The sequence below is a fragment of the Paenibacillus sp. XY044 genome, from assembly GCF_002257645.1.
Lineage (GTDB): Bacteria > Bacillota > Bacilli > Paenibacillales > Paenibacillaceae > Paenibacillus_AQ.
In genome coordinates, this window is the sequence record NZ_NQMO01000006.1 from 288,358 (window position 1) to 403,700 (window position 115,343).

At 54.5% G+C, this 115,343-nt stretch carries 106 protein-coding genes and 1 riboswitch (2 of these 107 only partly in view); of the genes, 68 read left to right on the top strand and 38 right to left on the bottom strand.

What is annotated here, in order from left to right:
* The 5 genes from CJP46_RS23650 to CJP46_RS23670 all read left to right on the top strand — a co-directional run.
* Window positions 1-257 carry the 3' portion of a VOC family protein gene (locus CJP46_RS23650; protein WP_094598080.1) on the top strand. 139 nt of this gene lie to the left of the window's left edge, so only the last 257 of its 396 coding nucleotides appear in the window; the start codon falls outside the window, past its left edge; it ends in the stop codon at window positions 255-257.
* Window positions 258-912: 655 nt separating this feature from the next.
* Window positions 913-2,289 (top strand): FAD-dependent oxidoreductase, encoded by a 1,377-nt coding sequence (locus CJP46_RS23655; RefSeq protein ID WP_094598081.1) that lies wholly within the window; start codon window positions 913-915, stop codon window positions 2,287-2,289.
* Window positions 2,290-2,384: 95 nt separating this feature from the next.
* Window positions 2,385-3,422 (top strand): zinc-binding alcohol dehydrogenase family protein, encoded by a 1,038-nt coding sequence (locus CJP46_RS23660; RefSeq protein WP_094598082.1) that lies wholly within the window; start codon window positions 2,385-2,387, stop codon window positions 3,420-3,422.
* 105 nt (window positions 3,423-3,527) lie between these two features.
* Window positions 3,528-3,971: a winged helix-turn-helix transcriptional regulator gene (locus tag CJP46_RS23665; RefSeq protein ID WP_094598083.1), complete on the top strand. Its 444-nt coding sequence runs from the start codon at window positions 3,528-3,530 to the stop codon at window positions 3,969-3,971.
* Window positions 3,972-4,048: 77 nt separating this feature from the next.
* Window positions 4,049-4,495 (top strand): Dps family protein, encoded by a 447-nt coding sequence (locus CJP46_RS23670; RefSeq protein ID WP_256992493.1) that lies wholly within the window; start codon window positions 4,049-4,051, stop codon window positions 4,493-4,495.
* 24 nt (window positions 4,496-4,519) lie between these two features.
* On the opposite strand, the gene CJP46_RS23675 is transcribed toward CJP46_RS23670, so the two are convergent.
* Window positions 4,520-6,589 (bottom strand): HelD family protein, encoded by a 2,070-nt coding sequence (locus CJP46_RS23675; protein ID WP_094598085.1) that lies wholly within the window; start codon window positions 6,587-6,589, stop codon window positions 4,520-4,522.
* A gap of 279 nt (window positions 6,590-6,868) precedes the next feature.
* Window positions 6,869-7,843: a helix-turn-helix transcriptional regulator gene (locus CJP46_RS23680; RefSeq protein WP_094598086.1), complete on the bottom strand. Its 975-nt coding sequence runs from the start codon at window positions 7,841-7,843 to the stop codon at window positions 6,869-6,871.
* Between the two features lie 130 nt (window positions 7,844-7,973).
* On the opposite strand from CJP46_RS23680, the gene CJP46_RS23685 reads away from it, so the two are divergent.
* Window positions 7,974-8,381, top strand: coding sequence for a nuclear transport factor 2 family protein (locus CJP46_RS23685; protein ID WP_094598087.1), 408 nt, complete (start codon window positions 7,974-7,976; stop codon window positions 8,379-8,381).
* Between the two features lie 83 nt (window positions 8,382-8,464).
* Here CJP46_RS23685 and CJP46_RS23690 read toward each other — a convergent pair whose 3' ends face one another.
* Window positions 8,465-9,064: a TetR/AcrR family transcriptional regulator gene (locus CJP46_RS23690; RefSeq protein ID WP_094598088.1), complete on the bottom strand. Its 600-nt coding sequence runs from the start codon at window positions 9,062-9,064 to the stop codon at window positions 8,465-8,467.
* Between the two features lie 164 nt (window positions 9,065-9,228).
* Between CJP46_RS23690 and CJP46_RS23695 the strand changes: the two genes are divergently transcribed.
* Window positions 9,229-10,893, top strand: a complete 1,665-nt coding sequence (locus CJP46_RS23695) for an MFS transporter (protein WP_179281293.1) — start codon at window positions 9,229-9,231, stop codon at window positions 10,891-10,893.
* Window positions 10,894-11,199: 306 nt separating this feature from the next.
* Here the strand turns inward: CJP46_RS23695 and CJP46_RS23700 are convergent, their stop codons facing one another.
* Window positions 11,200-12,453, bottom strand: a complete 1,254-nt coding sequence (locus CJP46_RS23700; protein WP_094598090.1) for a peptidase — start codon at window positions 12,451-12,453, stop codon at window positions 11,200-11,202.
* Between the two features lie 224 nt (window positions 12,454-12,677).
* Here CJP46_RS23700 and CJP46_RS23705 point away from each other — a divergent pair, with 224 nt between their 5' ends.
* Complete coding sequence (locus tag CJP46_RS23705; protein WP_094598091.1) at window positions 12,678-13,139, top strand: GlcG/HbpS family heme-binding protein; 462 nt, start codon at window positions 12,678-12,680, stop codon at window positions 13,137-13,139.
* Window positions 13,140-13,237: 98 nt separating this feature from the next.
* Here the strand turns inward: CJP46_RS23705 and CJP46_RS23710 are convergent, their stop codons facing one another.
* Window positions 13,238-14,467 (bottom strand): aminopeptidase, encoded by a 1,230-nt coding sequence (locus CJP46_RS23710; protein ID WP_094598092.1) that lies wholly within the window; start codon window positions 14,465-14,467, stop codon window positions 13,238-13,240.
* Window positions 14,468-14,673: 206 nt separating this feature from the next.
* Between CJP46_RS23710 and CJP46_RS23715 the strand changes: the two genes are divergently transcribed.
* The 5 genes from CJP46_RS23715 (at window position 14,674) to CJP46_RS23735 (ending at window position 22,612) form a co-directional block, all read left to right on the top strand.
* The gene (locus tag CJP46_RS23715) at window positions 14,674-15,594 is read left to right on the top strand and encodes a DoxX-like family protein (protein ID WP_094598093.1); all 921 of its coding nucleotides are present in this window, start codon (window positions 14,674-14,676) and stop codon (window positions 15,592-15,594) included.
* The gene (locus tag CJP46_RS23720) at window positions 15,591-16,235 is read left to right on the top strand and encodes a DUF4166 domain-containing protein (protein WP_094598257.1); all 645 of its coding nucleotides are present in this window, start codon (window positions 15,591-15,593) and stop codon (window positions 16,233-16,235) included. The genes CJP46_RS23715 and CJP46_RS23720 overlap by 4 nt, the downstream gene beginning before the upstream one ends.
* Window positions 16,225-17,853, top strand: a complete 1,629-nt coding sequence (locus tag CJP46_RS23725) for a YndJ family protein (protein ID WP_179281294.1) — start codon at window positions 16,225-16,227, stop codon at window positions 17,851-17,853. Before CJP46_RS23720 ends, CJP46_RS23725 begins: the two co-directional genes overlap by 11 nt.
* A 96-nt stretch (window positions 17,854-17,949) precedes the next feature.
* Complete coding sequence (locus CJP46_RS23730; RefSeq protein ID WP_094598095.1) at window positions 17,950-19,074, top strand: GntR family transcriptional regulator; 1,125 nt, start codon at window positions 17,950-17,952, stop codon at window positions 19,072-19,074.
* A gap of 304 nt (window positions 19,075-19,378) precedes the next feature.
* A complete protein-coding gene (locus CJP46_RS23735; RefSeq protein WP_094598096.1) occupies window positions 19,379-22,612 on the top strand; it encodes an alpha-mannosidase in 3,234 nt (1,077 codons plus the stop codon).
* 108 nt (window positions 22,613-22,720) lie between these two features.
* On the opposite strand, the gene CJP46_RS23740 is transcribed toward CJP46_RS23735, so the two are convergent.
* The 4 genes from CJP46_RS23740 to CJP46_RS23755 form a co-directional block, all read right to left on the bottom strand.
* Complete coding sequence (locus tag CJP46_RS23740) at window positions 22,721-23,371, bottom strand: amino acid ABC transporter permease (RefSeq protein WP_094598097.1); 651 nt, start codon at window positions 23,369-23,371, stop codon at window positions 22,721-22,723.
* A 36-nt stretch (window positions 23,372-23,407) separates the two neighbouring features.
* Complete coding sequence (locus tag CJP46_RS23745; protein ID WP_094598098.1) at window positions 23,408-24,073, bottom strand: amino acid ABC transporter permease; 666 nt, start codon at window positions 24,071-24,073, stop codon at window positions 23,408-23,410.
* 72 nt (window positions 24,074-24,145) lie between these two features.
* Window positions 24,146-25,027, bottom strand: a complete 882-nt coding sequence (locus CJP46_RS23750) for an ABC transporter substrate-binding protein (protein WP_094598099.1) — start codon at window positions 25,025-25,027, stop codon at window positions 24,146-24,148.
* Between the two features lie 37 nt (window positions 25,028-25,064).
* Complete coding sequence (locus CJP46_RS23755; protein WP_094598100.1) at window positions 25,065-25,793, bottom strand: amino acid ABC transporter ATP-binding protein; 729 nt, start codon at window positions 25,791-25,793, stop codon at window positions 25,065-25,067.
* 516 nt (window positions 25,794-26,309) lie between these two features.
* Here CJP46_RS23755 and CJP46_RS23760 point away from each other — a divergent pair.
* Window positions 26,310-26,510, top strand: a complete 201-nt coding sequence (locus CJP46_RS23760) for a cold-shock protein (RefSeq protein WP_076172675.1) — start codon at window positions 26,310-26,312, stop codon at window positions 26,508-26,510.
* Between the two features lie 157 nt (window positions 26,511-26,667).
* Complete coding sequence (locus tag CJP46_RS23765; protein ID WP_076172678.1) at window positions 26,668-26,901, top strand: cold-shock protein; 234 nt, start codon at window positions 26,668-26,670, stop codon at window positions 26,899-26,901.
* Window positions 26,902-27,091: 190 nt separating this feature from the next.
* On the opposite strand, the gene CJP46_RS23770 is transcribed toward CJP46_RS23765, so the two are convergent.
* The 3 genes from CJP46_RS23770 to CJP46_RS23780 form a co-directional block, all read right to left on the bottom strand.
* Window positions 27,092-28,135: an NAD(P)/FAD-dependent oxidoreductase gene (locus CJP46_RS23770; protein ID WP_094598101.1), complete on the bottom strand. Its 1,044-nt coding sequence runs from the start codon at window positions 28,133-28,135 to the stop codon at window positions 27,092-27,094.
* 81 nt (window positions 28,136-28,216) lie between these two features.
* Window positions 28,217-29,254: a FecCD family ABC transporter permease gene (locus tag CJP46_RS23775; protein WP_094598102.1), complete on the bottom strand. Its 1,038-nt coding sequence runs from the start codon at window positions 29,252-29,254 to the stop codon at window positions 28,217-28,219.
* Window positions 29,254-30,303 carry a FecCD family ABC transporter permease gene (locus CJP46_RS23780; RefSeq protein WP_094598103.1) on the bottom strand — a complete coding sequence of 350 codons (1,050 nt, stop codon included), beginning with the start codon at window positions 30,301-30,303 and terminating at the stop codon, window positions 29,254-29,256. The genes CJP46_RS23775 and CJP46_RS23780 overlap by 1 nt, the downstream gene beginning before the upstream one ends.
* A gap of 329 nt (window positions 30,304-30,632) precedes the next feature.
* Between CJP46_RS23780 and CJP46_RS23785 the strand changes: the two genes are divergently transcribed.
* A complete protein-coding gene (locus CJP46_RS23785) occupies window positions 30,633-31,649 on the top strand; it encodes an ABC transporter substrate-binding protein (protein WP_094598104.1) in 1,017 nt (338 codons plus the stop codon).
* Between the two features lie 160 nt (window positions 31,650-31,809).
* Here CJP46_RS23785 and CJP46_RS23790 read toward each other — a convergent pair whose 3' ends face one another.
* Both CJP46_RS23790 and CJP46_RS23795 read right to left on the bottom strand, forming a co-directional pair.
* Window positions 31,810-32,511 (bottom strand): YcnI family copper-binding membrane protein, encoded by a 702-nt coding sequence (locus CJP46_RS23790; protein WP_094598105.1) that lies wholly within the window; start codon window positions 32,509-32,511, stop codon window positions 31,810-31,812.
* A 59-nt stretch (window positions 32,512-32,570) separates the two neighbouring features.
* Complete coding sequence (locus tag CJP46_RS23795; RefSeq protein ID WP_094598106.1) at window positions 32,571-34,238, bottom strand: copper resistance CopC/CopD family protein; 1,668 nt, start codon at window positions 34,236-34,238, stop codon at window positions 32,571-32,573.
* 413 nt (window positions 34,239-34,651) lie between these two features.
* On the opposite strand from CJP46_RS23795, the gene CJP46_RS36655 reads away from it, so the two are divergent.
* Window positions 34,652-34,822: a hypothetical protein gene (locus CJP46_RS36655; RefSeq protein WP_179281295.1), complete on the top strand. Its 171-nt coding sequence runs from the start codon at window positions 34,652-34,654 to the stop codon at window positions 34,820-34,822.
* Between the two features lie 268 nt (window positions 34,823-35,090).
* Here CJP46_RS36655 and CJP46_RS23800 read toward each other — a convergent pair whose 3' ends face one another.
* A complete protein-coding gene (locus CJP46_RS23800) occupies window positions 35,091-36,974 on the bottom strand; it encodes a bifunctional diguanylate cyclase/phosphohydrolase (protein WP_094598107.1) in 1,884 nt (627 codons plus the stop codon).
* A gap of 187 nt (window positions 36,975-37,161) precedes the next feature.
* Between CJP46_RS23800 and CJP46_RS23805 the strand changes: the two genes are divergently transcribed.
* The 3 genes from CJP46_RS23805 (at window position 37,162) to CJP46_RS23815 (ending at window position 40,407) form a co-directional block, all read left to right on the top strand.
* Window positions 37,162-37,533 (top strand): metal-sensitive transcriptional regulator, encoded by a 372-nt coding sequence (locus CJP46_RS23805; protein ID WP_256992494.1) that lies wholly within the window; start codon window positions 37,162-37,164, stop codon window positions 37,531-37,533.
* A 47-nt stretch (window positions 37,534-37,580) separates the two neighbouring features.
* Window positions 37,581-37,781: a copper ion binding protein gene (locus CJP46_RS23810; RefSeq protein ID WP_076172696.1), complete on the top strand. Its 201-nt coding sequence runs from the start codon at window positions 37,581-37,583 to the stop codon at window positions 37,779-37,781.
* Between the two features lie 187 nt (window positions 37,782-37,968).
* A complete protein-coding gene (locus CJP46_RS23815) occupies window positions 37,969-40,407 on the top strand; it encodes a heavy metal translocating P-type ATPase (protein ID WP_094598108.1) in 2,439 nt (812 codons plus the stop codon).
* Between the two features lie 162 nt (window positions 40,408-40,569).
* Here the strand turns inward: CJP46_RS23815 and CJP46_RS23820 are convergent, their stop codons facing one another.
* The gene (locus CJP46_RS23820; RefSeq protein ID WP_094598109.1) at window positions 40,570-40,953 is read right to left on the bottom strand and encodes a MerR family transcriptional regulator; all 384 of its coding nucleotides are present in this window, start codon (window positions 40,951-40,953) and stop codon (window positions 40,570-40,572) included.
* Between the two features lie 301 nt (window positions 40,954-41,254).
* Here CJP46_RS23820 and CJP46_RS23825 point away from each other — a divergent pair, with 301 nt between their 5' ends.
* Complete coding sequence (locus CJP46_RS23825) at window positions 41,255-42,295, top strand: NAD(P)-dependent alcohol dehydrogenase (protein WP_094598110.1); 1,041 nt, start codon at window positions 41,255-41,257, stop codon at window positions 42,293-42,295.
* A 136-nt stretch (window positions 42,296-42,431) separates the two neighbouring features.
* Here CJP46_RS23825 and CJP46_RS23830 read toward each other — a convergent pair whose 3' ends face one another.
* The gene (locus CJP46_RS23830; RefSeq protein WP_094598111.1) at window positions 42,432-43,052 is read right to left on the bottom strand and encodes a histidine phosphatase family protein; all 621 of its coding nucleotides are present in this window, start codon (window positions 43,050-43,052) and stop codon (window positions 42,432-42,434) included.
* 293 nt (window positions 43,053-43,345) lie between these two features.
* Between CJP46_RS23830 and nfsA the strand changes: the two genes are divergently transcribed.
* Both nfsA and CJP46_RS23840 read left to right on the top strand, forming a co-directional pair.
* A complete protein-coding gene (nfsA, locus tag CJP46_RS23835) occupies window positions 43,346-44,089 on the top strand; it encodes an oxygen-insensitive NADPH nitroreductase (RefSeq protein WP_094598112.1) in 744 nt (247 codons plus the stop codon).
* Between the two features lie 291 nt (window positions 44,090-44,380).
* On the top strand, window positions 44,381-45,154 hold the full coding sequence (locus CJP46_RS23840; protein WP_094598113.1) for a hypothetical protein: 774 nt from the start codon (window positions 44,381-44,383) through the stop codon (window positions 45,152-45,154).
* 135 nt (window positions 45,155-45,289) lie between these two features.
* Here CJP46_RS23840 and CJP46_RS23845 read toward each other — a convergent pair whose 3' ends face one another.
* Entirely contained in the window at window positions 45,290-45,736 is a 447-nt protein-coding gene (locus CJP46_RS23845; RefSeq protein WP_094598114.1) for a nuclear transport factor 2 family protein, read from the bottom strand.
* A gap of 67 nt (window positions 45,737-45,803) precedes the next feature.
* Window positions 45,804-46,430 carry a VOC family protein gene (locus tag CJP46_RS23850; protein WP_094598259.1) on the bottom strand — a complete coding sequence of 209 codons (627 nt, stop codon included), beginning with the start codon at window positions 46,428-46,430 and terminating at the stop codon, window positions 45,804-45,806.
* Between the two features lie 179 nt (window positions 46,431-46,609).
* On the opposite strand from CJP46_RS23850, the gene CJP46_RS23855 reads away from it, so the two are divergent.
* A complete protein-coding gene (locus tag CJP46_RS23855; RefSeq protein ID WP_094598115.1) occupies window positions 46,610-47,059 on the top strand; it encodes an SRPBCC domain-containing protein in 450 nt (149 codons plus the stop codon).
* A gap of 68 nt (window positions 47,060-47,127) precedes the next feature.
* Here the strand turns inward: CJP46_RS23855 and CJP46_RS23860 are convergent, their stop codons facing one another.
* The 9 genes from CJP46_RS23860 to CJP46_RS23900 form a co-directional block, all read right to left on the bottom strand.
* Window positions 47,128-48,030 (bottom strand): TatD family hydrolase, encoded by a 903-nt coding sequence (locus tag CJP46_RS23860; RefSeq protein ID WP_094598116.1) that lies wholly within the window; start codon window positions 48,028-48,030, stop codon window positions 47,128-47,130.
* Complete coding sequence (locus CJP46_RS23865; protein ID WP_094598117.1) at window positions 48,027-48,839, bottom strand: ABC transporter ATP-binding protein; 813 nt, start codon at window positions 48,837-48,839, stop codon at window positions 48,027-48,029. The genes CJP46_RS23860 and CJP46_RS23865 overlap by 4 nt, the downstream gene beginning before the upstream one ends.
* A gap of 30 nt (window positions 48,840-48,869) precedes the next feature.
* Window positions 48,870-49,628, bottom strand: coding sequence for an ABC transporter permease (locus CJP46_RS23870; protein ID WP_094598118.1), 759 nt, complete (start codon window positions 49,626-49,628; stop codon window positions 48,870-48,872).
* Window positions 49,625-49,918 (bottom strand): thiamine-binding protein, encoded by a 294-nt coding sequence (locus tag CJP46_RS23875; protein ID WP_076172706.1) that lies wholly within the window; start codon window positions 49,916-49,918, stop codon window positions 49,625-49,627. The genes CJP46_RS23870 and CJP46_RS23875 overlap by 4 nt, the downstream gene beginning before the upstream one ends.
* Before the next feature lie 67 nt (window positions 49,919-49,985).
* Window positions 49,986-51,038, bottom strand: a complete 1,053-nt coding sequence (locus tag CJP46_RS23880) for an ABC transporter substrate-binding protein (protein ID WP_094598119.1) — start codon at window positions 51,036-51,038, stop codon at window positions 49,986-49,988.
* A 281-nt stretch (window positions 51,039-51,319) separates the two neighbouring features.
* Window positions 51,320-51,432, bottom strand: a riboswitch (TPP riboswitch).
* A 72-nt stretch (window positions 51,433-51,504) separates the two neighbouring features.
* Window positions 51,505-51,891 (bottom strand): VOC family protein, encoded by a 387-nt coding sequence (locus tag CJP46_RS23885; protein WP_094598120.1) that lies wholly within the window; start codon window positions 51,889-51,891, stop codon window positions 51,505-51,507.
* A 189-nt stretch (window positions 51,892-52,080) separates the two neighbouring features.
* Window positions 52,081-52,683 (bottom strand): CGNR zinc finger domain-containing protein, encoded by a 603-nt coding sequence (locus CJP46_RS23890; RefSeq protein WP_094598121.1) that lies wholly within the window; start codon window positions 52,681-52,683, stop codon window positions 52,081-52,083.
* Window positions 52,684-52,696: 13 nt separating this feature from the next.
* Window positions 52,697-53,437: an MBL fold metallo-hydrolase gene (locus CJP46_RS23895; RefSeq protein ID WP_094598122.1), complete on the bottom strand. Its 741-nt coding sequence runs from the start codon at window positions 53,435-53,437 to the stop codon at window positions 52,697-52,699.
* Between the two features lie 153 nt (window positions 53,438-53,590).
* Entirely contained in the window at window positions 53,591-54,820 is a 1,230-nt protein-coding gene (locus tag CJP46_RS23900; RefSeq protein ID WP_094598123.1) for an MFS transporter, read from the bottom strand.
* Between the two features lie 213 nt (window positions 54,821-55,033).
* Between CJP46_RS23900 and CJP46_RS23905 the strand changes: the two genes are divergently transcribed.
* Together CJP46_RS23905 and CJP46_RS23910 are read left to right on the top strand one after the other, a co-directional pair.
* Window positions 55,034-55,453, top strand: a complete 420-nt coding sequence (locus tag CJP46_RS23905; RefSeq protein WP_094598260.1) for a pyridoxamine 5'-phosphate oxidase family protein — start codon at window positions 55,034-55,036, stop codon at window positions 55,451-55,453.
* Between the two features lie 241 nt (window positions 55,454-55,694).
* Complete coding sequence (locus tag CJP46_RS23910; RefSeq protein WP_094598124.1) at window positions 55,695-57,959, top strand: bifunctional 2',3'-cyclic-nucleotide 2'-phosphodiesterase/3'-nucleotidase; 2,265 nt, start codon at window positions 55,695-55,697, stop codon at window positions 57,957-57,959.
* 358 nt (window positions 57,960-58,317) lie between these two features.
* Here CJP46_RS23910 and CJP46_RS23915 read toward each other — a convergent pair whose 3' ends face one another.
* From CJP46_RS23915 to CJP46_RS23935, 5 genes are all read right to left on the bottom strand, one after another.
* Entirely contained in the window at window positions 58,318-59,709 is a 1,392-nt protein-coding gene (locus CJP46_RS23915; RefSeq protein ID WP_094598125.1) for an MFS transporter, read from the bottom strand.
* Between the two features lie 591 nt (window positions 59,710-60,300).
* The gene (locus tag CJP46_RS23920) at window positions 60,301-60,891 is read right to left on the bottom strand and encodes a TetR/AcrR family transcriptional regulator (RefSeq protein WP_094598126.1); all 591 of its coding nucleotides are present in this window, start codon (window positions 60,889-60,891) and stop codon (window positions 60,301-60,303) included.
* 235 nt (window positions 60,892-61,126) lie between these two features.
* On the bottom strand, window positions 61,127-63,460 hold the full coding sequence (locus tag CJP46_RS23925; RefSeq protein ID WP_094598127.1) for a glycoside hydrolase family 65 protein: 2,334 nt from the start codon (window positions 63,458-63,460) through the stop codon (window positions 61,127-61,129).
* Between the two features lie 137 nt (window positions 63,461-63,597).
* A complete protein-coding gene (gene pgmB / locus CJP46_RS23930) occupies window positions 63,598-64,269 on the bottom strand; it encodes a beta-phosphoglucomutase (RefSeq protein WP_094598128.1) in 672 nt (223 codons plus the stop codon).
* A gap of 91 nt (window positions 64,270-64,360) precedes the next feature.
* On the bottom strand, window positions 64,361-65,398 hold the full coding sequence (locus CJP46_RS23935) for a LacI family DNA-binding transcriptional regulator (RefSeq protein WP_094598129.1): 1,038 nt from the start codon (window positions 65,396-65,398) through the stop codon (window positions 64,361-64,363).
* A 154-nt stretch (window positions 65,399-65,552) separates the two neighbouring features.
* Here CJP46_RS23935 and CJP46_RS36660 point away from each other — a divergent pair, with 154 nt between their 5' ends.
* The 27 genes from CJP46_RS36660 to CJP46_RS24070 all read left to right on the top strand — a co-directional run bounded on the left by CJP46_RS36660 (window position 65,553) and on the right by CJP46_RS24070 (window position 91,189).
* Window positions 65,553-65,702 (top strand): hypothetical protein, encoded by a 150-nt coding sequence (locus tag CJP46_RS36660; protein ID WP_179281296.1) that lies wholly within the window; start codon window positions 65,553-65,555, stop codon window positions 65,700-65,702.
* Between the two features lie 160 nt (window positions 65,703-65,862).
* Window positions 65,863-67,617: an alpha-amylase family glycosyl hydrolase gene (locus CJP46_RS23940; protein WP_256992495.1), complete on the top strand. Its 1,755-nt coding sequence runs from the start codon at window positions 65,863-65,865 to the stop codon at window positions 67,615-67,617.
* A 678-nt stretch (window positions 67,618-68,295) separates the two neighbouring features.
* Window positions 68,296-69,618, top strand: a complete 1,323-nt coding sequence (locus tag CJP46_RS23945; protein ID WP_094598130.1) for a sugar ABC transporter substrate-binding protein — start codon at window positions 68,296-68,298, stop codon at window positions 69,616-69,618.
* Window positions 69,619-69,848: 230 nt separating this feature from the next.
* Window positions 69,849-71,150 carry a carbohydrate ABC transporter permease gene (locus tag CJP46_RS23950; protein ID WP_094598131.1) on the top strand — a complete coding sequence of 434 codons (1,302 nt, stop codon included), beginning with the start codon at window positions 69,849-69,851 and terminating at the stop codon, window positions 71,148-71,150.
* The gene (locus CJP46_RS23955) at window positions 71,147-71,992 is read left to right on the top strand and encodes a sugar ABC transporter permease (RefSeq protein ID WP_094598132.1); all 846 of its coding nucleotides are present in this window, start codon (window positions 71,147-71,149) and stop codon (window positions 71,990-71,992) included. Before CJP46_RS23950 ends, CJP46_RS23955 begins: the two co-directional genes overlap by 4 nt.
* A 293-nt stretch (window positions 71,993-72,285) precedes the next feature.
* Entirely contained in the window at window positions 72,286-72,492 is a 207-nt protein-coding gene (locus tag CJP46_RS23960; RefSeq protein WP_094598133.1) for a hypothetical protein, read from the top strand.
* Between the two features lie 273 nt (window positions 72,493-72,765).
* The gene (locus CJP46_RS23965) at window positions 72,766-73,395 is read left to right on the top strand and encodes a hypothetical protein (RefSeq protein WP_094598134.1); all 630 of its coding nucleotides are present in this window, start codon (window positions 72,766-72,768) and stop codon (window positions 73,393-73,395) included.
* Entirely contained in the window at window positions 73,385-73,933 is a 549-nt protein-coding gene (locus CJP46_RS23970; protein ID WP_256992496.1) for an accessory gene regulator ArgB-like protein, read from the top strand. Before CJP46_RS23965 ends, CJP46_RS23970 begins: the two co-directional genes overlap by 11 nt.
* The gene (locus CJP46_RS23975; protein WP_094598135.1) at window positions 73,911-74,051 is read left to right on the top strand and encodes an AgrD family cyclic lactone autoinducer peptide; all 141 of its coding nucleotides are present in this window, start codon (window positions 73,911-73,913) and stop codon (window positions 74,049-74,051) included. Before CJP46_RS23970 ends, CJP46_RS23975 begins: the two co-directional genes overlap by 23 nt.
* Before the next feature lie 19 nt (window positions 74,052-74,070).
* The gene (locus CJP46_RS23980) at window positions 74,071-74,448 is read left to right on the top strand and encodes a LytTR family transcriptional regulator DNA-binding domain-containing protein (protein ID WP_179281297.1); all 378 of its coding nucleotides are present in this window, start codon (window positions 74,071-74,073) and stop codon (window positions 74,446-74,448) included.
* A gap of 176 nt (window positions 74,449-74,624) precedes the next feature.
* Window positions 74,625-75,251, top strand: coding sequence for a TetR/AcrR family transcriptional regulator (locus CJP46_RS23985; protein WP_094598263.1), 627 nt, complete (start codon window positions 74,625-74,627; stop codon window positions 75,249-75,251).
* Window positions 75,252-75,372: 121 nt separating this feature from the next.
* A complete protein-coding gene (locus tag CJP46_RS23990; protein ID WP_094598137.1) occupies window positions 75,373-76,233 on the top strand; it encodes a transporter substrate-binding domain-containing protein in 861 nt (286 codons plus the stop codon).
* Between the two features lie 35 nt (window positions 76,234-76,268).
* Window positions 76,269-76,913 (top strand): amino acid ABC transporter permease, encoded by a 645-nt coding sequence (locus CJP46_RS23995; protein ID WP_094598138.1) that lies wholly within the window; start codon window positions 76,269-76,271, stop codon window positions 76,911-76,913.
* A 13-nt stretch (window positions 76,914-76,926) separates the two neighbouring features.
* Window positions 76,927-77,679 (top strand): amino acid ABC transporter ATP-binding protein, encoded by a 753-nt coding sequence (locus CJP46_RS24000; RefSeq protein WP_094598139.1) that lies wholly within the window; start codon window positions 76,927-76,929, stop codon window positions 77,677-77,679.
* A gap of 85 nt (window positions 77,680-77,764) precedes the next feature.
* A complete protein-coding gene (locus tag CJP46_RS24005) occupies window positions 77,765-78,982 on the top strand; it encodes a M24 family metallopeptidase (protein WP_094598140.1) in 1,218 nt (405 codons plus the stop codon).
* A 228-nt stretch (window positions 78,983-79,210) separates the two neighbouring features.
* Window positions 79,211-79,417 (top strand): sporulation histidine kinase inhibitor Sda, encoded by a 207-nt coding sequence (gene sda / locus CJP46_RS24010; protein WP_094598141.1) that lies wholly within the window; start codon window positions 79,211-79,213, stop codon window positions 79,415-79,417.
* A 347-nt stretch (window positions 79,418-79,764) separates the two neighbouring features.
* Window positions 79,765-80,466, top strand: a complete 702-nt coding sequence (locus CJP46_RS24020; RefSeq protein WP_094598143.1) for a response regulator transcription factor — start codon at window positions 79,765-79,767, stop codon at window positions 80,464-80,466.
* Complete coding sequence (locus CJP46_RS24025; protein ID WP_094598144.1) at window positions 80,463-81,452, top strand: sensor histidine kinase; 990 nt, start codon at window positions 80,463-80,465, stop codon at window positions 81,450-81,452. Before CJP46_RS24020 ends, CJP46_RS24025 begins: the two co-directional genes overlap by 4 nt.
* Window positions 81,453-81,543: 91 nt before the next feature.
* Window positions 81,544-82,314, top strand: coding sequence for an ABC transporter ATP-binding protein (locus CJP46_RS24030; protein ID WP_094598145.1), 771 nt, complete (start codon window positions 81,544-81,546; stop codon window positions 82,312-82,314).
* Entirely contained in the window at window positions 82,289-84,238 is a 1,950-nt protein-coding gene (locus CJP46_RS24035; RefSeq protein WP_094598146.1) for an ABC transporter permease, read from the top strand. The genes CJP46_RS24030 and CJP46_RS24035 overlap by 26 nt, the downstream gene beginning before the upstream one ends.
* Before the next feature lie 37 nt (window positions 84,239-84,275).
* Entirely contained in the window at window positions 84,276-84,896 is a 621-nt protein-coding gene (locus CJP46_RS24040) for a DedA family protein (protein WP_094598147.1), read from the top strand.
* Window positions 84,897-84,927: 31 nt separating this feature from the next.
* Complete coding sequence (locus tag CJP46_RS24045) at window positions 84,928-85,755, top strand: undecaprenyl-diphosphate phosphatase (RefSeq protein WP_179281312.1); 828 nt, start codon at window positions 84,928-84,930, stop codon at window positions 85,753-85,755.
* A gap of 104 nt (window positions 85,756-85,859) precedes the next feature.
* Window positions 85,860-86,636, top strand: coding sequence for a response regulator transcription factor (locus CJP46_RS24050; protein WP_094598149.1), 777 nt, complete (start codon window positions 85,860-85,862; stop codon window positions 86,634-86,636).
* Window positions 86,637-86,648: 12 nt separating this feature from the next.
* On the top strand, window positions 86,649-87,755 hold the full coding sequence (locus CJP46_RS24055; RefSeq protein WP_094598150.1) for a sensor histidine kinase: 1,107 nt from the start codon (window positions 86,649-86,651) through the stop codon (window positions 87,753-87,755).
* A 189-nt stretch (window positions 87,756-87,944) separates the two neighbouring features.
* Window positions 87,945-88,880 carry an ABC transporter ATP-binding protein gene (locus CJP46_RS24060; RefSeq protein WP_094598151.1) on the top strand — a complete coding sequence of 312 codons (936 nt, stop codon included), beginning with the start codon at window positions 87,945-87,947 and terminating at the stop codon, window positions 88,878-88,880.
* Between the two features lie 28 nt (window positions 88,881-88,908).
* The gene (locus tag CJP46_RS24065; RefSeq protein ID WP_094598152.1) at window positions 88,909-90,036 is read left to right on the top strand and encodes an ABC transporter permease; all 1,128 of its coding nucleotides are present in this window, start codon (window positions 88,909-88,911) and stop codon (window positions 90,034-90,036) included.
* Between the two features lies 1 nt (window position 90,037).
* On the top strand, window positions 90,038-91,189 hold the full coding sequence (locus CJP46_RS24070) for an ABC transporter permease (protein WP_094598153.1): 1,152 nt from the start codon (window positions 90,038-90,040) through the stop codon (window positions 91,187-91,189).
* Between the two features lie 86 nt (window positions 91,190-91,275).
* On the opposite strand, the gene CJP46_RS37610 is transcribed toward CJP46_RS24070, so the two are convergent.
* The 4 genes from CJP46_RS37610 to CJP46_RS24090 all read right to left on the bottom strand — a co-directional run bounded on the left by CJP46_RS37610 (window position 91,276) and on the right by CJP46_RS24090 (window position 94,291).
* Window positions 91,276-91,449, bottom strand: a complete 174-nt coding sequence (locus CJP46_RS37610) for an IS3 family transposase (RefSeq protein WP_094598154.1) — start codon at window positions 91,447-91,449, stop codon at window positions 91,276-91,278.
* Complete coding sequence (locus tag CJP46_RS24080; RefSeq protein ID WP_179281299.1) at window positions 91,374-92,168, bottom strand: IS3 family transposase; 795 nt, start codon at window positions 92,166-92,168, stop codon at window positions 91,374-91,376. The genes CJP46_RS37610 and CJP46_RS24080 overlap by 76 nt, the downstream gene beginning before the upstream one ends.
* Window positions 92,117-92,452, bottom strand: a complete 336-nt coding sequence (locus tag CJP46_RS24085; protein WP_094598156.1) for a helix-turn-helix domain-containing protein — start codon at window positions 92,450-92,452, stop codon at window positions 92,117-92,119. The genes CJP46_RS24080 and CJP46_RS24085 overlap by 52 nt, the downstream gene beginning before the upstream one ends.
* A gap of 93 nt (window positions 92,453-92,545) precedes the next feature.
* Window positions 92,546-94,291 carry an alpha-glycosidase gene (locus CJP46_RS24090; RefSeq protein WP_094598157.1) on the bottom strand — a complete coding sequence of 582 codons (1,746 nt, stop codon included), beginning with the start codon at window positions 94,289-94,291 and terminating at the stop codon, window positions 92,546-92,548.
* A 262-nt stretch (window positions 94,292-94,553) separates the two neighbouring features.
* Between CJP46_RS24090 and CJP46_RS24095 the strand changes: the two genes are divergently transcribed.
* On the top strand, window positions 94,554-95,228 hold the full coding sequence (locus tag CJP46_RS24095) for a response regulator transcription factor (RefSeq protein WP_094598158.1): 675 nt from the start codon (window positions 94,554-94,556) through the stop codon (window positions 95,226-95,228).
* On the top strand, window positions 95,225-96,655 hold the full coding sequence (locus tag CJP46_RS24100; RefSeq protein ID WP_094598159.1) for a sensor histidine kinase: 1,431 nt from the start codon (window positions 95,225-95,227) through the stop codon (window positions 96,653-96,655). Before CJP46_RS24095 ends, CJP46_RS24100 begins: the two co-directional genes overlap by 4 nt.
* Window positions 96,656-97,182: 527 nt before the next feature.
* Here the strand turns inward: CJP46_RS24100 and CJP46_RS24105 are convergent.
* Window positions 97,183-97,632 (bottom strand): GNAT family N-acetyltransferase, encoded by a 450-nt coding sequence (locus tag CJP46_RS24105; RefSeq protein WP_179281300.1) that lies wholly within the window; start codon window positions 97,630-97,632, stop codon window positions 97,183-97,185.
* Window positions 97,633-97,780: 148 nt separating this feature from the next.
* Here CJP46_RS24105 and CJP46_RS24110 point away from each other — a divergent pair, with 148 nt between their 5' ends.
* The 13 genes from CJP46_RS24110 to CJP46_RS24170 form a co-directional block, all read left to right on the top strand.
* Complete coding sequence (locus CJP46_RS24110; protein ID WP_373558031.1) at window positions 97,781-98,701, top strand: ABC transporter ATP-binding protein; 921 nt, start codon at window positions 97,781-97,783, stop codon at window positions 98,699-98,701.
* Complete coding sequence (locus CJP46_RS24115; protein ID WP_094598265.1) at window positions 98,701-99,420, top strand: ABC transporter permease; 720 nt, start codon at window positions 98,701-98,703, stop codon at window positions 99,418-99,420. Before CJP46_RS24110 ends, CJP46_RS24115 begins: the two co-directional genes overlap by 1 nt.
* 2 nt (window positions 99,421-99,422) lie before the next feature.
* On the top strand, window positions 99,423-100,166 hold the full coding sequence (locus tag CJP46_RS24120) for an ABC transporter permease (RefSeq protein ID WP_094598161.1): 744 nt from the start codon (window positions 99,423-99,425) through the stop codon (window positions 100,164-100,166).
* Between the two features lie 341 nt (window positions 100,167-100,507).
* Window positions 100,508-101,689 (top strand): GntR family transcriptional regulator, encoded by a 1,182-nt coding sequence (locus CJP46_RS24125; protein ID WP_256992498.1) that lies wholly within the window; start codon window positions 100,508-100,510, stop codon window positions 101,687-101,689.
* 200 nt (window positions 101,690-101,889) lie between these two features.
* Window positions 101,890-103,182 (top strand): glycoside hydrolase family 125 protein, encoded by a 1,293-nt coding sequence (locus CJP46_RS24130; RefSeq protein WP_094598162.1) that lies wholly within the window; start codon window positions 101,890-101,892, stop codon window positions 103,180-103,182.
* A gap of 413 nt (window positions 103,183-103,595) precedes the next feature.
* Window positions 103,596-105,305 carry a response regulator transcription factor gene (locus tag CJP46_RS37705; RefSeq protein ID WP_094598163.1) on the top strand — a complete coding sequence of 570 codons (1,710 nt, stop codon included), beginning with the start codon at window positions 103,596-103,598 and terminating at the stop codon, window positions 105,303-105,305.
* Between the two features lie 15 nt (window positions 105,306-105,320).
* A complete protein-coding gene (locus tag CJP46_RS24140; RefSeq protein ID WP_094598164.1) occupies window positions 105,321-107,126 on the top strand; it encodes a cache domain-containing sensor histidine kinase in 1,806 nt (601 codons plus the stop codon).
* A gap of 63 nt (window positions 107,127-107,189) precedes the next feature.
* Window positions 107,190-108,602, top strand: a complete 1,413-nt coding sequence (locus CJP46_RS24145) for an ABC transporter substrate-binding protein (RefSeq protein WP_179281301.1) — start codon at window positions 107,190-107,192, stop codon at window positions 108,600-108,602.
* Window positions 108,603-108,791: 189 nt separating this feature from the next.
* A complete protein-coding gene (locus tag CJP46_RS24150; RefSeq protein ID WP_094598166.1) occupies window positions 108,792-110,210 on the top strand; it encodes an ABC transporter substrate-binding protein in 1,419 nt (472 codons plus the stop codon).
* A gap of 96 nt (window positions 110,211-110,306) precedes the next feature.
* Window positions 110,307-113,276 (top strand): extracellular solute-binding protein, encoded by a 2,970-nt coding sequence (locus CJP46_RS24155; protein WP_179281302.1) that lies wholly within the window; start codon window positions 110,307-110,309, stop codon window positions 113,274-113,276.
* A 22-nt stretch (window positions 113,277-113,298) separates the two neighbouring features.
* Window positions 113,299-114,249, top strand: a complete 951-nt coding sequence (locus tag CJP46_RS24160; protein WP_094598168.1) for a carbohydrate ABC transporter permease — start codon at window positions 113,299-113,301, stop codon at window positions 114,247-114,249.
* A 20-nt stretch (window positions 114,250-114,269) separates the two neighbouring features.
* Window positions 114,270-115,127 carry a carbohydrate ABC transporter permease gene (locus CJP46_RS24165; protein ID WP_094598267.1) on the top strand — a complete coding sequence of 286 codons (858 nt, stop codon included), beginning with the start codon at window positions 114,270-114,272 and terminating at the stop codon, window positions 115,125-115,127.
* 9 nt (window positions 115,128-115,136) lie between these two features.
* Window positions 115,137-115,343 carry the 5' portion of an NHL repeat-containing protein gene (locus CJP46_RS24170; RefSeq protein ID WP_094598169.1) on the top strand. Its footprint extends 1,218 nt past the window's final position, so 207 of the gene's 1,425 nt are visible here — the first part of the coding sequence; it begins with the start codon at window positions 115,137-115,139; its stop codon lies beyond the right edge, outside the window.

The window sequence follows — 115,343 nt, forward strand, 5'->3', positions numbered from 1 at the left end:
ATAAAGTGATGCACTTGGCGGTGACAGTGGCGGGAACGAATCCGTTGATGCTGTCCGACGCGTTTGAACCGGTTTCGTATAACCGCAGCGTCAGTCTTTCTTTAACCTATAACGATGAGGCAGAAGCCAGAGCGGCATACGACAAGCTAAGCGAGGGCGGAGAAAGCAAGTATCCTTTTGCCCTTCAGCCTTGGGGCGCTTACTATGGGGAAGTCATTGACCGGTTCGGTGTGACATGGATGATTACCAAAATGTAGTGCCGGGAATCCAAACGGGCAATTTAATGATGAAGCAGTTCAGGGAGGCAGCCGTCATGTTGATCGGCTGTCTTTTTGTTGCAGTAAATCGCGGAAACCTTTGAACAGCAGGGGGCAAAAATAACTGCAAAAGTGCCGTTATTTTAGAAGAATCGGCCCAAAGCGGGCGTTTCGGACGATAATAGATGCATATTTGCAGCTAATTAGGCTAATGGGGCGGAAATCGAGAAAAATAGATGCACTTTCGCAGCTATTTAACTGCGTGTATCGTATAAAGTACCGCCGCACAGCCCAGTATAAAAAAGTCGAGCAAACGTTCAGGAAGCATTCCTGATCTTTACTCGGTTTTTTTTGGCTTCGCGCAGATATCTGAGCGTAAAGAAGGCTGCACGATCCAGGATTTCTGGATTTCTCGCTATGCATCTCCGCAGCATCCTGCAGCTATTTCCGCAACATCCTTGCAGGCGCCTACCGCGGCCAAGGCTAACCATGTTCCCCTTATTCTAAAAAGTGCTCTATCTTTAATAAAACCAATGAATAAGTTATAATATACTACTGGGTTGTAAAAACTAACCCAATAGTATATTATAACTTACATAGCAACGAGCACAGACCTCAAAATAGAAGCTTCATTCGAGAAGGGATGGATTGTCCGATGATCAAGGAAACGTTCGATGCGTTAATTATCGGCTTTGGCAAAGGTGGAAAAACGTTAGCTCCCTTTCTGGCCGAGCAGGGATTGAAAGTAGCCCTCGTGGAAAAATCACCTCTTATGTATGGCGGAACCTGCATCAATATCGGCTGCATTCCCACAAAGGCGTTGGCGTATCAGGCACATATCGTTTCGCAGGAGGATGCGAGCGGTTCGGAGTCCCGGCAGGCTAAATATGCGCGTGCTGTGCAAGAGAAGGATGAGCTGGTCTCCCTGCTGCGCGGCAAAAATTTCGATAACCTGAACAGCCATCCGGGGATTACGGTACTGACCGGGACGGCTTCGTTCCAATCACCGCATGAAGTTCGGGTCGAAACCGAAGCAGGAACCATCCTGGCCGAGGCCGAACGGATTTTTATCAATACGGGAGCGAAGCCGATCCTTCCCGACATTCCCGGGATTGACGGAGCTCACGTCTACACGAGCACCGAAATGCTGGACTTGGCGCAGCTGCCTTCCCGTTTGACGATCATCGGCGGCGGGTATATCGGTCTGGAATTTGCCTCCATCTATGCGGGCTTCGGCTCGGAGGTGACCGTGCTTGAGAACGGCGGCGTATTCCTGCCGAGAGAGGACCGCGAGATTGCCGAAGAGGTCAAAAAAGTGCTGGAGGCGAAGGGCATCCGCTTCCGGCTGCAGACCAAGGTGTCCCGGATCGCTGAACAAGGGGAATCCGTCCAGTTGTTCCTGTCCACACCTGACGGCGAGGATTCGCTTCAAGCCGATGCCGTATTGGTTGCCACCGGCAGACAGGCGAATACGGACGGGCTGAACCTCGAAGCTGCAGGCGTCGAAGTGACGGAGCGCGGTTTTGTCCGTGTTAACGAGACGCTTCGAACCAAAGTGCCGCATATCTGGGCGATCGGTGACGTGAACGGAGGCCCGCAGTTTACGTACATTTCGCTGGACGACTACCGGATCCTCAAAAATCAATTGTTTGGCGACCGGACGCGTACGACAGGCGACCGCCGGTTCGTTCCTTACTCCGTGTTTATCGATCCGCCCCTGGCTCATGTCGGGTATACGGAACAGGAGGCGCTGAAGAGAGGGCATACCGTGAAAACGGCGAAATTACCCGTCACCGCATCAACAAGGGCGCGCCAGCTGAAGCAGACGGACGGTCTGCTGAAGGCGGTCGTCGACGCCGAAACCGACCGTCTGCTCGGGTTTACCATGTTCGGGGCGGAATCCAGCGAGGTTGTGAACATCGTGTCCGTGTTCATGCAATCCGGGCAGCCGTACACGGTACTCCGCGATACCATATTTACGCATCCGTCGATGGCGGAGACGATCAACGATTTGCTCGGCGCGATCCAATGAGCTCTCACGGGCTCATACTTTACATAAATGAACTAACATGCCGCCAACCAGACTAACCCCGTCAATCACATTTATTTATAAGGGAGAGAAGAACCATGACGAAAGTAAAAGAGACGATGAAAGCCGTAGGTTTATACGAGTATTTACCGATTGAGAACGCGCAGAGTCTGATCGATGTAGAGCTCGCGAAACCGGAACCGACAGGCAGGGACCTGCTGGTGAAAGTCCATGCCATTTCGGTGAATCCCGTCGATTATAAAGTCCGTTCGCCTAAAGACCGCGTGGAGAGTGAGCCCAAAGTGCTGGGATGGGATGTCGCAGGCGTCGTCGAGCAGGTGGGCCCGGATGTGACGTTGTTTAAGCCGGGCGATGAAGTGTTCTATGCCGGCAGCATTACCCGTCCTGGAGGCAACAGCGAATTTCATTTGGTGGACGAACGGATCGTGGGCACGAAGCCATCTACACTGGATTTTGCGCAGGCGGCAGCTCTGCCGTTAACGTCCATTACGGCCTGGGAAAGCTTGTACGACCGGCTGGTCATCCCCCGGACCCAAGCGGACAACGCCGGCAAAACGATTTTGATTATTGGGGCAGCCGGCGGGGTCGGATCGATTGCGACGCAGTTAGCCAAGTATTCCGGCCTAACGGTCATCGGAACAGCTTCCCGGCCGGAATCGGCCGATTGGGTGAAAGGACTGGGGGCAGACTACGTCATCAACCATTTCGAAGCGTTCCTGCCGCAGCTAAAAGCTGTCGGCATCGAGCAGGTCGACTACATCCTCTGCTTGAACAGCACCGAGAAACACTGGACGAACATGGCCGAAGCGATCGCACCGCAAGGCAAAATCTGCTCGATCGTGGAGACGGATGAGCTGCTCAACCTGACCCTGCTCAAGAATAAAAGCGTTACATTCGTATGGGAGCTCATGTTTACCCGCTCAACATACCAAACGCCGGACATGATCGAGCAGCACAAGCTGCTGAACGAAGTTGCGCGCCTCGTCGACGAGGGCGTCATCCGGACAACCACAAGCGAAACGCTGACGCCGATTCATGCCGCCAATCTTCGCAAGGCCCATGCCCTGCTGGAGACGGGCCGTACGGTGGGCAAAGTGGTATTGGAAGGATTCTGATGGAAGCCGCGGATGGGATGATTTGCGTGATAAAGTCATTTGTGGCACTGTAGGGTTAGAAGGCAGTATCACATTGAAGATAAAGATACATGGGGGGTCATGGATATGCCGAAGAATATTTACAACCTGGATTGTAACATTGCACAGACGTTGAACATCGTTGGCGATCGATGGTCTTTGATGGTCATCCATGAAATTTTGGTCGGTAAAAAAACGTTCAATGAGATCAAGCAAGGGCTGGCAACGATCTCTGCAAATGTTTTGTCCGAGCGGCTCAGACAACTGGAGGAAGACGGTCTGATCGTATCCCATTTATACTCCGCGCATCCTCCGCGGTATGAATATGAATTGACGGAAAGCGGACGGGATATGGAAATGGTGTTTCATGCGTTTATCCTCTGGGGCGAGAAGCACCTGGATAAATGTTATAAAAGCCTGAAGCATACCGCCTGCGGCCACGAAGTCGAGCTTCGCCATTATTGCCCGCACTGCGAATCGATCGTGGATGACATTACCGTTGTCCCTGTAGAAGACGCCAAGCAGCCGTAACGAACGGCCGCCGCAATTTTATCAACCGGATCGTCACAGACGGTCCATTTCATATAAAAGAAGGGATGGGATTACTAATGGCAAATACGACAATCACGTTGGAACAGGTATTGAATCAGCAGGTGGCGAATTTCAGCATCCTCTACGTTAAAATTCATAACTACCACTGGTACGTGAAAGGAGAGCAGTTCTTCACGCTGCATGCGAAGTTCGAAGAGCTGTATAACGACATTACGCAAAAAGCGGACGATATTGCCGAACGACTCCTGACAATCAAGGGAAGACCGGCCGCCACGCTCAAAGAATATCTCGAAATCGGCACGCTAGCGGAAGCTGCGGGAAAAGAGGATGCCCGCGGTATGGTGCAGTCGCTCATCGATGACTTCTCTCTGGTCAGCAAGGAGCTGCAGGACGGCATCCGTTTGGCGGAAAGTGCCGGCGACCATCCGACGGCGGATATGCTGATCGGGATTCAGGCGGACCTCGACAAGCACGTCTGGATGCTGGAATCTTATCTTGGATAAAGAGTAAAAAGAAGAGCCCGGGGGCTAAAACTCCCCGGGCTCATTTAACAAGGCCGTCCGCTCCCCGCTGTGCGTCAGCGTCAGTTTATGCATTGCCCGGGTGCAGGCGATATAGAGCAGCGATTGGTCCATCTCGTTCCGGTAGACTTCGTTGTTCACGAAGGGGACGATCACCTCATCGAACTCCAGACCTTTCGCCAAATGGGCGGAAGTGACGATGATCCCCTCGCGGAACTCCTCGCTGTCGAAATCCAGGAGATATAGATGATCAAACGCATCTCCCAACCTGTGGTACACTTCATCCGCCAGCTCCTTCGTTTTGCAGACGATCCCCATGGAACGCGACTCGGAATCCACAAATTCCTGGATGACAGACCGGATGCGCTCCATTTCCTCCTCCGCATCTGCGCAGGTCAGGATTCGAGGCTCCTCGCCGTGCCGCTCAATCGGAATGACGCTGCTGTTGGCTTTAAGCTGCCGGGCAAAGGTCGTAATTTCATAGGTGGAGCGGTAGCTCTTTAACAGCTCTACCGTATCCGCGTTCGGGAGCACCTTTTTGATCTCGGCAAGGGAAGAGGAGGAATAGGGATTGACGGATTGGCCGGCGTCGCCGAGGATCGTCTTTCGGCAGTTGAACAGCCTGGTGAGGACCGCGTACTGGATGGGCGTGTAGTCCTGCATTTCATCGACGATCAGGTGCTTAACAAAATCAAACGGCGCCGTCCCTTCCCAATACATTTTCAGGTAGATCAGGGGAAAGACGTCCGGATATTCCAGCTTTTTTGGCCCCGTCATGCGCAGCAGATCCGGTCTGCCCAGCCAGTCGTAGAAATCCTTGTACAGCGCCAGCAGGCTGGAAGCCCGGAACATCTTTTTCACGGCTGCCTTGATTTTACGAATCCGGGGTGCGGCCAGCTTCTGCCCATCCTCGTCTCTGAGGTTTGCCGCCGCCTGGTTTGCGGCCCGCTCCAGCCTGGACTGCACAGGCATCCGGCGGGTGCCGTCATAGATGGCTCGCAGCTCCGCGGCAGGAATCCGCAGTCCGCCGACCTGGACGTCTTCCGGCTCAAAATAATGCTGCTCGGCATAGGCGATAAATTCATCCAGCTTCTGGATGAAGCCGGCGGACGCCTTGAACCGGATGCGTTCGATCATGGATGGATCCTCCTGCTCCATCAAAGCGGTGACCTGCTCATAGAACGTCTGGAACCCGGCAATCCCTTTGAGCTCAGCTTCAGCCAGCTCTTCCAAGCGCATTTCCATCATATTTTCTTCGCCCAACTCGGGCAGCACGCTCGAAATGTAATCGGAGAACACTTTGTTGGGCGAGAGGATCAGCACGTTTCTCGACGTCAGCGTTTCCTTGTAGCGGTACAGCAGGAAAGCGATGCGGTGCAGGGCGACCGATGTTTTTCCGGAACCGGCCACGCCCTGAATGATGAGCTCATCGGAGGATTCATTGCGGATGATGACGTTTTGCTCCTTTTGAATCGTGGCGACGATGTTTTTCATCTTTTCGTCCGAAGTGCTGCTAAGCTCCTTCTGAAGGACGTCGTCGTCGATGTTGATCGAGCTTTCGATCATGTACTCCATGCGGGCGTCCCTGATTTTGTACTGCCGCTTCACTGTCAGCTCGCCCTCGATCCGCCCCAGCGGAGCGATAAAATAGGCGGGTCCGACGCCGAAATCGTAAAACATGCTGGCCACCGGTGACCGCCAGTCGTAAATCAGATTCGTATGCCCGTCCGCCTCGGCGAAGGAATGAATCCCGATATAATAGGCATCGGCCACTTTCTGACCATTTTCCTGAAAATCTACCCTGCCGAAATAGGGGGACTGGTACAGCTTATGCAGTTTCCGCTCTTTGTCGATGGCTTTCTCACCTGAGTCAATTTGGAGCGAGATACCCACCTTGTTCGCGGCCCGCTCCGCGGGATCCAGTTGGGAAATGTTTTCCCACATATATTTTTTCGCCTCGATGACGTCACGGTAGGAAGCGGATATTTTCCCGCGGATGTCTTCCAGTGCCTGTCCCAGCTTGTCGGTCATCGCTGCGGCATAACGACGTTCTTCGGCTTCGCTTTGGTTCAACATCTTAGACCCTCCCTGTTAAAGAATAAGTCTAAGTATAGAAAAAATCCGCCAAAAGTATAGACTTATACTTCCGGCTGTAGTATTATAACTTGCACGTGGGTCCAGAAATACCTATACGGCAACACATTAAAGAGTAAAAGTCTTTAACAGGATGAAATACAGCCAGGTCCTTGATGGGCCTGGCTTTTTTGGTATGTCAAAAAGGCCGGCTTGTGCCGAAACACCGACCACAGGTACTTTCCTTTTGAATATTAAATCGCGGGATGCCCGAACGTCATCCTACCTGGATTCAGATTCCGGTGTTAGCTCCGCGTACTGCCGCTGCATAGAAGCCAGTCGGCCATTTACCCACTCCCGGGCTTCGGGAGGTTCCACGATCACTGCTTCCGGCCCTAGAACCCAGACCATATCGGCAAAGAACGCCACGTCCTTCCGGGGGATGGATATTTCAATCCTGCCGCTGCCATCGGCCTCGCACTCGATATAAGGCTGGAGCCTGCCGTTCCCCTCCAACTTTCGGACGCCTTCCGGAGTCAATCGGACGATAAAGTCGGTCTTTGGCGCCTTCTCCAGCTCTTCTTCATTCCAGTTGAACACCGTTTTCTCATCAACCTCATCCAGACAGGAGACTTCTTCATTCAGCATCGCCGTGCGGATGCGGTCGGCCCGGAACAGGCGATAAGCCTTGCGGGTAAAGCAGTAAGCAGGGCAGTACCAGTATCCTTGGTCCGAGTAGAGACCGATTGGCTGAATGACTCTTTGGACCTCGGATGAGCCGGACTGGTAGACCATCGTTACGGCGCTGCGAATCATGACCGCCTGCAGCAGCACCTCCAGACATTCGACCGACATGCTGCGCCGGGGGCTCCAAATCGCCATTTTGCCGGTTAAGCGGCTGATTCTCTCTTTCAGATCCGGCGGAAGATAGTGATAGAACTTGTCGAGGGCGGAATCGGCGGCTTTTCCGAACGGGACGGAGCCGAAGTAAGCCAGCGATTGGGAGGCGAAGAACAAGGCGGTCGCTTCGCTTTCGGTAAAGGCGATCGCGGGCAGCAGCCGCTCGTTTAGCAGGCGGAAGCCGCCGCCCCGTCCTTGAACGGAGTACACGGGGATGCCCAGTTCGCTAAGTTCGATGAGATCCCTGGATATGGTCCGCTGGGACACGCCCAGCTCATCCGCAAGCTCGCGGAGGGTGAAGTTTTTTTTGGCATTGACGAGCATGATGAGCCGGATCAACCGCTGGGATTTATGCATCGGCGTCCCGTCCTTTCTTTTTTTCTCAAGTGTACCACAGAAACAAGACAGCACCTGTCGTGTTTAAACGATATGATGAGTTCATAAGATTTGGAAAGGCAGAATCAACCCCAATAGAGGAGGATGCTGTATGGAACCAATGGAAAAGGTAAACGAGCGCAGTCTGCAAGCATTTCATGCTTTTTGCCGGGCGATTGAGGAAGGGGATACGGGGGCGTTTGAAGCGCTGGTGACCTCTGATTTTGGTTTTATCGTCCCGATCCCGTTTCAGGAATGGCAGGGAGAGCAGAGGGGAACCGGGCGGTTTCGGGAATTGATCGAGCTGGAACGGGCAAGCATGAGTGCCAAGTTAACGCCGGTCACCTGCGTGGAGCAAGAAGATACCGGGATCGTCATTTTTAAAGCGGAGGGGATCTTTAACGGGATGCCATACACGAATGAGCTGGTGATCATGTTCCGTTTCGAGCAGGAACGGGTCCGTTTCTTCCGGGAGTATGTTGGCGTCACTTCCCACCTGCTGGCGATTGCGAAAGAATAGGGCATGGAAACAGGCAAGGCCGGGAGAAGAACGCGAAAGGTTTCCCTGGTCTTGCCTGCTTGATTACTGCTTGCGGCGCCATGTTATTCGGCTGTCCGGCGGGACGGAGTGGGCTCTTCAAACTGCCGATCGATCAGCACTTTGCAGGCGTTCAGAAAATAGTCCGGATGATAATAACTTTTATCCATGTAGGCGCTCATCATGGCGCCATCCTTCAGCAGCTGGAGCTGGTAGGTGAGCTGGACCGGATCGCTTGCACCTGCCTGGCGGGCAATACCCTCTACATTTTTCCATAGCGTGGAGCGGAATGTCATGGCTGCCTGGTGTCCGGGATGGTCCTCATCCGGAAACTCGACAATGGCGTTCATAAAAGGACAGCCGCGAAATCGGGAGCTTTCCATCCGTTCAACCAGTTCCTCCAGAAGGGCATAGAGCTGTTCCTTGGGCGAATCGGGGAACGAACGCTTTATTTCTTCTACGACTTCCATCCTGATCTTGGAGCGCAGCTCTAAATAGGCCACGACCAAATGGTCCTTGGTCGGAAAGTTGCGGTAAAAGCTGGCCTTGGCGACCCCCGATTCTTCAATAATTCGGTCGATCCCTACGGCGCGAACGCCTTCACTATAAAATAAATCGGACGCCACCTTTAGTATCCGTTCTTTGGCGGATTCCTTCTTGGTCATTCTAATCACCTGTTCCTGAATAAGGTAAATTCGCTGTTGACATGAGACAGATCTGTCTGTATCATACGAATATCAAACGAGACAGATCTGTCTCATTTATTTTAATGGCTGATTCCGGCTGATGTCAAATATTCGGGATTCGCTAGAGGAGGATGAAGCAAGCAATGAACCAACCGGTCCATTCCATTCCCGCGCCTCTTGCGCAGGCGGCGGCTGAGCCGCGCCAGCGGCCGCGTTTAATGCTGGCGGTGATGCTGCTGTCTGTATTTATGGCCGTAGCGAACATTTTTATCATCAATGTGGCGACCCCTTCCATTCAGCGAGGGCTTCACGCCGATTTCTACGGCGTTCAGTTCGTCGTCTCGGCCTACACCTTGTCCTATGCCGTGGCTTTGATTATCGGCGGGCGGCTGGGCGACCGGTACGGACGGCGGAAGATGCTCCTGGTCGGCGTTGCCGGTTTTACCGTAACATCCTTGTTATGCGGCATTTCCGATAGTGTCGGGATGCTTACGGCGATTCGTGTGCTTCAAGGCTTTAGCGCGGCACTGATATCGCCGCAGGTGCTGTCCCTCATTCAGGCGCAGTACCCGCCGGAGAAGAGGGGAATGATCTTCGGGCTGTATGGCGCAGCCCAAGGATTGGCCGCTTCGACGGGTCAGCTGATCGGCGGTTTGCTGCTCGGCTGGAACCCGTGGCATCTTGACTGGCGGCTGGTCTTTTTCTTCAGTGTCCCGATCGGATTGATCATCCTGTCTATGGCTCCGTTCGTTCCGGAATCGAGGGATGCGGACCGCTCACGGATGGACTGGTTCGGTGCGGCCGTAGCGGCGGCAGGCCTGCTGCTCCTCGTTTATCCGCTGGTCCAAGGGCAGAAGGAAGGATGGCCGGCTCTGCTCGTCATCAGCCTGATATTGTCCGCCCCTGTCCTCGCCGTCTTCGTATGGACGCAGCGTAGACAGCTTGCCAGAGGGCGCCGGCCGTTTATGAACGTGAGGTTGTTCGGCCAGAAGGCATTCAGCATGGGGCTGGCCGTCATCTTCCTCATGATGAGCGCGCAGGCTGCTTTTTTCCTGATCACGGCCTATTTGCTGCAGATGGGGCACGGGTTCAGCGCCCTGAAGTCCGGTTTGATCATTCTGCCTATGGGCATCGGGTATTTCCTGGCTTCGCTATTGTCGCCTAAACTGGCAGGCAAAATCGGGGCCCACGTGCTTACGGTCGGTTCGGTGATGACATCCGCCGGCTATTTCGCGGTTGCACTGACGATCTGGGCCACCGGATGGTCGCCGAACGTATGGTTCTGGCTGCCAGCTCTGATATTACTGGGGTTAGGCCAAGGCTTCGTCGCCGCTCCGTTGACCAATGTGGTGTTGTCCAAGGTAGAAAAGCAGGATATCGGATCGGGCTCGGGTATTTTGACGACAGGCATGCAGCTCGCCTCCGCTATCGGCATCGGCCTCATCGGAATCGTCTGGATGAGCTCGCTCGGTCATTATGCCCATCAGGCGGAGGCTCGAACCGAGCTTGAACTGCGGCAGCACTTGACATCCTACGCCTTGTCGGATGAGCAGGGGCAGACGGCGCTGGCTAGACTGCGCGATTGTTTCCCGGAGGCGGCTGGTAAGACTCAGGCGGCTCCCGATGCCTGCAAGGTTACAGCTTCCGCTGCCGGAGGCACCGACAGGCTGGTGGCGGACGGCGTTTGGCAGTCGAATGCGCGCAGCTACACGAGCGCCTTTATCCTCAGCATGACGGTGCTCGGATTCTACACCATGCTGATCATTCCAATGACGGTCGCTCTTGCCGGAAGGAAGCGGGCGAAATGAGGGAGCACCGGATAATACGGCAAGGGGCGTAAGTTCACCTAAGGTTCGCCAAACATCGGGCGAGCATCCCGCCCGTGAATCCGGCAGGCCTGACCTCGTTACGGCCATTCGGCCCGTTGTACCGGCGCATTAAAAAACCCGGCCGATTCATCAGACGAATCGGCCGGGTTTTGGCGCGCTTAAGCATGTTTTTATTTTAGATCTAAGAAAAGATAAGCTTTCGGAGACTCGGCATCCTTATATCGCAATAAAAATTCCGCTAACTGCGGTCTGGCTGCCTTAAATGTACGTCGATAGACGTTTTTATTACTTAGGCTGTACCGTATCTGCATCCGACGTCACGATGATCGCTTCGGCACTCGTGATGCCTGGAATCGATTTGGTCATGATCGGAGAATGATAGGCGATAATTTTGGTGCCAGGGCGAAGCTCGGTATCGCCGCCCAGTGTTGGGATGATCGGCGTATCCTTCGAGATGTTCAGAATGACGTCGTTGTCGGTGGAATCATCGGAACCTACGTTCACATAGACCTGATCGGCCGAATTGCGGTCCGATGCTTTAACGGTACCTTCGATTTTGACCGTTTCCGCTTTCTTCACCACGATTTTGCCGGCATGCGTTTGAGCCGGATAAATCATCGTCATAATGTCGCTGTAGTAAGCGTCCACGCGGATATCCGACTTCAGGGCATCCTTGGTCAGCGCCTTGCCGTCTTCGTCGACGATTTGGGTTTTGTCATCGACGGAGAGGATGACGTAGTTGACGCCGCCATTGTCATGAGCCTTGCCGACGACCGTCACTTTGCCGTCCGCCGTATTGGTGACGATGCCGTCCGTGCCGGCTTTGAGTTCTTGATCCGTATTTCCGGTTTCGCCATTTCCGGCGTCCGCGGTGTTCACGATCACATAATTCGTTCCGGATTGCGGCGGCAAGCTCATCGCGACGGCAGGACCGTAGAAAGCTCTGATGCTCGTGCCCTCTTTAATGTCGCCGCTGGTCAGAACTTTCCCATCCTGGCTGAGGATGGTGGCCTTATCCGCGAGATGAAGAAGGATCGTGTCCTCATTGGTGGTGTAAATATTGGTTCCTTTGACCAGGATGCCGTTCTCTCTCACTTCGGAGACAGTACCGTCAATAGCGGTGAAGTCCTGGTTCTGAACGACGAGCGTCAGCGCGGTGCCGCGGGCAGGAAGGCTCTTCGTAATATTCGGACCGTAGAACGCCTTCACGACTTTTTTCTCATCGATCACGGTTTTCAGGGGAACCGTCTTTCCGCGGGCATCGATGATCTTGGTCTCCGGTGTAATGGTTAGGACGATCTCGCTTTGATCGCTTGGGGCCAGCCCCCGTCCCGTAACCGTAACGAATTTGCCCGTCTTGTCGTTCACGAAGTTCGTGATTTGTCCCCATGTGGCAGGAACCACTTTTACCTCATTTTGAACCTGGCCTTGTCCGCTTTGAGCGGCTGCGGGCGGCACCTCCTGGGCGCTGGCCGCAACCGGAACGGCTGCCAGAGCGAAAATCGACGCGGTTGCCAGTACTTTGTAAATTTTGTTCATCTGTCATTTTCCTCCTCTATATGGCGTTCTTGCGAGTGCGGGTCGGAATTTCACCGTGCATGCAATTGGTAAATGATGCTTGTTTCTTCATAGTTCCTGACGAGGCGGCAATGCCAAATGTTGCACATGTAAGCAAATTCATAGCTTTCTGCGTCCATTAACACGCTTATGGGCTGCCGGCCATACAATGGGGAAAGAACATCTAAGCTGGAGGTAGCCTACGAATGAAAATGACGCTGGATCTTGCCAAAGTGCTGCTCGAAGCAGCCGAGAAAAAAGCCAAGGAAATGGGGCTTGCCGAGGACATCGCCATCGTGGACGACGGGGCGAACCTGGTAGCCTTTCACCGGATGGACCATGCCCGGATCGGGGGCATCGATATCGCCCAGAACAAAGCCTGGACCAGTGTGGCCCTGCAAATGCCGACCTCGAATCTGTCCAAGGCGGCTCAGCCCGGGCAGCCTTCCTTCGGGATCAATACGACGAATCAGGGCAGGGTGGTCATCCTGGGGGGAGGAATCCCGCTAAAAGCAGGCGATGTCATCATTGGGGGCATCGGGGTCAGCGGAGGGACGAGCGAACAGGATATCCAGGTGGCAGAGGCCGCCGTGCAGGCCTTTGACCGCTTAATGCACCGGTCGGAACTCCGGAACATCTCGTTTCGGATTGGATCGAATCAAGCGTAAAGCGGCTTCAGCGGCACGGCCGGAATCGATGACAAGAGAAAACCCTCCATCCGGCCTGCATGTGAGGCGGGTGGAGGGTTCTCCTTAATTTCGGTTGATCAGAATGCCCAGTTGCCCTTGCGGAATACGGGTTCTCTTTGGCCGTCCGCCGTGATGCCGTCGATGTCCATGTCCGCAGAGCCGATCATGAAGTCCACGTGGATCATGCTGTGATTCAGCCCGGCACGGTCAAGCTCTTCCCGGGTGAGCGAGGTGCCGTTTTCAATGCAGGTCGGGAAGGCTTCGCCCATAGCCAGATGATTCGAGGCATTTTCGTCGAATAATGTATTGAAGAAAATGAGCCCGGTCTCCGAGATGGGCGAGCGATGCGGCACGAGCGCGGCTTCGCCCAAATAGCGGGCCGACGCGTCCATGTCGAGCATACCCTTTAAAAATTCGTATCCCTTCTCTGCCGTAAAATCGACGACTTTTCCGTCCTCGAACGTCAGGCTGAAGTTCTCGATCAGGTTTCCCTGATAGCTGAGCGGCTTGGTGCTGCGGACGGTTCCCCGGGTCCCCTCCCTGCGGGGCGATGTGAACACTTCCTCCGTCGGAACGTTCGGGTTGAACTCATTGGCCGCTTCGTTCCGGGCGGTTCCGCCGTTCCAGACATGATGCTCTGGAAGCTCGATCAACAGATCGGTGCCCGGAGCCTTATAATGAAGCTGCTTGTACTGCTTGCGGCTCAGATATTCACGTTTGCTGCGCAGATTCGCATTATGCTCTTTCCAAGCCTGGACTGGATTGCCGCCGCTCACGCGGGCGGTTTGGAAAATCGCCTCCCACAGCGCCTCCACCGCGGCCTCCGGCGCCAAATCCGGGAAGACCAGCTTCGCCCAGGCTTCGGACGGGACGCCGATAATGGACCAGGTCATCTTGTTTGCGGACATATACTCCCGCCACTTGGAGAGCGCGGCGCTTGCCGCTTTGGAATGGACTGAGATCCGCTTAGGGTTCACACCTTTCAACAGCTCGGGATTGGTCGATTCGATGAAGAGAAATGCTCCGTCGTTCTCGGCGAACTCCTGAACCCACTTCGCTCTCCATACCGGATACTCCTCAAAGGCCTCGTCAGGTGCGAGGTTGTACTTCAGCTGCGTGCTGATTTCGTCCTGCCACTCAATATGAACCAGCTTCGCTCCGGCTTGATAAGCCTGCTTGGTGATCATGCGCACGAATTCCGGTACATGGATCGGAGCGCTGATCCACAGGGACTGCCCCGGCTGAATATGAACCGCAACATGGACGGCGAGCTCGGCGTATTTTTCCAGACGCTCTAAAAAACTCATGGTTTTCTTTCTCCCCCTCAACGGCAGATTATAACAATGTATAAAGGATTCGCCCTTTCTTCGCCAGTTCCTTCCAACGTTCGCGCCGCCGGAGGTCTCCGAACAAATGCCATACGTGTATGATCTTGTCTAAACAGGAGGGAATTTAGAAGGACATCGCGCTTTTTCCGCGAATTAGGAAGGGAGCAAAGCAAGGGGGAGACGCCATGAAAAAGCAACGGCCCATCTATGTGCAAATCGATATCGACACAACGATGGATAAGCTATGGGAATATACCCAGAACCCGGATTTGCATACCGCATGGGATGCCCGGTTTACGGAAATTTCGTATTTGCCGCGGGCACAGGATGAGCCTCAGCGTTTTCTGTACCGAACCCGGATCGGCATGGGACTCGACATTGCAGGAGAGGGAGAATCGGCGGGACAAGTAGAGAAGGAATCTGGGGACCGGGTCTCCTCGCTGAAGTTTTGGACGCATGACCGGCTGTCGTTAATCCGTAAGGGCAGCGGGTATTGGAAGTATACGAAAAAAGACGGCTGTATCGGCTTCGAGACGCTGTATCAATATGAGTCGGCTTTCGGCGCGGCGGGGCGCCTTGCCGATGCATACCTGTTCAGGCCGCTGCTCGGATGGGCGACGGCTTGGAGTTTTGACGCTTTAAAAATGTGGCTGGAGCAGGGATTTCATCCGAAGCTGCTGCTCCAGCGCTTTCTCACCTACTGGACCGTGTGCGGGGTGATCGCCTTTGTATGGCTGTATCACGGCCTCGTTCCCAAGGTCATCATGGCCCATCCGGACGAAATCCGGATGATGGAAGCCGTAACCGGGAGCATGGGCAGCGGCGTGGCGATGATCCGGGTGGTCGGCATACTGGAAATGCTGTTTGGGCTCGTTTGGCTGCTGCCGCTGTATAAGCTGAAGCGCCCGCTGTTTATTTTCCAGATTGTAGCCATCTGTGGTCTGACCATCTCTGCGGCGATCGGGGACATCCGCAGCTTCGTCGCTCCGTTTAATCCCGTGACGCTAAACGGAATGCTGATCGTCTTGTCGCTGATCGGCTATGGAAACAGCCGCTATCTGCCCAGCGCCGCCCGCAGCCGCCGAAAAAAGGCAGGTGACCTATGAAATCGATCTATGAACAGGCGCTTGGCGATACCTATCAGCTGCTGCACCCTAAGCTGCAGGAGCGTTACCGGCTGACGGGAGGCACGGCGTTTACAGGTGCGGGCCGGATGGAGGAGATCAGTGGCGGCTCGATCGCGGTACGGGCCATGATGGTGCTCGGCATTCCGGCCCGCCTCCTCTTCCCCGAGAGAGGCCGGAACATCCCCTTTGTCATTCACAACAAAGTATCCCGAGACGCGAAGGGCAATGAGACGGTGCACTGGGATCGGACGTTTGATTTTCGGGGGAAAAAGCGCCATTTCGATGCCATGATGAAGTGGAACGACGAAGAGCAGCAGATTTTGGATCTGTTCGGCAAGCCGGCGCTGCTCGGCTCCTCTTTGTCCCTCCACGTGGACGACAAAGGAGCCATGCATATCTCCTCCAGGAGCCAGTGGCTGCCCTTGTTTGGCATGCGGATCCCGCTTCCCCGGATCTTTCACGGGGCGGCCCAGATCGTGGAGTCCTACGACGAGGAACGGCAGTGCTTCCGGATCCGGGTACATGTGCGCAATCCGCTGCTCGGCACCCTTTTCACTTATAAGGGTAGCTTTACGGGAACAAGGAAAGACGGGAGTGGGGGAAACCGGGATGAAGCGTAACGCATGGTTCGGATTGCTGCTGTATGTGATGTTTCTCGGCGTCAGCGGCCGGCAGCTTCAGGTGTTGGAAGCGGTGCTGATGCTGGCGGTCATGGTGCTGGTTCCGGGTTTCCTGATGCTCGTGGATGCACGCCTGCGAAACGGGAAAGTGATGGTTTTGTACAAAATCATGACGGTGTTCTATGCCCCGGCTGCCGTCTGTGCGGCATTATCCTTAATGGAAGATATCCCGCTGCTGTCCCTGCCTTGGGTGGCTTTTACGGTGATTACGGCGCTGTATGGGCTGCGTAGGCTGCTCGAGCGCGGGCTGCATCCGTTTGCCGAAACCGCGGTAGATTTCGGTCTGATGTACTTGGCCGGGGGCGGCTTCTGGTTCCTGGCCGCGTCGATGCATCTGAAGGTGATGGATTTTTCGGACGTGCTCATCATGCTGACAGCCATTCATTTTCATTACTCTTCGTTTATTCTCCCGCTCTCGGCCGGACTGCTGGGACGAAAAATAACGGCCGGATGGAAGCTGTATTTGACCTCGGCCGTCATCATCATGCTGGCCCCGGCCGGCATTGCGCTGGGCATTGCTTTCTCCACCGCCCTCGAGTTCATTCTGGTAGCGGCGTACTTGGCCGCCTTGTACGGCTACGGACTGCTTGTTTTTAAAGCTTCCTTTACCCGGCTGGCGGCAAAATACCTCGTATCCTTTTCGGCGCTCGTATTGATGGTGACGATTCTGTTCTCCCTGATTTACGCAGCCGGAAGGGCCATGGGATTCGGAAGCCTCTCGATCGACCGGATGATCTGGATTCATGGCGTCATGAACGCAGTGGGCGTAGCTCTTCCGGCGCTTGCGGGCTGGCTGCTGGAAGGTAACTTCCCGAAGGAGAGCTATTACGGCAAACCGGTAAGCTCCATTACCGGCGGAAGGCATATCGGGCAGCACTTTTTAAGCAGGAATGGACTCCTCGACGAAACGGCGTCCTATTCAGGGCTGGTCGACCGGATCGACGGGTTTGACTCCGCCTCGTTTCGTGCCCGGAGGCTGTCGCCCGTCATTCGCGATTTCTACGAGCATACCGACCAGTACACGATGCAGGCCGACATTTGCTGGGCCGGGTGGTTTACGCCGCTGGCCGCGGTATATCAGGTCTTCAGCCGCCGGATCGGACAGATTCATCTCGGTACGTTCAAAGGGTGGCATGGGATGTACGGCCGGATTCTTCCGGTTTCGTCCGGCAGGGACGGCAGGCAGCGGGTTCGGGCCTGGCAGCGTCTGAATGGGCAGGGAGAGGCGATCTTCATTGCACTCTATTCAATACACTGGTTCGGGGACGAGCCGTACATGAATATCGCCCTGCCGCTGCCGGGCGCAAATATGACCGGTATGCTGCGGCTATATAATGAAGGCTCCGGGCTCGTCTTGACCAGCGCCCACAGCCCGGTTCACCGGGGCGATGAGGGCATTTATTTGCATGCCGCATGGTTCACGATTCGGCTGCCCTTGAGGGAAACGTTCTGGATCCGGGAGGGGGAGTCCGGACAGCGGCTGACAGCCCGCCACCGCATGTGGATTTTCGGCCTTCGTTTTCTGGATATCCGGTACGATATTCAGCGGTCCGGGTAAAGCCGCGGCTGGGCAGCGGCGTTGACATGTATGTCCCATGGGATATAATGCTAAAAGGAAGATGACCGAAAGATCAGGTATTGGAGGATTATTGACATGAGCCAGGACAGGGAGCCGCTGTATATTCAAATACAAAACCATTTCAAGCAGTTGATTGCTTCCAGGCAGCTGAAGGAAGACGACCGGATTCCGACCGAGAAGGAGCTGATCGACCAGTTTCAGGTGAGCCGGATCACCGTGGCCAATGCGCTGGCCGAGCTGGCGGGAGAAGGCTGGATATACCGGATTCCGGGCCGGGGAAGTTACGTCAAGGGTGTGCCTGAGAAGTACATATCGAGTAACCCCGTCTCCCTCGTTTCTGAGGTCAAATCGTCGTCGGCTCCCAAGATCGGGCTCGTGTTCCCTTCCATTGAAGATTATTTTGCCATCCAAATGGTACGGGGGATCCGCAGCGCGCTGTCGGGGAGCAAATACTCGCTGGTCGTCATGTTCACTTACAATTCCAAGGAACTGGAGAAGGAAGCGATCCGCGAGCTCCGCAGCACGACGGACGGACTGATCATTTTTCCGGTGGATGCCGAAGTATACAGCGAAGAAATCATCGCGCTGAAGATGCAAAACTACCCGTTCGTGCTCCTGGACCGGCATTTGCCCGGCGTAGAGACGAACGTGGTCCTGTCCGATCCGGCGCTGGGATCCATCCTGGCGGTAGATCATCTGTGGGAGCTGGGGCATCGGAACATAGCGATTTGCTCGGATTCTCCAATACCGACGGTTACGGTCGACGAACGGATTCAAGGATATAATGAGGCGCTTAAGAACAAGGGCGCGATGATCAACCCTGCTTTGATTCTTACCGATTTCAGCATCCCGGCGGGGCCTTCCCGGACGGATCACCCGCTGTACCGGTTCCTCAAGAGCGGGATGGCGACGGCATTTATCGCGCTGAACTGCAAGCTTGGAGTCTATCTGTGGTCCATGGCCAAGGATTTGGGTCTGGAGGTACCGGGAGACCTGTCCATTGTCACATTCGATAACCCGAGTCCCATGCTCGAGGAGCTCAGCGTGTTTACGTTCATCGATCAAAGCGAGGAAGAGATGGGACGCGAGGCGGCGAGCCTGCTGCTGGACATTTTGGAGGGGAACATCAAGGACGTTAAATATACGAGGCGGATTTTTAAACCCCATCTCGTCGTTCACAATACGACAGGCCCGGTGTAATCGGGGGATCGGAAACGGCATTTCTTGATCAATATAGAATGAACTAATGAAATGAATGTTATAAGCCGTATGGGGCCGTTATAACAGGAAGTTCAATGCAAAACTTTAGTTCAATCTATAAAACAGGAGATGCTGTTTTTTTTGTTTTATATTAAACATAAATGATATATTATATATATTAATACGAGCAAAACTTATTGCCGATGTGCTGTAATCGACGCAGCAGCAATTTATTACTCCGGAAAATCCGGAAGCATGTATAGCCGGAGACGGAAGGATGCAGAAGGGGAAAAGGTGATCATCCATGAGATTTATCATTGAAAAGCTGGAGCGGCGGATTCAGGAGCTGGCCGGGCTGAGATACCGGGACCGCAAGCCGCTGGAGAATTTGCATATCGTACCGGATGTGGAGGGATTGGCAGAGGCGAAGGCCGCTGCAGGCGGCCAGCCGGCCGTGAAGGTAGGGGATCGCTGGGGAGGAAGGGACCGCTACGCCTGGTTCATCGCCGACGTGGCATTTCCTGCTTCGTGGCGGGCTCAGGACGTCATAGGACTAATCAAGCTCGGGGAAACCGGCGGGGGCAACTGCAGCGGCTATGAGGGCCAGGTATACCTGAACGGGGAGCCGGCACAGGCCGTGGACCGCAACCATGCCGAGCTGTTCTTTCCGGCGCAGATCGTAGACGAAGGACGCGTGGAGCTGGCGATCCGGGCATGGAGCGGGCTGACGCCTCCGAACGGCAGCCATATGCCGTTTGACCACCGGATCGATGTGCTGGACATCGCGGTGCTGGATTCGGCGACCGACGATCTGTACTATACGGCGCTGCATATGCTGCAGACGGTGAAGCTGCTGGACGAACGCGCCCTGGAAAAGCAGGCGATGACGTCTGCACTCGAGGATGCGTTCCGTCTTCTGGATTGGAGCGCGCCGGGGTCGGACCGCTTCTACGCCTCCACCGAGCAGGCGCTGCACGTGCTGAAGGAGCGGCTTGAGGCGATTCCGCGCGGTCCGCGGCCGCAAATAACCGCGGTCGGCCACTGCCATATCGACGTCGCCTGGCTGTGGCGGCTGAAGCATACCCGTGAGAAGTCCGGGCGTTCATTCTCGACGGTGCTGACGCTCATGGACCGCTTTCCGGAATATGTCTTCCTTCAGTCCCAGCCGCAGCTGTACGCTTATTTGAAGAAGGATTTCCCGACACTGTACGAGAAAATCAAGGATCGCGTGAAGGAAGGAAACTGGGAAGCGACCGGTGCGATGTGGCTGGAGGCGGACTGCAACATTCCTTCCGGGGAGTCGCTGGTCCGGCAGCTGCTGACGGGCAAACGCTTCTTCAAGAGGGAGTTCGATGTCGACAACCGCGTTTTATGGCTGCCGGACGTGTTCGGATACAGCTGGGCGCTGCCGCAGATTTTGAAGAAGAGCGGCATCGATTACTTCATGACGACCAAAATCAGTTGGAGCCAGTACAACCGCTTCCCGTACGACACGTTCATGTGGCGCGGCATCGACGGAACCGAAATGCTGACGCATTACATAACGACTCCGGACAACGACGGCAGCTGGTTCTATACGTATAACGGCAACATCACCGGCTCCTCGATTCAGGGGCTGTGGGATAACTACCGGCAGAAGGACATCAACGACAATCTGCTGCTCGCCTACGGCTGGGGCGACGGCGGCGGCGGTCCGACCCGGGATATGCTCGAAGCAGCCCGCCGTTATGAAGACATGCCGGCGGCACCGCAGGTGAAGCAGGGCGGAGCGGAAGCATTCTTTGAACAGCTGGAGGAGCGGGTCAAGGATCAGCCGCAGCTCCACTTGTGGGACGGTGAACTGTATCTGGAATACCACCGCGGCACCTATACCTCCCAGGCCTATAACAAGCGGATGAACCGCCGGATGGAACAGCTGCTGCACAACGCGGAATTCGTGAACGCGCTGGCAATGATCCTGAATCCGGGCTATGCCTATCCGGCCGCGGGACTTGCAGACAGCTGGGAGATCGTGCTTCGCAACCAGTTCCACGACATCATTCCGGGCTCGTCCATTCACGAGGTGTATGAGGACAGCCGGGTCGAGTACGCCGAAGCCGAGCAGCTGGCCGTGCAGGTGCTGGAACAGGGGCTGTCCCAGTTTAACGCCGTGGGACGCAGGGAAGCGGGGGCACAGCCGGATTCCGCTAAGGCGGAAGGCAAGGGCCTCCCTGTCCGGATTTTCAATCCGCTCGGCTGGGAACGCTCTTTCGTCAGCGAAGTTTCCGTGGAAGGGGCCGAGCAGCTGGCGTGGTATTCCGCAGCCGGAGAAGAGCTGCCGTCCCAGATCATTCCTGCGCAGGAGGGTGGATCGGCCCGCGTGCTGGTTACTGTGAAGGATGTGCCGGCATACGGATACACGACCATTTACGGCCGCAGCGGGGGATCCGGCCACCAAGGGTCGGTTGCCGGAGCAGGCGCATCTGCCGCTAAATCGGATTGGCAGATCACGAGAGAAGTCGTGGAAACGCCGTTCTACAGCATCCGTTTCAACGAAGTCGGTCAGCTGGTATCGCTGTACGACAAGAAGGCGGACCGCGAAGTGCTGAAGCCGGGCGAGCCGGCCAACGTGCTGCAGGTGTTCGAGGATAAGCCGATGGCGCATGACGCCTGGGATATCGATATTTTCTACCAGGAAAAAATGCAGACAGTCGAGGACCTGAAGGAACTGTCCATCTTGGAGGAAGGACCGCTGCGCGGCGTAATCAAGCTGGTGTATGCGTATCATAACTCCACCATCGAGCAGCGGTTCACGGTATACCGTGACGATCCGCGGATCGATTTTGTGACCAAGGTGGACTGGCATGAGCACCAGCAGCTGCTCAAAGCCGCATTTCCGGTCGACATCCGCTCCACCAAAGCCACTTACGAAATCCAGTTCGGGAACGTGGAGCGTCCGACCCACTGGAACACGAGCTGGGACTACGCCCGGTTCGAATCCGTGGCACAGCGCTGGGTGGATCTCTCAGAGGGCGGTTACGGCGTCAGCCTGCTGAACGACTGCAAATACGGGCATGACATCCGCAACCACGTCATTCGCCTCAGCCTGATCAAATCCGCCGTCTATCCGGACGGATCCGCCGATCAGGGCGAGCACGAATTTACGTATTCGCTGTATCCGCACCGCGGCGGCTGGTATGAAGGCGGAACCCACCAGGCGGCTTGCGGCCTGAACACTCCTCTGCTGGCCTTGCCGGTACAGGAAGGCGGCCTACCGGAGGCGCTTGGCCTGGTGAAGGTGAATCAGCCGAATATTATGATCGACACGGTCAAAAAAGCCGAAGACAGCGACGATATCGTCATCCGTCTGTACGAATACGGCGGCATCCGCACCCGCGCCCGGGTGGAGCTGGATCCGCAGGCTGGTGCTATCAGCGCGGCGGCCGAAACGAATTTAATGGAAGAAGACGGCGAGCCGTTAAGCGTGTCGGGCAATGGCACCGAGCTGCGCTTCAAGCCATACGAAATCAAAACGCTGGCGGTATCGCTGGCGCGTTAAGTGCCTGCAACATACTTGAGTCCATACACACCAAACCCAAGCAAGCCCAGCCTCACCCGCAAAGGGGGAGAGCTGGGCTTGCTTTCTTTGTCGCGGGCCAGGGGCCGCTTAGAGCGTCTTTGCCTCCAGCCGCCGGGCGATGATCGAAAGAATGTAGTTCACGATGAAGTACAGGGCGGCGGCGAAGATGAGGGCCGGGATGACGTAGTTCGGGCTGTGTCCCTGCAAAATCTGCACATTGTGCATGAGCTCGGGGAGCGAAATGATGACGGCGAGCGACGTATCCTTGAGCAGCGAGATGAATTGGCTGACCAAGGGCGGAACCATGCGGCGCAGCGCCTGCGGCAGAATGATATGCCGGAGCGTCTGCATATAGCCCAGCCCCGAGGAGCGGGCCGCCTCGATTTGTCCCCGGTCGACGGAGTTGAGCCCGCCGCGGACGATCTCCGAAATCATGGCTCCCTCGAACAGCGTGAGGCCGACGACCGTCGCCCAGAAGGGGGACATCTTGATGCCGAGCTGGGGGAGCACGATGTACATGAAGAAGATGATCAGCAGCAGCGGCAGGTTCCGGATAATATCGACGATGGCTGCGACTATCCGGGACAACACGGGGACTTTGGCATAACGAAGTGTCCCGAGAACGGTTCCCAGCACGAAGCTGAACACAATGGACAACACCGCGACCTCGATCGTAACGAGAAACCCCTCGAGCAGAAACTTGACGTTGGGTAGGGAATAGGCACCTATAAAATCCATGGCGGCATCTTCTCCTCTTGCCAGAATAAAGCCCCTCTACTGGTCAGCCGAGCGGAACCGGCGCTCCATGTAATGGACCGCAAAGCTGAGCGGAAGCGTAAGCACCAGGTAAAAGACGGCGACAATCGTATACACGGTCAGGGGCAGGAAGGTGTCGGAGTTGATCAGGTCGGCGTAATACATCAGATCCATTCCGGTCACGACGGCCAGAATGGATGAATTTTTAACGAGATTAATAAACTGGTTGCCGATGGCCGGCAGCACGATCTTGATCGCCTGAGGCAGCACGATGTGAACCATCGTCTGGATGTACGACAGTCCCGTTGCGCGGGCGGCCTCGGTCTGTCCGCTCGGTACAGACTGAATGCCGGCACGGATGGCTTCCGCGATGAAAGAGGCGGTGTACACCATCAGCCCCAGCGTCCCCGAAGTAAAGCCGTCCAGCGGTAGCCCGAGGGACGGAATCCCCAGGAAAAAGAAAAACACGACGAGCAGGAGTGGGATGTTGCGAATAAACTCAACATACACCGTTCCGATTACATTCAGGACCCGGACCGGGGAAATCCGCATCACGGCGATGATGACGCCGAGTACGAAGCTCCCGATCAGGGCGAGGACGCTGGCTTCGATCGTGTGGATAAAGCCTTCGGCAAAGCGGTCCCAGTGGTTAAACAGGACATGAATGTCAAATTTGCCCGGCATGGCCTTCGTCCTTTCTTAAAGGTTTTCGGGGCTTCCCCGTAAATTGCCGGAAAAGACATCGAAGCAAAGGTTCTATTCGGGTTTGACGCCCATCCACTGCTCATACAGCTTGTCGTATTCGCCGCTGTCTTTCAATTCCTTGAGCAAATCGTTGACGGTCTTCACGAACTCCGCATCGCCTTTTTTGATGGCGATCCCGTAAGGCTCGTCGGTGAAGGTGCCGCCGACCAGCACGTAGTTCGGATCCTGCTTTTGCATGCCGAGCAGGATGGCGTTGTCGGTCGTCAGAGCCTCCCCTTGGCCGGCCTTAAGTGCGGTAAACGCATCCTGATAGTTTTCAAATTCAAGCACGGTGGCATCCGGCGCCTTTTCCCGGATGTTTTTGGCCGAGGTTGAGCCTTTGACGGTCAGAACCTTTACGCCTTTTTTCAAGTCATCCAGCCCTTGGATGGCGCTGCCTTTCTTCACGAGCAGGGATTGGCCCGCTTTAAAATAGACGTCGCTGAAATCGACCTGCTGCTTGCGCTCCTCGGTGATGGTCATCGTGGCAATGATGAGGTCGATGTCGCCGTTCTGCAGGAGCGGAATGCGGGTTTTGGACGTCACTTCCTTCAGCTCGATTTTGCTCTCATCACCGAGTATTTTTTTGGCCAGTGCCTTGGCGATGTCGATGTCAAAGCCTTCTACATTGCCAGAGGTAGGGTCCTTCAGCCCGAACAGCTTGGTGTCGTATTTCACGCCGGCGATGAGCTTGCCGCGGGCCTTGATCGCTTCTAGCGTGCCGCCCTTGGCAGACGTGTCCCCACCGTCGTCCTTGCTCCCGCTTGCGGTCGTGTCGGTCGACCCGCTGCCTGTCGCGGCCGTGGGTTCGGTCTTTGAGCCTCCGCAGGCCGTGAATACCAGGCACATCGCCAACAGGACAAAAGCAACGCTCCACCTCAAAGGTTTTTTCATGAATTCGATAACCCCTTTCCATATGCTTTTAACTGATTTAATGATGGATCAGCCGGCTGAGAAACGTCCGCGCGCGTTCTTCCCGCGGATGGTCAAAGAAGCTTTGCGCCGGGCCTTCCTCAATGATTTGACCGTTGTCCATAAACACGACACGGTCGGCAACTTCGCGGGCGAATCCCATCTCATGCGTAACGATGACCATCGTCATCCCGTCGTAGGCGAGAGAGCGCATCACATCCAGCACCTCGCCGATCATTTCGGGATCGAGGGCCGATGTGGGCTCGTCAAACAGCATGATCTTCGGATGCATGGCCAGGCCCCGGGCGATCGCGACCCGCTGCTGCTGCCCTCCCGAGAGTTGGGAAGGATAGCTGGATGCCTTATCCGCAATGCCGACGCGGGATAGATAAGAGTTCGCCCGCTCAGCCGCCTCCTCTTTGGACAAGCCAAGCACCTTGACCGGCGCAAGCACAATGTTGTCGATCACCGTTTTATGGGGATACAGATTAAAATGCTGAAAGACGATGCCGATCTCGCGGCGGAACCGGTTAATGTCGATCTTTTTGTCATGAAGCGCCGTTCCGTTCACATAGAGCTCGCCCGACGAGAGTTTCTCCAGCCGATTAATGCAGCGGAGCAGGGTGCTCTTCCCGGAACCGGACGGTCCGATGATCACGACCACTTCGCCCTCTTCGATCTGAAGGTCGATATTCTGGAGGACATGGAAGCTGCCGTAAAATTTACTGACGTTCTTGAATTCGATCAGAAATATACCTCCCTTCCTATGTAACCTTTAAGTGCGTGTTCAAAAAGTTCGGTTTTCAGCACCGAGAAGATTGAATGAAGCAAGGGACTGAGGAGCAGAGCGTACGTAGTGGGTACGTGAGCACCGGAAGGCCCGGCTGAATTCAAGATTCGATGCCGAATTAGCTTCCCGATTTACTTTGTGATCAAAAGCGGACTTTTTGAACAACCCCTTTAAGGAGCATGTCGGCCCGACGTGCTCGTAACACTATATTGCTGTAAGCCCGATAAAATGATTAACCTGCCCAAATGCCGTCAGCTCGAAGTCATATCTTGGCATGGGATATCAACATTTCCCAAATCCTTGCATTTTGATGAATTCCGTGGTAGACTGTATTTAGTTCTAAAATTTGAAACCAATTCTCATATTGAAAAGGGTATCATGTTTACGATGGAACTTTTTTCAATGTGTGAATTTTTTTTAGCTTTATTTAAAAGAAGGATCATATTAAATTTCAAATTTTGGAGGTACAGCCCCATGCAAACAGGTACAGTTAAATGGTTTAACGCTGACAAAGGCTTCGGATTTATCGAAGTTGAAGGCGGAAACGATGTATTCGTACACTACAGTGCAATCACTGGCGATGGTTTCAAAACGTTGGACGAAGGACAACGCGTCCAATTCAACGTGGTTGAAGGCAACCGTGGACCACAAGCTGAGAACGTAGTGAAACTGTAACATCAACAAGCGGCTGCCCTTAACAGATTCGTTAAGGGCAGTTTTTTCATATAGACCAAGCAGGCTTGTCCAAGATCCGTTCTTGGCGGAGGTTAACTGCTGCAGGGCGTCCGTTTATACAGTTTGGGTTTTATACTTCATATAAGGGGGACTGAGCATGAACTACCGCAAAAAGTCGATGGAGGAAATACCTGAGGAAAATACAGCAATTTGGTCCTGTACGAAGGAAGGCTGCAAAGGTTGGATGCGAGACAATTTCGCCTTTGAACATGAGCCTACCTGCCGGTTATGCAATTCCCCGATGGTACGGGATACGAAAATGCTTCCTGTTTTGAACAATTCGAGTGCTGATCAGAAATCGGCCAAGAAGGGCGTCAAGATCGATTCCTAAGCAATGAACCCGTGTGAAATCATAGAATGATCAGATATAAACGGCAAAAGGGCCTGCACATCATGCAGGCCCTTTTTCTATGGGATTCGGATCGAAGTTATCCCCATTGAGGGTTCTGGCTTGGTTCGTTTATCTTGTTAATAGTTCATGGCCTGAACCCTAGACGGTCGTTTCAGGCTGGTACCCGGTGTTAGTGGTCTTCGTCGATGACGCCAAGCGCCCGGTTTTTCTCCTTAAACCGTTCATTGTGCGAAGAGACATAGGCAACCCTAGGGGCTTCGGGATCCATGTAGAGCTTGGCGCTGTTGGTAGCGAGCACGGCATCGGTGAATGTGCCTGCGATCAATCTCACTTTGCTGCTGTAGTCTACAAAGTCTCCTGCGGCAAAAATACCCGGCACATTCGTTTCCAGCTTATCGCTGACGTTCGCCGTCCATTCGCCCATATCGATGCCCCAGTCGCGGATCGATCCAAAGTTATACCGCATGCCGTGGTTGACGATGACCGCATCCACGTCCACGCGATGAGTACCGCCGTTCTCCTCATGGCAGATCGAAACCTGGTTGATCGCGGTGCCGTCGCTGCTGTGCAGCTGGCGGACGGTGTAGGGAACATGGATCTGGACGGAGGACTGCTTCATGCGAACCACGTTGCGCTCATGGCCGCCAAACTGCTCGCGCCGGTGCACTACGCAGACGCTGGCCGCGATCGGTTCGAGCTCATTGGCCCAGTCCACGGCGGAATCGCCGCCGCCGGAGATGAGCACGTGTTTTCCGCGGAAGGGCTCGAGCTCCTGCACCGTATAGTGGAGGTTGCTCACTTCGTACCGGTCTGCGCCATCGATGTCGAGCTTCGCCATTTCCAGGATGCCGTAACCGATCGCCATGATGACCGTGCGGGTCCAATGCTTTTCTCCGGTAGAGGAAGTAAGAAGAAGGGTGCCATCTTCCAGGCGCTCCTGATCGATGATCTGCTGTCCCAGCACGACGGTCGGATCAAAGGTCAACGCCTGCTGCTTCAGCTGTTCGATCAGGTTGCGGCACAGAATCGGTCCCGTGCCGCCGACATCCCAGATCATCTTCTCCGGATAAATCAGCATTCGTCCACCCAGTTCATCCTTCGCTTCGATCAGCTTGGTCTTCAGGTCGCGCATCCCGCTGTAAAAAGCCGCATACATGCCGGCAGGGCCTCCCCCGATGATGGTTACGTCGTACAGTTCCAATGATTCACTCATGGTTTTCCCTCCAAGTCCATTCAGGTATGATCCGATCCAAAAGTTGAAATATGTGATCTATATCAAGCACTGGCTTTTCATTTAACTTTTCGCTCTGGCGAGCAGATACAGAAAATAAGGTGCGCCAATGACGGCGACCACGATGCCCGTCGGTACGCCGGAAGGCTGCAGAATCCAGCGGCCGATCGTGTCGGCGGCGATAACGAGCAGAGCCCCGATGAGCGCCGAGACCGGCAGCAGCATCTGATGCTTCGGACCGACGAGGCGTCTGGCCAAATGCGGGCCGACGAGCCCGACGAAGGCGATGCCGCCGCTGACGGCCACGCTTGCCGCCGCCAAGGCGACGGCAGCGGCGAGAAGGCGGAACTGCTCTTTGCGCACGTTTTCGCCAAGGCTGGTCGCCATTTGCTCTCCCATTTGCAGCACGTTCATCACACGTGCCCGATAAATAATGTACGGCACCAGGACGACAATCCAGGGGAGAAGGGAGAGGACAAACTTCCAGTTCGTTCCCCAGATGCTCCCCGCGAGCCATGTAGCGACGAATTGATACTGCTCCGGCTTCAGCCGAAGCGTCAGCACGATCATGGCCGCCTGAATACCGGCGGCGACGGCGATGCCTGTCAGCATCAGCCGGATGGGGCGGATTCCCTTGTTCCGCGTGTAGGACAGGGAGTAAATCAGCGCTGCCGTCAATCCTGCGCCCACAAAGGCTAAGAGAGGGAGCAGGAACACCGGCATAGCCTGTGTCGTCGGATAGAACGAGACGAGCAGCATGACCATCAGCCCCGCTCCCGAGTTGATGCCAAGGATGCCGGGGTCAGCCAGCGGATTGCGGAAAATCCCCTGCATGACCGCTCCGGACACCGCCAGCCCCGCGCCGATCAGAACCGAAATGACGATCCGCGGGAGCCGGAATTCAAAGAGAATCAGGTTCTCCTGATCCGATCCCTGCCCCAACAGCGTCCGGATCAGGTCGAGCGGGCTTAACCGTATGTAGCCGGTGTTCATGCTGATAATAAAGACCGCAATAATGAGCAGCGCGAGGATCAGCATGACGGTCATGCTGCGAAGCTTTCTCCGCTGTTCGTAAGTAGAAACAGCTTGTTGTTCGGACATTACAGATCCCCTACCTCTCTTCGTGCAAGATAGAGGAAGAATGGAACGCCGATCAGCGAAATGATCGCTCCGATCGGGGTTTCATGCGGCGGGTTCACCATTCTTGCAGCCAAGTCGGCGAGGACGGCCAGCAGGCTGCCCAGCACCGCAGAGCAAGGAACGATCCAGCGGTAATCAACGCCGACGAGATAGCGGGTGACGTGCGGGATAATGAGCCCGATGAAGCCCACCGATCCGACCACGGCCACCGAGGAACCTGCCAGGACGAGCACGATCAGCACCGCGGCCAGCTTAATCAAGGCGGTGCGCTGCCCAAGTCCCTTGGCAACTTCGTCGCCAAGGCTCAGCATCGTGATCGAGCGCGAAATGAGCAGCGAGCCGATCAGGGCGCCGGCGATCCATGGGAAAATGATCTTGAGCTGTGCCCACTTCGTGCCGGCAACGCCGCCGGCATACCAGAAGGCCAGGTCCTGGCCGATGTGAAAGTACAACGCCACGCCTTCGCTGAGTGCGGTCAACAGCAGGCTGAGTGCCGCACCGGCCAGAACGAGGCGTACCGGGGTTAGCCCTCCCGGGGCGAGCGATCCGACGCCGTAGACGAGTCCGGCACCGACGCCTGCACCGAGAAAGGCGTACAGGATCAGGTACATAAAGGACAGACCGGGGAAGAAGGCGAAGCACAGCGCAAGGGCGAAGCCTGCGCCTGCATTAATGCCAAGGAGTCCCGAGTCAGCGAGCGGATTGCGGGTCATTCCCTGCATCAGGGCGCCGGCCACCGCAAACCCTGCGCCGATCATCGCGCTGGCAAGGACCCGCGGCAGGCGCAAATCCCGAATAATTTGGTGATTGACCACATCCGCATGGAAATTGAACACGGCCGACCATACTTCGGACAGCCGGATGTTGGCCGCACCGAAGGAGATCGATAATCCCATGCTCAGAACGAGCGCGGCAAGTCCGCCGATAAGGATCAGGCTGGCGGTCTTCGGACGGGAACGGATGCGTTCCTTGGAGTCCGGGGTCATATTCGCTGCTGCCTGCTGATTCATATATTGTCACCTATTTCCATGAAATTGATTCTCATTCTCACTTCATTCTCAATTACTCATTTTATATGAACAGCAGGCCTCTTGGCAATGAAAAATATGAAATCGGCATAAATCTGGCACAATTTGAGCGTTGGTTCCACAATGCGTTGGAACAAGGGCATTTCCAATAAGGAAAGGCCCTGGTCAGACCTCCATCATTCGGATAAACCTACGGACGGTGCCGGATTCCAGGCCGGAAAATAAACATTGACAAGGAGGAGTCGAGCTGTTAAGTTTTCAATTGATAATGATTATCATTACTGTTGATTACATACCTATAGGGGGTTATTATGTTTACAAAGTCAAAATCATTGTTTACCGTCATGATTCTGGTAGTCATGCTATCCATGCTGGTGACGGCCTGCGGAGGAAATGGCGGGAGCAGCGGGACGTCGGCATCCGGCGGGACCGCGTCCGAGACTTCCGGCAAGGATACGACTGCATCGGATTCGAAAGAAACGGCGTCGGACGGAGGAACACGTACGTATAAGACAGAAAAAGGCGACGTGGAGATCCCGGTAAAGCCGCAGCGCATCGTAACCGATTATTATGGCGGCGAGCTGCTGTCCGTCGGCGCCCACGTGGTAGGCGTGGAACCGAGCATTTTCCAAAACCCGTTCCTGAAAGATAAGCTGAACGGAGTGGAGGATGTAGGCTACCCAATCAATACGGAGAAGGCACTCACGCTCAAGCCGGACCTGATCGTCGTGATGTACGATGATAACTATGAGGCGCTGTCCAAAATCGCACCGACCATCTACATTCCTTATGGCACCGCAATCAACATCGACGATACGGTGCGCCTGTTCGGCGACATTGCCGGCGAAAAGGAAAAGGCGGAGGAATTCATCAAAGCGTTTGACGAAAAAGCAGCGGCTGCCCGTGAGAAGCTCAAAGGCGTCGTGGATGAGAATGCCACCTTCGGCATCTACGAGTTGACGGACAAGGGCGAACTGTGGACGTTCGGCGACAATGCCGGCCGCGGCGGCCAGGTATTGTACAACGCGCTTCAGTTGAAACGTCCGGCAAAGAACAGCAAGGAAAACCAGACGCTGCAGCTGTCCATGGAACTGCTGCCGGAATATGCGGCGGACTACATGTTCCTGACGACCTATGATCCGGAGAAGAAAGGCGACAAGCTGAAGGAACTGAAGGCTTCCCCGGTTTGGAACAGCCTGGCAGCCGCGAAGAATGACCGCATCTATTATAACGACTTCGACACGTTCTACCGCTATGACCCGATTGCCATTATGGGCCAAATCGATATGTTCGTGGATATGATTCTCGAGCACAGCGGAAAAAAATAGGAATTTAGCATATAGGGTGCCCAGGCGGCAACGCTTGATACCCGCCGATAACGAAAAAGAAGCTGCTCCGCTTTGATGCGGGGCAGCTTCTTTTTGTCTATAACGTCGCTCTGTTGAGCTGTCATAAGCAGCTTCTCTTATCAACCGTTTTACGGGTCATTTATTGCCGTCTTTTCGTAAACGAAGTGATCAAGGACACGATGGACAGCAGCAGGGCGGCAATCGAGGCGACCAGCGTCGCGGTCTGAACGCCGCTGCTTCCGGTTTCCGCTGCGGCTGGGGCAGGAGACGATGTGGCAGCCTGGTCCTGCGCGGACGTGTTGGTTCCAGTTCCGTTATCCGTGGAGGCGGTGTCGTCATGGCCGTGGTCGGCTGGTTCCGCCGTTTCCGAGGTAGTGACTTTCGTGATGGAGTGCGGCGAATCCGCGCCTTCGTCACCTGTCCATTCCACGATGCTGCCGTCCTTGTAATATTGGTAGGCGTCCCAGGCCACATCGGCATCCTGGTCCGGGTTCTGAGCAACGAAGTTGAATTGCTGGAATTCGCCGGCATTGATGCCGGCCCCGGTAGCGCTCCAGGTAATCGTCTTGATTTTGCCTGAGGCATCCTTTTCGGTCGAGACTTTCCAGTCCGGTACCGGCTGGTACTGTTTAAGGTCCACGTTCTCCGGCACTTTCAACGTTACCTTGGTGGTGGCGACTTCCTTCTCGGACGGAATCTTGATCGTGTAAGTTTCCCAGGCTCCCGGAGCCGATGTGGCAGGTTTGACCGTCACGTGGGCGCTGGCGATGCCGGAAAACAGAAGCAGGCCGGCGGCTGCCGTCATCAAGAACGGGATGCGTTTGCTCAATAATTTTTTCATGCTCAATACCCCTTTATATTGTATTTGGTGATGGGGCAAATTCCACTGCCCCGCGTGCTTCAGCTGCTTCCGACGGTAATCTGGAAGTCGGTATCCCAGGCGTCGAGCGACTCGGTCAAAATATGGACATGGACGTTCCAGCGGCCTGCCATGCTGATCAGGTCCTGGACCTTATACGTCTTGTCGGCGCCGGGAATGTCGATTTCGTATTTACCCATATCCATGTCCAGCGAGGTCAGCGTCAGCTTGATCTGCTGAATGCCCTGCACTGGCTTGCCGCTGCCATCTTTTATGCCTACCTCGAAGGTATTTTCGCCCGCGATATTCGGGCTGACCCGCAGCGTGACGACGGTGCGGTTATCCAGCGTCTGCTGCACATCCACCGGCCCCGGATTGGAGGCTGCCGGGGGCAGATTCGAGAGGGCGGCGGCGAGCACGAGGGCTGCGATGCCGGCCGCGAACTCGATCCATACGCCGGCGCCAAGCGGTTTGCTGCGGCGCTGCCCGCGGATGAGATGCACGGCGGCAAAGCCGAGCATGACCAGCAGCAGCAGGCATTTCAGCAGCAGGATGCGTCCGTAGGCGGTATGAAAGAGCGAATACCAGGTCGGTACATAGGTTAGCGAAGCGTACACGCCGCTGATCAGCACAGCCGCAACCAGGGTGGTCCCCCACAGAGAGAAGCGCTCGATGACCGCGAAGTAACTCTTTTTGCGAAGATCCGATTCTTTCGGGAGCGAAGCCTCCCTAGGCAGAATCAAGCCAAGTGCGAGCAGGCAGCCGAGCCAGATGGAAACCGACACGAGATGGAGGAAATCCATAAATACCGGCAGCCATATCGATTCGGCCGAAGCAGCGTGCCCGATGAATGCCTTGGACAGCAGCAGCCCCACGCCGGTGAGCAGCGTGCCCGCGTACAACGCGCGGAGCCCTTTTTGCTCGGTGCTCTGGGTTGCGGCGTACAGCAGCGCACCCAGGAGCAGCACAAGGATCACCTGCACCAGCCAAATGTGGCCGAAGCTCGTGATACGCAGCATTTTGCCGAGGAGCTCCGCGTTCCATACTTCGCCCCAGCCAACACCGGCTTCGATCGCCGTCTGCATCGGCAAGCTCAGGAGCACACCGATGACCAGAGCGGCATAGGATATGCCCAGAAGCTTACGGCTCCGAGGCGATAATACCGGATGCCGGGAGCCCCCGCCCGCCGGCAGCAAATACAGATAAAAGCATAGAACGCCAAGCAGAAAAGCCAAGCTTACATAAAAGAGCCAGCGGATCAGGATCAGATCGGCGCCAGGCGTATAACCCGAGTACACGACGTGGTTGGCCGCACCCTGGCTGCTTGTGCCGATTTGAAACGGAAACGTTCCGTTCACCGGATGGCCGTCGCCGGACACGGCCTTCCATTGAACCGTATAAATACCGTCCGAAAGACCGGCCTTCAGGTCCACTTCCAGGACGGACGGCTTTCCTTCCGGAATTTTACTGGTGCCCTGGTTGACCTCTTCTCCGGACGAACTCATCACGACGATCGAGTGAAAGGCCGGCTGGAGCGCCTCATTGAACTGAAGCGTCACCTTGGCTGGCGCCTGCGCCATCACTTCATTATCGGATGGACTCGACTTGGTCAGATAGGCATGGGCCGAGCTGGCGGCAGGATGAATGAGCACCCCGATGAAGATCACCAGCATCCATACCCATAGTGGTTTCATATAACGTTTGAACATATAAGGATTCACCTACTTTGAATTCAGGGCCGATACCGCCGCTTGCGGCCGGCACACTGGTAATTGTATAGCCATCGACCTGAGATGAAAATGACCCTAATGGGCTATAGCGGACCTCAGGATTTATCGATTTCGTGAACTTTCGCCAAGCAGCCGGGGATTTCTGGATTTGACCGCTTTTTGTAAGCCTAAATATTCCATGAAATGGGATATTTGGCGGCTGACTTGCCGGATACCGGAGGATCCGGCAGGATTTCTCCGGCTGGGGCACCTGAGCCCCGGTCACCGCGGTTCAGCCCGCGAGGACCGGGATCAGCCATTTTCAGCACATTTTCAATAAGTTTCAGGTCTCGATATAATAAAAAGGGAATTCCCGATGAACGAAAAAACTGAAATCAGGAGTGATGTTATTCATGAGTTTGGCTGTGTTGGAACGTCGGAGTGAGCTGCTGAAGAAACGGATCCAAGAATTGATCATCAAAGATAACCAGTACGGAATCAGTCGTCAACAGAACATGTTCCTGCAGCACATGATTAAGGAATTACACCAAACGTCATACGAACTAAACACGGAACGCGGGTAAGTCGGCTGGGCTTATCCGAACGGGCAGACAGAAAAAGGGTACCCGGTAGGGTATCCTTTTTTAAGATATAAGAAAGGACAAGCTTCGAAGCCTAGGCTTCCTTATATCGCAAGAAAAACTACCGTTAAATGCGGTCTGGCTTCAAAGAATACGCGCCGTTAGACGTTTTCCTTTATGGAAACGGGACGGGTCGGTCGAATAAAATGGAAGAAACCCGGGGCAGACATGCGCCGGGTTTTCCGTTCATATATATAGAATAGGTTTGGATTCAGGATGTTGATGCCGAACCCAAATAGAGAGGATTCAGATCCGAAGCCAGGAAGGTTTTGCCCTGCTGTCTGGCTTCGATATACCGGATGAACAGCTCGGTCAGGTCCGGGTCAAACTGGGTGCCGGCACAGGCGCGCAGCTCGCGGATCGCATCTTCGACCGATTTGGTGTTCTGGTACGGCCGCTCCGAGGTCATGGCGTCAAAAGAATCGATCACGGTGAGCATCCGGCACAGCAGGGGGATTTCCTCCTTCTGATACCCGTGCGGATATCCCTTGCCGTCATACCGTTCATGATGCAGCTCGATATAGGGGATCAGCGCTTTGAATTGATCCTGAATGAGCGCGATCTCCTTGCCCCAAACGACATGTTTTTTCACCGTATCCCATTCCGATGGGCTCAGCTTGCCCTGCTTCCGGATAATGTCGCGTGGTATTTCCAGCTTGCCGATATCGTGGATGAGTGCCCCGAGCACGAACTGCTTCCGGCTGACCGGGTCCAACCCGAGTACTTTGCTCATATCCATGGCGTAGCGAAACACCCGCTTGGAATGCTTAAACGTATCGATATCCTTGTACAGAAACAGGCTGAGCAGCTGCTCGATGTTTTTCACGTCCTGGGCGATGTCCTGTTCATCCTGTACAGGCAGGGACTCCCCGTAGATGTGCACGGTGTTTTTGCCTTGCTTCTTGGCTCCGTACAGCGCCTGGTCGGCCTTGTCCACCAGCAGCGACTTGTCGTGGATGTCGGGCTTATATCCGGAAATGCCGGCTGAGAAGGACAAGCATCCATGCGGAAAAATTTCCACCCCTTCGAAAGGGGTGTCGTTGATCCGTTTGCGCAGACGGTTGATAAACTGGAGAGCCTGCTGCGTATCGTAACCGGGCATCAGCAGGGAAAACTCCTCGCCCCCGTACCGGGAGGCGGAAATGCCGGCCGCTTCCGATTCCTCTTTTAAAATTTGCCCCATGAGGCCCAGCAGCCGGTCGCCCTTCAGGTGACCGAATTGGTCGTTGTATTTTTTGAAATCGTCGATATCGACCATGGCCAGAGACAGAGGCTTGCCGGAATTTCTCGTCTGCTGCAGCTGCACGTCGAGAATCTGCTCGAAGTAGGTATGATTGTACAATCCTGTCCGCTGATCCGTATTGGCGCGTTCCTGCACCTGCTGATACATGCCGAACTGCATCCGGAACAGATGGGACAGCAGCAGGCTGATACCGAGAAACAGCCCCAGTCCCGCTACGCCGTTATGGACGATCAGGATCGTGAGCACGAGGGAGAGGATCAGGATGCATAAGTAGACAAGCATCGATTCCCGCAGCAATCCCTTCAGCAGGGCGTACAGGCTGTCCCGGTTGCGGTACATCAAGCAGTAATATAAGCTGATACATACGAGATTCAGTATAAAATAGGTCACGAGCGCGCCGATGTATGCCGGTAAATGGGCGTTCTGGAGGAAGCCCTCACGGCCGCCCAGGAGATGAAACATGCCGCCTGCGCCGGAAATCATGATGGAATAGATGGAGAAATTGAGTAAATGCTTCCACCAGGCCATCTTCCGCTCAATGAAGGCGAAAATGACCGCGCTGACCAGCAGCATGACCAGAGAAGCCGCGCTCCCGTACGTAAAGACGCACGCCAAGTACACGGCCGAATCCATAGACTGCTTGCTTCCGTCCGGGGGAACTTGGAAGGTATACATATACAGGACCAGTGATACGGCAAGCATGGAGCCGAGAAGAAACCAGTCCGCCGAGGTATATTGGAAGGACAGGCGGTGCATGTGAAGCAGAAACAGAAGGGTGCCAAGCAGGCAGAACACCAGCGTGCCGATCAACCCCGGGATTTGCTGTTGCGTAAAAAGGCGTTTTTTAAACATAAATTTTTCTCCCTGCAGGCCAAAAAATGTTAAGCGAATCAGATGTTTAATTCGCCTTATGAATTCTTAATTCCTTTAAATTTCACGGTGGAATGGAAATAGAATCATCATCTGACCGTTCATCGCTTGAATACTATTGGGGGGTATCGTATAATAAAGATATCAAAGCGGTATTGGAGGTGTCTTCATGGCGAAGGTCGAAATGAAGGTCGAAGGAATAACGGGCGGTGCTCCGCTCTCCGCTGCCGGTTCTGACAGTTCCTGTGAAGCGGGATGCAGCGAGCGGCACAGCCACCATTCGGAACAAACCAAGAACAATCTGATTACCCGTTTGAACCGTATTGAAGGACAGATCCGCGGCGTGAAAGGCCTGATCGAGAAAGATACCTATTGCGATGATGTGCTGAATCAGATCGCGGCGATCCAATCGGCCCTGAACGGCGTAGGCAAGCTGCTCCTGGAGGGCCATATGAAGAGCTGCGTGGTCGAGCGGATCGAGTCCGGCGACCATGAAGTGATTGACGAGCTGCTGGTTACGGTGAAGAAATTAATGAAATAATACCTGCAAGAAGAGCAGGGATTATCCAATTTAAGGAGGAATATATGATGAAGCAGGTTACATTGAACGTACAAGGCATGTCGTGCAACCATTGCGTCAACGCTGTAGAAGGCGCGGTGAAGAATGCCGGCGCCGCAGGCAAGGTTGATTTGCCGTCCAATACGGTGACAGTGGACTACGACGAGAACAAAGTGAGTCTGGACACCATTAAGGCAGCAATCGAGGATCAAGGCTACGATGTTGTCTAAGCTTTATGGCATGCGAATGTAACGCCTTCTGAAATGAATTACACAGAAGCTGGCGGAGGCGAGGGCTCCTCCGCTTATATGAGGCAGCGGTGCGAATTTACGTGATTTGCGGGCGCTGCCTTTTTTGACTCGAGTGTATACCCCGCTGGGGTATGCCATAGTCTTTGGGATAGGAGAGAACGCGGCCATGGAACAGCATACACCGGATCATTCGGAGAAGCATACGACCCTGCCCATTACGGGGATGACCTGTGCGGCCTGCGCTGCCCGGATCGAGAAAGGACTCGGCCGGATGGAAGGCGTCAGCCGGGCGAACGTTAACCTGGCGCTGGAGAAGGCCACCGTCACTTTTGATCCGAAGCAGACGAACCTGAAGCAGCTGGAAGACAAAATCGTGTCGCTTGGCTACGGCACGATGAAGGAAACGATGGATTTTGACATTACGGGAATGACCTGCGCGGCGTGCGCGACCCGGATCGAGAAGGGACTCGGCCGGCTGCCCGGCGTGACGCAGGCGAATGTCAATCTGGCGCTGGAAACGGCCCGGGTGGAATACATGCCGGGGACGGTGACCGTTCAGGACATGACGCAGAAGGTCGAGCAGCTCGGGTACAAGGCGATTCCGAAGCAGGAAGCCAAGGATACCGCCGAGCTGCGCCGTCAGGAAATCCAGCGCAAACGGTGGAAATGGATGATGTCGGCCATTCTCTCCCTGCCGCTGCTCTGGGCGATGGTGGGCCACTTTTCCTTTACGGCGTGGATTCCTGTGCCGTCGCTGTTCTTGAACCCCTGGTTCCAGCTGATTCTGGCTACGCCGGTACAGTTCATTATCGGCGGGCAGTTCTACGTCGGAGCTTATAAAGCGCTGCGCAATTGGAGCGCCAACATGGACGTGCTGGTCGCTCTGGGCACATCCGCCGCTTATTTTTACAGCCTGTATCTGACCATTGCTTCCGCGGCGATGGGGATGCACCATTCGGTGGAAATGTACTACGAGACGAGCAGCATTCTGATCACGCTGATTCTAGTGGGCAAATGGTTTGAGGCACTGGCCAAAGGCCGGTCCTCTGAGGCGATCAAGAGCCTGATGGGGCTTCAGGCCAAGACGGCGCTCGTCCTGCGAGAGGGGAAGGAAGTCAGCATTCCGGTAGCGGACGTGGCCGCCGGGGATACCGTGATCGTCCGTCCCGGGGAGAAGATCCCGGTGGACGGGCGGGTACTCGAAGGATCGTCGTCTGTGGACGAGTCCATGCTGACCGGCGAAAGCCTCCCGGTTGAGAAACGGGCCGGGGACAACGTGGTGGGCGCCACGCTGAACAAGAACGGCGTGCTGCGCATCCGGGCGACGAAGGTCGGCAGTGAGACGGCGCTGGCGCAGATTATCAAGGTAGTAGAGGAGGCGCAGGGCTCCAAGGCGCCGATCCAGCGGATCGCCGACGTCATATCCGGCATCTTCGTGCCGATCGTGGTCGGCATTGCGATCTTGACCGGGCTGGCCTGGTACTTCCTCGTGAACCCGGGCCACTTTGCGCCCGCCCTGGAGAAGGCCATTGCGGTGCTCGTTATCGCCTGCCCGTGCGCGCTCGGTCTGGCGACGCCGACCTCCATTATGGCCGGCTCCGGCCGGGCCGCGGAGTTCGGTATCCTGTTTAAGGGCGGGGAGCATCTGGAATCGGCGCAGGATGTCCAGGTGGTGGTGCTGGACAAAACCGGCACCGTCACCAGCGGCAAGCCGCAGCTGACGGACGTGGTTCCCGCGCCGCTCATGACCGGGCAGTCGCTGCTGCGGATGACCGCAGCGGTCGAGAAGCATTCCGAGCATCCGCTGGCGGAAGCCATCGTGGCGGGCGCGATGGAGCGGAGCAAAGGGCTGCCGCTGCCGGAAGCGAAGGATTTTGCCAATCTGCCGGGCTACGGCGTTTCCGCCCGGGTCGACGGCCGCTTCGTGCTGATCGGCACCCGGAAGCTGATGGCCGAACGCGGAGTGGCGCTGGACAGCGCTCTTCCGGTGATGAATCGGCTGGAGGAGGCCGGGAAGACGGCGATGCTGGTGGCGGTGGACGGCAGATATGCCGGGCTCGTAGCCGTCGCCGACACGATCAAGGAGACGTCGCGCGAGGCGGTGTCCCGCCTGCAGGAGATGGGCATCGAGGTCGTCATGATCACCGGCGACAACGAGCGGACGGCGCAGGCGATTGCGGCCCAGGCCGGCATCCGCCGCGTGCTGGCGGAGGTGCTGCCGGAAGGCAAGGCCGAGGAAGTGAAGAAGCTGCAGCAGGCCGGCCGCAAGGTGGCGATGGTCGGGGACGGCATCAACGACGCCCCGGCCCTGGCCACGGCCGATATCGGCATGGCGATCGGCACGGGAACGGACGTGGCGATGGAGGCCGCCGACGTCACCTTGATGCGGGGCGACCTGAACGCCATCGCCGACGCCATTCTGATGAGCCGCCGGACGATGGGCAACATCAAGCAGAATCTGTTCTGGGCGCTCGCTTACAACACGATCGGCATCCCGATCGCCGCGGCGGGCTTCCTGGCCCCATGGCTGGCCGGTGCCGCGATGGCGTTCAGCTCCGTGTCGGTCGTGCTGAACGCGCTGCGATTGCAGCGGGTGAAGTTGTAAGCCGCTGAGAGACTTAAGGGGCGGCAAGGGCTATGCCAGTCTCTGCAAATCAAATTCGCCCAAGGGAACCGGATGAATACCGGCCCCTTGGGCTTTTTGCGCGTAAACGATTCGCCCTGGTTTCTCTGAACAGGACTACTTTTGATCCACGGGTCGATTCGATCAAATTTTAATGTCCGCCTGATCCCTTCGGGCTTCGAGAACATCGTACAGCGCCAATTTGTAATTGATTTTATCCATATTGCGGTAGAGCTCTGCTATTTTCTTTTCAATTTCCTTCTTATGCTGAAGCATCATCGCTTTTCGTTCCGAAATGGTGAAATCGCCCTCTTGATACAATTGGACATATTTTTGGATTTGAGCGATGGGCATGCCTGTCGCCCGAAGTGCGGTAATGAAATGGACCCATTCCAGGTCTTCTTCATCGTATTGGCGTTTACCGTTCTCATCGCGTTTGACATGAGGGAGCAAGCCTTCATTTTCATAGTACCGGAGTGTAGAAGCCGATACTCCTGTCATCTGTGTGACTTCTTTTATACTGATCATGTGATGAACCTCTCTACTATTTTCATTAAAGTTAACTTTAACATAAATCAAGTTCAATGATAGCAGAAATGAGCGGAGGGATTGAAAAAAGGTTGGGACGGCAGTCGGGCAAATGGAGCATATCGAGCGAAAGGAGCGAATGGAGAGAAACTTTCAATAAAGAAATCAGCAAGTATAAGCTTTTTATGCCAAATAACTCGGATCTCGCCAGTGAAGAAAAATGCCCTTGACTTAAAGTGAACTTTAAGTTCTATGCTATAAAAGCAGTCCAAATTCATGAGTAAAGGAGTAGAGAAAAAATATGTGTAAAACACGCGTGCTCAGCGCCCCGGGCGCTAAAGTGCCTTTCGAAAAAACAACGATTGAGCGGAGAGAACTGCGGCCGGACGACGTTTTAATCGATATTCAGTATAGCGGGATTTGCCATTCCGATATTCATAGTGCCTACGATGAATGGGGCGGGGGAATATTCCCGATGGTTCCAGGTCATGAAATTGCCGGCATCGTAGCGGCCGTAGGATCTGAAGTAACCAAATTTGCGTTGGGTGACCGCGTTGGGGTGGGCTGCTTCGTTGACTCGTGCGGAGAGTGCGAATACTGCCTCATGGGGGAAGAACAGTATTGCACGAAGGGTGTCGTTCAGACCTATAATTCACGGGACTATGACGGCAATCCAACTTACGGTGGATACAGCCAAAAAATCGTCGTTACAGAAAGATTCGTTGTCCGGATCCCGGACGGTCTGGAGATGAGCGAGGCAAGCCCGCTGCTCTGTGCCGGCATTACCACGTATTCCCCATTGAAGCATTGGAACGCCGGTCCGGGCAAAAAGGTTGCCATATTGGGAATGGGCGGACTCGGCCACCTGGCGATCCAATATTCGCATGCGCTGGGTGCGGAGGTTACGGTTTTGAGCCGGTCCACCGATAAAAAAAGCGAAGCGCAGAGCTTTGGCGCAGACCATTACTTTGCCACCAGCGATCCGGATACGTTCAAGACGCTGGCCGGCCGTTTCGATCTCATTCTGAACACGGTATCCGCGAATCTTGACGTTGACGCGTATCTATCACTCCTTCGCGCAGACGGTACGCTTGTCAATGTCGGTGCACCAGGTACACCGGATCAGTACAACGTATTTTCCCTCATTATGGGCCGCCGCAGCATTGCCGGGTCGCTCGTTGGTGGGATTCGGGAGACTCAAGAGATGCTGGATTTTTCGGCAGAGCACGGCATTGCTCCTAAAATCGAGGTGATCCGCGCCGACCAAGTCGACGAGGCTTATGAACGCGTCCTTCGCAGCGACGTGCGGTACCGGTTCGTGATCGACATTGCTACGCTGTAAATGACGCCAATCTTTCACAATGGAACTCGCTCAAAAGAATAACGGATCGGCCATGCTTCATGCATGGAGATGGATCCATCCAAGCCCCGGCAGGGCTTTCGTTACATGATCCCCTGCCGGGGCTTTGTGCTGCCGGCTACTTCTGAAGATGCCGGATGGAGGCGAAGCCGGCCAGAACGAACATGCCGTTTCCGCCGGATAGGACGGTTGTGATCGAGCACTCCGGCACCAGCTCGCTCTGCCTGGAGACAAAGGACGGGTGCCAGCGGTTCAGCTCGCTCTCGGGAAAGGCATTGATCAGAAAGTCCGTGATCAGTCCGCCGTGGGTGACCAAGGCGAGATGTTTACCCGGATGCTGCCGCGCCTGCTCTGACAGGAGCGAAGACAAGCGGCCGCCGGCCTGCCTCGCCGAGTCGCCGACGGGAGGCACCTCATCCCGATTGCGCGTGCATTGTTCCCACATGCGCACAAACTCTTCGAAGGTTTGGCCGGCGAGGTCGCCCCAGTTGGCCCGCTCCCTGAGCCGGGCATCCGTATGCACTGGAAGGCCGGACGCTTCGGCGATATATCCGGCTGTATCCGCTGCCCGCCGAAGCGGGCTGGACACGATCTCGGCCAGGGGCAGCCGGCATAAATGCCGGGCGGTTTGCTGGGCCTCCAGCACTCCCTCGGGGGAAAGCGGGACATCGCCTATGGCGCGGACCTTGGTGCCGTGCCGGACCAGATAAAAGGTAGTGTTCTTGGTGATCCGTTTCATGAGGGGACCTCCTTCGTATAGATCGCTAATCTTAGGTTCAAGTTGTTAATGTGTTGAACAAAACGACAAATTAATTTGACAAAAATTAAATTAGATGTTTATTAAAATTAGTTTAATGGATTTCTTTTAAGAATAGAACCGGGGGAGGCGCCAGCGCATCAACTTTTTGAAGGGACGAGGATTGGTTTATAATAAAAGGGTCCCGTGTCTGCCTGTTTGCACGTGATTGCAGGCGCGATTCAACCATGAGACGGCTAGTCAACAACCACTCGACGTTAGGGGATGTGTTACTAATGAATGAGGTTATATCCTTAATAAAAAATCATCGCTCCATCCGCAAGTTTAAGGATGAACCGGTCACGGAGGAGCAGCTGCACGAGATCATTGCCGCCGCCCAGTGCGCTTCCACTTCCAGCAATGTACAGGCTTACAGCGTCATCGCGGCGACGGATCCGGCTTTGAAGAAGCAGCTGGCCGAATTGGCCGGCAATCAGGCCTATATCGAGGAATGCCCGGTGTTTCTGATCTGGTGCGCGGATTTGCACCGTCTGGATCAGGTCACCGCCGGGCACATGACCGGCCGGGGTTCGTACGTGGATTCGACGGAGAATTTTATCGTAGCTACGGTCGATGCGGCTTTGGCGGCCCAGACGGCAGCGGTCGCCGCGGAATCGCTCGGGCTTGGCATCGTCTATATCGGCGGCATCCGCAACCGGATCGCCGAATTGTCCGAGCTGCTGAACCTGCCGGAGCTTGTCTACCCGGTATTCGGCATGTGCCTTGGCGTGCCGGATCAGGAGCCGGGCATTCGTCCGCGGCTGCCGGTGGAGGCGGTTCTGCATCGCAACGGCTACAACGAGGAGCGGATTCAAGAGCCGGTGCAGGATTATGACCAAACGATGCAGCGCTACCTGTCGGAACGTACCGGCGGCAAGCGGGATACGCCGTGGTCGCAGATCATGGCCGATCGTCTGGCCGAGCCGATCCGGCTGCATATGCGGGAATTTCTGAACGGCAAAGGCTTTATGAAACAATAAACCGGCAGCCGCCGACTCGATCATGATGAAAAAGAGACTTGCGTCTACGAACGCAAGTCTCTTTTTATATACTTGATGTGCCAAATTTCCTTTTCCTGGGTAAATAACTTAGGAATGGTGACAAAACCTTCATTCAAAAGTAACGGAGGACCCCTTTTATAGACAAGCAGGGGTCTCTATAATGCTTATATTCGCTCATCCCAGCTCAAAGATTTAGAAATGATTTATTTTATGGAAAAGGAGCAGCCATACATGCGGACAAGATTCAAAACTGTACTGCCAGGATGCTGTATGCTTCTGGCATTAGCGGGTTGCACGGAGCCGGGCGGCCTGAATGACGGCCTTGGAATGACTCCCGCTCCCATCAGCGCCGGTGAGGAGGCAGAAAAGCCCGCTGTGGAGAATGGGCATTCATCAGGCGGGGCAGCCGGAGCACCGGAGCAGGAGGTGCAAGGCAGTAACGCCTCTTTTGCCGATCAGATGAAAACCCTGACGAACACGGGTACCGTCAAAAGCTTGAGCTATTCCCGGCTCACCCAAAAATACGTATACATCAAAACTGCGGACAGCAGCAGCTTCGAGGTTTATTTCGGAGACTATCAGGCGAAAACGGAAAAGCTCGTCATCAAGCATACATACAGCGCCAAGGAGTCAAGCGTATCCTTAAGCCCTACCGGTCCATACTTTATCGTCACCCGCGTGACGAGCCGCAATCCCGACCGCTATAAGTCGGACCTTTACTATACCGGAGATTTGAAGCCCTACGCTGCGCTGAGCACCTTCGGCGAGCCCAAATGGGACGAGAACGGCAGGCTGATTGGGTCTACGGAATATTTCGATAAGCATCCGAATACGTACCAGAGCCGGATCAGCGTCGTTTCCTTAAAGGCCGCTCCGGATCAAGAAGGGGTATTCGACCAGACCGTCACGGTGGTGAAGGGCCCGGCTACATCCCGAAAAACCGGCGTCATCTTCAACATGACCAAGGTGGACAAAAACATGATTTACTATCAGGAGCTGAATCTGAATACCAAACGTATCGAAAACAAGCAGGAGCTGTATTAAGCCCTGGCACTGCCCGTATGCAAGCCGTCAGTCTTCAAAATAAGGGGTCTCCGGGTTTTTGGGGTGGACAAGGGCTTTTGATTTGGGGAACGTATGCATGCTCATTCTAATGCGGGGCGCCGAGAACATCGGCTCCTACGCATGTGAGTCGATCTGCGCCGAGCCTGAAAGCGGTGTGGGGTCGAAGTATCTGACCTCGTAGACGCGCTCGGCGAACTTCCAGCCGTCCTCTGTGCGCCGGTAGCGGTCGTGGTACACGGCGTAGTTGAGTCCGCTCCTGCCGTTTTGCAGACGAGCGAGCTCAGAGAGGTAGGCACGGCCGACTGCGGTATCGCCCTCGAGTTGGATGATGCCCGGGTGCGTCGTTTGCACGAAAAAGTCCCACTGACTCTGGAGCCGCTTGCTCCCGTCGCGAATCTGTTCCCGGCCGGTAAGCTCAACCAAGTTGGGGATTCGCCACACGCCGTCCTCCGTGAACAGCGACGCAAGGCGGTCGGGGTCGCGCATCATCACCGTGTCGGTGAATTCGCCGCGCAGCGCCTCGATCTCGAAGCGATCAACAATACGCTGAATGTTGCTCATTGGTTGTTCCTCCTCATATTTGCGGTTTCGTTGAAGATGCGTTACCGGTTGGCTCTCGGATTCTCCTTTATATTGGGATCGAAGGTGTACCTTCAGCAAACTCGCCCGCGTAGGAACGTTCGTGTAACTCCGTAAGTGTTGCTCCGTCTTGCCAGGCTTTCAAGAAGGTTTCCGGGTTAACCATGACTCCGAGTGCTTCGATGGGATTGGAACTTTTTTGGAGCGCGCGCATGGCTTCCAGACCTTTGAGCAAGTCAGGTCCGTAGTTGTCGACTTGGAGTTCAAGGGCATTGTTGTCAGGATCCCGGTAATAAAACGACGTATTTGGACCATGATTCATCGCCATGTACGGCAGTAGGCCCTTCTGTTTCAGGCGCTGATACGTCCGCATGAGATCGTCAACGCTGTAAATGAATGCTACATGATGCATGCCCGCGCTTGCAGGTACCTGTTCGATGCATGTGGGATCGTGAAAGAGGACCAGGCGATGGTGAGCCAGATCGAAGGTGTAAAAACCCCCAATGCCCTCCACTTCAAGGGACGGTTTGACTCCGAGGAAGGTGCGATAGAACTCCCGCATCTCCAGAAACTTTGCCGTTTTGAACCCAATGTGATGCAGTTGAATAGGTGGAATACCGGCCTCGTCGAGGCGGTCCTGCTCATGTTGTGGAGTTGCCATCATCTGTTTAGTCATATAGAAGATCAGCTCCTGTTCATTTTTTACGCGATTTGCATGCCGCCGGCTGACAAACAAATCCGTTTGCGCTATCATGTGACTATAAAGTCACTTATGATACCCTCATCATATGTTGCTGAAAGGTAACATGTCAAGCGGTTCAAAATCATTTTTTAAGAATTGGAGCGTGAAACGAAATGGAAAACAGCCCTCGTCATGTAAGTCGGATCGCGATTAAAGCAACCCCTGAACAGGTTTGGCAAGCGATTACGGATCCGGACAAGACGTCGAAATTTTGGTACAACTGCGGAATCCGTTCCGATTGGCAAATCGAGTCTCCATTCGAACTATGGAACGGAGAAGAAAAGAGAGCGGAAGGGATCATTGTCGACATCGATCCTCCGAGTAAACTCGTGATGAGTTGGCGATATGTTTCGTTTCCGGGGACGAAAAATGAACCCCCGATACGCATTACGTGGGAAATCGGTTCACACGACGAGCTTAAGGGCGTGACCCTCGTAACCGTTGTACATGATGACCTAGATCAAGCCCCCCAAACTGCAAAAATCGTTGAAAGGGGATTTCCGATTGTGCTTTCAGGCTTAAAGACGCTGCTTGAAACCGGGGAGGCGCTTGTGGGCGGCTAAAACCCGAAATAGTGTGTAAAAAGAAAAGGGCCTGTCCCCAAGCGGGCAGACCCTTTCTGTATTAAAGTTTATCGTGGAATGCCGTAAAAACGGCAGGCATTGGCATGCAGCAGCGCTCTGGCCTCCGGCAGGGGGACGCCACGGATGCTGCTCCACACCCGAGCCACCTCCGCAGTCATGCGGGGATGGGTCATCTGCCCGGCGAACGGCCCCTCGAACGGCCAGGGTCCGTCCGTCTCCGTCATTACCTGGGAGACGGGATACTGGCGCGCGAGCTCCTGGATTTCCGCTTCATAGGCGATGTCCGGCGTAAACGAGACGTAATACCCGCTGTCCGCCATGCGCCGTACGGTGTCAGCCGATCCTTTGAACCAGTGGAAATGGGCGCGGGAGACGCCGTGCTTCTCCAGCAGATCGCAGGCGATATCCGCATCTTCATATACGGCATGCAGCACGATCGGCTTGTCATGGTCCCGGGCAAAACGTACGAAGCGCTCAAGAAGCGCCTCGTACGGTCCGTTATCCCAAGAAAGCCCGGCTTCGCCGGCCTCCAGCCGCGAATAGTACGGCAGGCCGACTTCGCCGACGGCGACCATGTCGTCCGCATGCTCCGCCATCCAGCCGAAGAGCGTGTCGATCTCATGGTCAGCAGGGAGCGGCTGCTCGGGATGAAAGCCGAAGGCTGGATAGACTTGCCCGGGCCAGGCCTGAGCAAGCTTCAGATTGGCTTGGCTCGATGCCAGGTCCATGGATACGCCAATGACGGCTTCAACGCCGGCATCCATGAGGCTCCCGAGCAGCGCCCGGGTCTCGTGCTCCTTATAGGTATCGAGATGAATATGGGCATCGATCAAGGGGGCGAGCGGGAGCGGGGCTCGGTTCGCCTCCGTCGGGGATGCGGACGCCGCATTCCTGTCCGGGGCTATCACCTGGCCGTTGTTAGACCGGGCTTCGCTGTGGTTGTCACTCATTGGCGTGAGCCTCCTTGCTGTGCAGCCTGCATTTTTCGCTGCTCCTCGCGCATCCATTCGCTCAGCTGACGCTTCAGCTGCAGAAACTCGGGAGCCTCCGTCACTTCCTCGCGCCGCGGGCGCGGAAACGGCACGTCGATGGCGTGCAGTACCGCGGCCGGCCGGCTCGAGAAGACGTAAATGCGGCTCGAGAGCAGCAGCGCCTCCTCGATGTTGTGCGTAATGAAGAGAACCGAGCGGCGGTTCTCCTCCCAAATGTCGAGCAGCCACCGCTGCATGTCGCTGCGGGTCAGCGCATCGAGCGCGCTGAACGGCTCGTCGAGGCACATCAGCTCCTGCGGGCTGAGCAGCGCGCGGAGAAAGGCCGCCCGCTGCTGCATGCCGCCCGATAGCGTATGCGGATGGGCCTTCTCGAAGCCGGCCAGGCCGACTTTGGCGAGCCAGCGCCGCGCATCCTCACGCGCCTCCCGGCTGACGGGGCAGTGCACCTCCTGGGCCAGCAGCACATTGTCCTCGATCGTCCGCCATGGGAACAAGGCGGGCTGCTGCGGCATGTAGCTGATATGCCCCTGCTGCCCGGTCACCTCGGCGCCGTTCATCCGGACGGTGCCGGCATCCGGGCGGGTCAGCCCGCCGATCACGTGCAGCAGCGTGCTCTTGCCGCTTCCCGACGGTCCGATGATGGACACGAATTCGCCTTTGCCCACGGTCAGTGAGATATCGCTGAGCACCGGCAACGTCCGGCGTTTCTCTTTGAAGCTTTTGCTGACGGAGACGATCTCCAGCGCAGGCGTGGTTTCTTTATTCATCACGGCATTCCTCCTTTCCGGCTTGGCCCGCTAGCCCTGCTTCGGCTTCCAGCGGACGAACCATTTTTCGAGCAGCGCAATCAGCCCGAACATCAGCAGGCTCAGCACGACGATGATCATGATTGCCACGAACATGCGGTCGGTGCGGTAGCCCGATTTTTGCAGCATCATATAATAGCCGATGCCCTTGTCTGCCCCCAGCCACTCGGCGATTATCGCGCCCATGACGCTGTAGGTGGCGGCGATTTTAATGCCCGAGAAAATGGAAGGGAGCGCGTGAGGCAGCTCCAGCTTGGCGAAGATTTGGCCCTTGCCCGCCCCGATCATGCGCATGTAGTTCATCATGACGGGATCGGTCTGCTTCAAGCCGCCCAAGGCGGCGACCGCTACCGGGAAGAAGCAGACGAGCGTGATGACGATCAGCTTGGGCAGGAGGCCGAAGCCGAACCAGATCATCAGCAGGGGGGCGAGGGCGATCGTCGGGATATTTTGGCTTAGAATCAGCAGCGGATACAGCGCCTGCTTCAAAAACGGAATCAAATGCAGAATCAGTGCGATGATCAGCCCGATGGCGGTTCCGATGGCGAAGCCGAAGACGGTCAGCTTCAGCGTGGCCCATACATGCTCCCACAAGCCGCCGGAAGCGGCCGCGGCTTCCCGGGCGATGTCGCTCGGCGCGGGCAGAATCCATTGTTCGATATGAAACAGAGAGGTCAGAAGCTGCCATACGAGTAAAAAGAAGATGACCGCCACGAGGGGCGGCCATACGTTTTTCCACCAGCTTCTCATGGACGGTACTTCTCCGTCAGCTTGTCCATGCTGATTCCGCCGGGATTATGGGCGATTTTGACCTGGGAGATGATGCTTGGGCTGCCTGCGGCCACCAAAGCTTCGTGCATTTTGCGCACGACGTCCAGCAGCTCCTCCAGCTCGCCCTCCATCGTCGTTTCCAGCGGATGCACCTCGTGCTTCACGCCGGATTGCTGAATGACCTCAATGGCGCGGTCGACGTAGGCGTAAGAGTCTTCGTTTCCCGGGGTCTTCGGGATCACCTGAATGCTTAACAGCGTATTGGCCATGCGAATCAACTTCCTCTCTTCATAGGTTACGTCATTAGGTTACGGGTATTTTAGGCTTTTGGGCGGTTTATTGTTCCGGCAAAAAGTCGTTCGTGTACGCGCTCTTCACGTCCAGCGGCTTGTCCAGCAGCTTGTGCTCGTACATCCAGTCGGAGTAACCCTTCCAGATCTGTTCCTTCTGCTCGCCCCAGCGGGCTGCGTCGTCCTGATATTTAGGACTTAACCATTTCTGGCTCTCGGTCACCAGCTCCTTGTCGAGGTCCGGCACGTCCTTCAGCAGCAGATTGGCGGCGTCTTCCGGCTTGTCGATCGCGTATTGGTAACCTTTGGCGGTCGCGCGCATAAACGCTTTAACCAGCTCGGGGTCATCCTTGATCTGCTTCTCGTTCGTTACGAGGACCGGCGTGTAGTAGTCCAGCTTCTCGGAATAATCTTTGACATACAGCATGTCCAGCGGCTCGCCGCGCAGCTTCGCCTCGATTCCGGTCCAGCCGTAGAAGATCCAGGCGAAATCGATGTCCCGCTTCACGGCGGTAAAATAATCGGCGTCGCCCATATTGACGATTTTCACCTTCTTCACGTCGGCTTTGTCGATCTCCATGATGGATCCCATGACGGCTTCTTCGACAGGGGAGCCCCAGCCGCCGTAGGTTTTGCCTTCAAAATCCTTCGGCGCCTTGATGCCCCGATCCACCGGTGCGGCAAAGCCCGACGTATTGTGCTGGATGACCGCGGCGATTGAGACGAGCGGCACGCCCTGTGTGCGGGCCTGGGTCACGCTCTCCTGATAACTTACGCCGAAGGGCGCCTTGCCGGAAGCGACCATGGCGTCGGCGCCTGTGGAGCCTGGCTGCACGATTTCGACGTTCAAGCCCTCTTCTTTATAGTAGCCCAAGTCTTTGGCAACGTAGAGCCCGGTATGGTTCGTGTTGGGCGTCCAGTCGAGGACGACTTTGACGTCCTTCAGCGGCTTCGCTGCCGTGTCGTCCTGGCCTGCCTTGTTATCGGAAGCAGATGTACCTTCCCCGCTGCCCGTATTGTTCTGGCTGCCGCCGCATCCGGCAAGCGCCAGTACGAGCATGCAGACCAGCAGCAGAAGGCCGATGGATTTGTTCTTCATGGCTTTGTCTCTCCTTTGATGTCCGGTCGTTCTTGTTTTCTCTGTAGAATCATCGACCGGTGATCCCCTCTCCCCGTTATATTTAGAATCGTAAGCCGATCTGAGTGCTATTCATAAGAAAAACGTCTATCGACGTACATTCAAAGAAGCCAGACCGCATTTAGCGGAAGTTTTTCTTGCGATATAAGGAAGCTGAATCTCCGAAGCTTAAACTTTCTTATATCTATAAAAAAGCGCCCCGTAAACGGGACGCTTCATATGCGCAAGATCAGCACGGCGGTATGCCGTGACAAATGGTTTCCTACGCTGGCATTACCCAGATCAGGTTAAAAGGGTCAGTATCTTGAAGGGATACAATCTCAGCCGGCCAATTCCAGCACCCCGGATTCTATAAGGTTTTCGGGTTGTTTTCCTCCCATATTATAGTCCATCCCCATGGGGGTGTCCAGACATCCGCACGATTCCATTATCTCTGGAAGAACTCGATCCATTCTTTTTCCGGACCATAGATAAAGAAATATCGGTATCCGTTCGGCAGGGTCACGATTTCCTGATCGATCAGCTCCACGCCGTCCAACCCTTTGATCCGCGCAAATTCCTTCTGGATGTCGTCGACATGGATCGCAAAATGGTGCACCGTGCCCTCGGCCGGCAGGTCGTAGCTGTAGCCTTGAATGAGCTCGATTTCCGTCTCGTCGCTGCCACCGAATCCGAGAAACGCCAGCTGGAACACGCCGTTGGTGTGCGTCAGTCTGCCTTTAAGCTCCAGGCCTACGATTTCGGTATAAAATCGAATGGTTGACTCCAAATCCCGCACGACGATTCCAACATGATCCAAACGTTTATTAGCCATATGTATAAGCTCCTTTTCATAATACTTGTAACGGGTTTGCCCTAAATTAAGGTCATTATAGCACTTAAATCCGAGCTGTACAGTAGGGGATGAAAAAGGGGCGGTTGCATGAACTAAAAAAACACCAGCAGCGCATCAGCAGCTCCATTGACAAAAGCCCGGGAAGTCCGTCAGACTACCCGGGCTTTTTTAGTTCCCGTGTTGCTGTTTCTTTTTTGCATAAAATTCGGCCGCCTTATGGCGGTTGCCGCAAGTTTCCATGCTGCACCAGCGCCGCTTGCCGCTCTTGGAGGTGTCCACAAAGTGCAGGATGCAGTCGTCATGCTCACAGATCCGGATGCGATCCGGCGATACACTTGCCAGCGTCTCGAACAAGGAGCGGACGATGGGATACAGCACCCCCTGGACCGCGGTTTGTCCGTAGGTGATGAGAAGGGGAATGCCTTGTGCACCCCGCTCGGCCCGAAGCGCCACGTCTAACTGTGCCGCTTCGGCCTTCATGGCGGCGAATGCCTTATCCGACAATGTACCTCCATGGTCCAGGTCTTCTAGAACGAGCCGGCACACGCCGCGCAGCCGGAGCAGTTCGGGCAGCAGGTCTTTCCGCGGCACTGCTGAAGCTGCGCCTGCGGTATTGTTCAAGCCGTGCAATTCATTATCGTGAAGCCATTCGTCCAAATATCCCGGATCCTCCAGCATATCCGTGACCTGATGCTCCCGCATGCGTACCGTATTGGCGAGGTTGATCCACAGGGCGCCTCCCAGCACATTTCGGGAAGGGGACTTATCCATGATGCGTCATCCTTTATAAAGTAATCGTTTCCTTCGTGTTCAGGAATGCTATGTCCATTGTATCACCAACCGCGGTCCGCAGGCGATTCTGCCAATCGGGAGTCTGCCGGTATACGGGCGGATGATGGATGGCGGTATGGTGGATCGGCACCAGCCGCGTGGCCCCCAGAACGTGTGCGGCCGCGACCGCTTGCTCAGGAAGCAGCGTAATCGGCATACCGCTGGGCGGCTGAAGATCAGGACGTTCCAGAATGGCGCCGTTCACCGGCAGGCATATTGCATCGAACGGGCCGTGAGCGGCGGCGATTTTCCACCAGTAGCCGTGCCACAGCGTATCTCCGCAGTGGAGCAGGCGGCGCTCGCCGTCGCTTAGCGCCCAGGCGATCTGCGTGTCCCCGACTCCGTCAACGGAGTAAGTGGCCGTAGCGCTCAGCGCACCGATTTGGAACGCATCGCCGACCGAAGCGCCGGTCACTCGGTTGAGGCCGCTGTTCTCGGCGAGGAGGACGCTCTCCTGTGGGAGGTACACGGGAATGTCAGCCCCGTAAGCTTCGATAATAGCCCGGGGATCAAAGTGATCCGTATGCTCGTGGGTGATCAGCACCGCATCTGCCGGGCCGTATTCGCCAAGTGGGAAGAGAGGCTCGTGAGACTGGCCGAAAACGGCCGGAAAATGGTAAAGCGGGTCAATGACCACCGATGTGGCTCCTGTCGTCACCCGAATGCCTGCCCAAGGAAGCTTTTGAAGTTCCATGTCATCCATCTCCTTTGTATAACTCCTAAAATATATATAACCGGTTATAAATGGAGTATACCCGGAATTTTATAACCTGTAAACATTATTTTAAAGGTTATGGATACCGGAGAAAAAAAAGCAAGCCAGACAGCCTGCTTTTTAAGGTGTTGCTTATTTTCCCGTACCTGACGGCTCCTGGAGTCCGCCTTGGTGAACAAGCTTCCGCCGCTGCAGCTGGAAGGCCGCAAAGCTGAGCACGACCATACCGACGGTGAACACCGCAAGCATCCAGGCCGACTGGTTCACTTCCAGATGGTCTAGGCTCCAGCCCATGAAGAGCGGCAGGATGGCTCCGCCGACGCCGCCGGAGGCGATCAAAATGCTGGGCGTCGATTCTTCGCTGCCCTGCAGCAGCTTGCTCGCAAACACGAGCGCAATCGAGAAGATCCCCGACATGAACAGCCCGAGCAGCAGGATGATCGCGAAAGCTGACCATACCTGGCTCATGAGCGGGAACACGATCAGCAGCACCAGGGTGATAAGGCAGCTGAACAGCACGTAGACCCGATAATGAATCTTTTCCGCGATGACCCCGGAAAAGATCCGCCCGACCGACATCGCGACCCAGAAACAGGTGACGCTGAGCGCCGCGGGGGCTTCCTTCATGCCCATTTTCTCAATCAGGATGGCGGGCATAAAGTTGGCGAGACTCATTTCGGTGCCGACGTACAGAAAGAAAAATACGATAAAGAGGACCAGAATGCCGAAGGCTCCGCCTTGGTAAGGGAAGCGTTTTGCCGCGGCATGATCTTGACCGGACACGGAAGCCGAGGGCCCTTTGGCGCCAAGTACGGCATCGATTTCGCCGAAGGACGTCTTGGACCAGAACAGCAGCGTGACGAGTGCGATCAGCGAGATAACGAGAAACGAAAACCTCCACCAGCCTTCGGTAATGAATCCGCTTGCGATCAGAGGCATGACCATGGCCCCGACCCCGAAGAAGACCTCCAGGCGGCTCATTGCCACGGCGGTTTTATCGGTAATCGCCGCAATGATAATGGTCCCGATTACCGCCTCGATCATGCCGAAGCCAAAGCCTGCGCACACGGCAATGACGTACAGCCACTCCCAAGGGGGCAGCAGGGTGTAGACCAGCTCGGCGGCCGTGAGCAGGCCGATGGCGATCAGCAGCCCGCCCCTTTTGCCGAAACGGCGGTTCAGCCATGGGGAAACGAGCACGCCGGCCAGAAAACCGGCGAACTGGGTAAAGATCAGCGTCCCGCCTTCGCTGTATTCACGGTGATAGTGCTCCAGCAGCACGGGAAGGACCGATCCCAGCACGACATGCGCCAGGCCGATCAGAAAATAGGATAGACATCCTATCCAAATGAGTCGTTTCATGATGAACTCCTTTACAGTATTAATTCAAGATGCGGACAAGCCGGGTCATAGCCGGCATCTCCATCATAACAAGGTATTCAGGGCACGTCATGCCTATTCTTGGATAAAAGTTGCCGTGTTCGAAGGTTCATCTCACTCCGGTCAGGGTACACTATGGTTACGGGCTACGGCCCATGGGACAACACGAAGCTGAAAGGAGCGGAGCATCTAGAGATGGAAGCGAAAATCATACTGGAACAAAATCTGGCCAAAATACTGGATCACAACCAGTTTTGCTCATTGGCCACGGTGGAAGGTAACCGGCCAAAGCAGCGGTATATGGCTTTATATAATCAGGGCCTCAGCATCCATCTGGTCACTGACCGCAAAACCCATAAAGTCGAGGAGCTGGAGGAGAACCCGCACGTATCCCTGCTGCTCGGCTATGAAATCGGGGGATCGCGGGAGGTTGTGGAGATTGAAGGAACCTGCAAAATAACGGAGGAGAATTCTCTGCGCCACCAGATTTGGAAGGAAGAATTCAAGAAACAGTTTACCGGACCCGATGACCCGGATTATGTTCTACTCGAAGTCACACCCGTCCGTGTAGAATATACGGGAAAAGACGGGGAAAAACACGAATGGATTGAGTAGATTTGCTCTGTCCATAAGGAATTGGAACCATTTTCATAGAGCGGTAATACGCCCTGATGCTCGAGACCTTGTTCTCGGGCATTATTTTTTGACAATTGGATGTTTTTGTCTTTATTTCATAGGTTACATCGATATAAACTACTCTTGTAGACAGAACTTAATTTAACAATGGTTAGTTATATTAAGGGGTTAAATTTGTTCTGCCCACCGTACTCTATGTACATATATTAGGAGGGGTAACATGTCGAAGTCCCGTAAAAAAGTACTGAAGGGCATCACTGCCGCAGCCGTTGCGATCAACGTGCTCGCCGTTCCGATGGTGCCGGTATTTGCGGACAGCAGCAGCAACGGATCCAAGGTGAAACTGCGGATCATGGAAACATCCGATTTGCACGTGAACATGGTCAACTATGACTACTATGCGGACAAGCCCACCGACGAATACGGGTTTGCCAAGACGGCCAGCCTGATCAAGGCGGCCAGAAACGAAGCGAAGAACAGCTTGCTGTTCGACAACGGGGATTTGATTCAGGGGAATCCGCTTGGCGACTACGTGGCCAAAGTGAAACCGCTTAAAGAGGGCGAAGTGCACCCGGTGTACAAAGCAATGGATCTGATGGATTACGATGCCAGTGGTGTCGGCAACCATGAATTTAACTATGGCCTGGACTTCCTGAAACTGTCGGAAGAGGGAGCGAACTTCCCGATTGTCAACGCCAACGTCTACAAGGACGATGGGGACAAGGATGACAGCAACGACGTGAACTATTTTACCCCTTATACGATTCTGGACAAAAAGGTAACGGACGAAAACGGCAAGGAGCAGACGATCAAGGTCGGCGTCATCGCATTCGTTCCTCCGCAAATTTCCCAGTGGGATAAAGCCAACCTGGAAGGCAAAGTCATCGTGAAGGACATGGTCGAGACGGCCAAAAAATTCATCCCACAGATGAAGAAGGAAGGGGCCGACATCATCGTCGCGATTCCTCACTCCGGCTTTGAGGACATTCCAGAGACGCCTTTGATGGAGAATACGGTTCTGTATCTGAGCCAGGTGGAAGGCATTGACGCCATCCTGTTTGGACATGCCCATAAAACGTTCCCGAGCGCAGATTTCAAGGGTAAAACCGGCGTCGACCTGGAGAAGGGGACCATTAACGGGGTACCTTCGGTTGAACCCGGATTCTGGGGCGATCACCTGGGCATCATCGACCTGAACTTGGAGAACGTGGACGGCAAATGGAAAGTGGTCGATTCGAAGACCGAAGCGCGTCCGATTTACGATACGGCGAACAAGAAAGCTCTCGTTGATGCCGATCCGGAAATCGTGGATGCGGTGAAGACCGAGCATGATGCAACAATCGATTATGTACGCGGACCGGTAGGTAATACCAGCGCGCCGATCAACAGCTATTTTGCACTCGAACAGGACGATCCGTCCATTCAAATCGTGACCAACGCACAGAAATGGTATGTCGAAAAGAACCTGAAGGGTACCGAATACGAAAACCTTCCGGTGCTGTCGGCAGGAGCTCCATTCAAAGCAGGCGGACGTAACGGAGCGTCTTATTATACGAACATTCCGGCCGGAACGATCGCGATCAAGAACGTCTCCGACCTCTATGTGTATCCGAACACCGTGCATGCCGTTGTGGTTACGGGAGCCGAAGTGAAGGAATGGCTGGAGTGGTCCGCAGGCCAGTTCAACCAGATCGATCCTTCCAAGACGACGGAGCAGCCACTCGTGAACATGGACTTCCCGACATACAATTACGACGTCATCGACGGCGTATCGTATCAAATCGATGTGACTCAGCCGAATAAATACGATGCGAAGGGCGCTGTAGTGAATCCTTCGGCAAGCCGCATCAAGAACCTGCAGTTCGACGGCAAGCCGATTGACCTGAAACAGAAGTTTGTTGTGGCGACCAACAACTACCGCGCTTCGTCCTCGAAGCTCGCCAACCCGGACGGCAAGCGGATCATTATGGCCGCTCCGGACGAAAACCGCCAGGTCATCATCGACTACATCCGCGACAACGGAACCATCAACCCGTCTGCTGACGGCAACTGGACCTTTGCGCCGGTGGATGCCAAGCTGAACGTGACCTTCACCTCCTCTCCGGATGCGAAGGACCTTGCGGCCAGCAGCAAAAACATGAAGTACATCGGCGCGGCCGAGGACGGATTCGCCAAGTACGGACTCGATTTGTCGGTCAGCACGGGAGGAACAGCACCGGTGACGCCTCCGGCAACCACACCGGAGACGCCTGCCACGCCGTCCGAGCCATCGACTCCGGCACAGCCGTCGAAACCGTCGACGCCGTCCAAACCAGTTCCGACACCGGATACGAAGCCTTCCAGCAAAGTGTACGTTATCAAGAAGGGTGACAACTTGTATCGCATCGGGATCAAGTTCGGTGTGGACTGGAAGACCATCGCCCATGTCAACGGCATTACGAACGTGCATGGATTGAAGGTCGGACAGCAAATTATGATTCCATAAACTTTCAAATCATAGATGCCACTCGGGATCTAAAGGGAAAAGACGAAAGAGCAGAGAAGGTTCTGCCTTTCGTCTTTTTGTGTTCTATAAAAAATTTATGAGCATCCGGGGAACCCTGCAAGGTACCCGGAATCGGCATGGAGGTTTACGCCGGGGCTCAGTGAGGATAATTCGCGCAGACGGGGCTTTTATCACTGCGAAGCCGGCGGCAGCGAGGCGGGGGCTTCAGGCCGTACCGGTCTGCGGTAAAACCGCGAAGGATCAGCTGATTCAAAAACCATAGCTGCTCACCGCCACGCCCCTGGCTGTGGGCACGAGGACAGGGGCTGCGGCGGAGCGAGGGCAGCTGCGGAATGGATTATGAGCCGACACCGGAGCGGGCGTTCTTCTGCGGTGCCGCGCTGCGGCCGAAGCGGAGCAGGTAGATCAAGGCGACGATGGCCATCATGACGGCCAGCACCAGAAATATGCTGCTGTACAGATAGCTTGCTGGATACGTGTTCAGCGGGTTCCAATGGGCTGTGGAGCCGGAGTCGAGAATGCTGCTGTATACGGACGTGGCAACCGCCGCACCGATGAAGTTCAGCATGCTGAGCAGCCCCATGCCGACGCCGATCTCTTCCTTGGCCAGCGTGCGGGAAACGGTGTTCGACAGCGCGACCTGCATGAAGGTCTGGCCGACATTGCTGAAGATAAGCACGATGGCGATGATCCAGGCCTCGATGCCGGCAAAGACGGAGAGGAGAAGGAAGCCGACCAGTTGAAGAATGGCTGCGATACTGACGACGAAGAGGTTGCCCCTTAGGTCGGCGAACTTTCCTCCCGCGAAGCCGAGCAGCGCGGAAGCCGCGGCGCCCGGAATCATGATCAATCCGATGATACTGGCGTCCAAATGATTGGACCCGGCCAGCAGCTGCGGGATCAGGAACGGGATCGAGAAGGCGATGCAGGAAATGACAAAGGCAATGCCGATGCCGAAGGAATAGTTGAGATTCCGGAACAGCCGGGGCTGCACGAACGGATCAGCTGTTTTGCGGATGCGAATGATGAAAAGAACGAGCAGCAGTGCTCCGGCGGCAGCCGGTATCCAGCCTCCGCCGGTCAAGGCGTACAGGACCAGACCGGTTGCGGCGGCGAGCAGTCCGCCGCCCAGCACGTCCATGCGCCCGCCGGTTTCCGTGGCATCGTCCAGATACTTCCGGTAAAAGGGCAGGGTGAGGAGGACGAGCACAGAGAAGCAGAAGAGCCAGCGCCAACCGGCGTAGCCCATAATGAGCCCGGAGACTACGGGAGCGAGCGTGTTGCCGACGGCGAGTCCGATCGCGGACTTGCCGAGGGCGCGCCCCCGCTTCTCCGGCGGGAAATAGCGGACAGGGATGATCATGGCGGCCGCCGGGATCACCGAAGATCCGGCCGCCTGAAATACCCGGCCGATGACGATCATCCAGTAGGCGCCGGCGGCGAGCCCGAAAATGGAGCCGAGTACGAACACGATCAGCCCGATGGTGATCAGCTTCTTCAAGGCGTATTTATCCGCCAATTTTCCGTAGGTCACCGAGCCGACGGCATAGACGAGCATGTAGGCGGAGGACACCCAGCTGACCTGGGAGGCGCTCAGGTGGAACTCCGCCCGGATGCCGGGCAGTGCGATATTAAACATGGAGACGTTCATGACCGAAATAACCAGCGTGAACATAAGAATCTGGATCAGCTTGTTGCCTTGATTGACCGAATCTGTTGTTGATTTCATCGTGATTCCCTTCTTTCGGATACTTGATTAGTTGAAGAGGTGAGGCATTGCGGTACTACCTTTAATGGGATCTAGGTGAGTTCTAATTGAGTCTTGGTGGTGAGTGAGATCTAATGCGTTTTAGTGGATTCTAGTTGGTTCTAATGATGGGTATAGTGAATGCGTGTGAGTGAGTGCTAGTGGGTACTAATGAGTGCCGGTTTTAGTAGGTGTTAGTTGCTTTTATGAGCTCCAGCCAATTCTAATTAGGTCAAATGATCTCTAATCGGCTCAGATCAAGTCTAATGAGTTCCAATCGGAGATCAAATTGTCTGTCAGTGCTTACTGTCATTTTATTCGAAAAACAACCTCAAAAGTGCACTTATTTCGATGCCTTACGCCCAATTTGGAGGCAAAAAATGCAAAAGTGCACTACATTGGCCTCGATTTAGCCCAAAAGTGGGATTTTTCGAAAAATAGATGCAGATTTGCAGCTATTTGTCCCGGAAAGGAGTAATTAGGCAAAAATAGATGCACTTTTGCACTTATTGGTAGTCGAGCGGCGTGATCGCGGGTTAACGGACGTGAACAGATGCACTTTTGCTAGAAAGACTAAGGGGTTAATGCCCTAGTGAACAACCGGACGCTTTCCTCAATAAACGCATCCATTTCGATATCCGTAAACGTTTGGACCGCATGGGTCGTATTGAGGAAGGCCCCCAGGTTCATCCACATAAAGGCGACCGCCGTCAGCGACGGATCCTTCGTGACCAGCTTCCCTTGATCGGACATGCACTTGAAGTAATTCGTCAGGACCTCCCGAAACTGCCGGGGATGGCTTTCGGAATAATCCCGGAAGCCGGGCAAATGATCGCCGACCTGAATGCTGATCACAACCAGCTTCCGGTTGCGGTCCATAATTTTATGATAGGTCCGGCTGATCGTAAGCAGGTCTTCGTGCAAATTTCCTGTGAGCTTTTCCTTGAATAGCTTCTGCATCTCAGTTGCATACAAGTAACGGTCATATGCTTTCTCCAGCAGGTTCTGCTTGCTGCCGAAATGACGGAAGAGCGTCTTCTCGCTCAGCCCGGCTTCAGCAGCGATTTCACGTGTGGACACCCCGTCATAGCCCTTGGCGGAGATGAGGTCGATCGCCGCCTGCATCAGCTTATCCTGAGTGCTTAACTGGTTGTTCTCGTTCATGTGACTCGGCCCACTTTCCATGTTTTGACTGTCAGTGCTTACTGTCATCATAGTCATCGGGGTTGCTCTTGTCAAGGGCAAATCGCTTAGCTCTCTGTATAAAAAAAGCGGCCCGGCTTCTAAAAAAGCCAGACCGCTTTTCAGCAGTGGAGTCGATGTCAGCCTACGACTGCACTGCTCAATGCTAGCCGCGGCTGCGCTGCGCTCAATGCCAGCTACACTGCATTGCTCAATGTCAGCTTACAGTCGCGCTGCCGCTGGCACTAGCGATGCTTACCTGGACATGGCTCAGTCCGCCTAGCGGATAGCTGCGCCCGTAGACGCTGACGCTGACCGGAGTATCGGTCTCATTAGCCACGGTCACATCCTGCTCGCCGACCGTGACTTGGAGACGAGCGCCGCGGAACATCACCTTGAAGGAGAAGGCGTTCCAGTGCCCCGGATTGAACGGATTCAGGTGCAGCGCCCCATCCTTGACACGCAGCCCGCCGAAGCCGTGCACGACGGACATCCAAGTGCCGGCCATGCTCGTAGTGTGGCAGCCGTCCTCGGTGTCATTGTTGTAATTGTCCAGATCGAGGCGGGAAGTGCGCAGGTACATTTCGTACGCCTTTTCCCGGTAGCCCAACTCACAAGCGATGATCGAGTGTACGCAAGGGGAGAGGGAGGACTCGTGCACCGTCAGCGGTTCATAAAAGTCGAAGTTCCGCTTTTTCGTATCCAGGTCGTAGCGGTCCCCCAGGAAAAACAGTCCCTGCAGCACGTCGGCCTGCTTAATGTATGCCGAGCGCAGGATCCGGTCCCAGGACCAGTTCTGGTTCAGCGGCAGGTTCGATGGGGCCAGGTCTTTGACCGGCGTCAGATCCTTGTCGAGGAACCCGTCCTGCTGAAGGAAAATGCCGCGTTCCGCATCAACCGGATAATACATTTTTGCAAGGATATCGCCCCATTTGGCCGTTTCTTCGGGTGCCAGCGCCAACTTGGCCACCAGTTCCTCGTAGTGGGCCGGGTCGCTTGCCTGAAGGTCGGACAGCACCTGCAGCGTGTATTCCATCGTCCAGCAGGCGATCCGATTCGTGTACCAGTTGTTGTTCACGTTGTTTTCGTATTCGTTCGGCCCGGTCACACCAAGAATCATGTACTGGTCCTTGGTTGGGACGTAGTTCACCCGTTCTTCCCAGAAGCGGGAAATTTCGACGAGTACCTCCACGCCGTATTGGGCGAGGTAGCTGGCATCTCCGGTGTAGTTCACGTAGTTGTAAATCGCGTAGGCGATCGCTCCGTTGCGGTGGATTTCCTCAAAAGTAATCTCCCACTCGTTATGGCATTCTTCGCCGTTCATTGTCACCATCGGATAGAGTGCGCCTTTGGCGAAGCCGAGTTTACGGGCGTTCTCGCGCGCCTTCTCAAGGTGCTTATAGCGGTAGATCAGCAGGTTGCGGGCGATCGAGGCATCCGCCGTGCTCAGATAGAAGGGCAGGCAGTACGCTTCGGTGTCCCAGTACGTGCTGCCGCCGTATTTTTCACCGGTAAAGCCTTTGGGCCCGATGTTCAGCCGGTCGTCTTCGCCGGTGTACGTCTGGTTCAGCTGGAAAATGTTAAAGCGAATCGCCTGCTGCGCCGCCACGTCCCCTTCGATCACGATGTCGCTCTCGCGCCATTTGGCCGCCCAGGCCTGCACCTGTTCCTCATAGAGCTGCCCAAAACCGGCAGCAGCCGCCTCCTGGAGCGCCGATCGTCCGGCGTCCAGCAGTTGGGCGTAGCCGTAGTCGCGCGAGGTCACGTTCGCCACATATTTGTAGATGACGGTCTCCTCTTGCTGCTTGGCTTCTACCTGTACACGGTAGCCGACGTACTTTTCCTGCTCGATCTGCTCCGGTTCCAGCGCCAGCTTGGCGCCGTTCTGATGGATCTCAAACGTCATGGCCGAGGTGACGTGAAAATCGAGCTTTTTGGTCCGGATCGTTAATGCGGCGTTGTCTGCGGTCACTTCCTTGTGCACTTCGACCCAGAACTTCTCGTCGTAGTTCGAATCTTTATTCTGCACATCGCCGTCCAAATATGGTGTGACGGTTAGCGTTCCGGTGAAGTTCAGCGGCGTCACCGCATAACGGATCGCTCCGATTTCGTGCCGGGTCATGCTGACGAAACGGACCGCCTCGACACGAATCTCCTTGCCGTCCGGAAGGGTTGCGGTAAAGCTGCGCGACAGCGTACCCTCCTTCATGTTCAGCACGCGTCTGAATGCTTTGACTTGGCAGGCCGCGAGATCAAGCTCCGTGCCGTCAACCGAGATGCCGATGCCGATCCAGTTGGTGCTGTTCAGCACTTTGGCAAAATACTCGGGATATCCGTTTTTCCACCAGCCCACCCGGGTTTTGTCGGGATAGTAGACGCCGGCCATGTAGCTCCCCTGCAGGGATGGACCGCTGTATGCCTCCTCAAAGTTAGCGCGCTGGCCCATATACCCGTTGCCGATGCTGAAGACGCTCTCGGATATTTCCTGCTGCTGGGGATCGTACTGCTCCTCGATAATATTCCATGGGTCCAACGTTAGATATTGCTTCATGGTTAACCGGCTCCTTTGAAAATATAATGAATGCCTTGTTAGGCGACGTATAATCATTCTGCTGCGCGAGACAGGAGAGTCCTGATTTTAATCTCCGCAAGATTCCTGCCGCACGAACACCGCCTGGTTCGGGGAACCTAACGGTGAGAAACGAGCTCACGCAGACGGATCGTTGTCATGTCCTGCAGCGAAGGTACCACGGCTTCTGCCGCGCCAAGTACCTCCGGCGAGCCGATGCCGATGCTGCGCATGCCGGCACGCTTGGCGGCTTCGATGCCGGCCTCGGCATCCTCGAACACGACGCATTCCTGCGGCTGCGCGCCAAGCTCCCGGGCACCCAGCAGGAAAACCTCCGGATCAGGTTTGGCGCTGGCTGTTTTGGTCCCGTCGATGATCGCGTCGAAATACGGCACCAGGCCGGTATTGTTCAGGATGGTCATCGCATTTTTGCTGGCCGATCCCAGGGCAATGAGAATTCCGTTCTCCCGCAGCTCCCGCAGGAAGGCAAGTGCCCCCGGAAGGATCTCCTGTTCATCCATATGCGAAATATACTCGACATACCAGCGGTTTTTCTTGTCGGCCAGTGCGGATTTGGTCTCATCGTCCAGCTCAAGCCCGCCGACTTCAAGCAAAATGTCCAGCGACGCCATTCGGCTGACACCCTTGAGGCGCTCGTTATTCTCCGGTGTAAATACAAAGCCGAGCTCTTCGGCCAGGCGTTTCCATGCGAGATAGTGGTATTTGGCCGTGTCGACCAGGACCCCGTCCAAGTCGAACAGGCAAGCTTTGATGGGAGCTGCAGCTGTCATCTGTCATTCCTCCTTATGTAGTTGTGCAAACGTTTGAACAAACGGGTGAAAAGAAAGGAAGCACCGGGATGCTCCGCATGGTTTTAATACATTACGATGGCTTGGGCGGCGTAAAAATGGACGATTCCCGGATCACCAGCCGGTGGGGAATGATGTGGCGCTTCTGGAACTGCCGGTCCCCATCGTGCTGAATGGATTGAATCAGCGCCTGGGATGCGGTATAGCCCAAGTTGTAGATGCCGATATCCATACTGCTGATGGGCGGCGTGGACAGCTCGGCGATGGAAATGTTGTTGAAGCTGACGATGCACAGGTCGTCCGGAACACGGTATCCGAGCTCGTGAAGTCCGCGCAGGACGCCAAGCGAGACGAGATCGTCCACGACCACAAGGGCAGTGGGACGCTCGGGCAGATTCATGAAAAACGACATCGCCCGGTAGCCGCTCTCCTGGAGAAACTCACCTTCGACGATCCAGTCCTTGCGCATCTCCAGACCGGCCTCTTGCAAAGCGTTCGTGTAACCTTTCAGCCGGTCGCGCGAGACGATGTGATTCGGGGGCCCGCTGACAAAACCGATCCGCCGGTGGCCGAGGGATATCAGGTGCTTGGTCGCATCGTAAGCGGCCTGAACGTTGTCATTGTCCACGGACAGGATGTCCGGGTACTTCTCACTGCGTCCGATCAGCACGAACGGATGGCCGTTCTGCCGCAGAAAATCGACCACCGGATCCTCTTTGCGCGAATAGAGCAGGATCGCCCCGTCAACGCGTTTGCCGTTCAGCAGCCGGGATACGGCTTCAACCTCCTCCTTCTCACTGCCTCCGGAACTGATCAGCACATCATATCCAGAGCGGTTGGCCTGGGTGACGATACCGCGGATCAATTCCATGAAAAACAGATTCAGGAACAGCTCTTCGGCGGGTTTGGGCAAAATGACGCAAATGCTGTTCGTCGTCTTGGAAACCAGACTCTTGGCCGTCATGTTGGGGTGGTATCCGAGCTCCTCCATAACATCCCGCACCTTCTGCGACGTTTCACGGCTGATTCTGGTGTTATTCGACAGCACTCGGGAGACGGTGGAGGGGGAAACGCCCGCTCGTTTGGCGACATCTTTAATCGTTACAGACATTGGTTACCTCCCTGTGGAACCGTTTGCACTTTATCGTAAATGAGAAACGGCCGTCTCATAGACGCTGGCTATTTTACAATTGCTATCTTAGCCGAAACCCCCGAGCTTGTAAATATCCAACCTGAGGCGGCAAAAGAAGCCGGAGGGATCTGACTTGGGGCACTTTTTGCAAGCATGTAAAGCTAATGTGATGATAAAAAAACGTGATATAGATAGCATGAACAAAGAAATAAAAGATAATACCGCCTTAAGTGCTATAAATTACGGGAAATTGGATATGAATGCAGCTTTTCATAGAATTTAAGCCGTCGTATTCTCTCATACAGACCGGTGCCGTCCGAAAGCTGTCCAGTGGTCAGTCCTGTTCGTCAGCAAGTGTATCCGCTTTCTTTTTTGACTGGTTGGATGGGAATGGACCGTAGCATTCCGGTCAAGGGACGCCGGATCAAGCAAAGGAGGATGTCATGAAAACAAACCAATGGGGCAGTCCTGCCGGACCGCAGCTGCGGAAGCTCGCGGCAGGCATAACGGCAGTGTTTATGGCGGGTGCCCTGCTGTCGGGATGCGGCAGTGCGGGGAATAACGCTGAGAAAGACGCTAAGACTCAAGACGACCGGCCCGGCGCAGCTGCCGGCAGCCAGACGGCAAAACAACCGGGGCAGGCGGAAGCGGGAACCAAAGAACAGGGGGGATTAAGTGCCGCCCCGGCCATCGACGAGCAGCCGTCGACCGTGTTCTATGAGGTGTTCGTCCGCTCATTCTATGATTCGAACGGGGACGGCATCGGCGATTTGAAAGGGCTGACGCAGAAGCTTGATTACCTGAACGACGGTAATCCGGATACGACGGACGATCTCGGCGTCGGCGGCATTTGGCTGATGCCGATCCAGCCTTCGCCGAGCTATCATGGGTACGACATTACCGACTATGAGGGCATCAATCCCGATTACGGGACGCTGGAGGATTTGCAGGAGTTAATCGCCGAGGCGCACAAGCGCGGGATGAGGGTCATCATGGATCTGGTGTTGAACCACACCAGCACGCAGCACCCCTGGTTCGTCAGTGCGTCGAAGGATCCGCAGAGCAAATATCGGGACTGGTACGTGTGGGCGGAAGACCAAAAGCTCAGTCCCACCGGAGTCAGTGCGGCCGGCAGCGGCAGTCCGTGGCATGCCTTGAACGGAAGCCACTACCTGGCCGCGTTCTGGGAAGGCATGCCGGATCTGAATTATGACAATCCCGAGGTGCGTGCGGAAGCCGTCCGGATCGGGCAGTACTGGTTGAAACTCGGCATGGATGGATTCCGGGTAGACGGCGCCAAACACATTTACGAGAACCTGCAGAGCGATCGGGGCCAGGCGGCTACAGCCAAAAATACGGCGTGGTGGCAGGAATTTCGGACCGGTATGAATCCGGTGAACAAGGATGCCTATATCGTGGGCGAGGTGTGGGAGAACTCGGCCGCCGCTATCGCGCCGTATTTGGACCGGGCTTTTGATTCGGGGTTTAATTTCAGCCTGGCAGAGAGCATCCTGAGCGCGGTGAAGGACGAGAAGGACAACAACCTGGCCTTTACGCTGCAGCGGACCCAGCAGTTCTACGGGAAACAGTCGCAGGGGCGGTTCACCGACGCCATTTTTCTGTCGAATCACGACCAGGACCGCGTGATGAGCAGGCTGGACGGAAATCCGGACCATGCGCGAATGGCCGCCGCGCTGCTGCTGACGCTGCCGGGCAATCCGTTTATTTATTATGGCGAGGAAATTGGCATGCGCGGCGTGAAGCCCGACGAACGGATTCGGGAACCGATGGTTTGGAATGAGCTGTCCCGTCAGCCCGGTCAGACGTCGTGGGAACAGCCGCTTTTAACCGGGGAAGCAGCGAAAGGAATCAGCGTCCGGTCGGAATCGGTAGACTCGAATTCGCTGTTGACCGCCTACCGGAACCTGATCCGCTGGAGAGAGGATGTCCCCGCTTTGCGGGATGGCGACGTCCAGAGCTATGATTCAGGCAACCCGGCGGTTGTGTCCTTTATGCGCCGTAGTGCACAACAAACTGTGCTAGTTTTGCACAACTTGTCAGGCAAAGAGCAGCAGGTCCAACTCGAATCGGGGCAGGGAAAGGGAGTCGAAAAAATACTCAAAAGCAGCGAAAAGCCTGCAGTATTAAAGCAAAATCTGCTGCACATCCCTCCATATTCCAGTGTGATTCTGGAATGAATTTATCGTAATTTGAAGATATAATGCGATATATGAAGAATTAAAAAGAAAACCAGCTATAAAAGTCGGTAAATGGGCTAAAACACATTGTGCAAACGTTTTTACAAAAATTACGACGTTGTGTATGATAAACGCATGTTTAAAGCGCTTACTTGGTAACTTAATTCAAAAAAACCTGATTGTTCTTAGAGAAACTGCAGATTTACCCTGAATCTCCAACGTTTATTGTGTGCTTTGATCATTGCCCAGGAAGGCAGCATAACATGCCTCCAAGCCTGCCATATCTCGAAAGGTGCTTGAAACAGGGCGGTTTAGGCGCGTTTGTGAAATCGTTTGCGCAAATATGAAGTTGTGATTAGCTCAGTGTCGAAGCTGGGGGCAGGCAAGAACGATTGGGGAGGATAAGGATCAAGCAAGAACGATCAGGGAGGATCAAGCAAGGACGGATCAGGCAAGGGAGAACCCGGATGAGCGTCAGGGAGCCTGGCAAGATCGTCAGGATGGAGGCCAAGTACAGGCAGCAAGGTGGAAGTACTTAGGCAAAGCACTTGGCAGGTCACTCGGCAAGGCAGCCGGCATTGATTTGCAAAACAGGGTTATTCACCAGGCAGTGCTCAAAGGGAGTCAGCAAGGCAGTAGGTGAAACAAGTTCATGATCAGAGAGGGGTTCATTTTGGAATGAAGATGAAAAAGGTTATGGCGCTGGTCGCAACGTTGACCATGGCATTCTCGATTACGGCATGCGGCAGCTCCGGCAGCAAAGCGGAGGAGCAAACTCCATCAACGACAACAACCGAAACGGCGGCTACAGACGGCCAGTCGGATAACACAGCGGCTTCGGGTGACAGCCTTCAGCCAGAAGAAGGCGCTTCCCTCGTCGTATGGGAGTCCAAAGAGGAGCGCTCTTTTACCGATGAAATCGCCAAGCAGTTTACCGAAAAATACAACGTATCGGTCAAGATTGAAGAGGTAGCGGCAACGGATCAGGTAACGAAACTGTCGCAGGACGGTCCGTCGGGACTTGCAGCCGACATCGTGATGTTCCCTCACGATAACCTGGGCAGAGCCGCGGCAGCGGGACTGCTGCTCGCAAACGATGCGTTCAAGGATGAAACGGTGAAAAACAACACCGACGCCTCGATTCAAGGCGTTACCTATGACGGCGTGCTGTACGGGTATCCGAGAGCGGCCGAAACGTACGCCCTGTACTACAACAAGAGCCTTCTGAAGGAAGCGCCAAAGACGTTCGATGACGTCATCGCGTTCGGCAAAACCTTCACCGACAAAGCCAAGAAGAAATACGGCATCATGTGGGAAACGGGCAACATGTACTTCAACTATCCGTTTATCGCAACGACCGGCGGATACATTTTCGGTAAAGACGGCACGGATAAAGACGATATCGGCATCAACAGCGAAGGCGCGGTCGAAAGTCTGAAAACCTATGTGCAGCTGAAGGAAATCCTTCCGGTGAAGAGCGGCGACATTTCGCCGGACATCAAGCGCAGCTTGTTCAACGCGGGTGACGTGGCGATGGACATCAACGGTCCGTGGGAGCTTGCCGGTTACAAGCAGGCACTCGGCGACAATCTCGGCGTAGCTCCGATCCCTACGATCGGCGGCAAAGCGGCGATCTCGTTCTCCGGGATCAAAGCCTGGTACGTCAATTCCTTTACGCAGTATCCGAATGCAGCCCAACTGTTCGCGAACTTCGCTTCGAGCAAGGACGCTCAGCTGCTGCTGAACACGAAAGTTGGTTCCATCCCGACGAACAAAGAGGCACTGGAATCCGATCAAATCAAAAACGATCCGTTCATTTCTGCTTTTGCAGAGCAGACGAGAAACTCGCAGCCGATGCCTTCCATCCCGGAAATGGGCAACGTATGGAGTCCGGTGAACGCGGCGCTGCCTGAAATTTGGGACAACAATGCGGATCCGAAGACGGCAATGGATAAAGCGGCCCAGCAAATCAAAGATCTGAACAACGGCGCAACCAAGTAAGGAATCGACGCACCGCTGTCAGGTAAGGCAATAGTTAGGAATGGAAGTATGGCCCGCCGCCATCATCCGCGGCGGGTCATTCCCTGACATATCGGCACCGCTGGAAAGCGCGTACGCTTCAGCTGTCGATATCGCCAAGGAACAGGGCCGGGAAAGCGCGGCCTGTCTTCTTGGAAGCAGTACCCTTTGGGGTTGCTTCCGTTGACCCGGGGAGAGGAGAAGAGGATACGATGAACAGGCTCCGCGGCAAAGCCGCTTTACTGTCGATCATCAGCATGGGATTGGGACAAATCTATAACCGCCAATTGATTAAAGGCATCTTGTTCCTGCTGATCGAGGCTTTTGGCATTTACTACTTTATCAACAATTTGGGAAGAGCGCTTTGGGGAATTACGTCGCTCGGGGATACGCCGCGTCTGCTCGTTAAAGGCAAGTGGATCGATGGCGACCATTCCATCTTTATCATGATTCAAAGCTTGATCACGCTGCTGTTTCTGCTGATCTTTATCGTCATATATGTGATGAACGTCAGAGACGCGCACCAAACTGCGATCAAACGGGAAAGCGGGCAAGTCCCGAACAGTTTCGCCAAATCCGTCAAATACGTGATGGATTATAAATTCGCCCAAGCCTTTTTGACGCTGCCGGCGCTCGGCATCTTGTTCTTTACGATCATGCCGATCCTGTTTATGATCATGCTGGCCTTTACGAACTATTCCGCACCGAACCATATCCCTCCGGCGAAGCTGGTGGACTGGGTCGGATTCCAGACCTTCAAGGATCTGGTGTCGCTGAAAACCTGGAGCCATACGTTTTTCGGCGTATTAACTTGGACCATTATCTGGGCGATCCTGTCCACGGCGACCACGTATTTGGGCGGCCTGCTCGTTGCGCTTTTAATCAACCAGCAGGGCATCAAATTCAAGGGCATGTGGCGGACGATCCTGGTTATCCCTTATGCCATCCCGCAGCTGATTTCGCTGCTCGTCATGAGGAATATGTTTAACGGCCAGTTCGGGCCGATCAACCAGTACCTCGGCTACTTCGGGTTCGGGGGCCTTCCTTGGCTGACCGATCCGTTCTGGGCCAAGGTGACGGTCATTCTCGTCAACATGTGGGTGGGCATTCCGGTCTCGATGATCCTGATCATGGGCGTGCTCACGACCATTCCGAAGGATATGTACGAAGCAGCTGAAGTCGACGGGGCGAGCGCGTATCAGAAATTCCGCATCGTTACGCTGCCGATGATTCTCTTCTCGACGGCGCCGACGCTGATCATGCAGTTTGCCGGAAATATCAACAACTTCAACATGATCTTCCTGCTGACGAACGGAAACCCGGTCGTCGGGGACTATCAGTACGCGGGAGCGACGGACCTTCTCGTGACCTGGCTGTACAAACTGACGCTGGATCAGAACAAATACAATATGGCGTCGGCCGTCGGCATCATCATCTTCCTGATTATCGCCATATTCTCCATTTACAATTACCGGCGGACCAAATCATTTAAAGAGGAGGATATGATCCAATGAGCGGACGTCAAGGCAGAAAAACGGTTCGGCTAACGGTTAGCTACATCATTCTCATCATCATGGCCATCGGCTCGGTCTATCCGGCCCTCTGGGTCATTCTCGGTTCCTTCCGCCCGGGAAAATCGCTCTACAGCAAAACGCTCCTTCCAGAAGCGTTCACGCTGGACCATTACCGGGAGCTGTTTACGTCCAGCAGCATTCTGTTCGGCCAGTGGTACCTGAACACGCTGAAAATCGCCGTGTGCTCGATGATCATCGGTGTCTTCCTGACCCTGCTCACGAGCTATGCCGTGTCGCGTTTCCGCTTCAAGTGGCGCAAGACGGCATTGTCGACCGTGCTCATTCTCGGCATGTTCCCGGGATTCATGAGCATGATCGCGATCTACCTGCTGCTCAAAGAGTGGCATTTGCTCGATACGCATCTCGCCCTGATCATCGTCTATGCGGCGGGAGCTCCGCTCGGCGGCACCTTTATCGCCAAGGGCTTTCTCGATACGATTCCGCGGACGTTGGATGAGGCGGCGAAGATTGACGGAGCGAGCAACTGGACGATTTTCAGCCGGATTATTCTGCCGCTGTCCCGGCCGATGCTGACCTATATGGCACTGACGCAGTTTGTCGGCCCATGGGTGGACTACATCTTTGCGCGCCTCGTGCTGCGGACGAAAGAGAATTGGACGCTGGCCGTCGGATTGTTCGACATGGTCAGCACGAATCAGAATACGAATTTCACCACCTTCGCCGCAGGGGCGGTTCTGATCGCAGTGCCGATCACGATCCTGTTTATCTTCCTGCAGCGCCTGCTGGTAGACGGTTTGACGTCGGGGGCGAGCAAAGGATAAACGGGCAGCGGAAGTCGATGATTCCTGCTTCAGCCGGATCATGGCAACTTGCTCCTGTCGTGGAGGCTCATTCCAATCATGGGTGCGCTGCCGCAAAGGCTTGCTTTTGGACAAAAGGATAAGGGAAAGGCACAGCTTTCGCATCATGCGAGCAGGCTGTGCCTTTTTGCATTTTCCCCAGGCTGGAAGAGCCTCTCCTTGCATAAAAAAATACCGAAACGGAAGGGATTTGCCACCGCATGAAGTATATGTTATAGGGGGAAAAAGAAATAGATCGAAGGGAGTCTACCTATATGAATCAATCATGTTTCGAAGACCGGATTTACTGTATGGGATGTGGTAAGCTCGTGAAGGAGAACCAGGCCAGACAGGTGCTGAAGACCGGATACTATATGCACACCCACCGGCTGGCGGCGGGATGCGACCAGTGCGGAGCGCATTACGTGGATTTGCTGCCGGACGAGGCGGCCACCAGAGCAGCGGATTACCACCACTTTTGAAAGCGTATTCAAAAATAAAAGGCGAATGTGTCGATTTAACCGGGAGGTTGCCGTAAAAAAAATCGCAAAAACATAAAATTCCATCTTTCGTTTTTATCGACAAAGTCGTATGTTTATAGTAAGGAAAATATTCCAATTTATAAAATATATTAGGGAAGCAAAATGCACCGGGGAAGTCCCTCGGCGCATGGATGCTGGCCGCCGCCTGTGAACCGTGAGGATAACGGAAGAAGAGTCAAGCATAGGAATGGTACGGTAGTAGGAGGAAGTTAGGTGGAAGCTTTCGGCTTCATGTTTTTTTCATCGCTGGAGACGCTGGCGATTTATTCGCTGACGATGTCGCTTTTTAGGTTCAAAACTTCGGATTACCTGTGGCAGGCTCTGTGTATCACGCTGCTGGCGAACGTGCAGAGCTATGTTTTGAGGGACGAGCTGTCACTGGCGTTCGCAGCGCCGTTAATCACGATTCTGATTTACATCCTGTTGTACACGACCGTGATGAAGATTCCGCTGGCCTGGTCCGCCATTTGTACGATTCTGGGTTATGCGCTGTATGCGCTCATCCAGACCGTCTATGTGCTCTGGTTGTTTGGCTCGGTTCAGGAGGTTAACGCCACGGACGCCAACTCTTACAGCCTGCAGGTCGTCTCGGCATTAACGGGGCTCGGGCTGTCATGGCTCATGTACAAGTTTGGCATCGGGTTCGCCTTTGACTTTGAAAGGCTGCGCTTCAAGAAAGAGCACATCGTGCTGGTGCTGCTGATTATGGTCACGCTCGTCTCGGTGGAGTTCATCTTCTATTATAACAAGGTATGGATCAACGTTTTGTTTTTCGCCTGTACGTTCGGCCTCTTTTTGTATTACACCATCCGAAAGGAAGAGGAGGATATCCATGCTGATTGAAACGGCCGCCTTCCGGATCGCCGAAGGGATCAAGCGGCAGGTTCCGGATCATAAATCCTCGGTGAACATCCTCAAACATGCGATTGCCGTCATTCTGAACGTGGTGTTGATCATCGCCCTCACGCTGCTGGTCGCGTTCTTCACAGGGCATATGGGCCGCGCGGCGATAGCGCTGATCGGATTTGCGCTGCTGCGCCAATTTACGGGCGGTATTCATCTGAAAACCGGGGAATGGTGCGTGCTTGCCACCACCGCCTTGTTCACTCTGGTGTCGTTCATCGAGCTGCCCGCCTTCTATGTTCAGGTATTGAACGTTCTCAGCATGGTGCTTGTGGCTGTATTCGCTCCGAGCAAAATCGAAAAGCAATCCAGAATACCGCGCAGGCATTACCCCAAGCTGCGGGTGATCGGAGTCCTCATTGTACTGGCCAACGTCCTGATCCAGTCGCAGACGCTTGCCGTCGTCTTCTTTGTCCAAGCCCTCAGCCTGATTCACCGAAAGGAGGTGAAACGCCATGTCACTGATCAGCAAAGTTAAGCACAGCACATTTTCAGCTATTGCCTCGGCATTAACGCTGGTAGCTGTGTATCTCGTAAGTGTTGCCAGTCCCGTGTATGTTTACAGCGGTGAGACGCCAGAGGAACTGCTGAAGTGAAATGGAGGAGCTGATTCAGATGCAATATCTTACGGTTTCACGAGATATTGAAGGGGAATCAGGCATCGTCAATCTTCGGGTACACGATATTTTGTTCATGGAATTCAGCATTCCGGCGGACCGGGTTGTCGTTCATACGATGGAGGAGCAGTTTTATATGAACGGTACGCTCAAATACTGGTCCGGCATGCTGAACACCAGCGGGTATACGTTCCGCAACGTGGACCGGAACCTTGTCAATGTGGACAGGATCATGCTGATCGACAGCGTGTACAAGAAGGCGTATTTCGAGCCGGAAATCCATAAAGGCTCCAAATGCTGCACCATGGCGTTTAAAAGGTACAACAAGATTAAAGAGGAGTTATTAGCCTATAACCCGGGAATATTGATCGTCTGAAAGGAGCTGCGCTGGAGCAGCTCCTTTTTTTTGCTGCTCCAAAGGCATCTGAAAGCCGCAAATGTACCGGCGAGGAAGAAATTATCGCTTGACCCCGGGTGATTCGTATACTATAGTAAGCCCATCGGAATTAAATTAACTGACTCGTCAGTCAAGTGAGGAAAGGGGTCCTGATTCTGCCATCTCAAACCAATGAAGAACCGCTGCGCGAGCAGGAGCTGAGGCAGGCCGCCCTCGAGCTGTTTGCACGCAAAGGTTACCATAATACAAAGATATCGGAAGTGGTGAAGGCGGCCGGCGTCTCGCAAGGGACGTTCTACTGGTATTTTGACGGGAAGGAACAGATGGCCATCCGTTTGGTGGAGAACGGCCGGGACAAGCTGGTCGAGGTCATCGAGCAGGGATACCGCAAGCATGCGGGTTCTGTAGACGACATGGTGAATTCCTCAGCCAACCTGCTGACCAACCTGTTCGCATTTGCCAATGAGAACCGGAATTTGATGGCCTTTCTGCTGATCAAGGGGCAGGGCGCGGATCCAAAGGTCCGTTCGGCGGTATCGGAAGTGTGGATCGCGTTTGAAGAGGCCTTCAAGAAAAATGTGCTCCGCGCCATTGAGTTGGGTATGCTGCCGCAGTTTACGGACGTTTCGCTGCGCGTGAACATCCTCGTTTCGCTGATCACGGGCGTTCTGACCAAATGGTTGTTCGGTCCGCTGCATGACGTGGACTACGAGCCGGTGTACACCGCCTCGCAGATTGCTGAAGAAACGGCCCGGTTCGAGTTCCGCGGGCTGCTGGGTTAAATATTACAACCAATATAGAATGAACTAAAAAAATGAATAACATAGGCCTCTATTGGGCGTTATAACAGGAAGTTCAATAAAAAATTTAGTTCAATCTATATACTCAAGGGGGATTATAGAAATGAAGTTTAGAGTCAAATCACTATTTATGTCGCTGTCGCTAATCGCCGTTATCGCTCTGGTGCTGGCCGGCTGCGGCAAAGATACGGCGCCATCGGGCAGCAATGCTTCCGGTGGAAGCGGCAATCAGGCTTCGTCGTCGGGTAATCTGCTTGAGCAGATCAAGAAAAACGGAAAGATCAAAGTAGGCTTGATGGGTACGTATGCCCCGTACAACTTTTTGAATGACAAAAAGGAAGTCGACGGATATGACGCCGACATCGCCAAAGCGATCTCCAAGAAGCTCGGGGTTGAGGCCGAATTCATTACCGGCGAATTTTCGGGCCTGATCGAAGGTCTGCAGCAGGGGAAATATGATGTGCTGATCAGCCAGGTAACGATCACGGATGACCGGAAGAAAACGATGGATTTCTCGGAGCCTTACATCAAGAACTCCGTCAATGTGGTCGTGAAGAGCGACAACGATACGATCAAGTCGCTCGACGATTTCAAAGGCAAGAAGATCGGCGTCGGCCTTGGCACCAATGACGAGAAATACCTGCGCGATGAAGCGATGCCGAAGGTCGGCAAGTTCGAAATCGCCACGTACAACGACGTCATTTCGTCCCTGATGGATTTGAACACGGGCCGGATTGACGCAACGATCAACAACATGTTCGCCCTGAAGCCTCTCATCGACCAAAACCATCTGAAAGTCAAAGCGGTCGGTGATTCCATCAAGGACGATTACGCTGGTGTCGCGATGCGCAAAAACAATCCGGAGCTGCTGGATGCGATCAACAAAGCGCTGGACGAGATGAAGACCGACGGAACGTTGAAGGAAATCCACCAAAAATGGTTCGGCGTCGATCCAAGCTTTTAATTCATGAGTCATACCGCTGTGGGAGGCCGTTTTAAATGAAATTGGTAATGGATAATTTGGGTTTTCTGTTTACGGGAGCCTATTACACCCTGCTCATCACGATCGTCTCCATGTTTTTTGGGTTGTTTATCGGACTGTTCACAGCCATCGCCCGGTTAAAAGGGAACCGGCTGATCGCCGGCATCGCCAGGGTATATGTGTCCATCATCCGCGGAACCCCGATTATCGTGCAAATCTTCATCATCTACTTCGGCTTACCCGATTACGGGATTACCCTGGGGCCGCTGACGTCCGCATATATTGCGCTCAGCATCAATATCGGCGCTTATTTGTCCGAGACCATCCGCGGTGCGATTCTGTCCGTGGATAAAGGGCAGACCGAAGCGGCGATGTCCCTGGGGCTCACGCCCTGGCAGACGATGCGCAAGGTCGTTCTGCCCCAAGCGGCCCGGGCGGCGATCCCGCCGATGGGGAACACGTTTATCGGCATCCTGAAGGAAACGTCGCTCGTGTCCATCGTCACGGTTACGGAGCTGCTGCGTTCGGCCCAGCTGCTGATCGCGCAATATTACGTGGCCATGCCGTTCTACATTGCCATCGCCATCATGTATTGGGTGATGAGCACAGGCTTTTCCGCGATTTTGAACGTCATCGAGCGGAAGCTGTCCAAGGCTTATTAAGGAGGGAGAAGGCATGATCGAAGTCAGCCATTTAAGCAAGAGCTTCGGATCGTTATCGGTTCTGAAGGATGTGAGCCTTGACATTCGGCAGGGAGAGATCGTGGTGCTCCTGGGTCCGAGCGGCTCGGGGAAGAGTACCTTGCTCCGCTGTCTGAACGGCCTGGAGCAGGCCGATGCCGGCTCGGTCCGCATCGACAGCGTCCACCTCGAAGCTCCAATGAGCGCCAAAGAGCGAAAAAAGGCAGTTCACGAGCTGCGCAGCCTGACGGGCATGGTGTTTCAATCGTTCAACCTGTTCCCTCATCTAACCGTCCTGGACAATGTGATCATGGCTCCGATGACGGTGAAAAATATGCCGAAGGAACAGGCGATCGAAATTGCCGAGAAATTGCTCGGCAAGGTCGGGCTGGCGGAGAAGAAGGACGAGTATCCTTCGCGGCTGTCCGGCGGGCAGCAGCAGCGGGTGGCGATCGCCCGCGCTTTGGCGATGGAGCCGAAGATCATGCTGTTCGACGAGCCGACATCGGCGCTCGACCCGGAGCTGACCGGCGAGGTGCTGCAGGTGATGCGGCAGCTGGCCGAAGAAGGGATGACGATGGTCGTCGTAACGCATGAGATGAAATTCGCGCAGGAAGTGGCGAATCGGATCATCTTTATGAGCGAAGGCATCATTCAGGAAGAAGGGGATCCGGAACATTTCTTTGCCGGACCGAAGACGGAGCGTGCACGCAAGTTCCTTCGCCAGATGGCGCAGGAGCCGGTTTAAGAGCGGAATAAGCACAACGATATACGGACTTAAGAACGGAAATACGGAGACAGGACATCCTGATCCGAAGGAGTTGAAGCGCAGCATGAATCAAGACCATCAGCAGCATCTGGACATGATTTCGGAGCGGGCCCGGCAGATCATGGACAGCGAAAACATCGACGCGCTGGTCGCTACCAGCAGCGAAAATTTTTATTATCTCTCAGGGCATCAGAGTGCCTTTATGTATACCCTGCGCATGAGTGAGGTTGGACTGGCGGTGCATTTCCGCGATCCCGGACGGAAGGCGATCATCATTATGAATGATTTTGAAGCCGCCGGATTTACCGGGGATCCTGCCCGGTATGAAATTCGCACCTATCCCACTTGGGTAGACGTGGATGATCCGCTGAATTTGAAAGGCGGCAGCTATCAAGGGAAGCGGCCGGTGTCCCCGCAGGCGGAGGAAATGTTCGGCGTCCTTCAGCAGGTGCTGGAGGAGTACGGAATCTCCCGGGGGCGAATGGCGGTCGAGCTGGACTTGATGCGGCATTCTTCCGTGATGGCGCTCCGCAAGGCGTGCCCGGACATATCCGAACTGGCCGAGGCGGGGCCAATCTTCACGCGGCTTCGGGCGATCAAGACGCCGTGGGAAATTCAGCAGCTGCGCAAGGCATGCGCCTATGCGGAAGCGGGCGTCGAATACGCCGTCCGCGAAATCGAACCAGGCGTCTCCGCCGCGGGGATCGTGGATGCGTTCCGGAGATCGCTGATGCGGAACCCGGACGGGTCGACGCCGCGGTTCCATATGATTTCGGTCGGGGACCACTTTGCCCCTGTACAAGTGTTTGATACCCGGCCCAGCCGGCCGGGGGACGTGATTAAATTCGACGTAGGCGTCGAGGTGGCCGGCTACGGCTCGGACATTGCCCGCACCTTTGTGCTGGGCGAGCCTGCGGATGCCACGAAGCGGATCTATGAGGCCCTCCGGCGCGGGCATGACCGCCTGCTGCAGATGATCGAGCCCGGCATGCCGATGAAGGCGGCGTTTCAGGAGGGGATGAGCGTCATCCGCGCGGCGGGATTGAGCCAGTACAACCGGGGCCATCTGGGGCATAGCGCTGGGCTGAGCCTGGCCGCGGAGGAAGGGCCGTTCATCAGCCCGTCCGAGACGGCAATTTTTGAACCGAACATGGTGGTCTGCATCGAGACGCCTTATTACGGTCACGGGATTGGCGCCATCATGATTGAGGATATGCTTCTGATCACAGAGAACGGCGTAGAGCGGCTCAACCGCTTGAGCACAGACTTGGTATCTTTGTAATAAAGAGCTAAAGAAGTAAGGTTATGTATATAGAGGAAAAGGCTATATGAACTATTACTTTCCTGGTAAACATTCATCCCGATGAAAGTTCATTTACAAACCGCGTGGCTTGGTTTTAAATAGGGTAAGCCCATTTTCCTCGCAAAATCGGTTATTCATCATTAAGGTTTCCTTCCGCCTGGAGATCTCCAGGTTTCTTAGGAACCTTGGAAGATCGGGGGGATTGAAATGCAAATCTTGTCTGATGAACAGCTTCTGGAATGTGTGACGCTGGCCAAGCAGCTGGAGCTGGACCCAGAATTCCTGGCCCTGCTGATGTCGGAGATGCAGCGCCGGGGGATCGAGCTGCAGGATGAGGACGGTGTTCTGCTTCAGGAGGATTATGAGGTATCCGGCAGCAGTGAGCTGGGGGCAGCCGAAATGTACTTTGCATAATCGGATGAATGAAGGAAGTATTGACGGCAACCGAATGGAGAGTCGTCATTAGACCCAAGGGGGCATCGACGCAGCATTTGCTTCGGGCTTACCGGTTGTGCACTTGACTGAAGAGAATAAGGGCTCAGCGAAGCTGAACCATTCCATAATCGGTACCACATTTTCGCTGCACACGGTCTGTTTTCTGTGAATGTATGCAAAAAGGATATTTTGAAAAAGGAGCTGGGCCATTTTGGGCCTTCAGCTCCTTTTTTTGCTCTTTTTAGGCCGGCATTCGGCCCGGCAGGCCGGGCATGGTACAATACCAATGAGTGAGAAGACACCTTTGCCAAAGGAGATTTTTCGTCATGTTTAAAATTTTCATCGTGGAAGATGATAAGAAGCTCGTCAGCTTGCTGGAGGAGCATTTACATAAATTCGAATATGACACGCGTTCCGTAACGGATTTCGCATCGGTTCTGAGCGACTTCCGGAGCTACGATCCGCATTTAGTGGTTCTCGACATCAATTTGCCGAAATACGACGGATACTATTGGTGCCGGCAAATCCGCAGTCTGTCGACATGCCCGATTATTTTCATTTCGGCGCGGGAGGGCAAGATGGACCAGGTGATGGCGCTGGAAAACGGGGCGGACGACTATTTGACGAAGCCGTTTGATTACGAAATCGCCGTGGCCAAAATCAGCAGCCAGCTTCGCCGGGCTTACGGTTCCTATGCCGCGTCCCAGCAGACGCGTTCCGTTACGGTCGCGGGGCTTACATTGGACGTGGACCGGCTCCATCTGACCTTGAACGGGCAGAAGGTGGAGCTCAGCCATACCGAAGCCAAAATATTGGAGGAGCTGCTGACCCGCCCGGAGCAGGTCGTCAGCCGGGACCGGCTGCTGGACCGGATCTGGGATGACCAGTCGTTTGTGGATGACAACACCCTGAACGTTTATGTCACCCGTGTCCGCAAAAAACTGTCGGCGCTCGGCGTCCATGACGCCGTCCAGACCGTCAGGGGCCAAGGTTACCGGCTGCTTCCGGGCTGGGAGGGCGAAGCATGAAGCTGTATCTGAGAGACCAAGCCCCGCTCATCGCCCTCTATATCCTGCAATTATTTCTCATCACCCTAGTGTACCGGCTGGACGGATACCGGAACGCCGAGGTCAGCCTATATGCGGCCCTGCTCAGCAGCTGCCTGTTCGCCGGGTATCTCCTGATCCGGTACTGGCGCAACCGGACCTTCTACGCACGGCTGTCCGCGCCGTCCCCGACGACGGAAGAGCTGCTGAACAACAAGCAGCAGACTCCTTTGTCCATTAGCCTGCACCGTCTGATCAAAGGGCAGTACCGACGCTATCAAACCGAGCTGCAGCAGTATAAGCACAAGCTCGATTCCCATATTCAATTCATCAACCAGTGGGTGCATCAGATGAAGACGCCCGTGTCGGTCATCCATCTGATCATTCAGCATCAGGACAAGCCGGAGTTCACTGCGATCGGCGATGAGCTCGACCGGCTCCGGAAGGGGCTGGACATGGTGCTGTACACCGCCCGGCTCGACACGTTCGAGAAAGACTTTTATGTGGAGGAGCTGGATCTGGAGCGGGTGGTGCGTTCGGTGACGTCCTCCCAGCGTCGGCTGTTTATACGGAGCCGCATTTTCCCTGTCATCGAGTTCGAACGACCGCTCCGGATCGCTTCGGACGAGAAGTGGCTGTCCTTTGTCATGACCCAGCTGGTCACGAACGCGGTCCGGTATTCCACGGGGGAGGAGCGCCGGCAAATCCGGTTCCGCGGATACCAGAGCGGCAGCGAGGCGGTACTGGACATCCAGGACGAGGGCATCGGCATTCCGCAAGGCGACCTGCCGCGCGTGTTCGATCCGTATTTCACCGGTGAGAACGGCCGGATGTATCAGGAATCGACGGGTATGGGACTGTACCTGGTCAAACAGATTTGCAGCCGCATGGGACATGGCGTCGAGATCGAATCGGAGGAAGGACGGGGGACGACCGTCCGGATCAAGTTCCAGCTTACAAATGTGTAAGCTTGTGTAATGTTGCGCGATGGCAGGCCGAGGGCGGCGCTGCCTATAATAAACCTATGACAGGAAACCAAAATGGAGGAGCCCGGAGAACGTGACGATCCTGGAAGTGAAGCATTTGTCGAAAATCTATGAAGGCCGCGTACCGCTGCAGGCGCTCGACCATATCCAGTTTGCGGTGTCCGCCGGAGAATTCGTGGGCGTGATGGGCCCCTCGGGGAGCGGCAAGACCACGCTGCTCAACGTGATCGCGACCATCGACGAGCCCACGGCCGGTGAAGTCTGGATTAACGGGACCAATCCGCATCAATTGAGCCGGAAACAGACCGCGCTGTTCCGCAGGCGCGAGCTGGGGTTCGTGTTCCAGCACTTCAACCTGCTCGATACGTTGAGCGTCGGGGAGAACATCGTGCTGTCCCTGTCGCTGGACGGGATGCCCGTGCGGGAGATGGAACGCAGGCTGGAGGAAGTGGCAGAGAAGCTCGGCATTCGTGAGATTTTGGACAAGCGGACCTACGAGATCTCGGGGGGACAGATGCAGCGGGCTGCCATCGCGCGGGCGCTGATCCACCGTCCTTCATTGATATTGGCGGATGAGCCGACGGGCAATCTCGACTCCAAGGCATCCAGGGACGTCATGGAGACGCTGGACCATATGAACCGGCAGGAGCGGGCGACGGTTCTGATGGTGACCCATGACCCGGTCGCGGCGAGCTTCTGTCATCGGGTCATTTTTATCAAGGACGGCAAGTTCTATAACGAAATTTATCAGGGCAGCAACCGGCAGGCGTTTTTCCAGAAAATCATCGACATGCTGTCGCTGTTGGGGGGAGACAGCCGTGTCCTTTCTACAGTTCGTTTATAGAAACGTCGCCCGCAGCAAGCGGACTTATGCGGCTTATTTTCTCAGCAGCGCCTTCTCGGTCATGATTTTCTTCATCTGCGCCCTGTTCCTGTTCAGCCCTTATATCCGCGGGCAGCTGATTTATCCGATCGTGATGCAGACGATGATCACCGCCGAATGCATCATGTATCTGTTCTCCTTTTTTTTCGTGCTGTATTCGGTGGGCTCCTTTCTGACCTCGCGCAAGCGCGAGATCGGGATTCTGCTGATGCACGGCATGACCAAGGGACAGCTGAACCGGATGGTCCTGATGGAAAACATGCTGATCGGCCTCGGAGCTATCCTGACCGGCATGGCCGCCGGGCTTATCACAGGCAAGCTCTTTCTGATGATCGGTTCCCGTTCCTTCGGGATGGCGCCGATTCCGTTTTACCTGCCTTGGCAGGCGCTGGCGCTGACCGCGGGCGCATTTGTGCTGCTGTTCCTGCTGATTTCGGTCTGCACCTCCGTCATGCTCCGGAACCGGACGCTCATCGAGCTGTTTCAGTCCGGGCACAAGCCGAAGACGCCGCCACGGACGTCCGGCATCCAGTCGCTGCTGGCGGTCGTGCTGCTGCTTGCTTCCTATGCGCTGGCCGCGACGACTACGGTGAACACGATCTACATCCGCATGCTTCCGGTCGTGATCATGACCATCGCCGGCACGTATTTCCTGTACACCCAGCTTGGCGTATGGGTCGTCAGGCTGCTGCAGAAGCGGAGGCCTTTTTTCTGGAAAAGGACGAATATCGTTACGGTATCGAATCTGGCTTACCGGCTCAAAGACAATGCGCACATGCTGTTCATGGTGACGATCATTTCGACCGTTTCGTTCTGTGCGGTAGGCGTGTTTGCTTCCATTAATACGCTCTCCGGCCAGTTCCGGGAGGACTACCCGGCGGCGGTCAGCTACCTGTCCAAGGGCGAGAATCCTTCGGGAGAGCAGCACGTGCGGCAGCTCGAAGGCGAGCTCCGCGCGAAGGGGCTCCGCCCCGTTACCGTCAGCTTTCCGGTCAAGAACATCCGGGTCAGCTTACCGGCAGGCGACGGGGGAAGCACGCTGCTTCCGATCATTTCTTATTCCAGCTACAAGCAGGCGGTGGAAGCTGCCGGGGAAAGCGACCAGGAGAAGCCGCTGGAGGGCATCGATGCCCTGGTCATGATCAGCTCCGAGCGCGACCGTACCTACACCCGGATCCGGGAGAGGGAGGTCTATACGCTGGCTGAAGAGGGACTGCAAATCCGGGAGATCGGCTACACATCCCAGGTACCGGTGCCGGAGCATGTCCTGCGGGAGATGAAGTGGAAGCGGGAGGGCGATTTCAGCGGCCTCGTCGTCAGCGACCTCCTGTTTGACCGTCTAACCGTCCCCGTGTCGGTGGACCGCTATACCGGATTTTACGTGGAAGATTTCGAACGGACGCTGGGCCTCGGAGAGCAGCTTGCGGCGCGCGGCGAAGTCCGTTATGACGCCGGACAGCCGTATGCCATGACGGTAAGCGGCACGCTGTACGTGACGCAAATGACGTCTTACCGGGCGATGCTGTTTGCGGCGCTGCTGGTAGGGACGGTGTTTTTTATCGCGGCGGGCAGCTTCCTGTATTTCCGCCTCTATGCCGACCTGGACTATGACCGCCGCCAATACGACACGATCGCCAAGATGGGGCTGACGGACCGGGAACTGAACCGGATCGTGACCGGCCAGCTTGCGATGCTCTTTTTCGTGCCGATATTGCTTGCCGCCCTGCACAGCATCTTCGCCTTTATGGCGCTGCAAAGCTTCTATTACCTCTCCATCGCCTGGGAAATGGGAGCGGTGCTGGCATGCTTCGTGACGGCCCAGGTGGCGTACTTCTTTTTCATCCGCTACAACTATTTGCGAAATGTAAGAAAGACACTGATTTAAGCCGGGCATGACAATAAACCGTGTGGGAGGGAATTCCATGCAGCAGTGGATTACCAGCGTCGTGGAACAATTCGGTTATATCGGCATTGCGCTCATTATTGCGCTTGAAAATATATTTCCCCCGATTCCGTCGGAGCTGATTCTTACGTTCGGGGGCTTTATGACAACCAAATCGCATCTGACCATCCCGGGCGTCATCGCGGCGGCTACGGTCGGCTCCGTGCTCGGAGCGGTCATTCTGTACGGCATTGGCCTGCTGCTTGATGTGAACCGCTTGGAACGGATCGTGGCCAAATGGGGACGCATTCTGCGGGTCAAATCCTCCGATATTGCCAAGTCGGAGAAGTGGTTCAGCCGTTACGGCTACTTTACGGTGTTCTTCTGCCGGATGATTCCGCTCGTGCGGTCCCTGATCTCGATTCCGGCCGGGATGGCCCGAATGAAGTTCGGTCTGTTCCTGCTTTTTACGACCGTCGGGACGCTGATCTGGAACACGGTGCTTGTGTATTTGGGGGCGGCCCTGGGAGACTCTTGGGAGAGCATCCTGCACTATATGGACGTATATTCGCATGCGGCCTACGCCGTGATCGGCCTGGTCATTGTAGGCGTGCTGTTCCTGTATCTCCGCCGCGCGCGGGGCATGCGGGTCGAAAAGTAAGCTGAAGGAGTTGTGAAACGTTTTGGATTTGATGGAAATCATTAAAGCGGTGATCCTCGGGATCGTCGAAGGATTGACGGAATTCGCCCCGGTATCGTCGACCGGGCATATGATTATTGTGGACGATATGTGGCTGAAGACCGGGGAGTTTCTGGCTTCGCCTGTAGCCAATACCTTTAAAGTCGTCATTCAGCTGGGCTCGATCCTGGCCGTGGTCGTGGTGTTCTGGAGCCGGTTTCTCGACCTGCTCGGCCTGCGGAGAAAAAAGCCGGAGGCGGCGGTCAGCCGGAAGCAGGGACGTTTGAAGCTGACCCAGGTCCTTGTCGGTCTCATTCCGGCCGGCGTGCTCGGCCTGTTGTTTAATGACTATATTGACGAGCATTTGTTCTCGACACGGACGGTGCTGATCGGACTGGTCATCGGGGCGCTCCTGATGATCGCGGCCGACGTATGGCGGCCGAAGCGTCCAAAGACCGAGACAGTGGACCAGATTACATACGGGCAGGCCTTCGGTATCGGACTGGTCCAGTGCCTGTCCCTGTGGCCGGGATTTTCCCGCTCCGGCTCCACCATTTCCGGCGGAGTTCTGATGGGCATGAGCTACCGGGCGGCTTCTGACTTTACGTTTATTATGGCCGTGCCGATCATGCTCGGTGCCAGCGGGTTGTCACTGCTGAAGAACTGGGAGTATTTTACGATGGATATGATGCCGTTCTTTGCGGCAGGCTTTATCAGCTCGTTTATCGTGGCGCTGATTGCCATCCGTTTCTTCCTGAAGCTCATCAACCGTATCAAACTCGTGCCATTTGCCGTGTACCGGATCGTGCTGGCCGCCATCATTTTTCTCGTTATATGGTAACCGTTTCGTTAAAGCCCCTCGCAGAGGGGCTTTTTTGCTGCTTAGAAACTCCTTCCAATTCGGGCCGGCCATCATGTACAATAGGTTCGACAAGGAGGCCTGGCATGAAAATTAGAGTGCTGATTGCGGATGATAACTCGTTTATCCGGGAAGGAATGAAGATCATCCTGAATACGTTCGGGGAGTTTGAGGTGCTGGCTACGGTGAACGACGGGCAGGAAGCGGTGGACTACTGCAGGACCCACGAGGTGGATGTGGCGCTCCTGGACGTGCGGATGCCGAATATGAACGGAGTGGAAGCGACGAAAATATTGACCGAGGAGACCGGAACCAAACCGCTGATCCTGACTACCTTCGATGACGACGAATATATTCTGGATGCGATCCGATTTGGAGCAAAGGGGTATCTGCTGAAGAACAATGACCCCGAGCGCATCCGGGATGCGATCAAGAGCGTGCACAGCGGCAATAACGTGCTGCAGGACGTGGTGCTGGATAAGCTGAAGTCGGTGATGGACGGACTGCCTGCGGCTAATGGAAAACGGACGGAAGCGGGCACGAATTTGGAACAGGGCAGAGCTCAGCAAGCAGGCGTGCAGGAGGCTGTAGGCAAAGGTGCGTCCGCGTCAGCGGGAGCTTTGGCGGCGCAGGACAGGGGAGCCTTGTCTTCCGAATGTCCGTTTGACCGCAGCATGTTCACCGAGCGGGAACTGGAAGTGATGTCCCATATCGCCAAGGGGCTGTCCAACAAGGAAATTTCCAAGGAGCTGTTTATTTCCGAAGGGACGACAGCCAATTATATTACTTCGATTCTGAACAAAACGGCGCTGTCGCACCGCACCCAAATCGCGATCTACTATTTGACCGGCAAGGTCCGGTAGGCGGCGGATTTCATGGAACTGTGGACTGTCGGCAACAAAACGATACTGCTGCTATTTGTCGTAATCGCCACCTATTTTACGGCAGCCAAGCCGGACCCTTGGATCGTGCTGCTGTTTCTCGTATACTCGGCGCTCAATCTGGTGCTGCATATTGTGAAGGGCAGCCGGCTGAAGCAGGGCGCCATCGTGGTGATCGAGCTGTTTTTGATCGGATGCGCGGTGTACCATCCGTTTTTCGCGCTGCTGCTGCCCTTCGGGTGTTATGAGCTGGCCTCGTTTTATCCCCGGAAGAACGGGATCGTTCTCCTCGTCATCCTGATTCCGCTGATCTTTCTGCGGGATTCGATGATGGTTCTGTATATGTTTGCGGCCGCGCTGAGTTATTTCAATTATGTGCTGGTCCGGCAGTATATGGACAGAATCGTCCGTCAGGAGGATGAGAACGAGCTTATGCGTAAGGATATGCACCGGCTGGCCCGAAGCCTGAACGAAAACAAGGACTTCGCCAGGGCCTCGGAGTATATGGTGAAGCTGGAGGAACGCAGCCGGCTTACCCAGCAAATCCATGACGGGATCGGGCATTCCATGACCGGGGCCCTGATCCAGATGGAGGCCGCCAAGCGGCTGCTGCACAGCGATCCCCATACCGCGGTGAATCTCCTTCAGAACGCCATCGGCATCTCGAAGGAGGCCATCGAGGAAATCCGCATCACGCTGAAAAGTAACAAGCCCCCGGTGGAGCAGCTTGGACTAAGCCGCCTGAAAACGGCCGTTGAAGCCTTTAGCGGCAAGACGGGGATGATGACCTCTGTCGTTCATGACGGGAACATGGAAATCGTCACCCCTCTCCAGTGGAAAATCATCTATGAAAATGTGACCGAGGCGTTGACCAACAGTGCCAAGTACTCCGGGGCTACGTCGGTCCATGTGGAAATCCGCGTGCTGAACCGCTTCATCAAAGCGGTCGTCTCCGATAACGGCCAGGGCTCGTCCATGATCGTCAAAGGTCTGGGCCTGATCGGCATGGAAGAGCGGACGGCGTCCGTGAACGGCACGGTAATCGCGGACGGCAGTCAGGGATTCACGGTCACCACGCTGATTCCGCATGGCGGGAAATGAAAAATTTCATATGACCGGGTTAAGCCCATGACAAAAACATGAATTTTCTCATGGATCAAGGATGAACTTATGCACTGACATAAGGTCATCCTTTTTTATTAAGATAAGAGCATCAAGACAGATGGAGCGAGCAATAAACACGCCGCCCGTTCGATCTGTTAAAAGGACAACGAAACGGAGTGGGATGAAATGAACGTACTCGATATTCGGGGGCTGACCAAAAAATTCGGCGAATTCGTCGCCGTGGACAATATGTCGCTGACGGTAAGGGAAGGGGAGATCTTCGGTTTTCTTGGGGCCAACGGCGCCGGCAAAAGCACGACGATCAACATGGTCTCGTCGCTGCTGCGCCCGAGCAGCGGGGAAATCCGGATTTTGGACCGGGACATCACGAAGCAGAGCCGGTTCGCCAAGCTGAATCTTGGTATCGTTCCGCAGGATCTGGCGATCTATGAAGATATGACGGCCTATGAGAACGTGAGTTTTTTTGCCGGATTGTACGGCCTGCGCGGCAACCAGCTCAAAGAACGGACGGAGGAAGCGCTCGATTTCGTCGGCCTGAGCGACAAGGCGAAGAGCATGCCAAAGAACTTCTCGGGCGGGATGAAGCGGCGGCTGAACATTGCCTGCGCGATCGCCCATAAGCCGAAGCTTATTATTATGGATGAGCCGACAGTCGGGATCGATCCCCAGTCACGGAACTATATCTTGACCTCGGTCCGGAATTTAAATGAATCGGGCTGTACGATTATTTACACGAGCCACTATATGGAGGAAGTCGAGGAAATTTGCTCGCGGATCGCCATTGTGGATCATGGCAAAATCATTGCCGAGGGTACGAAGGAGCAGCTGAAATCGACGATTACCGACGTGAAGGACATCCGCATCGAAGTGAAGTCGGCGCAGCCTGCGGCGGCAGGGTCGCTCAAAGCCATCCCGGGCGTGCGGACGGTGCTCCAGGAAGAGAATGTGATCCGGATTCACAGCGACGCGGCGGTAGACAATTTGAACCGGATTCTGAAGCAGCTCATGGACGACGGCATGGAAATTCGCTCGGTGGAAGAGCAGGCGCCCAATCTGGAGACGGTGTTTCTGACCTTGACCGGAAGAAATTTACGGGATTAATCGCTTAAGAGGGAAGGAGGTTCATGGGGTGAATATTTTATCCATTGCGTTTAAAGAAATCAAACAGGATTTCCGGGACCGGCGCACGCTGATTTTTATGCTTGGCTTTCCGATCATCCTGATGCTGATTCTAGGCCTGGCCCTGACGAACGCTTTTAGTGGTGATATGAGCGTCGGCGACCTGAAGGTGGTCGTGAAGGACGCCACCGGAGGGGGACCGCTGTCCGAAGCGTTTGCCGCCTTTACCAAGGAGGCGGGAAAATCGGGGATTACGTTCGATTCGCTCCCGGCAGGAAAGAACGGGCGGACCGAGGTGGAGAACAACCGCTACGTGGATTACGTGGAGCTGAGCGGGCAAGGGATTTCTCTCTACGGCAGCAGCCGCAGTACGATTGAGAGCAATATCGTGCAGGGAATGCTGACGTCCTTTGCCGATAAGTACAATGCGGCTGCGGCGGTTGCTCAGACTGAGCCTGCCCAGGTTCAGGCGGTGTTTGCCGGCGGAGCCGGATCGGATTACATCAAGGAACTGTCGATCAATGCGGATCGGACGCCGGGTTCGATCGATTACTACGCGCTGGCCATGACGGTCATGGTCGGCATGTGGGCGGCCATGCCGGCCGGGGGGCTGATCCAAAGGGAAATCGGGCGCGGAACGGCGGTGCGGCTGGTGACGGCACCGATACGCAAAAGCGAGATTTTTGCGGGCAAGGTGTTGGGCGGCATCGTTACCAACTTTCTGTGCGTGATCGTGATAATCGTCTTCAGCAAGTACGTCTTCAAGGCGTATTGGGGGGAACATATGGGCATCGTCCTCATCGTGCTGTTGTCGGAAGTGATCATGGCGATGAGCCTGGGCCTAGCCGCCAGTTATCTGCTCAAGGGCAGCGCATCGCGGGGCATCATCTCACTCGTCGTTCAGCTCATGTCCTTCTTCGGGGGAGCGTACTTCCCGATCGGGGACGATTCCGGGGGAGGTATCATGGGATTTCTCGTGAATTTGTCCCCGATCCGTTGGGGGAATCATGGATTGACCCAGGTGATTTACGGAAACGACGTATCCGCCGCTTGGCCGGCGATCGGGCTTTATATCGGCTTTGCCATACTGTTTCTAGGCGCATCCATCGCCGTCATGAGACGCAGGGAGGGATTGTAACATGTGGAAGGATATCTGGTTTTTGGTGACCCGGACGCTCCGGGCCACCTTTCGGAAACCCAGCACGATGATTCTGTATTTCGGGCTGCCGATCGCCGGGATCGTGGCATCCTTGCTGCTTTATGGATCGCAGGGAACAACAGAGCTGCGGGTGGGCGTGGTCAACGGGGATGACGGGCAGACGATCGCGGCCGATACGATTCGGTTCGTTCAAGAATTGGATCATGTCAAGGTCGTGAGCGTGACGCGGCAGGAGCTGCAGGATCAGCTTGCCGCAAGCGATCTCGACAGCGGGCTGATCATCGAGTCCGGCTACTCGGAGAGCGTTCTAAGCGGCAGTCCGGACCACATCGCGATTCAGTCGGTGAAGGGCGCCCAAGTGACGGCTTACATGAAATCCATGCTGTATGGATATATCGACAACGTGGCGGCCATGGGCAGAATTTCGGCCGGGAACGACGCGAAGTTCCAGCAGCTTTACGACCGCTACCGGTCGGCGGACTTCAAGGTCACGTCCGAATCTGTAAATGACACGTCGACAACGAAGGAGATGTCCTACCAGTCCATCGGCTTTCTGCTGATGTTTATGATGACCTCGGCAGTGAGCTTGTCGGAGCTCATTCTGAAAAACCGGGAGAACCGCACGTACTTCCGGGTGCTGTCTTCCCCGATTAACGCCAGAACGTACGTCATGGCCAACATCTTGATGAATCTGATCGTCATGCTGGCGCAGATCGTGATCGTCCTGTTCTTCATGCGCGTCGTGTTCCGGATCGATCCGGGCATGCCGGTGGTGCAGATGTTCGGCATTCTGCTGCTGTTCTCCTTGGTATCGGTGAGCGTCTCCCTGGTGATCGTGGCCTTCGCGAAGAGCACCGCCATGGCCGGCGCGCTTTCGAACCTGATCGTCACGCCGACCTGCCTGCTCTCCGGCTGCTTCTTCCCGATCAGCATCATGCCGGAGGCAATCCGCCGGGTGTCCGACTTCCTGCCCCAGAACTGGGTGCTGCAGTCGATTGAGAAGCTGCAGTCCGGCGATGGCTTCGCAGGCGTATGGTTTAACCTGTCGATCCTGCTCGCCTTCGCGGTGGTGTTTTTCCTGGTCGCAACCTACAAGTTCGGCCGTAACAACGATACGCGGAACTTTGTGTAAAGCCCCATTGGTGTGATTACCGTAAAAAAAGAGAGCCCTAGGTGCAATGGAGTTACCCCCGTCAAGTAGACAGTTATAAAAAGGACCTAGGCAACCTTAGTTCGGTACTCAACCGGGCTAAGGTTGTTTAATTTTTTCTGGAATCGGTAATGGTTATAAAATCGAATATAACGATGAACTTCATCTACGAGTTGCTTTTGGTCAGTGTAGTGGTGTAGTCGCAAGGATTCGCTCTTGAAATGGCTGAAAAAGATTTCCATACATGCATTATCATGACAATACCCTTGCGCGACATACTCACCTTAATACCATGGCGCTTTAGAAGCCGGTGATACGGTTTGGATGTGTACTGGAAACCGCGATCACTATGCAAAAGTATTCCGCCTGTTTTTCGCTTTCGAATGGCTTTCTTTACGGTATCTAGTACCAGGCGAATGTCATTACGGGGACTGATCTTGTAGGCGATCACCTCGTTGTTATATAGATCATAAATGGTTGAGAGATATAGAAAGCTTTGACCAAAGGGGAGATACGTAATATCTGTTACCCATTTCTCTAACGGCCGTGCCGCATGAAACTCGCGATTTAGTATGTTTTCTGAGATGACGTAAGCTTCCTTCTTGCCAAAATACGGTTTCCTCTTGCGAATCACCGAACGTATGCCGAGCTCCTTCATCAGTCGATACACGCGCTTGTGATTAACGTGAATTCTGTATTTTTTCCGAAGGTACACAACGATGCGTAAGTAACCGTAGATGCCACGGCTTTGTTTCCAGCAGGCCATGATTTTAGTCTTGAGCTGTTCATTCTCCTGTTGCCGCCGCGTTAATCGCCCTTGTTGTCGTTGCCATTTGTAGTAGCCGCTTCGAGAGACACCAGCTAAACGGCAGAGCAAAGAGACCGCATAACGGGAGGACATGCTTCGAATCACTTGGAAGGCCTGCTGCCGCCTTCTCCCTCCCCCCTTTGCAAGGCCCACAGCTTTTTTAAGTATTCGTTCTCTGCTCGTAGCCGGTGGAGCTCTGCCTCCACGCTCTGTTCACGCGTTCGAGGTCTTCCTTTCAAGGGACCTCCAGCTTTTCCTCGCTTCTCTTCCAGTCCGTGTGTTCCTTCCTCTTGAAAGTATTTCACCCACCGCTGAACAGATTTGTGGGTAATCCCTAGCTCTTTGGCCACACTTTTATATCCCATACCTTTATGCAAGTACATCTGAACTGCCTTTTGCTTAAACTCAACAGAATATGTCTTCCGAATTTCGCCCATGAAAAATCCCCTCCAAGTAAACTTTAGTGCGCTTTCTTAGCACTTGTCTACTCAAAGGGGATAATATCACAAGCCTGGGGTCTCTCTTTTTTCTTATTTGTCCGCTCTGAGCATCGCGCATCCGTATGCCGGCAGCTTCACTTCAAGCTTGCCTTGGCGGGCAGCCGCGGCTTTGCCTGTGCGGATATCCGTCCAGCTGGATTCCTCCACATCGACCGAGAGGGTGCCCTCTTGAGCCGAATTGTTCATCAGAACGACGATCTTGTCGTTCTCGTCCTCGCGGGAGTAGACCAGCTGCGTGCTTCCTTGCTCCGCGGATAGGAACGTCAGTCTGCCGGTGCGGAGCGCGCTGTATTGATGGCGCAGCGCGATCAGCTCCTTGTAGAACGCCAGCAGGTCCTGGTCCTGCTTGGCGGAATCCCACTGCATGCACTTGCGGCACTCAGGGTCTTGACCGCCGCTCAGGCCCACTTCATCCCCATAGTAAATGCATGGGGTCCCGGGGAACGTAAACTGGAACTGGGCGGCCAGCTTCATTTTATCCTTGTTCCCCTCGCATTTGGTCAGCAGGCGGGGTGTATCATGGCTGTCCAGCAGGTTAAACGCCACCTCGTTCGCCTGGCGCGGGTACCGGGAGAGCTGCTTGCCGATCGCATTGGCAAAGCCTTTGGCATCCGTAACCCCGTCGACGAAGAAATCGAGCGCTGCGTTGGTGAATGGATAGTTCATGACGGCGTCGAACTGGTCTCCCTGCAGCCAAGGCGAGGACTCGTGCCAGATTTCGCCGAGAATATAGGCGTCCGGTTTGGCCTGCTTCACGACCTGGCGGAACTCGCGCCAGAACTGATGGTCGACCTCGTTGGCCACGTCCAGGCGCCAGCCGTCGATGTCGGCTTCCTTGATCCAGTATTCAGCGACCTTCAAGAGATACTCTTTCACTTCGGGGTTTTCGGTATTCAATTTCGGCATGAGCGGCTCAAAGGCAAACGTGTCGTAGGTCGGTACGCCGTCCTCCACGCCGATCGGGAACTTGTGGATGTGGAACCAGTCCTTGTAGCGCGACTGCTCCCCTTTTTCCCGCAGGTCAAGGAAAGGGGCAAACGTCCGGCCGGAGTGGTTGAACACCGCATCCAGCAGCACGCGGATTCCCCGCTCGTGGCAGGCCGCGACGACCTTCTTCAGCAGATCGATATCTCCGAATTGGGGGTCGATCGTTAAGTAATCTTCGGTATCGTATTTATGGTTGGTCGTCGCCTTGAAAATCGGCGTGAAATAAATCGCATTGATGCCCAGCTCGCTCAAATGGTCCAGGTGGTCGAGCACACCCTGCAGATCCCCGCCGAAGAAATTGTCCCGCTCGGGCTTGCCGCCCCAGGGCAGCGTTCCTTTCGGGTCCAGCGACGGATCGCCGTTCGCAAAGCGCTCAGGGAAAATTTGATAAAAGACCGCGTCCTTTACCCATGCCGGCACTGTGAGAATATCGACCGGATTGATGAAAGGATACTCGAACAAACGGTCCGGGGTCTTGGGCGGCTCCGGAAGGAAATCGTATTCGGTCATCCAGTACTTTTCCTTGCCGTCCTCCAGCAAAAATCCGTATTTCAGCCGGCGGTAGGGAGGCGTCACTTCGCATTCCCAGTAGTCGAACAGTTCGTCGGAAACCAGCTTGATCATCGGGATATACTCCATCGACTCATCCCAGATGTACTTGTCGCCGGCCATGGCCGAAACCGAGGTCACGTCGTCTCGTTTGGTGCGGATTCTCAGGTGGATGGTACGTCCATCATAAGCATAACACCAGTTCAGTTTGGGGCGGTGATACACAGCTTCCAGCAGCATCTCATTTTTCCTCCTCACGCAAAAAAGGCACAACCAGGGTCCATATAATTCAGCCCGAGGTTGTACCTTCATTTTGGGTAACATAGCCTTTAAATTGGAAATGCTCGTAGCTAAAATATAGCATGATTCCTTCTGGGCTTCAACCTGTAAAATTGTGCGGCTGATGAACGTGCGCTCCTCCTCATGGGGCGAAATAAGGTATAATCACAATGAAATTACCTTGGAAGCTTATGCCTGGAACAGACAGAAAGGAACGATATCATTGAACGTATCTTTGTTATATATCGAAGACGACGCCGAGATCGGCGAATGGGTCTGCCGGGACCTGACCGAACGCGGGTATCAGGTGGACTGGCAGCGCAGCGGTGAAAGAGCCGCTGAGCTTGCGGCCAACTGCAAGCTTGTTATTCTCGATGTCATGCTGCCGGGCCTGGACGGATTTACGGTTGGACAAAGGCTGAAGAAGGCGTACCCGGAGCTGCCGATTCTGATGCTGTCCGCACGAACGTCCATCGACGACAAGCTGGAGGGGCTGCAGTTTGCCGACGACTACGTCACGAAGCCGTTTCACCCCGATGAACTGGCGGCCCGTATCGAAGTGCTGCTCCGCAGATCGGGATCGGTCGCGTCCGATGTGCTGGAACTGAAGCACTTGTCGGTATACGAGCGGGAGAACCGGATCATGAACCGCGAGACCGGGGAAGAGATCATCCTGACCGGCAAACAGTATCAAATTTTCAAGTTCATGCTCCGGCATTTGGGCCAGATCCTGACCAAGGAGCAGATCTATGAGGGCGTGTGGGGCGAGCCTTATTTCGACGGGGACAAAACGCTGATGGTCCATATCCGTTATCTCCGCGAGAAACTGGAACGCGACCCGGCTGCGCCCGAAATCATTGAAACGATCCGCGGTGTAGGCTACCGCATCAAGGCATGAAGAAGGGTACGCGCGGAAAGTTCCGCGGTTCGCTGCTGTCGAGGTACCTTTTAATTATTATCATCGCGCTGCTTTTTATTCCGGTTGTGTTTCCTGCGGCGCTGATCGGATACCAGATCGTCAATTTGAATATCATCGATCCGCTGTTCCCCTCGGAGCCGGAGCAGGAAAACCCGTACGCCGGTCTGCGTCTCGAGAGAGCGTGGCATCAGGAAGCCAAGCGGCTGAAGGACAAAACCCCGGAGCAGATCGATGCCAGGCTGAAAGCGCTCAGCCAAGAGTACGACAAGGCAGCCGTGTTCTGGGTTGACGGACAGGGCAGGCTCCGGGCGCCGGGGGGCAGCAAGCTGGATCTTCCAAAGCAGTGGAACGCGTCGGATGCGATGGCTTTTATGAAGAAATACCGGGAATCCTACGGGAAGTTTACGGTGGTGGCTTTTATCGGGGATACAGAGTCCCTGGGCAAGGGGTTTATGGTCATCGAAGTGCCGAAGGAAGTGCAGAGCACCCGCAGCGACGCATTGTCTGGCAGGGCATTCAACACCGTCTACGTGCTGATTCTACTGATGTTTCTGGCCTTTATCGCCGTCTCGTGGATGTTCTTTGTGAACATGAGAAGGCGGCTGCTGCGCCTGCAGCATGCCATGACGGTGCAGGGAGAGAACGGGCTGCCGGAGCCGATCCGGGTCAAAAAGGAGGATGAGATCGGACATCTGGAAAGCGCGTTTAACGGAATGGTCGCCAAGCTGGGCCGCAGCTTGAAGCGCGAGCGGGAAGAGGAGGAGCTGCGCAAGCGGCTGATCGCCAACCTGTCGCATGACCTGCGTACGCCGCTGACCGTCATCCGGGGCCACGTCCATACGCTGCAAAAGGAGCCCCTCTCCGATCGGGGCCAGGAGCTGCTGAAGCTGACCGAATCCAAGCTCGGCGATTTGGGCGGACTGATCGATAACCTGCTGTCGTATAATCTGTTGACGAGCGGAAGATACACCCTTCATCCGGTGCAGGCCGACGTGCTGCGGATCGTGAGGGAAAGTGCAGCCGCTTGGTATCCGCTGTGGGAAAAGGAACATTTCGAGGTGGATGTCTCGCTGCGGGAAGAACCGCTGTGGTGGCTTGTCGATATCCAGTGGTTTCGGCGGATTCTGGATAACCTGTTCCAGAACGTGTTGAGGCATGCCCATTCCGGTTTGTATATCGGAATCACTACCGAGACGGCCGCGAGCAGGACGGCGATCGTTATTTCCGATCATGGCCAGGGTATGCAGTCATCCTCCGGTGATAAGGGCGCAGGGATTGGTCTTGCAATCGTCGGCTTCCTGACCCGGGAGATGGGGTTGTCGATGCTGATCGAGAGTAGTCCGCAGGGAACGAGGGTGTTACTGTACCCTGCGGGTACGGAGAAACCGGGGCTGATGATCAAGTGATGCATTTGGGCTTGAGCGATCGAATTATGAGCGAGAGAACTAATTCCTGAGTTGGAGTAACCTAGATGAAGGCAGGAAGCAAAGCTGCTCTAAGGTTGAAGGATTGAGTCATGAATGTTGAAGTGACCAAATCATGACAACTAGAATAAAACCGCTCAGGGGTTGGATTAACCTCGGTGGAGTCAGGGGATGCCCCTGGCTCTTTTGTTTTTGGATGCCCGTTTGCTGCAGTGGTTTACCTTGTTTGCTCCACTTCAATTCAATTTTTCTGGACACTCCCTCCAGAACGTCGAAGCACGGGAAATAAGTGCAATAGTGCACTTATTTAGTTAAAAGAGGCTCTACACGCGGAAATTAGATGCACTTTTGCAGTTAATTTAGAGATTGGCTAGTTAGTTCACGGAAGTTGTGCAGCGAGTTGGCCATAAAAAACCGCACCTCATCTGCTAGTTGATATTGATATCTACCAAATTGAGGCGCAGTTCCGGTCAGATCGGTTTTCTGTATGCTTTCACGTGATGAATATTTTAGATGTTAAAGGATTTGATGAAGTTTTTCTGATCCTTGGTGAACACGTATCCACGGCGTTCGTAGAATCGATGGGCCTGAACGCGGCTCGGATGCGACAGAAGTTTGACTCCGGAGAACCCATGGCTTCTTCCCCACTGTTCCAGACGGCTGATCAGCATGCTGCCGACCCCTTTATTCCGGTGCGATTTTTTTACGACAAACCCCAGAACGTTGACCAGGGAATCGGAAAAGAGCAGCTCATAAGGACTGCCGTGAATGTATCCGACGACTTCTTCATTTTGCTCGCATACAAAAATGACATCCTTCGTCTTCGCCGTGATGGTTTCAATCTTCTTCTTCACCCGGTCTTCGGTAAACAACCGCAAATCGGGATTGAAATCCTGATTCAATACGTAAATATCGCGGTAATCCGATGCTGCAATCTGCCTAACTGTGCAATCCGTCAATGTTACGCCTCCAATCGTCAAGGAATGACAAGTTTCTCTCATTTATGGTAGAGGCTGGCGCGGATTTTGGCAATGGAGATTTAAACGAAATTTAAACTTGGGACGGCCTGTCTTTTAACCTTCGCCCGGTAAGATGGGTATCGAGGTGATGATCGTGAGTGAACTCGTGATACAGACGAGGAATTTGAACAAAAAATACCGCGGCCGCTATGCCGTACGCAATTTGGATTTGGAAATCGCCAAAGGGGAAATTTACGGCTTTCTCGGACCGAACGGAGCCGGCAAGACGACGACGATCCGGATGCTGCTCGGCCTGATTCGCCCGACCGTGGGCTCCATCGAGATTTTTGGCAAGGATCTGAGGAAGGATAAAATGAACATTCTGCGCAAAGTCGGATCGCTGGTCGAATATCCTTCGAACTACGGCCACCTGACGGCCGTGCAGAATCTGGAGGCGATCCGCCGCATTCTCGATGTGCCGAAAGCGCGCATTGACGAAGTGCTGGAGATCGTGTCCCTGACGAGGGATGCGAAGCGCCCTGTCAAAGGATATTCGCTCGGGATGAAGCAGCGGCTGGGCATCGCCGCCGCGCTGCTCGGAAGCCCCGAGCTGCTGATCCTCGACGAGCCGACCAACGGGCTGGATCCGGCCGGGATCCACGAAATCCGCGAGCTGATCCGCAGCATGCCGAAGCAGCACGGGATTACGGTGCTGGTCTCGAGCCACCTCCTGTCCGAAGTCGAGCAAATGGCCGGGACCGTCGGCATTATCCGCGAAGGAGAAATGGTGTTCCAGGATACGATCGACAACTTGAAGCAGCAAGCTTCTGGCGGATTCCGCCTGGTCGTTTCGGAGCCGCAGGAGGCGTTGGTGCAACTGCTCGGACAAGGTTATACCGGCCGGATGGAAGACGGGGCGATCAAGCTGGACCAGCTGAGCGACCCGGAAGTGGCGCTGCTTGTCAAGCGCCTGGTGGACAACAAGCACGCGATATACCGGGTGGAAGAGAAGCGCCGGTCATTGGAGGATATCTTCATGCAGGTCATCGAGCAGGGGGGATTCTCATGATGGTGGCGCGCGCGCTGTCGGCCGACTTTCTGAAAATGCGCCGCAAAGGGATATGGCTGCTCGTCATTTTGGGCTCGGTCGGACTGCTGGCGATGCAGGCACTGAATTTCGGTCTCCGGTACGACTATTTGCTGCAGCGCTATCAGGATGACCCGTGGGCCGGGTTGATCCAGGAGATCTTCTCGTTCGTCCCGATCGCCCTGTTCCTGGGCTCGACGCTGATCGCTTCGCAAATCGCCAATGTCGAGCACGGCAGCAACTCCTGGAAGCAGCTGCTGGCCCTGCCGATTTCGCGGGGAGCGGTGTTTACGGCCAAATACCTGCTGGGGGTCATTGCCTTGGCGGCGTCTTGCCTGATTTTGTCCTGCGGAACCGTCGCCCTGGGGCTGATCCTCAAATTCAGTCCGGACAATATTCCGTATTTGACGATTCTGAAGCTCAGCTTTGTGCCTTTCCTGGCGGCGCTGCCGCTGTTTGCCCTGGAGCTGTGGCTGTCCCTGACGTTTAAAAATCAGGCGCTGCCGGTCACCCTTGGCATTACCGCAGCTATCGCTTCGCTATTCGCCGGGAATTATCCGGAATGGTTTCCGCTGGCCTGGCCTCTCCTGTCGTTCTACGGAAAGGCATCCCCAGTTCTGCCGGTAGGTGGAGGCATCATCTTGGCATTTATCATTTATCTGGCGGGTATGGGGCAGTTCCGCGGAAAGGATGTGGACTAAAGATGCGAAGTTACTTTCGGGTATTGTCCGCCGAACGGCTGAAGATGTCCCGCTCCTTGATCGTGCTGCTCGTCCTGGTCAGCCCGCTTGTCTCGATTCTGGTGGGGCTGCTGTCGAACGTCGACAGCGAGCAGCAGCCGTGGCTGGTGCTGCTAAGCGCCTTGAGCATGCTGCATGCTCTGCTGTTCATGCCGATCATGTCAGGGATCTTCGCCGCCTTTATCTGCCGCTACGAGCATCAAAGCGGCGGCTGGAAGCAGCTGTTGGTCCTGCCGGTGACCCGGTCAGGGGTGTTCCTGGCGAAGTATACGGTGATTATCGTCTTGCTGCTGACCATGCAGGTGCTTTTTCTCGGCGCGCTGCTGCTGGTCGGCACCGTGAAAGGCCTGCCCGGTCCGATTCCGTGGACGGAAATCGGCCGCAGCCTGCTGGGCGGCTGGGTCGCCTGCCTGCCGCTGGCAGCGCTGCAGCTGGCCGCCTCGCTTATGTGGAGCAGCTTCGCGGCTCCGCTGGCACTGAACGTCATGTTCACCATCCCGAACATGCTGGTGGTGAACTCGGCCACGTACGGTCCTTACTACCCCTGGGCTCAGCCGTTTCTGGCAACCATGCCGGCGGGCACGATGGAGGGAGGCGGCTTCGGAGCGCTGAACCTGCCGTTTGAGAGCCTGATGATTACGGTCTTCGGCAGCTTCGTGGTCTTTTTCCTGATCGGATGGATCTATTTCCGGGTGAAGGAAGTATAGAAGCGTAAGCCTGGAAATTGGCCGGAACCAAGAAGAAAGAATGATACCCGGAATTAAGAAGTACAGAGGCCGGCATAATTTACTGTAATTTTCCTGAAAAGGGGTTTGGGTTGCAGAAAATTCGGGTAAAGCAAACTAAGGGCGTCTCCGCTGGGGGCGCTCTTTTTTTTGTGGCGGTGGAACGAGGTGGTGCTGTTCTCCGGAGTACCCCATAACCGGCGACTATTCACAAAGCGAATATAACATGATATATTATTTTGAGGTTATAGAATTTAAAAATGAATGTACATCGATTGAGGTTTTTCTTTTATTGTTGACCCAGAGACAGAGGAGGTTGCAACGTGTCGCATGAATCGTCGTCGAAGCCGATGTACGAGCAAATCTTTGAAGAATTGCGCGATCAGATCATAGCCGGGAAATATATGCCGGGGGAGCGGATCCCCTCGGAAAAGGAACTGGGCGAAGCCTACAGCGTCAGCCGGATCACCAGCAAAAAGGCGCTGGAGATGCTCACGCAGGAAGGCTATATCGTCCGCCAGCCAGGAAGAGGGTCCTTTGTGGCCGAGGATTACGAAACCGGGGGAGGAGCACACTCAGCCCGTGCAGGGGCAGCATCCAAGCGGCGCCGGGAGAGCGGCAAACTGCTGATCGGACTGGTCATGACCGATTTTGGGGACAGCTATGGAGCGGGCCTCGTGTTCGGCATGGAGGAAGCGTCGCGCGAGCATGACAGCTATTTGGTTCTCCGCAGATCGCTGGGAGAGACCGCCAAAGAACAGGAAGCGATCCAAGGCCTCCTGGAGGTCGGGGTGGACGGGCTCATTATTTTCCCGGCGCAGGGTGAATACTTCAATGCCGAAATTTTGAAGCTGGTGATCAGCGAGTATCCGTTCGTACTGCTTGACCGGCATTTGAAGGGCGTCTCCGCCAGCTCCATCAGCACGGATAACGTATCGGCGGCCAAGCAGCTGATCCATTACCTGTTCGGGCTCGGGCATACGCATATCGGGCTCATGACCTCCCCGCCACGGGATACGACTGCCATTGAGGAGCGAATCGAAGGGTTTATCCAGGCCCATGCGGAAAGCGGCATTGCCGCCGACCGGAGCCTGTGGATGGAGAACATTACGGCGACGCTGCCGGCTGCCTTTGTACCGGAGAACAAGAAGAAAGAGAAGGAAAATATCAAGCGCCATCTGGCGGCCCATCCGGAGATTACCGCCCTGTTTGCTATGGAATACAACATTGCCAGGCTTGCTTATGATGCGGCCTTGGAATCGGGGATTCGCGTACCGGAAGACCTGTCGATCCTATGCTTTGACAGTCCGGATGACGCCTCAGGCTCCTTGTTCACCCACATGCGGCAGAAGCAGGAGGAGATGGGAAGGCTCGCCTTTGAGAATGTGCTTAAGCTGCGAAACGGTGAGAGCGTTCCGGGAAAAATGTTGTTGGATGCCGAGCTCGTTGAGGGCTTATCGACGGGACCTGTTCGAAGCGGCGGGCTTGCTATGAAAAACAAATAAAGCTGGAATCGAAGCGGCATGCCTAGAGGAATGCCGTTTTCCTTTTTAAATAATATAATATTTGGTGTAGAATGTTATAAAAAGTATATTGACATGTTAACTTACCAACAAATATAATTTTTGTGTATTCATACGGTAGCATGGCTGATATATTCATTCATTTTCGACGCTTATGGTGCCATAACCAAGGAGGAGAGCGCATGGAATCACTGGGTACAGAGCCCGTTACTTTGGAACGGTTGGCCGGGAGGATGTCGGAGCGGCTGGACGGAGAGACGCGTTTGCTGGATATTTTTCAAAACGCAATACGGAACACTTGGGGGACGACGCTGAAACGGATGGAGGACGGAACGACCTTCGTTATTACCGGCGATATTCCGGCGATGTGGCTGCGCGATTCGGCTGCGCAGGTGCGGCCGTTTCTGGTACTGGCAAAGGAGGATCCGGAGGCTGCGGATCTGATCGAAGGCTTGGTGCGTCGGCAGATGGATTCGATTTTGCTGGATCCTTATGCAAACGCCTTCAATGAGGATGCCAACGGGCACGGCCACCAGGCGGACGAGACGGAGATGACCCCTTGGATTTGGGAACGCAAATACGAAATCGATTCGCTCTGCTACCCGCTCCAGCTCAGCTATCTGCTCTGGAAAAACACAGGCAGAACCTCGCAGTTCCAAGGCAGCTTCCGTCAGGCTGCGGAGGCCATACTGGATGTGTGGACGGTGGAGCAGCGCCATGAGGAGCGGTCGCCTTACCGGTTCCAGCGGAGGGACTGCGTGCCGAGCGATACGCTGGTGCGGGACGGCAAAGGGGCGGAGACGGCCTATTCGGGCATGACCTGGTCCGGATTCCGGCCGAGCGACGACGCGTGCGAATACGGCTATTTGATTCCTTCCAATATGTTCGCCGTCGTCGTGCTCGGCTATCTGCAGGAGATCGCTGGAGAAATACTGCAGGATGAAGAACTGCGCGAGAGGGCATCTAAGCTCGCCCAGGAGATCGAGGGGGGCATTCAGGAGCACGGCATTGTGCAGCATCCGGAGTTCGGCCCGATCTACGCTTATGAAACCGACGGCATGGGCCGCCACAACCTGATGGACGACGCCAACGTGCCGAGCCTGCTGTCGATTCCGTATCTCGGTTACCGTGACGAAGCGGATGAGGTGTACCAGAATACGCGGCGGTTTATTTTGAGCCGGAACAATCCTTATTATTTTGAGGGAACCGCGGCCGAGGGGATCGGCAGCCCGCATACGCCGAAGGGCTATATTTGGCATATCGCCTTGGCGATGCAGGGACTGACCACGGAAAACCCAGAGGAGAAGCTGCGCCTGCTGCAGGTTATGAGCCGGACGGATGCGGGAACCGGGCTGATGCACGAAAGTTTTAAGGCCGAGGATCCGGCGGAGTATACGAGACCTTGGTTCTCGTGGGCCAACATGATGTTCTGCGAGCTGTTGATGGATTACTGCGGCATCCGGGTGAGTCGCTAAGAGCAGACGACCCCAAATACCCTAATAAAGTGCGGAGTTGGTGAAGCACATAAGCCTGATGATCCGAATGGAGAACAAAAACAGGTTTAAAAATCAACACTCCGATGACGAGGAGTTGGACAAAGGCCTTCCTGCACCTCGATATACTGCGTTCCTCCTACTTCCGTAGGGGGAATTTTTGTTTCATCTGCCTTTTGAATTGGACAATTTGAAGATCAAACTGCCGCATGAAGGGAGATGCCTTTATCCTTGGCAACTTCCAAGAGATTATGATGGTGTGAGGAGACAGAGTGAAGTAAAAATATTACACTTAATCCAAAGAAAAAAACATTATATTACTTTTGCTACTTCTGTAATATTGGTGTAACACCAGCCTGGTTATTGATGGAAGATTGAAAAGGAGGGCATTCACAGTGATAAAACTCATGGTAGTCGATGACGAGCACTGGATTCGGGAAGGATTGAGAAGGACCATTGATTGGAGCTCACACGGAATCCAATTTATCGGCGACGCCGAAGACGGCTGCAAGGCGTTGGAATTAATCGAAGCCCATGATCCGGAAATCATCATTTCGGATATCAAGATGCCCACTATGGACGGTATGGATTTATTGGAAGAAATCAAAAAACGGGGAATCGATACGAAGGTTATTTTTATCAGCGGCTTCAGCGATTTTGCGTATGCGCAGAAGGCGGTCAAGCTAGGGGCGTTTGACTATATTCTCAAGCCGGTCGAAGAACCTATTTTGCTTGAGATTATTGAACGCTGCATCAGCGAAATCAAACAGAAGCAGGAACTGAACTCTCGCCTGCAAGAATTGTCGGGCCGAATCAGGGAAAGCTTGCCGCTTGCCAGACAGAAGCACCTGGAGATGTGTTTAACCCGATCTTTGACAGAGCGTGAGATGCAATCCAAATGGGAAGCCCTACATATCAACCTGGATCCGAAACGGCTGATCGTTATGACGATGGTCGTCCATGAGTGGGGGGACCGGGAGATGGATGAAAGCGGATGTTCGCTCATGAGATATGCGCTCGGAAATCTTGTGGAGGAAATCCTGTCCCAAGAGGATATCCGGTGCTTGGTTTGTCCTTTACAAGGGAATGATTTTGCGGACGTTGCAATTATCGCCTCGCTGCGGGAGCACGAGGCCTCTTGCAGAACCGAAGAGTTGTACCGCCATATGAATGGCGTTATTCGTGATGCGCTGCAGGTGCTGGGCATTCGAATCAGCATCGGAATCAGCAGCTTAAGAGATCGGACGCAGCTTGCATCCTCTTTTAGGGAAGCGCTTACGATAAGCATGAATTACTTGAATCACGGACCCGGGCAGGTCTATGCAACCCCGATGAACGGCAGCTTGGCAGATCATGGATCAACGCCGCGAGCGGCTGAGCAGCTGGACTACCGTACAGCAGCATGCATAGGGCAGTTGGCGGCGGACGTTCTGCTTACGGACAATAAAGCGGATTCCCTCGACTCGGCATTGTCGAATCGGATTCTGCATGCCATGAAGCTGATGGATGCGGGCAGGCTGTCCGAATTGCTCGATGTACAGACCGGCCTGCTTCAAGAGCTCATCAAGCAGACGCCGGCGATTGCCGTCCGTTATGAAATGAATATGCACATCAGCATCCTTTTGTCCAAGTGGCAGGAACTGCGCCAGGCAAAAAATCATTCCAAGACTCCCACGGTTACGCATCAACGCAAGCTTCAGCTCTACAGGTGTTCGATTGGCGATTGGAAGAAGATGATCATGGACACCTTCCTCATGAAGAATAACAATACACCCTCAATGGCGCATAAGCGAACGATTGAAACGGCGCTGCGCTATATACATGATAACTATCATCTTGGCATCAGCCTTCATAACGTAGCCGAAAAGATCTACATGAATCCCTCGTATTTCAGCAGAGTGTTTCACGAAGAGGTTGGCGAGACACTCAGCCGTTATCTTATTCGAATACGGATCACAAAGGCGAAAGAATTGCTTGAACAGACCCCGCTAAAGGTCTATGAAGTCGCAGACCGCGTCGGATATCGGGATTTTCGGCATTTCGTCAAAACCTTCAAAGAATGGGAAGGAATGACGCCTGCTCAATACCGTAATTACGGAGCATGAGAAGAGAGGGACATCATGAGACTGCAATTCATCGATAGAATCAAGTTCAATTCGGTCGGAATGAAGGTGTTCGGTTTCTATGTGGCCAGTATGATCATTATTATTACCGTTATGGGATATCTATCTTATGATAAATCCGCTCAAATGATGGAGAACAAGATCGGCGGAATGGCGCTTCAGAATGTTCAGCAGATGAGCAAGCGGCTCGATATCCTTCTGGAGGGATACGAGGACCGTTCCCTTCTGGTTGTCGGCAATAAGGATATTCAGAAGCAGCTCATGGGAGATTTCAGCGACGAGAAGGAAAGGATTCAGACGAATAATGCAAATACCGCCTTTCTGTCGAACTTGGTGAACTCCAGGAATGATATGAATAATATATATTTGCTTAGCGAGAGAGGCCACTCCTATCGCTATTCGCCCAAAGACTCCTTTCCGGTCTACAATTCGTATCCGTACGGATATTTCACAGAGGACTGGTATCAACAAATTCGTCAGGCTGACGGCAAGCTCGTCTATTTCGGCATTATGCCTTCCTTAATAAAAGGCCCGGGATCCGAGCCTGTATTCACCTTTGGCCGTGCCCAGAAAAATATGAAAGGCCGCGGAGAGATCATCGGCGTCGTGCTATACGAAGTCGATCCGGCGGAGATCCGGGAAATTTTGGCGGAAATCGATTACGACGGATCGGGGATTAACGTCATTATCGACGATACTGGCAACCTCAAGGGGGATAAGGGTGGAATTCTATTGTCCAACAATCTGGACATTCCTTTCAAAGAGGAGCATCAGGGAACGCTAAGCTACTCCATAGACGGGCAAGAGATGCTGGTCGTCTATAGTCAATTGGAGACGAACCATTGGAGGCTCGTCGGCATGCTGCGCAGCGATGATTTGATGAAGGAAGCGCTGGATATTCGCTGGTACGTGCTGTCGCTAGGGATTGTTTTCTCCTGCATCGGCATCTTGCTCGCGATCATCATCGCATCTGCCGTTCACCGGCCGCTTCAGAAGATGACGCATGCGATGCGAAGAGCCAGGGACGGAGATTTCGACATCCGGATTACGGATAAACGGGAGGACGAATTCGGTTATTTATTCACCCATTTTAACCAGATGGTAGCCCATATCAAGGAATTAATTAACGAACTTTATGTGCAGAAGCTGCTGGAACAGGAGCTTCAGCTGAAAATGCTGGGATCTCAAATCAATGCCCACTTTCTGTACAATACGCTCGATTCCGTCCACTGGATTGCCCGCATACATAAAGTTGACGACATTAGCACGATGATATTCGGATTATCGAAGTATTTGCGGATCAGTCTGAGCGAGGGAAGGGACGAAGTCCTCGTCAGCCAGGTCGTGCATTTGATCGAGAGCTATATCATGATCCAGAAGGTCCGGTATAAGGACAAGTTTACGCTCTATGTGCAAGCGGACGAATCGCTGATGAATTATAAAGTGCTCAAGTTTATTTTCCAGCCGATCGTAGAGAATGCGATTTATCACGGACTAGAGCGGAAATCAGGCAAGGGCCGGCTGGATATTGCCTTTATCCGGGAAGACAATATCCTGAAATTCGTCGTTGTGGACGACGGGGCGGGAATTGCGCCCGATAAGCTGGCTGAATTGAAGTACATTCTGGGCGGAGAACAGCCTACCGAGGAAAGCAGCTTTGCGCTGAGAAATATTAATTCACAAATAAAAATCGCATATGGCGCCCAGTACGGGATCGAGATTGAGAGCAGCTTGGGGGAAGGAACCAAAGTAACCATGACGATCCCGATCACGAAGCGAAGCCCTGCCCAGCAAGTCAGTTGAAACGAGTTCATATGACAGCGTGCGTAGATGATTACAAGAGATAGTCAAGAGGGGGAGGTAACGATGAAAGTGTTCTTGAATCGTCGAAAAATGCCTGTTCTTTTCATACTTGTACTCCTGGTCACCGTAATCATGGTATGGAACGCTTGTTTCAGCAAGGGAGCAGCATTCGACTTTAATTCGGGGTTACCGGGTAAAAATGCTGCAGGCAGCTTGAATAAACATAATGGCCCTGTAACGATAAGCTTCTGGTATTCGTGGGTCGGAGGATTTCAGGACGAGTTCTACGATACGGTTGTGAAGCCGTTCGAAGAGGCTAACCCGGATATCAAAGTCCAGATGACTTTCATCGAGAATTCGGACAATTCGCAAGGCTCGGACAAACTATTGACGGCGATAGCTGGTGGGAAAGCGCCGGATGTAGCGATGATCGACCGGTTTATTGTAGGCGAATGGGCGGCGATGGGCTCCATTGAAGACATTTCGGCTTATGCGATTCGTGAGGATATGGCAAGTATTTATTACAAAAGCGTGTGGGCGGAATCCCAGTATGACGGCAAAACGTACGCCCTCCCGTGGAATATGGACAGCCGCGCCATGTATTATAACAAAACCTTGATGAAGCAGGCGGGTTTTAATCCTGACAAACCCCCGACAACCATTGCCGGCCTGGATGCCATGGCAGCGAAAATGTTCAAAACGAGCGGCGACGGCGCGTATGAGCAAGTCGGGTTCATCCCTTGGACGGGTCAGGGCTTCTTGTACACGCATGGATGGAACTTTGGAGGCGAATGGGAGCGGAGCGGAGACCTGACACCGAACGATCCGCAGAACGTTAAGGCGCTGGAATGGGTGCAGGGCTACGCCGAGAGGTATGATGTAAAGAAGTTGTCGAAATTTTCGGAGATGATGAGACAGACCGGAAGAAACGCCTTTTTGTCCGGTAAAGTCGGATTTGTCTACGAAGGCAACTGGCTTCTAAATGAAATGGAAAATTTGGATTTTGAGTGGGGTGTGGCGCCGATGCCTACCATAGATGGCAGTCGGTCGGTTACATGGTCGGGGGGGTGGTCGTTCGTCATGCCCAAAGGGGCGAAGAATAAGGAAGAAGCTTGGAGGTTTATGAAATATATATCGGGCAAGGAAGGCTCGCTTCTATGGGCCAGCCGCGAGGGCGGCAAGAACGACTTGATGTGCATTCCGGAAGTGAATGCCAAGCTCGGATTGGATAAGAAAGAACCGATGAAGGTGTTTACAGAGCTGCTGGGGAATGCACACATACGGCCCGTAACGCCTGTGGGCGGATATATGTGGGACGAGATGCTCCGTGTGCAAACGCTGGCCATGAATTTGCAAGGAGAACCAAGTGAGCTCTTGAATGAAATGAAGAAGAACGTCGATACCGAACTGGCTAGGGTGATGGGGTACGCAAACAGCGGAATTGAGGATCCCCAAGGCCCCTATGAGCAGCCGTAAGAGTGTCTGTCATGTGATGACAGGCACTCTTTTTTCATTAAAACGAAAAGCCGATGGGACCCCTCCCAAGATAGTAAAGATAGTACACGAAATACAAAACCAGTCGCATTATCCCCTCCCATAAAAGCGTTTACACTAAGGAGGAACTACTCATACCATTTAAAACCTGGCGAAAAAGGAGGCATGTAAGTGAGGAAAAAGAAGAGCACTCTTCATTTGAGAAAAGCGATGCTCAAGTATCTGGTTACCGCATTATCGATTTGTTTCGTATTAACAGGCTGCGGGGGATCGAGCGGATCCAGCGGAGAGAATGGAGCCAATGATACGAAGGGAACGAACAGTACGAATCAACAGACCGATACCGCCGAGAAAAATACCGATACGGGCAAAGCCAGCGGCGAAAAGGTAACGCTTGAGCTCTGGGGTTGGGGAGGCAAGTTCCAGACGGACTACACAAAACTTGTCATCAGCGAATTTGAGAAAGAGCACCCGAATATCAAAGTGAAATACATCATCGATCAAGGGGGCACGGATAAGCTGACGACGCTGATTGCCGGCGGCACACCTCCGGACGTAGCGGTTCTCGACCGCTTCATGGTAGGACAATGGGCGGCTAAGGGATCGCTGGAGAGCCTGCAGCCGTTCGTTGATTCCGGAGACGAAGTACGTGCCGACGATTATTATCCGGGCGTCTGGGCGGAAGCGAATTACAAGGACCAGCTCTATGCGATGCCGTTCACTACGGATAACCGGGCGCTTTATTATAACAAAACGTTAATGAAGGAAGCGGGTCTTGATCCGGAAAAGCCGCCGGTTACGATTGCGGAATTGGATGCGATGGCGGAGAAAATGTTCAAGAAAACAAGCAATGGCAGCGGCTATGAGCAGGTCGGTTTTATCCCTTGGGCGAATCAAACCTACTTATACACGCAAAGCTGGAATTTCGGCGGAGAGTGGACCAATGGCGAGGAGCTGACGCCAAACAATCCGCAAATCGTGAAAGCGCTTGAGTGGATGGTGAGCTACGCTAAAAAATACGATATGTCTAAAATCAACAAGTTTAACGATGTCATGGGCAAAACCGGCATCAATTCGTTCTGGACCGGCAAAGTTGGATTCGTCGTGGACGGCAACTGGGTGCTGAACGATTTGACCAGCAATGCGAAGGTGAAACCTACATTCGAATGGAGCGTCGCACCGATGCCTTCCGCGGAAGGCTATCCTCAAACGACATGGGCAGGCGGCCATTCCTGGGTTATGCCGAAGGGAGCCAAGCATCCGAAGGAAGCATGGGAGCTCCTCAAGTTTATCGGCGGCTATAAGGGCACGTTGCTCTGGGCCAAGCGGGCGGATGCAGGCAACGATATTACGACGATGCCGAAGGTTAACGAAGAGATTAAGATCACCGAGAATCCGAAGTTGAAGGTGTTCGTCGATTTGATGCCTGTGGCGCATTATCGCCCCGTTACGCCTGTTGGCCAGAAGCTGTGGGATGAAACCTTCCGCGTTCAGGATCTGGCCTTGAACGGAAAGGGCGAGCCGAAGAAGCTGCTGGACGAAGTCAAGAAAAATGTCGATAACGAGCTCAAAAAACTGGAATCGAAATAATCGAGATGGACCGGCTTCACAAGGAAAGGGGGGGCGGCTGGATCGCCTGTCCCCTTCTTTTATCTGATGAATTGAACGACAAAGAGGTGACGGTGCTTGAAATGGCGTTGGAATGATGCACTAAAGTGGAAGAGAGTCATGCTTATATCGATCACTTTTCTTGTCTTTTCGCTGACATTCGGTGAGGGCTTTCATTCTTATGCCAACGAACGTTTACGGGACCGGAATCAGAACCAAGGCGTTCAGCTGACGAATGACCAATTAGCCATTAACAGTATATTGGAGCCGACTTATGCGACAACGCTGGCCGGATACAAGAAAGAGGGCCAACAACCTGCCGATCATCCGGACATCGTGATGAAAGCCGATCAGCATTCGGCGTTCGGAGGCACGAAGCCGGTCTTGGAAACAGTAGATGGTCTTTCCGCTCTTGTGTGGGACAGCACGACAACATGGATCGAATGGTCGGTCGATATTCCGCAGGACGGCCTTTACAATCTGGCCCTAAGTTATTATCCGATGCCGGGAAAAAGAATGCCGATTCAGCGGGAGCTGCTTATTGACGGAGAAAGCCCGTTTCGCGAGGCGCAGCGCATCTATTTCTACCGCAACTGGGTCGACCGGGGCGATCCGGCCCAAAACAACCAGGGAGACGACGTCAGACCCAAGCAAATCGAGAAGCCGCAGTGGATGAACCTTCCTGTTTCGGACGGGAATGGTCTATATCCGGAGCCCTTCCAATTTCATTTGACTGCAGGCAAACATATCATCCGGATGAATTATTTGCTCGAACCGATGGCCATCGACGAGATCCGGATCACGGCACCGGAGCCATTACCAAGCTATGCCGAAGTGGAAAAAGACTACACCGCACAAGGCTATGGGCCCGCCCAGCAGATCGATGTGAAAGTGCAGGCGGAGAATAATCCGATGAAATCCGATCCAACGATCCGCAGAGAATCGAATGGCGATCCGTTAATGGAGCCGGCAGGCGATGGGCGAATCCGGCTGAACGCATTTGGCGACTGGCGCTGGAGGAAAGGCGGTCAGAAGGCATCATGGGCATTCTCGGTTCCGCAGGATGGGTTGTATAAGATTGGCCTGAAATTTGGACAATGGTGGGGCGATGGGCTGCCGTCCTATCGTCAAATTCTTATAGATGGGAAAGTTCCGTTCAAGGAATTGGAGCTGTATCCTTTTACCTACTCGCGCAACTGGCGGATCGAAACGCTGCATAAGAACAATGAACAAACAGGAGATGCCGACCCTCTGCTCTTGTACTTAACAAAAGGCGACCATACGCTGACGATGACCGCCCAGGTCGGGCCGTATCAACCGATCATGGAAGCCTTAACGGCGGATACCCAGAAGCTCTCCGATCTGTACAGACGCATTATTATGATCACGGGACCGACGCCGGATCCGAACTTCGAATACGAGCTGAACAAGAAGGTGCCGAAGCTTATCGAGGACTTGAAGGTCATTGCGGACGATTTGCTCATCCAGATGGATGCGCTCAAGGCTCTGTCGGACATAGAACCGAGCACGGTGAATAGTCTGCGGATGATGAACCATACGTTCGAGAAAATGATCCGTAGTCCCGATTCGATTCCAAGGCAATTATCGGAGCTTAGCAACAGCCAAACGAACCTAAGCACGCTGCTGATGGACTTGCAGAATGTGCCGCTTGTTCTGGACTACATCCAGATCAGTGCCCCGGATACGAAATACCCGAAAGTAAAGTCCAGTGTTCTGCAAAAATCCGTCAGCACGTTCAAAAACTTTATGGCTTCCTTTACGAAGGATTATACGGGTGTAGGTAGCGTTTACGACAACGAGACGGGGGAGGGAGAAGGTCCGGTTATCGAGGTTTGGGTATCCCGGGGTAAAGAGTGGGCGGAAATTATGAAGGAAATGGCGGAGGAAGACTTCACGCCTAAAACCGGCATACGCATCAACATCAATACGCTCCCGGCCGGCCAATTGAACTCGGGCTCCGTCAATACGCTGCTGCTCGCGGCAAGCTCCGGCAGAGCGCCGGATGTCGCGACTGGCGTCGATGCGCATCTGCCCGTCGAATTCGCGATTCGGGACGCTTCCGTTGATTTAACGCAGTTCCCCGACTATGAAGAAGTCAGTAAACGATTCCTTGCGGGATCGCTCATTCCCTTCAAATACAATGGGGGGAACTATGCCCTGCCGGAAACGCAGGATTTCAACTTATTAGTCTTCCGGAAAGATATCTTGAACGAGCTGGGCGTTAGCATCCCGAAGACATGGGATGAGGTCTACGCTTTGCTTCCGATTCTGCAGCAGAACGGGATGCAGATGTACTATCCGATCACGCAGCTTGGCTTCATGCCGTTCCTCTACCAGAATGGCGGCGACTACTACAAGGAGAACGGAACAAAGTCGGCGCTGGATTCACCTGAAGCCTTCCAAGCCTTCACGGAATGGACGGAGCTGTATACCAATTACAAATTTCCGGTCATGGCCAACTTCTTCAACAGGTTCCGTACAGGGGAAATGCCGATCGGGATCGCGGATTATCTCACCTATGTGCAGCTCTCTACCGCAGCGCCAGAGCTGATCGGACGATGGGGAGTCGCTCCGTCTCCGGGCCATCAAAGGACGGATGGTTCGATTGACCGCACAACTGGTGGAGCGGTACAATCCGTTGCGATCTTCAAGCAATCGGAACATCAGCAGGAATCTTGGGAGTTTCTGAAATGGTGGACGAGTACAGAGGTCCAGCTGCAGTTCGGCCAAGAGCTGGAGGCGCTGCTCGGCGTGGAAGCCCGCTGGAATACGGCGAATGTAGACGCCCTATCGCAGCTGCCATGGCCGGAGGACGACCTCAAGGCATTGAAGGACCAGTGGAAGTACTACAAAGAGCAGCCGTATGTGCTCGGCGGCTACTTCACGGGACGGAACATCGATAATGCCTGGAACCGCGTCGTTCTTGGCGGCATGAATACTAGGGAGTCGCTGGAGAAAGGCATCAAGGATATTAACAAAGAGCTTGACGCCAAACAGAAGGAATTCGGGTTCACTCCGAAAGACTAGAGGCGGCGGAAGGAGGAGCAGTATGCAAAGCAGCGTGGAGGTTAAAGGGCCGCTCCAGTTGGCACCCCAGAAGGTACGTCGATTCAAATTGACTCACGCGAGAAAGAGGGCTGCGCTCGGTTATTTGTTTCTCAGCCCGTTCCTTATTCTCTTCATCGTGTTTACCGTCATTCCCGTCGTGCAGTCTGTCTATCTCAGCTTCACCTATTACAACATGCTTCAACCGGCGAGGTGGGTAGGCTTATCCAATTACAGCGTCTTGTTTCTGGAAGACGACATCTTTCTGACATCGCTTAAGAATACGTTTATCTTCGCTGTGATCGCCGGGCCGCTAAGCTATTGCTTATCCTTTATACTCGCGTGGGTGATCAATACGTTGAAGGCCAAGATGATTTTCTCGTTGGCGTTCTACGTTCCGTCGATTACGAGCGGAATCGCTTTATCGATCGTCTGGCTGTACATATTCTCCGGAGACCGCTACGGATTATTGAATAATGCGCTGCTGAACTGGGGCATGATCAGCGAACCGATTCTCTGGAATACGGATCCGAATACCATCATGCCGGTCATCATCATCGTCTCCTTATGGATGAGTATGGGTACGGGGTTCCTGGTATTTCTGGCGGGGCTGCAGAATGTATCGCTCGAGCTGTATGAAGCGGGCGCCATTGACGGGATTTCCAACCGGTTCCAGGAATTATGGTTCATTACGCTGCCGCTGATGAAGCCGCAGCTGCTGTTTGGCGCGGTCAACGCCATCGTAGGCGCTTTCGGGGTGTTCGACATTGCCGTGGCCATTTCCGGTATGCCGAGCCCGAACTATGCGGGCCATACGATTATTGCGCACCTGTTTGATTATGCCTTCATCCGGTTCGAGCTGGGATATGCATCGGCAATCGCCGTCTTCCTGTTTTTAGTAACGTTTGGCTTAGGACGCATCGTGATGCGGTTACTATCGTCCAAAGATCAATAAGGGGGTTAAAGGACGTGACGATGAGCTTTACGAAATTTATCGCCCGCTTCAACAGGGGTTTGTTATACGCGTTTATGATCGCATTGGTCGGATTTACGTCCTTGCCGATCATATATATGATTTCCACGGCTTTCAAACCGCTCGACGAGCTGTTCCTTTACCCGCCGAGATTTTTCGTGCAAAAGCCGACCTTGCGCAGCTTCTTTGATCTGCTTACCGCGACGGACAGCTCCATCGTCCCTTTCTCGCGGTACATCTTCAACAGCTTGTTCGTCTCCGTTGCAGTCGTGCTCTCCAGTTTAGTCGTGTGCTGCCTGGGGGCCTATGTGTTATCCAAATTCAAGCCGCCGGGGGCCGGCTTCATCTTCTCCGTCATCCTGTCCGCTCTGATGTTCTCGCCGCAGGTGACCCAGATCCCGACTTATATGATCGTATCGAGCTTAGGCTTGGTCAATACGTATTGGGCGTTGATTCTGCCGAAGATCGCCGTGGCCTTCAATATCTTCCTGATGAAACAGTTCTTCGACCAAATTCCCGATGCCCTGATTGAGGCTGCGCATATCGACGGCGCATCGGATTGGAAGATCTTCTGGAGGGTGATTATGGCGGTGAGCAAGCCGGCCTGGGCAACGTTGATTATTTTCTCTTTCATCGGGAATTGGAACGACTTTTTTTCGGCGCTCGTGTTTACAACGAGCGAATCGATGAAGACGCTGCCGCTGGCGATCCAGACGCTGGCCGGGGGACCGGGCGTTGTGGCGCGGACGGGTGCATTGGCTGCCGGCACGTTCTTAATGACGCTTCCTCCGATTCTTATCTTCCTGCTGTTCCAGAAGCTGATCATGAATACAATGGTTCATTCCGGGATCAAATCATAGGGGGCGGATATGGTGTACAAACGAATAACAGCGGGTTTACTCGGCAGTCTGCTGTTTCTGATCTGCAGCTTGCCTGTCCATGCGCTCCCAAAAATGTCCTACACGCTCGATCCGATGTATGGCAATCGAACGCCGATCCCACTGACCTATACGGTAGAAACGATCATTATGGATGTTGGCCAGCCTGGTTTGAATAAACCGAACGACTTGTTTATC

Bases quoted from the DNA above. Each gene is read 5' to 3' on its own strand.
- CJP46_RS23655 (WP_094598081.1), top strand. From the start codon at position 913: ATGATCAAGGAAACGTTCGATGCGTTAATTATCGGCTTTGGCAAAGGT.
- CJP46_RS23660 (WP_094598082.1), top strand. From the start codon at position 2,385: ATGACGAAAGTAAAAGAGACGATGAAAGCCGTAGGTTTATACGAGTAT.
- CJP46_RS23665 (WP_094598083.1), top strand. From the start codon at position 3,528: ATGCCGAAGAATATTTACAACCTGGATTGTAACATTGCACAGACGTTG.
- CJP46_RS23670 (WP_256992493.1), top strand. From the start codon at position 4,049: ATGGCAAATACGACAATCACGTTGGAACAGGTATTGAATCAGCAGGTG.
- CJP46_RS23675 (WP_094598085.1), bottom strand. From the start codon at position 6,589: ATGTTGAACCAAAGCGAAGCCGAAGAACGTCGTTATGCCGCAGCGATG.
- CJP46_RS23680 (WP_094598086.1), bottom strand. From the start codon at position 7,843: ATGCATAAATCCCAGCGGTTGATCCGGCTCATCATGCTCGTCAATGCC.
- CJP46_RS23685 (WP_094598087.1), top strand. From the start codon at position 7,974: ATGGAACCAATGGAAAAGGTAAACGAGCGCAGTCTGCAAGCATTTCAT.
- CJP46_RS23690 (WP_094598088.1), bottom strand. From the start codon at position 9,064: ATGACCAAGAAGGAATCCGCCAAAGAACGGATACTAAAGGTGGCGTCC.
- CJP46_RS23695 (WP_179281293.1), top strand. From the start codon at position 9,229: ATGAACCAACCGGTCCATTCCATTCCCGCGCCTCTTGCGCAGGCGGCG.
- CJP46_RS23700 (WP_094598090.1), bottom strand. From the start codon at position 12,453: ATGAACAAAATTTACAAAGTACTGGCAACCGCGTCGATTTTCGCTCTG.
- CJP46_RS23705 (WP_094598091.1), top strand. From the start codon at position 12,678: ATGAAAATGACGCTGGATCTTGCCAAAGTGCTGCTCGAAGCAGCCGAG.
- CJP46_RS23710 (WP_094598092.1), bottom strand. From the start codon at position 14,467: ATGAGTTTTTTAGAGCGTCTGGAAAAATACGCCGAGCTCGCCGTCCAT.
- CJP46_RS23715 (WP_094598093.1), top strand. From the start codon at position 14,674: ATGAAAAAGCAACGGCCCATCTATGTGCAAATCGATATCGACACAACG.
- CJP46_RS23720 (WP_094598257.1), top strand. From the start codon at position 15,591: ATGAAATCGATCTATGAACAGGCGCTTGGCGATACCTATCAGCTGCTG.
- CJP46_RS23725 (WP_179281294.1), top strand. From the start codon at position 16,225: ATGAAGCGTAACGCATGGTTCGGATTGCTGCTGTATGTGATGTTTCTC.
- CJP46_RS23730 (WP_094598095.1), top strand. From the start codon at position 17,950: ATGAGCCAGGACAGGGAGCCGCTGTATATTCAAATACAAAACCATTTC.
- CJP46_RS23735 (WP_094598096.1), top strand. From the start codon at position 19,379: ATGAGATTTATCATTGAAAAGCTGGAGCGGCGGATTCAGGAGCTGGCC.
- CJP46_RS23740 (WP_094598097.1), bottom strand. From the start codon at position 23,371: ATGGATTTTATAGGTGCCTATTCCCTACCCAACGTCAAGTTTCTGCTC.
- CJP46_RS23745 (WP_094598098.1), bottom strand. From the start codon at position 24,073: ATGCCGGGCAAATTTGACATTCATGTCCTGTTTAACCACTGGGACCGC.
- CJP46_RS23750 (WP_094598099.1), bottom strand. From the start codon at position 25,027: ATGAAAAAACCTTTGAGGTGGAGCGTTGCTTTTGTCCTGTTGGCGATG.
- CJP46_RS23760 (WP_076172675.1), top strand. From the start codon at position 26,310: ATGCAAACAGGTACAGTTAAATGGTTTAACGCTGACAAAGGCTTCGGA.
- CJP46_RS23765 (WP_076172678.1), top strand. From the start codon at position 26,668: ATGAACTACCGCAAAAAGTCGATGGAGGAAATACCTGAGGAAAATACA.
- CJP46_RS23770 (WP_094598101.1), bottom strand. From the start codon at position 28,135: ATGAGTGAATCATTGGAACTGTACGACGTAACCATCATCGGGGGAGGC.
- CJP46_RS23775 (WP_094598102.1), bottom strand. From the start codon at position 29,254: ATGTCCGAACAACAAGCTGTTTCTACTTACGAACAGCGGAGAAAGCTT.
- CJP46_RS23780 (WP_094598103.1), bottom strand. From the start codon at position 30,303: ATGAATCAGCAGGCAGCAGCGAATATGACCCCGGACTCCAAGGAACGC.
- CJP46_RS23785 (WP_094598104.1), top strand. From the start codon at position 30,633: ATGTTTACAAAGTCAAAATCATTGTTTACCGTCATGATTCTGGTAGTC.
- CJP46_RS23790 (WP_094598105.1), bottom strand. From the start codon at position 32,511: ATGAAAAAATTATTGAGCAAACGCATCCCGTTCTTGATGACGGCAGCC.
- CJP46_RS23795 (WP_094598106.1), bottom strand. From the start codon at position 34,238: ATGTTCAAACGTTATATGAAACCACTATGGGTATGGATGCTGGTGATC.
- CJP46_RS36655 (WP_179281295.1), top strand. From the start codon at position 34,652: ATGAGTTTGGCTGTGTTGGAACGTCGGAGTGAGCTGCTGAAGAAACGG.
- CJP46_RS23800 (WP_094598107.1), bottom strand. From the start codon at position 36,974: ATGTTTAAAAAACGCCTTTTTACGCAACAGCAAATCCCGGGGTTGATC.
- CJP46_RS23805 (WP_256992494.1), top strand. From the start codon at position 37,162: ATGGCGAAGGTCGAAATGAAGGTCGAAGGAATAACGGGCGGTGCTCCG.
- CJP46_RS23810 (WP_076172696.1), top strand. From the start codon at position 37,581: ATGAAGCAGGTTACATTGAACGTACAAGGCATGTCGTGCAACCATTGC.
- CJP46_RS23815 (WP_094598108.1), top strand. From the start codon at position 37,969: ATGGAACAGCATACACCGGATCATTCGGAGAAGCATACGACCCTGCCC.
- CJP46_RS23820 (WP_094598109.1), bottom strand. From the start codon at position 40,953: ATGATCAGTATAAAAGAAGTCACACAGATGACAGGAGTATCGGCTTCT.
- CJP46_RS23825 (WP_094598110.1), top strand. From the start codon at position 41,255: ATGTGTAAAACACGCGTGCTCAGCGCCCCGGGCGCTAAAGTGCCTTTC.
- CJP46_RS23830 (WP_094598111.1), bottom strand. From the start codon at position 43,052: ATGAAACGGATCACCAAGAACACTACCTTTTATCTGGTCCGGCACGGC.
- nfsA (WP_094598112.1), top strand. From the start codon at position 43,346: ATGAATGAGGTTATATCCTTAATAAAAAATCATCGCTCCATCCGCAAG.
- CJP46_RS23840 (WP_094598113.1), top strand. From the start codon at position 44,381: ATGCTTCTGGCATTAGCGGGTTGCACGGAGCCGGGCGGCCTGAATGAC.
- CJP46_RS23845 (WP_094598114.1), bottom strand. From the start codon at position 45,736: ATGAGCAACATTCAGCGTATTGTTGATCGCTTCGAGATCGAGGCGCTG.
- CJP46_RS23850 (WP_094598259.1), bottom strand. From the start codon at position 46,430: ATGACTAAACAGATGATGGCAACTCCACAACATGAGCAGGACCGCCTC.
- CJP46_RS23855 (WP_094598115.1), top strand. From the start codon at position 46,610: ATGGAAAACAGCCCTCGTCATGTAAGTCGGATCGCGATTAAAGCAACC.
- CJP46_RS23860 (WP_094598116.1), bottom strand. From the start codon at position 48,030: ATGAGTGACAACCACAGCGAAGCCCGGTCTAACAACGGCCAGGTGATA.
- CJP46_RS23865 (WP_094598117.1), bottom strand. From the start codon at position 48,839: ATGAATAAAGAAACCACGCCTGCGCTGGAGATCGTCTCCGTCAGCAAA.
- CJP46_RS23870 (WP_094598118.1), bottom strand. From the start codon at position 49,628: ATGAGAAGCTGGTGGAAAAACGTATGGCCGCCCCTCGTGGCGGTCATC.
- CJP46_RS23875 (WP_076172706.1), bottom strand. From the start codon at position 49,918: ATGGCCAATACGCTGTTAAGCATTCAGGTGATCCCGAAGACCCCGGGA.
- CJP46_RS23880 (WP_094598119.1), bottom strand. From the start codon at position 51,038: ATGAAGAACAAATCCATCGGCCTTCTGCTGCTGGTCTGCATGCTCGTA.
- CJP46_RS23885 (WP_094598120.1), bottom strand. From the start codon at position 51,891: ATGGCTAATAAACGTTTGGATCATGTTGGAATCGTCGTGCGGGATTTG.
- CJP46_RS23890 (WP_094598121.1), bottom strand. From the start codon at position 52,683: ATGGATAAGTCCCCTTCCCGAAATGTGCTGGGAGGCGCCCTGTGGATC.
- CJP46_RS23895 (WP_094598122.1), bottom strand. From the start codon at position 53,437: ATGGAACTTCAAAAGCTTCCTTGGGCAGGCATTCGGGTGACGACAGGA.
- CJP46_RS23900 (WP_094598123.1), bottom strand. From the start codon at position 54,820: ATGAAACGACTCATTTGGATAGGATGTCTATCCTATTTTCTGATCGGC.
- CJP46_RS23905 (WP_094598260.1), top strand. From the start codon at position 55,034: ATGGAAGCGAAAATCATACTGGAACAAAATCTGGCCAAAATACTGGAT.
- CJP46_RS23910 (WP_094598124.1), top strand. From the start codon at position 55,695: ATGTCGAAGTCCCGTAAAAAAGTACTGAAGGGCATCACTGCCGCAGCC.
- CJP46_RS23915 (WP_094598125.1), bottom strand. From the start codon at position 59,709: ATGAAATCAACAACAGATTCGGTCAATCAAGGCAACAAGCTGATCCAG.
- CJP46_RS23920 (WP_094598126.1), bottom strand. From the start codon at position 60,891: ATGAACGAGAACAACCAGTTAAGCACTCAGGATAAGCTGATGCAGGCG.
- CJP46_RS23925 (WP_094598127.1), bottom strand. From the start codon at position 63,460: ATGAAGCAATATCTAACGTTGGACCCATGGAATATTATCGAGGAGCAG.
- pgmB (WP_094598128.1), bottom strand. From the start codon at position 64,269: ATGACAGCTGCAGCTCCCATCAAAGCTTGCCTGTTCGACTTGGACGGG.
- CJP46_RS23935 (WP_094598129.1), bottom strand. From the start codon at position 65,398: ATGTCTGTAACGATTAAAGATGTCGCCAAACGAGCGGGCGTTTCCCCC.
- CJP46_RS23940 (WP_256992495.1), top strand. From the start codon at position 65,863: ATGAAAACAAACCAATGGGGCAGTCCTGCCGGACCGCAGCTGCGGAAG.
- CJP46_RS23945 (WP_094598130.1), top strand. From the start codon at position 68,296: ATGAAGATGAAAAAGGTTATGGCGCTGGTCGCAACGTTGACCATGGCA.
- CJP46_RS23950 (WP_094598131.1), top strand. From the start codon at position 69,849: ATGAACAGGCTCCGCGGCAAAGCCGCTTTACTGTCGATCATCAGCATG.
- CJP46_RS23955 (WP_094598132.1), top strand. From the start codon at position 71,147: ATGAGCGGACGTCAAGGCAGAAAAACGGTTCGGCTAACGGTTAGCTAC.
- CJP46_RS23960 (WP_094598133.1), top strand. From the start codon at position 72,286: ATGAATCAATCATGTTTCGAAGACCGGATTTACTGTATGGGATGTGGT.
- CJP46_RS23970 (WP_256992496.1), top strand. From the start codon at position 73,385: ATGCTGATTGAAACGGCCGCCTTCCGGATCGCCGAAGGGATCAAGCGG.
- CJP46_RS23975 (WP_094598135.1), top strand. From the start codon at position 73,911: ATGTCACTGATCAGCAAAGTTAAGCACAGCACATTTTCAGCTATTGCC.
- CJP46_RS23980 (WP_179281297.1), top strand. From the start codon at position 74,071: ATGCAATATCTTACGGTTTCACGAGATATTGAAGGGGAATCAGGCATC.
- CJP46_RS23990 (WP_094598137.1), top strand. From the start codon at position 75,373: ATGAAGTTTAGAGTCAAATCACTATTTATGTCGCTGTCGCTAATCGCC.
- CJP46_RS23995 (WP_094598138.1), top strand. From the start codon at position 76,269: ATGAAATTGGTAATGGATAATTTGGGTTTTCTGTTTACGGGAGCCTAT.
- CJP46_RS24000 (WP_094598139.1), top strand. From the start codon at position 76,927: ATGATCGAAGTCAGCCATTTAAGCAAGAGCTTCGGATCGTTATCGGTT.
- CJP46_RS24005 (WP_094598140.1), top strand. From the start codon at position 77,765: ATGAATCAAGACCATCAGCAGCATCTGGACATGATTTCGGAGCGGGCC.
- sda (WP_094598141.1), top strand. From the start codon at position 79,211: ATGCAAATCTTGTCTGATGAACAGCTTCTGGAATGTGTGACGCTGGCC.
- CJP46_RS24020 (WP_094598143.1), top strand. From the start codon at position 79,765: ATGTTTAAAATTTTCATCGTGGAAGATGATAAGAAGCTCGTCAGCTTG.
- CJP46_RS24025 (WP_094598144.1), top strand. From the start codon at position 80,463: ATGAAGCTGTATCTGAGAGACCAAGCCCCGCTCATCGCCCTCTATATC.
- CJP46_RS24040 (WP_094598147.1), top strand. From the start codon at position 84,276: ATGCAGCAGTGGATTACCAGCGTCGTGGAACAATTCGGTTATATCGGC.
- CJP46_RS24045 (WP_179281312.1), top strand. From the start codon at position 84,928: ATGGAAATCATTAAAGCGGTGATCCTCGGGATCGTCGAAGGATTGACG.
- CJP46_RS24050 (WP_094598149.1), top strand. From the start codon at position 85,860: ATGAAAATTAGAGTGCTGATTGCGGATGATAACTCGTTTATCCGGGAA.
- CJP46_RS24055 (WP_094598150.1), top strand. From the start codon at position 86,649: ATGGAACTGTGGACTGTCGGCAACAAAACGATACTGCTGCTATTTGTC.
- CJP46_RS24060 (WP_094598151.1), top strand. From the start codon at position 87,945: ATGAACGTACTCGATATTCGGGGGCTGACCAAAAAATTCGGCGAATTC.
- CJP46_RS24070 (WP_094598153.1), top strand. From the start codon at position 90,038: ATGTGGAAGGATATCTGGTTTTTGGTGACCCGGACGCTCCGGGCCACC.
- CJP46_RS37610 (WP_094598154.1), bottom strand. From the start codon at position 91,449: ATGGAAATCTTTTTCAGCCATTTCAAGAGCGAATCCTTGCGACTACAC.
- CJP46_RS24085 (WP_094598156.1), bottom strand. From the start codon at position 92,452: ATGGGCGAAATTCGGAAGACATATTCTGTTGAGTTTAAGCAAAAGGCA.
- CJP46_RS24090 (WP_094598157.1), bottom strand. From the start codon at position 94,291: ATGCTGCTGGAAGCTGTGTATCACCGCCCCAAACTGAACTGGTGTTAT.
- CJP46_RS24100 (WP_094598159.1), top strand. From the start codon at position 95,225: ATGAAGAAGGGTACGCGCGGAAAGTTCCGCGGTTCGCTGCTGTCGAGG.
- CJP46_RS24110 (WP_373558031.1), top strand. From the start codon at position 97,781: ATGATCGTGAGTGAACTCGTGATACAGACGAGGAATTTGAACAAAAAA.
- CJP46_RS24115 (WP_094598265.1), top strand. From the start codon at position 98,701: ATGGTGGCGCGCGCGCTGTCGGCCGACTTTCTGAAAATGCGCCGCAAA.
- CJP46_RS24120 (WP_094598161.1), top strand. From the start codon at position 99,423: ATGCGAAGTTACTTTCGGGTATTGTCCGCCGAACGGCTGAAGATGTCC.
- CJP46_RS24130 (WP_094598162.1), top strand. From the start codon at position 101,890: ATGGAATCACTGGGTACAGAGCCCGTTACTTTGGAACGGTTGGCCGGG.
- CJP46_RS24140 (WP_094598164.1), top strand. From the start codon at position 105,321: ATGAGACTGCAATTCATCGATAGAATCAAGTTCAATTCGGTCGGAATG.
- CJP46_RS24145 (WP_179281301.1), top strand. From the start codon at position 107,190: ATGAAAGTGTTCTTGAATCGTCGAAAAATGCCTGTTCTTTTCATACTT.
- CJP46_RS24160 (WP_094598168.1), top strand. From the start codon at position 113,299: ATGCAAAGCAGCGTGGAGGTTAAAGGGCCGCTCCAGTTGGCACCCCAG.
- CJP46_RS24165 (WP_094598267.1), top strand. From the start codon at position 114,270: ATGAGCTTTACGAAATTTATCGCCCGCTTCAACAGGGGTTTGTTATAC.